Annotated in this window: 84 protein-coding genes (2 of these 84 only partly in view); 45 read left to right on the top strand and 39 right to left on the bottom strand. The window is 63.4% G+C overall.

Annotated features, from left to right (window positions below; translation table 11 throughout):
* Positions 1-1332 carry the 3' portion of a hybrid sensor histidine kinase/response regulator gene (locus AC3D25_RS08305; RefSeq protein ID WP_488887944.1) on the top strand. Its footprint begins 549 nt before the window's first position, so the window shows 1332 of its 1881 coding nt (coding positions 550-1881); the start codon falls outside the window, past its left edge; the stop codon is at positions 1330-1332.
* On the opposite strand, the gene AC3D25_RS08300 is transcribed toward AC3D25_RS08305, so the two are convergent.
* On the bottom strand, positions 1312-3966 hold the full coding sequence (locus AC3D25_RS08300) for a PAS domain-containing hybrid sensor histidine kinase/response regulator (RefSeq protein WP_488887943.1): 2655 nt from the start codon (positions 3964-3966) through the stop codon (positions 1312-1314). The genes AC3D25_RS08305 and AC3D25_RS08300 overlap by 21 nt on opposite strands.
* A gap of 317 nt (positions 3967-4283) precedes the next feature.
* Positions 4284-4610 carry a hypothetical protein gene (locus AC3D25_RS08295; RefSeq protein ID WP_488887942.1) on the bottom strand — a complete coding sequence of 109 codons (327 nt, stop codon included), beginning with the start codon at positions 4608-4610 and terminating at the stop codon, positions 4284-4286.
* A gap of 568 nt (positions 4611-5178) precedes the next feature.
* Between AC3D25_RS08295 and AC3D25_RS08290 the strand changes: the two genes are divergently transcribed.
* Together AC3D25_RS08290 and AC3D25_RS08285 are read left to right on the top strand one after the other, a co-directional pair.
* Positions 5179-6558 carry a UDP-glucose dehydrogenase family protein gene (locus AC3D25_RS08290; RefSeq protein ID WP_488887941.1) on the top strand — a complete coding sequence of 460 codons (1380 nt, stop codon included), beginning with the start codon at positions 5179-5181 and terminating at the stop codon, positions 6556-6558.
* A gap of 72 nt (positions 6559-6630) precedes the next feature.
* Entirely contained in the window at positions 6631-7242 is a 612-nt protein-coding gene (locus AC3D25_RS08285) for a phosphatase PAP2 family protein (protein WP_488887940.1), read from the top strand.
* A gap of 93 nt (positions 7243-7335) precedes the next feature.
* Here AC3D25_RS08285 and AC3D25_RS08280 read toward each other — a convergent pair whose 3' ends face one another.
* Positions 7336-8562 (bottom strand): glycosyltransferase family 4 protein, encoded by a 1227-nt coding sequence (locus tag AC3D25_RS08280; RefSeq protein WP_488887939.1) that lies wholly within the window; start codon positions 8560-8562, stop codon positions 7336-7338.
* A 689-nt stretch (positions 8563-9251) separates the two neighbouring features.
* Between AC3D25_RS08280 and AC3D25_RS08275 the strand changes: the two genes are divergently transcribed.
* Complete coding sequence (locus AC3D25_RS08275; protein WP_488887938.1) at positions 9252-10505, top strand: flippase; 1254 nt, start codon at positions 9252-9254, stop codon at positions 10503-10505.
* 109 nt (positions 10506-10614) lie between these two features.
* On the opposite strand, the gene AC3D25_RS08270 is transcribed toward AC3D25_RS08275, so the two are convergent.
* The 5 genes from AC3D25_RS08270 to AC3D25_RS08250 form a co-directional block, all read right to left on the bottom strand.
* Complete coding sequence (locus AC3D25_RS08270) at positions 10615-11883, bottom strand: glycosyltransferase (RefSeq protein ID WP_488887937.1); 1269 nt, start codon at positions 11881-11883, stop codon at positions 10615-10617.
* A 174-nt stretch (positions 11884-12057) separates the two neighbouring features.
* On the bottom strand, positions 12058-13173 hold the full coding sequence (locus AC3D25_RS08265; protein ID WP_488887936.1) for a glycosyltransferase family 4 protein: 1116 nt from the start codon (positions 13171-13173) through the stop codon (positions 12058-12060).
* A 67-nt stretch (positions 13174-13240) separates the two neighbouring features.
* Entirely contained in the window at positions 13241-13432 is a 192-nt protein-coding gene (locus AC3D25_RS08260) for a hypothetical protein (RefSeq protein ID WP_488887935.1), read from the bottom strand.
* Between the two features lie 425 nt (positions 13433-13857).
* On the bottom strand, positions 13858-14112 hold the full coding sequence (locus tag AC3D25_RS08255; RefSeq protein WP_488887934.1) for a hypothetical protein: 255 nt from the start codon (positions 14110-14112) through the stop codon (positions 13858-13860).
* 34 nt (positions 14113-14146) lie between these two features.
* Positions 14147-15139, bottom strand: coding sequence for a helix-turn-helix domain-containing protein (locus tag AC3D25_RS08250; RefSeq protein ID WP_488887933.1), 993 nt, complete (start codon positions 15137-15139; stop codon positions 14147-14149).
* Positions 15140-15881: 742 nt separating this feature from the next.
* Here AC3D25_RS08250 and AC3D25_RS08245 point away from each other — a divergent pair.
* The 3 genes from AC3D25_RS08245 (at position 15882) to AC3D25_RS08235 (ending at position 18923) form a co-directional block, all read left to right on the top strand.
* Positions 15882-17393, top strand: coding sequence for a mannose-1-phosphate guanylyltransferase/mannose-6-phosphate isomerase (locus tag AC3D25_RS08245; protein ID WP_488887932.1), 1512 nt, complete (start codon positions 15882-15884; stop codon positions 17391-17393).
* Positions 17394-17753: 360 nt separating this feature from the next.
* On the top strand, positions 17754-18485 hold the full coding sequence (locus AC3D25_RS08240; RefSeq protein ID WP_488887931.1) for a Crp/Fnr family transcriptional regulator: 732 nt from the start codon (positions 17754-17756) through the stop codon (positions 18483-18485).
* A gap of 27 nt (positions 18486-18512) precedes the next feature.
* Complete coding sequence (locus AC3D25_RS08235) at positions 18513-18923, top strand: hypothetical protein (RefSeq protein ID WP_488887930.1); 411 nt, start codon at positions 18513-18515, stop codon at positions 18921-18923.
* A 100-nt stretch (positions 18924-19023) separates the two neighbouring features.
* Here the strand turns inward: AC3D25_RS08235 and AC3D25_RS08230 are convergent, their stop codons facing one another.
* On the bottom strand, positions 19024-20016 hold the full coding sequence (locus tag AC3D25_RS08230; protein ID WP_488887929.1) for a hypothetical protein: 993 nt from the start codon (positions 20014-20016) through the stop codon (positions 19024-19026).
* 202 nt (positions 20017-20218) lie between these two features.
* Positions 20219-21097, bottom strand: coding sequence for an ATP-grasp fold amidoligase family protein (locus tag AC3D25_RS08225; protein WP_488889637.1), 879 nt, complete (start codon positions 21095-21097; stop codon positions 20219-20221).
* Positions 21098-22194: 1097 nt separating this feature from the next.
* Between AC3D25_RS08225 and AC3D25_RS08220 the strand changes: the two genes are divergently transcribed.
* From AC3D25_RS08220 to AC3D25_RS08205, 4 genes are all read left to right on the top strand, one after another.
* A complete protein-coding gene (locus AC3D25_RS08220) occupies positions 22195-23697 on the top strand; it encodes a tyrosinase family protein (protein ID WP_488887928.1) in 1503 nt (500 codons plus the stop codon).
* A gap of 547 nt (positions 23698-24244) precedes the next feature.
* Positions 24245-25585, top strand: a complete 1341-nt coding sequence (locus AC3D25_RS08215; RefSeq protein WP_488887927.1) for a glycosyl hydrolase — start codon at positions 24245-24247, stop codon at positions 25583-25585.
* Between the two features lie 546 nt (positions 25586-26131).
* Complete coding sequence (locus tag AC3D25_RS08210; protein WP_488887925.1) at positions 26132-28447, top strand: polysaccharide biosynthesis tyrosine autokinase; 2316 nt, start codon at positions 26132-26134, stop codon at positions 28445-28447.
* A 117-nt stretch (positions 28448-28564) separates the two neighbouring features.
* Positions 28565-29839 carry a hypothetical protein gene (locus tag AC3D25_RS08205; RefSeq protein ID WP_488887926.1) on the top strand — a complete coding sequence of 425 codons (1275 nt, stop codon included), beginning with the start codon at positions 28565-28567 and terminating at the stop codon, positions 29837-29839.
* 356 nt (positions 29840-30195) lie between these two features.
* On the opposite strand, the gene AC3D25_RS08200 is transcribed toward AC3D25_RS08205, so the two are convergent.
* Positions 30196-31335, bottom strand: coding sequence for an acyltransferase family protein (locus AC3D25_RS08200; RefSeq protein ID WP_488889636.1), 1140 nt, complete (start codon positions 31333-31335; stop codon positions 30196-30198).
* Positions 31336-32203: 868 nt separating this feature from the next.
* Here AC3D25_RS08200 and AC3D25_RS08195 point away from each other — a divergent pair.
* From AC3D25_RS08195 to AC3D25_RS08150, 10 genes are all read left to right on the top strand, one after another.
* On the top strand, positions 32204-34519 hold the full coding sequence (locus AC3D25_RS08195) for a polysaccharide biosynthesis tyrosine autokinase (RefSeq protein WP_488887925.1): 2316 nt from the start codon (positions 32204-32206) through the stop codon (positions 34517-34519).
* 110 nt (positions 34520-34629) lie between these two features.
* A complete protein-coding gene (locus AC3D25_RS08190; RefSeq protein ID WP_488887924.1) occupies positions 34630-36306 on the top strand; it encodes a cellulase family glycosylhydrolase in 1677 nt (558 codons plus the stop codon).
* Positions 36307-37011: 705 nt separating this feature from the next.
* Complete coding sequence (locus AC3D25_RS08185; RefSeq protein WP_488887923.1) at positions 37012-37884, top strand: ATP-grasp fold amidoligase family protein; 873 nt, start codon at positions 37012-37014, stop codon at positions 37882-37884.
* A 171-nt stretch (positions 37885-38055) separates the two neighbouring features.
* Complete coding sequence (locus AC3D25_RS08180; RefSeq protein ID WP_488887922.1) at positions 38056-38439, top strand: tautomerase family protein; 384 nt, start codon at positions 38056-38058, stop codon at positions 38437-38439.
* 103 nt (positions 38440-38542) lie between these two features.
* Positions 38543-39661 (top strand): 3-deoxy-7-phosphoheptulonate synthase, encoded by a 1119-nt coding sequence (locus tag AC3D25_RS08175; protein WP_488887921.1) that lies wholly within the window; start codon positions 38543-38545, stop codon positions 39659-39661.
* 96 nt (positions 39662-39757) lie between these two features.
* Entirely contained in the window at positions 39758-40270 is a 513-nt protein-coding gene (locus tag AC3D25_RS08170; RefSeq protein WP_488887920.1) for a MarR family winged helix-turn-helix transcriptional regulator, read from the top strand.
* Positions 40271-40303: 33 nt separating this feature from the next.
* On the top strand, positions 40304-42448 hold the full coding sequence (locus tag AC3D25_RS08165) for an FUSC family protein (RefSeq protein ID WP_488887919.1): 2145 nt from the start codon (positions 40304-40306) through the stop codon (positions 42446-42448).
* Positions 42449-42482: 34 nt separating this feature from the next.
* Positions 42483-42692: a DUF1656 domain-containing protein gene (locus AC3D25_RS08160; protein ID WP_488887918.1), complete on the top strand. Its 210-nt coding sequence runs from the start codon at positions 42483-42485 to the stop codon at positions 42690-42692.
* Entirely contained in the window at positions 42689-43738 is a 1050-nt protein-coding gene (locus AC3D25_RS08155; protein WP_488887917.1) for an efflux RND transporter periplasmic adaptor subunit, read from the top strand. The genes AC3D25_RS08160 and AC3D25_RS08155 overlap by 4 nt, the downstream gene beginning before the upstream one ends.
* The gene (locus tag AC3D25_RS08150; RefSeq protein ID WP_488887916.1) at positions 43735-45180 is read left to right on the top strand and encodes an efflux transporter outer membrane subunit; all 1446 of its coding nucleotides are present in this window, start codon (positions 43735-43737) and stop codon (positions 45178-45180) included. The genes AC3D25_RS08155 and AC3D25_RS08150 overlap by 4 nt, the downstream gene beginning before the upstream one ends.
* Before the next feature lie 1178 nt (positions 45181-46358).
* Here the strand turns inward: AC3D25_RS08150 and AC3D25_RS08145 are convergent.
* From AC3D25_RS08145 to AC3D25_RS08120, 6 genes are all read right to left on the bottom strand, one after another.
* The gene (locus AC3D25_RS08145; RefSeq protein WP_488887915.1) at positions 46359-47396 is read right to left on the bottom strand and encodes a hypothetical protein; all 1038 of its coding nucleotides are present in this window, start codon (positions 47394-47396) and stop codon (positions 46359-46361) included.
* Between the two features lie 8 nt (positions 47397-47404).
* On the bottom strand, positions 47405-48676 hold the full coding sequence (locus AC3D25_RS08140) for a TIGR02270 family protein (RefSeq protein WP_488887914.1): 1272 nt from the start codon (positions 48674-48676) through the stop codon (positions 47405-47407).
* Positions 48673-49734, bottom strand: a complete 1062-nt coding sequence (locus tag AC3D25_RS08135; RefSeq protein ID WP_488887913.1) for a DUF2169 family type VI secretion system accessory protein — start codon at positions 49732-49734, stop codon at positions 48673-48675. The genes AC3D25_RS08140 and AC3D25_RS08135 overlap by 4 nt, the downstream gene beginning before the upstream one ends.
* A 27-nt stretch (positions 49735-49761) precedes the next feature.
* Positions 49762-50223: a DUF6484 domain-containing protein gene (locus tag AC3D25_RS08130; RefSeq protein WP_488887912.1), complete on the bottom strand. Its 462-nt coding sequence runs from the start codon at positions 50221-50223 to the stop codon at positions 49762-49764.
* Between the two features lie 4 nt (positions 50224-50227).
* Complete coding sequence (locus AC3D25_RS08125) at positions 50228-52501, bottom strand: type VI secretion system Vgr family protein (protein WP_488887911.1); 2274 nt, start codon at positions 52499-52501, stop codon at positions 50228-50230.
* A gap of 95 nt (positions 52502-52596) precedes the next feature.
* Complete coding sequence (locus tag AC3D25_RS08120) at positions 52597-53076, bottom strand: Hcp family type VI secretion system effector (protein WP_488887910.1); 480 nt, start codon at positions 53074-53076, stop codon at positions 52597-52599.
* A gap of 216 nt (positions 53077-53292) precedes the next feature.
* On the opposite strand from AC3D25_RS08120, the gene AC3D25_RS08115 reads away from it, so the two are divergent.
* The 7 genes from AC3D25_RS08115 to AC3D25_RS08085 are packed head-to-tail and all read left to right on the top strand — an operon-like array spanning position 53293 to position 62412.
* On the top strand, positions 53293-53892 hold the full coding sequence (locus AC3D25_RS08115) for a type VI secretion system tube protein Hcp (protein ID WP_488887909.1): 600 nt from the start codon (positions 53293-53295) through the stop codon (positions 53890-53892).
* Positions 53893-53899: 7 nt separating this feature from the next.
* Positions 53900-54424, top strand: coding sequence for a type VI secretion system baseplate subunit TssE (gene tssE / locus AC3D25_RS08110; RefSeq protein ID WP_488887908.1), 525 nt, complete (start codon positions 53900-53902; stop codon positions 54422-54424).
* 41 nt (positions 54425-54465) lie between these two features.
* The gene (gene tssF / locus AC3D25_RS08105) at positions 54466-56373 is read left to right on the top strand and encodes a type VI secretion system baseplate subunit TssF (RefSeq protein WP_488887907.1); all 1908 of its coding nucleotides are present in this window, start codon (positions 54466-54468) and stop codon (positions 56371-56373) included.
* Between the two features lie 29 nt (positions 56374-56402).
* Entirely contained in the window at positions 56403-57467 is a 1065-nt protein-coding gene (tssG, locus tag AC3D25_RS08100; protein WP_488887906.1) for a type VI secretion system baseplate subunit TssG, read from the top strand.
* A gap of 56 nt (positions 57468-57523) precedes the next feature.
* Entirely contained in the window at positions 57524-60220 is a 2697-nt protein-coding gene (gene tssH, locus AC3D25_RS08095) for a type VI secretion system ATPase TssH (protein ID WP_488887905.1), read from the top strand.
* A 34-nt stretch (positions 60221-60254) separates the two neighbouring features.
* On the top strand, positions 60255-61601 hold the full coding sequence (gene tagH / locus AC3D25_RS08090; RefSeq protein WP_488887904.1) for a type VI secretion system-associated FHA domain protein TagH: 1347 nt from the start codon (positions 60255-60257) through the stop codon (positions 61599-61601).
* A gap of 31 nt (positions 61602-61632) precedes the next feature.
* Positions 61633-62412, top strand: a complete 780-nt coding sequence (locus AC3D25_RS08085; protein ID WP_488887903.1) for a PP2C family protein-serine/threonine phosphatase — start codon at positions 61633-61635, stop codon at positions 62410-62412.
* Between the two features lie 31 nt (positions 62413-62443).
* On the opposite strand, the gene tssC is transcribed toward AC3D25_RS08085, so the two are convergent.
* The 6 genes from tssC to AC3D25_RS08055 form a co-directional block, all read right to left on the bottom strand.
* Positions 62444-63898, bottom strand: coding sequence for a type VI secretion system contractile sheath large subunit (tssC, locus tag AC3D25_RS08080; RefSeq protein WP_488889635.1), 1455 nt, complete (start codon positions 63896-63898; stop codon positions 62444-62446).
* Positions 63899-63971: 73 nt separating this feature from the next.
* Positions 63972-64517, bottom strand: a complete 546-nt coding sequence (tssB, locus tag AC3D25_RS08075) for a type VI secretion system contractile sheath small subunit (RefSeq protein ID WP_488887902.1) — start codon at positions 64515-64517, stop codon at positions 63972-63974.
* Positions 64518-64614: 97 nt separating this feature from the next.
* A complete protein-coding gene (locus tag AC3D25_RS08070; protein ID WP_488887901.1) occupies positions 64615-65670 on the bottom strand; it encodes a type VI secretion system protein TssA in 1056 nt (351 codons plus the stop codon).
* Between the two features lie 8 nt (positions 65671-65678).
* Positions 65679-69719 (bottom strand): two-partner secretion domain-containing protein, encoded by a 4041-nt coding sequence (locus AC3D25_RS08065; RefSeq protein WP_488887900.1) that lies wholly within the window; start codon positions 69717-69719, stop codon positions 65679-65681.
* A gap of 12 nt (positions 69720-69731) precedes the next feature.
* Positions 69732-71468 (bottom strand): ShlB/FhaC/HecB family hemolysin secretion/activation protein, encoded by a 1737-nt coding sequence (locus AC3D25_RS08060; RefSeq protein WP_488887899.1) that lies wholly within the window; start codon positions 71466-71468, stop codon positions 69732-69734.
* 62 nt (positions 71469-71530) lie between these two features.
* Positions 71531-73750: a CHAT domain-containing protein gene (locus AC3D25_RS08055; RefSeq protein ID WP_488887898.1), complete on the bottom strand. Its 2220-nt coding sequence runs from the start codon at positions 73748-73750 to the stop codon at positions 71531-71533.
* Positions 73751-73957: 207 nt separating this feature from the next.
* Here AC3D25_RS08055 and tssJ point away from each other — a divergent pair, with 207 nt between their 5' ends.
* The 8 genes from tssJ to AC3D25_RS08015 all read left to right on the top strand — a co-directional run bounded on the left by tssJ (position 73958) and on the right by AC3D25_RS08015 (position 87252).
* Positions 73958-74494: a type VI secretion system lipoprotein TssJ gene (gene tssJ, locus AC3D25_RS08050; protein ID WP_488887897.1), complete on the top strand. Its 537-nt coding sequence runs from the start codon at positions 73958-73960 to the stop codon at positions 74492-74494.
* Positions 74495-74587: 93 nt separating this feature from the next.
* On the top strand, positions 74588-75919 hold the full coding sequence (gene tssK, locus AC3D25_RS08045; RefSeq protein WP_488887896.1) for a type VI secretion system baseplate subunit TssK: 1332 nt from the start codon (positions 74588-74590) through the stop codon (positions 75917-75919).
* A 41-nt stretch (positions 75920-75960) separates the two neighbouring features.
* Positions 75961-77262 (top strand): DotU family type VI secretion system protein, encoded by a 1302-nt coding sequence (locus AC3D25_RS08040; RefSeq protein WP_488887895.1) that lies wholly within the window; start codon positions 75961-75963, stop codon positions 77260-77262.
* Between the two features lie 975 nt (positions 77263-78237).
* A complete protein-coding gene (gene tssM, locus AC3D25_RS08035) occupies positions 78238-81858 on the top strand; it encodes a type VI secretion system membrane subunit TssM (RefSeq protein ID WP_488887894.1) in 3621 nt (1206 codons plus the stop codon).
* An 8-nt stretch (positions 81859-81866) separates the two neighbouring features.
* Positions 81867-82619 (top strand): type VI secretion system-associated protein TagF, encoded by a 753-nt coding sequence (gene tagF, locus AC3D25_RS08030; RefSeq protein WP_488887893.1) that lies wholly within the window; start codon positions 81867-81869, stop codon positions 82617-82619.
* On the top strand, positions 82616-84529 hold the full coding sequence (locus AC3D25_RS08025; protein ID WP_488887892.1) for a serine/threonine protein kinase: 1914 nt from the start codon (positions 82616-82618) through the stop codon (positions 84527-84529). The genes tagF and AC3D25_RS08025 overlap by 4 nt, the downstream gene beginning before the upstream one ends.
* A gap of 54 nt (positions 84530-84583) precedes the next feature.
* Positions 84584-86470 carry a murein transglycosylase A gene (gene mltA, locus AC3D25_RS08020; protein WP_488887891.1) on the top strand — a complete coding sequence of 629 codons (1887 nt, stop codon included), beginning with the start codon at positions 84584-84586 and terminating at the stop codon, positions 86468-86470.
* Between the two features lie 23 nt (positions 86471-86493).
* Positions 86494-87252 (top strand): response regulator, encoded by a 759-nt coding sequence (locus AC3D25_RS08015; RefSeq protein WP_488887890.1) that lies wholly within the window; start codon positions 86494-86496, stop codon positions 87250-87252.
* A gap of 1341 nt (positions 87253-88593) precedes the next feature.
* Here AC3D25_RS08015 and AC3D25_RS08010 read toward each other — a convergent pair.
* Complete coding sequence (locus AC3D25_RS08010; protein WP_488887889.1) at positions 88594-90390, bottom strand: ATP-binding response regulator; 1797 nt, start codon at positions 90388-90390, stop codon at positions 88594-88596.
* A gap of 240 nt (positions 90391-90630) precedes the next feature.
* Between AC3D25_RS08010 and AC3D25_RS08005 the strand changes: the two genes are divergently transcribed.
* Positions 90631-91410, top strand: coding sequence for a hypothetical protein (locus AC3D25_RS08005; RefSeq protein WP_488887888.1), 780 nt, complete (start codon positions 90631-90633; stop codon positions 91408-91410).
* Positions 91411-91646: 236 nt separating this feature from the next.
* Here AC3D25_RS08005 and AC3D25_RS08000 read toward each other — a convergent pair whose 3' ends face one another.
* Positions 91647-93200 (bottom strand): sensor histidine kinase, encoded by a 1554-nt coding sequence (locus tag AC3D25_RS08000; RefSeq protein WP_488887887.1) that lies wholly within the window; start codon positions 93198-93200, stop codon positions 91647-91649.
* A 153-nt stretch (positions 93201-93353) separates the two neighbouring features.
* Positions 93354-94028 carry a DUF2278 family protein gene (locus AC3D25_RS07995; protein WP_488887886.1) on the bottom strand — a complete coding sequence of 225 codons (675 nt, stop codon included), beginning with the start codon at positions 94026-94028 and terminating at the stop codon, positions 93354-93356.
* A 28-nt stretch (positions 94029-94056) separates the two neighbouring features.
* On the opposite strand from AC3D25_RS07995, the gene AC3D25_RS07990 reads away from it, so the two are divergent.
* On the top strand, positions 94057-94254 hold the full coding sequence (locus tag AC3D25_RS07990; RefSeq protein ID WP_488887885.1) for a hypothetical protein: 198 nt from the start codon (positions 94057-94059) through the stop codon (positions 94252-94254).
* Between the two features lie 41 nt (positions 94255-94295).
* Here AC3D25_RS07990 and AC3D25_RS07985 read toward each other — a convergent pair whose 3' ends face one another.
* The 3 genes from AC3D25_RS07985 to AC3D25_RS07975 form a co-directional block, all read right to left on the bottom strand.
* Positions 94296-94619 carry a hypothetical protein gene (locus AC3D25_RS07985; protein WP_488887884.1) on the bottom strand — a complete coding sequence of 108 codons (324 nt, stop codon included), beginning with the start codon at positions 94617-94619 and terminating at the stop codon, positions 94296-94298.
* Positions 94620-94666: 47 nt separating this feature from the next.
* Complete coding sequence (locus AC3D25_RS07980; RefSeq protein ID WP_488887883.1) at positions 94667-96304, bottom strand: M30 family zinc metallopeptidase; 1638 nt, start codon at positions 96302-96304, stop codon at positions 94667-94669.
* A gap of 147 nt (positions 96305-96451) precedes the next feature.
* The gene (locus AC3D25_RS07975) at positions 96452-97528 is read right to left on the bottom strand and encodes an NAD(P)/FAD-dependent oxidoreductase (RefSeq protein ID WP_488887882.1); all 1077 of its coding nucleotides are present in this window, start codon (positions 97526-97528) and stop codon (positions 96452-96454) included.
* Positions 97529-97708: 180 nt separating this feature from the next.
* Here AC3D25_RS07975 and AC3D25_RS07970 point away from each other — a divergent pair, with 180 nt between their 5' ends.
* A complete protein-coding gene (locus AC3D25_RS07970; RefSeq protein WP_488887881.1) occupies positions 97709-98149 on the top strand; it encodes a cupin domain-containing protein in 441 nt (146 codons plus the stop codon).
* A gap of 1080 nt (positions 98150-99229) precedes the next feature.
* Here the strand turns inward: AC3D25_RS07970 and AC3D25_RS07965 are convergent.
* Positions 99230-100597 (bottom strand): polyhydroxyalkanoate depolymerase, encoded by a 1368-nt coding sequence (locus AC3D25_RS07965; protein WP_488887880.1) that lies wholly within the window; start codon positions 100595-100597, stop codon positions 99230-99232.
* Positions 100598-100878: 281 nt separating this feature from the next.
* Here AC3D25_RS07965 and AC3D25_RS07960 point away from each other — a divergent pair, with 281 nt between their 5' ends.
* Positions 100879-101532 (top strand): glutathione S-transferase family protein, encoded by a 654-nt coding sequence (locus tag AC3D25_RS07960; protein ID WP_488887879.1) that lies wholly within the window; start codon positions 100879-100881, stop codon positions 101530-101532.
* Positions 101533-101556: 24 nt separating this feature from the next.
* Here the strand turns inward: AC3D25_RS07960 and AC3D25_RS07955 are convergent, their stop codons facing one another.
* Positions 101557-102408: an NmrA family NAD(P)-binding protein gene (locus AC3D25_RS07955; protein WP_488887878.1), complete on the bottom strand. Its 852-nt coding sequence runs from the start codon at positions 102406-102408 to the stop codon at positions 101557-101559.
* 140 nt (positions 102409-102548) lie between these two features.
* The gene (locus AC3D25_RS07950) at positions 102549-103619 is read right to left on the bottom strand and encodes a hypothetical protein (protein WP_488887877.1); all 1071 of its coding nucleotides are present in this window, start codon (positions 103617-103619) and stop codon (positions 102549-102551) included.
* 249 nt (positions 103620-103868) lie between these two features.
* On the opposite strand from AC3D25_RS07950, the gene AC3D25_RS07945 reads away from it, so the two are divergent.
* The 3 genes from AC3D25_RS07945 to AC3D25_RS07935 all read left to right on the top strand — a co-directional run bounded on the left by AC3D25_RS07945 (position 103869) and on the right by AC3D25_RS07935 (position 108154).
* Positions 103869-104783, top strand: a complete 915-nt coding sequence (locus tag AC3D25_RS07945) for a LysR family transcriptional regulator (protein ID WP_488887876.1) — start codon at positions 103869-103871, stop codon at positions 104781-104783.
* A gap of 114 nt (positions 104784-104897) precedes the next feature.
* Positions 104898-105656, top strand: a complete 759-nt coding sequence (locus AC3D25_RS07940) for an SDR family NAD(P)-dependent oxidoreductase (RefSeq protein WP_488887875.1) — start codon at positions 104898-104900, stop codon at positions 105654-105656.
* 278 nt (positions 105657-105934) lie between these two features.
* Entirely contained in the window at positions 105935-108154 is a 2220-nt protein-coding gene (locus AC3D25_RS07935; protein WP_488887874.1) for a TonB-dependent receptor, read from the top strand.
* On the opposite strand, the gene AC3D25_RS07930 is transcribed toward AC3D25_RS07935, so the two are convergent.
* Both AC3D25_RS07930 and AC3D25_RS07925 read right to left on the bottom strand, forming a co-directional pair.
* Complete coding sequence (locus AC3D25_RS07930; RefSeq protein WP_488887873.1) at positions 108106-109758, bottom strand: PepSY-associated TM helix domain-containing protein; 1653 nt, start codon at positions 109756-109758, stop codon at positions 108106-108108. The two genes, AC3D25_RS07935 and AC3D25_RS07930, sit on opposite strands and share 49 nt — an antisense overlap.
* A 15-nt stretch (positions 109759-109773) precedes the next feature.
* Positions 109774-110109 (bottom strand): hypothetical protein, encoded by a 336-nt coding sequence (locus tag AC3D25_RS07925; protein WP_488887872.1) that lies wholly within the window; start codon positions 110107-110109, stop codon positions 109774-109776.
* 24 nt (positions 110110-110133) lie between these two features.
* On the opposite strand from AC3D25_RS07925, the gene AC3D25_RS07920 reads away from it, so the two are divergent.
* Positions 110134-110283 carry a hypothetical protein gene (locus tag AC3D25_RS07920; protein ID WP_488887871.1) on the top strand — a complete coding sequence of 50 codons (150 nt, stop codon included), beginning with the start codon at positions 110134-110136 and terminating at the stop codon, positions 110281-110283.
* 49 nt (positions 110284-110332) lie between these two features.
* On the opposite strand, the gene AC3D25_RS07915 is transcribed toward AC3D25_RS07920, so the two are convergent.
* The 4 genes from AC3D25_RS07915 to AC3D25_RS07900 all read right to left on the bottom strand — a co-directional run bounded on the left by AC3D25_RS07915 (position 110333) and on the right by AC3D25_RS07900 (position 113983).
* Positions 110333-110725, bottom strand: coding sequence for a hypothetical protein (locus tag AC3D25_RS07915; protein ID WP_488887870.1), 393 nt, complete (start codon positions 110723-110725; stop codon positions 110333-110335).
* Positions 110726-111008: 283 nt separating this feature from the next.
* A complete protein-coding gene (locus AC3D25_RS07910; RefSeq protein ID WP_488887869.1) occupies positions 111009-111299 on the bottom strand; it encodes a hypothetical protein in 291 nt (96 codons plus the stop codon).
* 145 nt (positions 111300-111444) lie between these two features.
* A complete protein-coding gene (locus AC3D25_RS07905; protein WP_488887868.1) occupies positions 111445-112635 on the bottom strand; it encodes a Rieske 2Fe-2S domain-containing protein in 1191 nt (396 codons plus the stop codon).
* A gap of 436 nt (positions 112636-113071) precedes the next feature.
* The gene (locus AC3D25_RS07900) at positions 113072-113983 is read right to left on the bottom strand and encodes a LysR family transcriptional regulator (RefSeq protein WP_488887867.1); all 912 of its coding nucleotides are present in this window, start codon (positions 113981-113983) and stop codon (positions 113072-113074) included.
* A 117-nt stretch (positions 113984-114100) separates the two neighbouring features.
* Between AC3D25_RS07900 and AC3D25_RS07895 the strand changes: the two genes are divergently transcribed.
* Positions 114101-115102 carry a DMT family transporter gene (locus AC3D25_RS07895; protein ID WP_488887866.1) on the top strand — a complete coding sequence of 334 codons (1002 nt, stop codon included), beginning with the start codon at positions 114101-114103 and terminating at the stop codon, positions 115100-115102.
* Here AC3D25_RS07895 and AC3D25_RS07890 read toward each other — a convergent pair.
* Positions 115091-115343: the 3' end of a DUF938 domain-containing protein gene (locus AC3D25_RS07890; protein ID WP_488887865.1), read on the bottom strand. 374 nt of this gene lie beyond the right edge of the window; the window shows 253 of its 627 coding nt (coding positions 375-627); its start codon lies beyond the right edge, outside the window; the stop codon is at positions 115091-115093. The two genes, AC3D25_RS07895 and AC3D25_RS07890, sit on opposite strands and share 12 nt — an antisense overlap.

The following is a 115343-nucleotide window of genomic DNA, read 5'->3' as shown; positions in this document are numbered from 1 at the left end:
GTGCGAAGCGGCGACCTCGAACTCGAGTACCGCATTCGTCATCCGGACGGGTCCACGCGCTGGGTCTTGTCGCGCGGCCACACTTACTTCGATGCTCTCGGTACGCCCGTTCGCCGCACCGGCGTGGGTGTCGACATGACGAAGCAGCGGCTGCTCGAAGAACAGTTGCGGCAGAGCCAGAAGATGGAAGCCGTCGGGCAACTGACCGGCGGCCTCGCGCACGACTTCAACAATCTGCTTCAGGGGATCATCGGGCCGCTCGAACTTTCGCACCGGCTCGTCTCGCTGAACCGAACGGATGGGCTCGACCGCTACTTCGACATGGCGATGGCGTCGGCGCAGCGCGCGGCGGCGCTCACGCATCGCCTGCTTGCGTTCTCGCGCCGACAACCACTCGATCCGAAACCGGTCGAGGTGAACGCGCTGGTCGCATCGCTCAACGACTTGCTGCGACGAACGACGGGTGAGCGGATTCGCGTCGAACTCGCGCTCGACAGCGAACCGTGCCGAACGCAATGCGACGCGAACCAGCTCGAAAGCGCCCTCCTCAATCTCTCGATCAACGCGCGCGATGCGATGCCCGAAGGCGGGACGCTCAGCATCGCAACATCGCGCATCGCGATCGACGCGCGGCAGGCCTCGAATCATCGCGGCGTGGAAGCGGGCCCGTACATCTGCGTCGCGGTGACGGATACCGGCACCGGCATGCCGGCGGACGTCATCAGCCAGGCCTTCGAGCCCTTCTTCACGACGAAGCCACTTGGTCAGGGCACGGGGCTTGGGTTGTCGATGGTGTACGGATTCGCCGGCCAGTCAGGCGGATTCGCCACCATTTCGAGCCAGCTCGCGCACGGCACGACGGTGCGCCTCTATTTGCCCGAGAGCGACGCACCGGCCGAAACGGCCCGCAAACCGATCAGGACGCACGCCGATATCCGCGCGGGTCTGGGCGAAACCATTCTCGTGGTGGAAGACGACGTGAGCGTGCGCCAACTGCTCGTCGATCTATTCGAGGACGCCGGTTATCAAGTGCTCCAGGCAGTCGATGGACCTTCGGGACTCGCCGTCCTGCAATCGGACACGCACATCGATCTGCTCGTGACCGACGTCGGCCTGCCCGGCATGAACGGCCGTCAGATTGCCGACGCGGGACGGCTCAGCCGGCCCGATCTGCACGTGTTGTTCATGACGGGGTATGCCGAACTGGCGTCGTCCGCGACCGGCTTTCTCGAGCACGGCATGCAGATGATCACCAAGCCGTTCGGCATCGAAGCCATCGTGAATCGCGTGCTGGGAATGCTGGCGACGCGCTCAGGCGGGGTTCGGCAGTGAGGCGAGCAGGCTCAGAAGCTTCTCGACATCGACCGGCTTCACGAAGTGATAATCGAAGCCCGCGGTCTGTGCGCGCAAGCGGTCGTCCGCTTGCCCGTAACCCGTAATCGCGATCAGCACCGGATGCGTTTCGCCCTTGTGGCGAAGACGTGTCGCGAGTTCGTAGCCGTCGATGTCGGGCAAGCCGATATCGAGCAAAGCGACATCGGGCCGGAACGTCTGCGCGCATTCGAGTGCCTCCGCCGACGCATACGCTACGCACGTTTCGTGCGCATCGGTCTCGCACAACATGGCAAGCGAATCGGCGGCATCGCGATTGTCGTCGACAATGAGAATGCGCCGCTTGTCGCTCGCCTCATGAATCTTCGACACCACCGGCACGCTCGGAAAGTGCCGCTCGTGGTGATGGAGTCGCGGCAGCCGCACCGTCACCGTGGTCCCGCAGCCGGGGCCGGGACTCTCCACCGTAATCGTGCCCGCATGCATTTCGACCAGTTTCCGCACGAGCGACAGACCGATGCCGAGCCCGCCGTTCGAGCGGTCGAGCGTCCGGTCGCCTTGCGAGAATAGTTCGAATACGTTGGGCAGCAAATCGGCTGAGATGCCGGTTCCGGTGTCTTCGATCACGATCGAAACGAACTCGCCATCGGCTCGCACGCGAATGGCGATACGCCCGCCTTCCGGCGTGTACTTGCTTGCGTTGTTGAGGATGTTGACGAGAATCTGCGAGAGCCGCGTGGGGTCGCCTAACACCCACGTCGTGGCTTCCGGCACGTCCACCTCGATCTGCTGCGCGCGGGCTTCCACCATCGACGCTATCGCCTCCACCGCGCCGTACACCGCGCTGCCGACGAGAATCTCCTCTTGCTTGAGCGTGATCCGCCCTTGCGTGATGCGCGATACCTCAAGCAGATCGTCGACGATGCGCGTCATGTGTTCGACCTGCCGCTGCATCAGATCGACGAGGTCGATCACATGCGGGTCCGCCACTGAAGCCTTTTGCAGAAGCGCGATGGCGGTCCGAAGCGGCGCGAGCGGATTGCGCAACTCGTGCGCGAGCATGGCAAGGAATTCGTCCTTGCGCTTGTCCGTCTCGCGCAGCATCAACTCCATGTTCTTGCGTTCGGTGATGTTGATGAGACTGCCGATAATTCGCAACGGCTTGCCGTCCTCCCTGCGTTGAAGCAAGGCGCTGCCTTCCATCCAGCGCTCGCCGCTTTCGTGGCTGATGCGAAACTCGAAATGCGGACCCGGTTCGCCGCCGTTCGCGAGTTGCCGGATGTACTGGTCGAGCTTGTCGGAATCGTCTGGATGAACCCGCGCCATCGCGGCCTGGTACGTGTGCATCTCACGAACGGGCGGTACGTTCCCCGCGTATTGCGCATTCGACTCGCGCGTGAGATCACCTTCGAGCGCAATCGACCAGTTGGCGAGATCGAGCGAAACGATGGTCATTTTCGCGGCCTGCATCGCAACGGTCAGGCGCAGATTGCGCTCCTCGATCGCGGCGCGCGCCTCGTGCTGACTATGCACGTCGGTCGTGGTGCCGAACCATTCCTGCAGGCTTCCGTCGGTGCCGTAGAGCGGCACGGCTTGCGCGCTCACCATCCGGTAAATGCCGTCAGGGCGACGCATGCGGAAGAATTCCGTCTCCGCCAATCGCTGCGAAAGCGCATGAAGCCATGTGTTTTGCGCGGTCGCGCGATCGTCCGGATGCACCGCTTCGAGCCAGCCGGTCTCAAGCTCGTCCGGCAGTTGCAGTCCGGTAAATCGCTCCCATTGGGCTGGATCGACATGGACCCCGCCCTGCGGCGACGCGGACCAGACGAGCGCATCCGTCGATTCCACCAACGCGCGATAACGCCGCTCGCTAAGGCTCAGACGTTCGTCGCTCTCGCGCTGTTCGCTGATGTCGAAGGTCACGCCATGCGCGCGTCTGAGCGTGCCGTGGCGGTCGAACTCCGGGTCGCCTCGCATGCGCAACCAGAGACGCGCTGGCGCGGGACCCGCGACGTCGATCGGATAGTCGATCTCGAAGGGTCGCCGGTCGCGCAGCTTTTCCGCGAGTTCGGCGTGAAAGTGCGCCTGATGATCGGCGGGCACGCGCGCCCACAACTCGGCCAGCGTGACGGCCTCGGTATCCGCCGGGAAACCGTAGATCTTGACGAGTTGCGAGGTCATTCGAACGACGCCGGACTCCATGTCCCATTCCCACGCGCCGAGCCGCGCGCCTTCGAAGGCCGCCTGCAACCGGCGCTCGCTTGCGCCATACAGTTCCCACGCGCGCTTGCAGTCATGAATGTCGATCGCGACGCCGACGGTCGTGTCCACCTTGCCGTTTGCATCGAGCACGGATTGCAAATGAAGCGTGTGCCAGCGCAACTCGCCGTCGGCGCGGCACAGCCGTGCATCGACACGTTGCAGCCGCTCGCCTTCGACCAGCGCGCGCCACGCGGCCACGACCGACGAGAAATCGTCCGCATGGACAAAAGCTTTCCAGTGCTGATCCACCAGCTGCTCGGGACTCATGCCGAGATAACTGGACGTCCACGGGTTCACGTAACGGATGCGACCGTCGGGTGACGCGTGCCAAACGAAGGATGGTAAAAAGTGAGCGGGATCGCGCAGCGGCATGTCGTTGTTATTGGTGTCCCGTTTGTCTGATGATTCGACTGGCGCCTGGGTCAGGTCCGCAACAGGAAATTTAAGCGACGGATTCTCAGGCCCGCCGGGACCTGGCGCACGTTCAGAGAACTTCCGATGACGACGCATGGCTCGCCTGCTTGAACCGAAAAAGCCCTTTTCTAACGGAGCATTCGAACGCGGTGCCCGTGAACCTCGCTCAATACGTACTAGCCAGAATCAACAAAATTATAAGTCCGGGCGACACGGCGCGCACGCCGATTCACTCGCGTTTCGCTTAGATTCGCTCGGCCGTTCTAATGCGCAAATTAGAGGTCGACGGCGGCAAGCCGGATCGGATCGGGCTCTCCGTTCACGACCTTGACGGCGGCTGCATCCTTGATCGTATCGGCATGAAGGATGAAGGCGCACATCGGACCATCTGCGCCCTCGGTGCCGAAGCGCTCCTCAAGCGATTCGTAATCGACCAGACCAAGATGCAGCACGCCGTCTACTTCAAAACGAAAGTTGACGGCTTCGGAAAACCAGTCGTCGAGTGGCGGTCCTATCGGCCGCACAGCGGTGCAATTCATCTTTTTCTCCTCCGTGATGGATGAACTAAAGCCGTTCAATGAGGCCGCATTTGCTTTGTTCATCGCACAGCGGCCGCAGAGTCGCGTCAGGGGCCATCGCGCGCTAGGGCGCATTCGTCTAGCGAAACAGCAAGTAGTTCCTTCTGTTGCAAAGTAAGTTTTTACTCGAGCGCTTGAGCAACAACCGCCGGGAGCCAAGGGCGAAAAGCCCACAATGGTTTGTCGAAAGAAGCTAGCATCGAACGTGCCAAAAAATGCACAAGTTCGTTGCTAGCCCACAACGTCCCTCTTGACCATCGGATAATTCCCCACTTTCGTGGTCTGGCCCACAAAAGACTTGAAATTTGCCGGGATACGATGTGCCTCAGGTTGCCTAACCCCTTGCGCGTCAGTGGATCAGCAGTGACCGCTCCGGCGCGCGACATCTGAAGTTCTCAGGCATCACCCGGGTATGCCGCATAAGCCGGCATACGTCGCCAGCGCAAGGCCATGTTCGTCAAACAGGTCGAAGCGCTTCAGTCTCAAACGAAACTTCGCTCAACCGGACACGCTGTTCCATGCCCGGTGCGAAAAACTGCGGCGGCGAGTCATCTACCGGCCACCTCTCAACTTTTTCAAAAAAGCGGGGCGTATGAAAGTCACTATTATCGGTACCGGCTACGTGGGTCTTGTTACGGGCGCCTGTCTTGCCGAAATCGGCAACAGCGTGTTCTGTCTCGACGTCGACGCCAAGAAAATCGACATCCTCAACAGCGGTGGCATTCCGATCCATGAGCCAGGGCTCAAGGAAGTCATCGAACGAAATCGCGCGGCGGGCCGCATTCAGTTCTCGACCGATGTCGAAGCAGCGGTCGAGCATGGCGAGGTGCAATTCATCGCGGTCGGCACGCCGCCGGACGAAGACGGTTCCGCCGATCTTCAATACGTGCTGGCTGCCGCGCGCAATATCGGCAAGTTTGCGAACGGCTTCAAGGTGATCGTCGACAAGTCGACGGTGCCGGTTGGCACGGCCGATCGCGTGCAGGCAACGGTTCGCGAAGCGCTGGGCCATCGCGGCGTATCGCATGGTTTCTCCGTCGTGTCGAACCCGGAATTCCTGAAGGAAGGCGCGGCAGTGGACGACTTCATGCGTCCGGACCGCATCGTGCTCGGCTGTGCCGAGGACGCGGACGGCCTGCGTGCCCGCGAAGTGATGACGCGTCTTTACGCGCCGTTCAACCGCAACCACGAACGCACGATGTACATGGACGTGCGCTCCGCCGAGTTCACCAAGTACGCGGCTAACGCGATGCTCGCCACGCGTATCTCGTTCATGAACGAGCTCGCGAACCTCGCCGATGTCGTGGGCGCGGACATCGAAGCCGTGCGTCGCGGCATCGGTTCCGACCCGCGGATCGGTTATCACTTCCTGTACGCGGGCTGCGGATACGGCGGCTCGTGCTTCCCGAAAGATGTCCGCGCGCTGATGCGCACGGCGCAGGAGCGCGGGCAGGATCTGCGCATCCTGAACGCGGTGGAATCGGTCAACGACACGCAAAAGAGCGTGCTCGTCGAGAAGATCACCGCTCGCTTCGGCAACGATCTCACCGGCAAGACCTTCGCGATCTGGGGCCTTGCGTTCAAACCGAATACCGACGACATGCGCGAAGCACCGAGCCGGCCGCTCATCATGGCGCTGCTGAAACGTGGCGCATCGATCCGCGCGTACGATCCGGTTTCGTCTGAAGAAGCGCAGCGCGTCTTCGCGATGGATCTGGAAGACCATCCCGCGCTCAAGTCGCGGCTCCTCTTTTGCTCGCATCAGTACGACGCCATCGCAGCAGCGGATGGGCTCGTGATCGTGACCGAGTGGAAGGCATTCAAGAGCCCGGACTTCACGCGCCTTCATTCGGCCATGCGCGTACCGTCTATTTTCGACGGCCGCAATCTCTACGATCCGGAGAACATGGCCGAGCTCGGCTTTACCTATGACGCCATCGGCCGTCGCAGCGTGGACGTAACGCCTGCGTAACGGGTCGATCCAGCCCACGCGCGCCGCGATACCTCAGGGTGTCGCGGCGCGCGTTTTGCTTTGATGGATCCTATGACGACACTACTTCCGCATCTGCATCGTTTGCTGACCAACATCGGCGACGCTGCCTTCACGCTTCCGATTGCCCTCACGTGCGCCGCGTGGCTCGCGATGTCGCACTGGCGGCTGGCGCTGCGCTGGGCGCTCACGCTCGCGGCCGGCATGTCACTCGTCGGTGCAACGAAGATTCTTTATGCAGGCTGGCACGTCGGCATCGCTTCGATCGACTTCCGCGTCATCAGCGGCCATACGATGCTCGCCACGGCCGTCTGGACCGTCGTGTTCGCCCTGCTGACCCGCAGATGGCCGTACCTCGAACGAGCGGGCATCCTGGGCGGTCTGATGGTCGGCGCGGCAACGGGTCTCGCACGCGTTCACGATCACTCGCATTCGGTGTCCGAGGTCATCTCGGGATGGGTCGTCGGCGCCGTGGTTGCTGCTTGGTTTCTGCACGCCTGTGCGCGCGCCGACATCAAGCCGCTTCGACCTGTCGGTGCCGCATTCGGCCTGATGCTCGTCTCGATGCTCGCTTACGGCCACCGCGCGCCGTTTCAATATTTGATCGACGTGCATACGCCCGTGCTCCGTGCGCGGGTCGCGGCCGAAGTGTCCAGCCTCCTCTGATAAATCGAATTAACCGCTAAAACAAGGCGTAAAAAAGCACTCGAAGCCTATTCTGCTTCGAGTGCTTTTGTCTTTCTGAGCGTCCAGCGCTTCTTATTGCGCTCTCAGCACCGCGCGCCGTTCTTCGATGGCAGCGTCCACCGTCGCGGGCGTTCCCACCGTGGTCGACGGCTCGGTACGCGACGGTTGTCCCATCGGGCCTTCCGAACGGAACTGCGCGAGCTTCAGCTCGATGAACGTGCTGATCGACGCCTTGAAGTTCTCCGTCGAAAAACGCTCGGCGTTCTCGCGGCAGAACTTCGGATCGAAGAGCCGCGAATGACGTTCGAAACGCTCGACAGCTTCGAGCAGCGACTCTTCCGTCTGATCGCGGAAGAACACGCCCGTGGGCCGTTCCTTCGGCAAGCCGACCACGGTCTCCAGAGCGCCGCCCTTGCCGAATGCGATCACCGGCGTGCCGCAAGCCTGCGCCTCGACGATCGAGATGCCGAAGTCCTCTTCGCCCGCGAAGACGAAGGCGCGAGCGCGCTGCAGATGGTCGCGCAGCACTTCGAACGACTGGTAACCCATGATCTCGACATTGGGGCCCGCAGACGCCTTGATCTTGCGCATCTCCGGTCCGTCGCCGATCACGACCAGCCGGCGTTCGGGCGTTCGGGAGAACGCTTTTACGATCAGGTCGATTCGCTTGTACGGCACCATTCGCGAAGCCGTGAAATAGAAATCGTCCTTCTTCGTGCCGACGGACAAGCCGCGCACATCGACCGGCGGATAAATCACCGTCGATTCACGCTGATACGCCTTCTTGATCCGCCGCGAAATGAACTGCGAATTCGCGATCAGATAATCGACCCCGTTCGCCGAGCGCGCGTCCCAGCCGCGAATGTAATGCAGCAGAACGCGCGCGAGGATCGACTTGAATCCCGAAGCCAGACCGGATTCTTTCAAATACTGATGCTGCAGATCCCATGCATAGCGGATCGGCGAATGCACGTAGCTGATATGCAACTGGTCCGGGCCGACGAGCACGCCCTTCGCCACTGCATAAGAACTCGAGATGATGAGATCGTAACCGGACAGGTCGAGCTGTTCGATTGCGAGCGGCATCAGCGGCAGATAAGCCCGATAGCGCTTGCGCGCGAAAGGCAGTTTCTGAATGAACGACGGCTGGACCGGGCGGTTTCTGAGGCAAGCGCGGTCTTCGAGAAAATCAACGATGGTAAAGATATCGGCGCGCGGAAAACAATCGATGATGTGCTGAAGAACTTTCTCGGCGCCGCCGGAAACCACTAGCCAATCGTGGACAATGGCAACTTTCACATGTTTCTCACTTAGGAAGATGGTGGGTCGGAGCAACATCCCGGAAGTGCGGAACGGACGAATCATGGTCGGCGGGAAAAGAATTGATCTTAGTGCGCTAGCGCACACTTCGACATCCGACGCAGAAGCGCAAGTGGATAAACGCTTAGAGACTGAAGATTTTTTGAGTAGGCATTCAGTGCGATTCCGTCCGTCCGGAAGCTTTTTCGCATTGCACGCCGCTAACGTAACGCAACCGGCACGATATGCCAATACCTTTCACGCAGTTGATGCGTGGGACGTTCAGACTATGGCAGTACATCGGATTTCGATGTACTGCAACGGCGAACTGCAAAACGTGGGCCAGCGCACGGACCCATTCGAACTGGATATGTTTAATACCGAGGCCGCTCAAGTTCTAGCGCAAACCCTAAGTGCTTGCCGCGAAAGACCCGCCTGCCGGCCGTTTGCGGCGACTGTGCGAAGCGCATTGGGGACCAGCCGGATTTGCGACTGCTCACGCCTTGACGGCGGCCGCAAACCCGCACTGGCCGATTTTTGATGCATTTATCCTAGCGATGTCCCCGGTGCCGGCGGCGCCGGGCCAGGCACTTTGTGCGGCTTCGATTGTCCACCTTACTTGCTCGACCCGTACGCGAATGACGCGTCCGCGTTTTTCGAGTGATTACTCAAGCCAGGATGACCGATTAATGGCTTCATTCAAAAAGAACTTTGCAATTTTGATGTTGCTGCAAGTGTCGACTTATGCAGCGCCGCTGTTGACCTTGCCGCTTCTCACCCGCATCTTGTCGCCGGGCGGCTATGGCCGGCTCGCCTTCGCGATGGCCTTCGCGAACTACTTCGTCGTGTTCACGAACTACGGGTTCGGCCTGACCGCCACACCGAAGATATCCATCAACCGCGCCAATCGCGCGGAGCGTTCCCGCATTTTCTGGGAGACGGTGTTATCGCAAGCGACGCTCACATTCGCCGGGCTGATCATCCTGGTGTCGCTGACGTTCATCTTTCCGAGGCTCGCCGAGGATCGCGATCTCCTGCTGCTCGGCTTTGGCATGGCGATCGGCGCGATGCTGATTCCGACCTGGTATTTCCAGGGCATCGAGGATCTTCGCATCATTAGCACGATCGTGTTCACGGGCCGCGTACTGAGCGTGCCCGCGATGTTTCTGCTGGTGCGTTCGCCGAAGGACATCTACTGGGCCATGGCCGTCAATACGCTTGTACCGATGCTCTCCGGCATCGCGATCTTCATCCACCTGTACCGAAGCCGTCAGCTCGATTTCGTCCGGACGCCCGTGAGCGCGATCGTCGCGGCCTTGAAGGACGGCTGGAGCGTGTTCATGGCAACCGCGCTGACCGAAGTCTATGCATCGACGAACATCGTATTGCTTGCGCTGATCTCCGGTAACGTGGCCGCCGGTTACTTCGCCGCCGGCGACAAACTGATTCGCGCGGCCCTCGGCATGCTGAGCCCGCTCAAGACTGCCGCTTATCCGCGCGTCAGCTATCTGATGCACCACGCCCGCGACGACGCCTTCGCGTTCTTGCGCCGCATGCTCGCGCTACAGGGCAGCGCGGTGGCGGTCATTTCGGTCACCGTGTTCGTCGTCGCGCCTTATGTGGTTCATCTGCTCTACGGGCCGAAATTCGAGCCCACGGTGGACGTGCTCCGCTGGATGGCGTTCGTGCCGCTCATGAACGGCTTGACCGATATCTTCGGTGTTCAGACCATGTTGCCGCTTGGTATGAAGGCGCAATTCAGCCGAGTTCTGCTAGGCTCCGCAGCGCTCAACTTCAGCCTGCTCGCCGTACTCGCGCACCTCTTCGCGGAACAGGGCGCGGCCGCCACGGTGCTGATCGTGCAAGCGACAGTCGCGGTCGCCATGGCGACCACGCTTTATATGCAAGGCGTGCCATTCCTCAAGCGGCGCGTCGCGGAATAGGCGCCACGCCCGACTTATAGCTGAACTGAAACGAAAGAAGGGCCGGGGAAATCCCGGCCCTTCTTTCGTTCAGCAAGCCAGCCTGGCAAGCCGGTCTGTCAAGCAAGCCTTAGCTTGCCTTCTTGTTAAGCGCGTTCTGCTTGGCGAGCGCGCTATCGAATACGTCGAGATAAGCCCCGACCATCGCATCGGGATTGTAGGTCTGGGCGTGGCGGAGCAACCGGTCGTGCACTGTCGCGTTCTTCAGCATCTCGACCGCATCGCGTATTTTGCCGATTACCGTATGCGGTTGCTTGATATCGAAAACCAGCGCCGACTCCGGCTCGAGCACTTCCGGGATGCCGCCAGTGTTCGCGCCGACCACCGGCACGCCGTGCGAATACGCCTCTACCGTCACGCGGCCAAACGGCTCGTTCCAGATCGACGGAACGACGAGAATGTCGATGCTGTCCAGAAATTGCGAAGCGACAACGTGTCCGAGAAATTTTACGCGCGGGTCGTCGTACTTAGCCTTGAGATTCGCGAGATAGGCCGCGTCGCCTTTGCCGCCGATCGAAAGCGTCCAATCGAAATCGAAGGTCGTGTCTTTCAGCAGTTGGTCCAGCACGAGCTCGATGCCCTTCTCGGGCGAGACGCGACCAAGGATGCCGAGTTGCACCGGATCGCCGCTCTTGCGAGGCGTCCTCACCGCCGGCGTTGCGTCCTTGAGCGGCACATAGCAATTGCTGATGACCGTCTGCGCCGCGCGCGGGAAAAAGCCGTTGTCCACATGCTTCTGCAAGACGAACTGGCTTACGCCCACCGCGACGTCCACCCGCGCCGATTCGACCCGCTTAGGGCCTGCATACACAGCGCAAAGATTGCATTGGCGCTCGCAAGCCTTGTCGTGTGTATACATCGTCGATGTCGGGCACATCAGGTAGTAATCGCGCATGGTGTGGACGACCGGCACGCCGGAATCGTTCGCCATGCGCCACATGCCGATCGAAAGACACGACAGGTTGTTCGTATTGATGACGTCGTACTTTTCCTCGTCCATCAGCTTCTTGAGCTTGCGCGCCATGATGACGTTATGCACGTCGATCGCGTGCCACACGAGCCGCGCCACCTTCGAGCGTTTCTTCGGCTGATGCGGCCAGTAGAGATTCGCAAAGCGCAGATGATGGATCTTCACGCCATTGAGCTCGCTCACCCGGTCGATGCCGGTGCCGGTCGCGCAAACGACACTCACTTCGTGGCCCGCGGCAACGAGTCCTTCGGCGAGAATACGCGTCGAGACCTCGGCTCCGCCGACCATGTCCGGGTAATACAAAGTATTTGCGATCAGTATCTTCACGGGGTCTGGGAAAGTGGATGCCGGCAGAATGCCCGACGTCATGGATCGATTCGCGTCCGCCCGAATTCGCGCGGCTGGCGCGGAGGCGGGTAAGACGCAGCGGAATAGGGCTACTACAAAGGCACCGTGTCCGGTTGCCAGAAATCATCCGGGCCGACGCGACTCCATGATCCGAGTCTGCCGTCGGCCCTTATCAAACCTTCGTACCGTGCGGACTTATCCGGCCGATGAATTCACGGTCAGACCCGCTGCGCGACCATGTGCTTCGCCATAAAGAGCCTCCAGCACATTCGTGGCCGAACGCTCCCACCGATAACGTTGCACGTGGCGCAGGCCGAGTTCACGGTGATGCTGCCGAAGCGCGGGGTCACTCAGCATCACACCGAGCTTGGTCGCGATATCGTCCACGGAATGCGCGTCGCAGTACATCGCAGCGTCGCCGCACACCTCGGGAATCGACGCCTCGTTCGAGACGAGCACCGGGCAGCCGCAATACATCGCCTCACAAGGCGGCATGCCGAAACCCTCATAAAGCGAGGGAAAAACGAGACATGCGGCGTCCGCGTACAAGCCCTTCAGTTCGTTATCGCTGACGAAGCCGGCCCAGATTACGCGCTCCGATTTCGTCGCCGTCTCAAGCTTCATCGAGGCGAAGACACGCGGATAGGACCCGCCCACGACTACGAATTTCACGTCCGGCAAATGATCGAGCTTTTCGATGGCAGCGAGCACGCGCTCGAGATTCTTGCGCGGATCGAGCGAGCCGACGATCACGCAGTAGGCGTCCTTCTTCAACTTGAGCCGCGTCACGATCGAAGGATCGCTCACGATGCGCTCGAAGTGATCGGCACCCGGATAGATCACCGAAACGCGCGATTCATCGACGCCCAGGTGATGGCAGATGCGGCCCTTCGAAAACTCCGACACGGTCAGGATGGACACGCCCTGGCGCGCCAGGATGGCAAACATGACGCGGTACCACAGCACGAATTTCTTCGAGAACGCGTGCGGCACATCGTGCACGGCCATGTCGTGAATCATCACGACCTGGTCGCGCTTGAGCAGCGGCGCGGTATTGCAAAAGCTCACGAGCGTTTTGCCGCGGGTGGCAAGCGGCAGTGTCAATTGCTCCCACAGGTTGCCCGTGAATCGCGGCGCGACGCGCTTGCGGTCGATCGGAGGTTCGAGTGTCGCCGCATTCGGCGGCACCACGACCTCCAGTTCATCAACGGGAATATCCCGCCCCTGCATCGCACGCGACAGCTCGTAAGCTAGCCGCTGGACACCGGTGAGTCGTTGCGACGTATATTTTCCGTTGACTACAAACGCCATGACACCTCCGCATCGCACTGCCGGTTCAATGAGCTAACAACACGCTTCCCGCAAGGGGATTCGAATCTCATTCGCGCGTGACCGGTTCGTTTGCGGGACGTCCTTCAAGCACGACGGACTGATCCTGAATCGCGCTCTCAGCCATGTTAAGCAAGACCTTCAGGTCCGCGACGAGAACCGCGGACGACTTCATCCGCAATGCGTCGGCGGTGTTGATGGACTTGCGGATGTGCTCAAGCGCAGCTTGCGATGCTTTCATACGGAACTCTCCAAACAGGATCGATTGACGAATCGAATCTCGGGTGTCGCGGCTTGTGGCTGCGGGTCCGGAGATTCGGCCGAAGAGAAGGTTGATGGGTGGCTATCCCTTTCGCGGATCAGCACCCGCGCGACAAAACTGACAGGTCGCTTTCGCAACCCGCGCACAAGGCGCGACCGAGGGTACGGGCAAACAGGAAGCCTCGACGACCATAAGACGAGCAGCCGATGATCGCTTTCATACTAAGGGTATTTCCGCACAATGTCCGACTCTGTGCGCCAGATCACATATCGTTAATCGACTTGCAACTACAAGTGCATGAATGAACGGATTACTTAGCAGCGCCATCGCAGCAGAAGGCGCGAGACAGCCTGTGCGCGGGCCGCACCGAGGCGCGCACATTCCATGCCCTCATCGATCGACCTCTATTGCCTGGCCCGCTGCTTCTGACCCAGCAACCGGTCGATCCACTCCTTCGCATGCGCCGAAGCCGATGCGCAAGCCTCTTCTTCGGATGCAAACGTCAAACCCTTCACGCCTTCGAGCGGGAATGGTGTCGGCACGCGTCCGCCGTATCGCTCGATCGTTTCGCGTGCTACGCGTACCTCACTTTCGCCAATCGAATACACCTCGACGACGATCTGAAATCCTTTGTAGCTTTCGACGTGTGGATATTTCATAACGGCGTTCTCCGCATCGTTGAACCGAGCGGGCTCAGACCTGCGCCATCGCATGCATGGAACCGCGATGGTGCGGACGAACCAGACCATTCGCGCGATACTCGGTGGGCGACATGCCATGGCGTCGGCGAAACAAACGCCCTAACCTGTCGCCGTTACCCATGCCGCAGCGCCGCGCGATCTTGTCGACAGGAAGATCGCTTTCGACGAGCAGCCGGCAAATCAATTCGAAGCGCGTGTGCATCAGGTATTCCTGCGGCGTCACGCCAAATTCCGCCTTGAACCGCCGTAAATAATTGCGGTTGCTCATCGCGGCCACTTCGGCGGCGTCGGCAATCGTGATAGCACGCCCAAAATTCTCTTTCATCCACCGCGCCGACTCGTGAATCTTGTCGATGGTAGTCGTGACGTTGAAATCGTCTGCACGAAGCTCGGCGCGAACCGGCGTGCTCGCGTGCAACTCACGCGACACACGGCGAGCAATCTGCGTACCGAGGTCGGCTTCGATTTTCGCGATCGCGAGACCCGAAGGCGTCTGCATACCGACTTGTTCGGCGGCGGGCGCGTCCCTGAACCAGTAGACCGGCACGGCCGGCCGATGCACGCGCGCCGGATCGAGCAGCACGCTCTCGGCGTGCCGGTGTCCGTCATACACCACGCAGCCCGGCCCGAACAGCCACGATAGCAAGTGAACGTCGCGGCCCGCCATCGCTTCGCTTTCGCTGCACGCAACGAAGAGCGCATCGAAATCGCGAACGGCATATTCCTGCAAATGATGCGTCCAGATGGAGATTGCCGACGACGTCGAAATGTTGCCGCCGCTGCTCGACAGCAGCGAAAGCTGATAAGCGGTCTCGCCGCTCGCCGTCGCCTCAAGCTCGTTGGCGAGACGAAATGCGTCGCTAATCAGCCCTGCATTAGGCAGACAACATCCGTCGAACAGCAGCAGTCCGATGTGCCTGGTGCGGGGCACGGCGGAAACGGGTCGAACGCTGTCCGATCGCGCATAGCCGGTCGGCTGATTCATCGAGTGTCCCTCCCGTGCACGTATTCGTATGTGTGTTGCATTGCATCCTAAAGACGATGACGGCGAATGAGAAAAGTACTGGCGGATAATGACGAACTCTTGTCGTAGACCGCATTGGTTAAATGTCGAAACCACCTATTCGTATACATATTAAGGATAGGCGAATTACATTTCGTCACACTTGAACCCTAATGGAATCATTTTCATTTCCTGCAATTATTGACAGATATATTTATTTCCAACCCCACACTTTAATTACAAGGGTGTGAAGCCTCGAATATCCGTCAAAGCCTTGCGTACAAAGGATGCCGGAACTTCGGTATTGCCGTCAATTTGTAACTCAGCAACCAAACGTATCAAAACGTAACCATTAATCTTTATCAGCCAATATTGCCCGATTCATTCGAGCGTGGAACCAAATTTTACCGAAATGCCGTTTCATATCGCGGAACGTGAATTTAAGGCCTCACACTTTTCGGCCAAGAGTTCGAGACTTTCGGCCCTTCGGGTTTTTACGCAGTTTTAGATGGATATGCTTCATCGCAGCAACACTCCGCACTACTCGGGTGTTCCGATTTCTTATCGTTTTGCATCACTCCCGTTATTCGACCTGACAAAGTGGACGCGCCCCGCTCCGGGTCCGCGCTTCCAGCAGTCGAAAAGAACCTGGTTGCTATTCGCCATACGGCTCGTTTTGTACGAGATCCGCGTCCTCAGCCCGCGACACGTATTGGAGTCAGAAATGAGCATTCCTGATGCACTCAATGATTCAGCAGTTCTCGATCGTATCGACGTTGCGCCCAGCGCCCCGACGATCCCGCTCTGCCCCGTAGTCCTCGCGGGCGGCTCAGGCACGCGTCTGTGGCCGATCTCGCGCAAGCATTATCCCAAGCAGCTTGTCGATGTGCTTGGCCCCGGCTCGTTGCTGCAAACGACCGTGCAGCGCCTCACGGGCTTGCCCGAGAGTCGTGCGAAGAATTTCTCGCCGATCGTCGTTTGCGGCGCAGAGCACCGTTTCATGACCGCGCAGCAGCTTGAGGAAGTCGGCAGCGGCGCGCGTATGATCGCCGAGCCTAGCGGTAAAAACACGGCGCCCGCGCTGACGATGGCCGCCTTGCTCGCGGCGGCGGAAGGCCCCGACTCGGTACTTGTCGTGATGCCCGCCGACCACTTGATCCGCGACCGCGACGCGTTCCAGCACGCAGTGATACAAGCTGCGCGTCATGCGGAGCGCGGTGCCCTCGTCACGCTCGGCGTAGTGCCGACGCGCGCGGACACCGGCTTCGGTTATATCAAGCTCGGCCCGGCCATGACCGACGGTGCGCGCGAGATCGACCGCTTCGTCGAGAAGCCCGCGGCCGAGGTGGCCGAGCAATATGTGGCTTCCGGCAATTACTTGTGGAACAGCGGCCTCTTCGTCGTGCGCGCAAGCGTGTGGCTCAAGACGCTTTATCGTCTGCAGCCGGCCATGTATTCGGCCTGCGCCGCGGCATTCGCGCAGGGACGAGACGACGGCGCGTGCTTCATTCCGGACCCGGAAGCGTTCGAAGCCATTCCGTCCGACTCGATCGATTACGCCGTCATGGAACATCTCGCCCAGGACAAGGAAACGCCGGGCGTGGTCGTGCCGCTCGACGCCGCCTGGTCCGATCTCGGTTCGTGGGATGCGGTGTGGGATGCGCTCGATAAGGACGAAGACGGCAACGTCGCACGCGGACGCGTCGTGTTCGAAGGCGCGACGTCGTGTTACGGACACAGCGAAGGACGTCTCATCGCGTGTCTCGGCGTGACCAACCTCGCGGTGATCGAGACGGCCGACGCGGTGCTCGTCGTCGACCGCTCGAGCGTGCAGGACGTCAAGAGCCTGGTGAGCCGCATCACGGAATCACGCGGTACCGAAGCCGATGCCCATCGCAAGGTTCAGCGGCCGTGGGGCTGCTACGACTCGATCGATAAGGGCGAGCGCTTCCAGGTCAAACGCATTGTCGTGCGTGAAGGCGCGCGCCTCTCCTTGCAGCTTCATCACCATCGCGCCGAACACTGGATCGTGGTGAGCGGCACGGCGCTCGTCACGCGCGGCGACGAAACGTTCCTGCTTAGCGAAAACGAATCGACTTACATCCCGCTCGGTGTGAAGCACCGGCTGGAAAATCCGGGCAAGGTACCGCTCGAAATTATCGAGGTGCAGTCAGGCTCGTACCTCGGCGAAGACGACATCGTTCGCTTCGATGACAAATACGGGCGTGTCGGCTAGCACGCAATCAATACCCATCAGTACGCCAGTTGCGCCGTTAGCCGGCCGTTTCAGAACGAACGCCCTTATTTGCTAAAGGAGGAACTGGATTGTCACCTTGAGGCCCGCAATGGGATCCGGGCCTCAAGGCGGAATCGTAATCCGAGGATATCGACACCGGCGGACGATGCATCGGGCGCGAGTATGCGAGTACTTAAGCGCCGCATCGACGGGCTGCTCGAATGAGCGGCAAAGGTGAAGTGGATCTATTTGCGCATTTCGAGGACATGCAGGGCGCCTGGGCGCCGGCGCCTCCCCGAAACGCCCGCGTTGGTAAATAAGAGCGCTGAAACATGGCGCGACATTGCGAGAGCACAAATCATGTTGATCCTTCAATCCGACCTGCACGGTAATCATTTGCTGGGCGCGCTACCGGCCAGCGAATGGCAGGCACTTACCCCTGATCTCGAACTCGTTCAGTTGCGCACCGAGCAACTACTCTGCGATTCAGGTCAGCGTATTCATCACGTCTACTTTCCCGCCACCGCGATCATCTCGCTGCTGCACACGATGGAAGACGGCAGCTCGGTGGAGATTGCAGCCGTCGGCCGTGAAGGCATGACCGGCGTACCGATCCTGACCGGCGGCGAAACCATGCCGACGCGCGTGCAGGTGCAATGTCCGGGCACCGCTTACCGGATGAGCGCGCAAACGCTGCGCGAGCATTTCCGGCGCTCCGATGTTCTGCGCCGCCTGATGCTGCTGTATATGCAAGCCCTCCTCACGCAGGTCGCGCAAACCGCCGCCTGCAATCGACATCATTCGCTTAGCAAGCAGCTTTGCCGCTGGTTGCTGATCGACATCGACCGTACGTCTTCCAACGAGCTTCTGGTCACCCAGCAACTGATCGCCGACATGCTCGGGGTGCGTCGCGAAGGGGTCACCGAAGCCGCCGGCCAGCTTCATTCCGCCGGCCTCATCTATCACAGCCGTGGCTGCATCAAGGTGCTCGATCGAGAGGGCCTCGAAGCCCGCGCGTGCGAGTGCTACGGTCTCGTGAGACGCGAGTTCGACCGGCTTCTGCCGCGTATGCGCGCGACCGAACCGGCCTGATGCTTTAAGCCCCTGGCGAATCGCTGAATGCTCTATGCGGTTCGCCCGCGCGGCGCGTCTAGCCCAATAAAAAAATCCGTGTTACCCGACGGGATTCGTTACGCGAGTCCCGCAACGCTTGGCGCCACCGGGATAACCATGACTGAGAAAAAGAAGACGACGCTGATTCAACCACCGCCTATCGGCGAGGGCGAGGACGAATCTAACGTGGTCGTGTTTGCACTGGCGCGCGTGATCCCGCTCTTTGGGCGATATCCGTTAAACAGCGTGGAGAATTTCGAAGCGCTAAAGACCGCGCTTGAGGATTTGCAACGCCAGCACGCAACGGCTTTGCCGTTCGTCGGCATTTTCCTGGACGATGTATTGCGCTTGCTGGAGGATGAGCGAGCACGCCTTCCGGTGTCGAAGCCTAAGGCGAAACCTGCCAGGAAAAAGTAAGGCCCGGAGAAACCAGGGCTTTTGGATTGGGTTGCGGCGGACAACGCCGCCCTTCCCGCTTTGCTTTATTTGACTTAGCGCGTCGACTAAGTCGATCGACTTAGCGCACGCCTACTTTCTCGAACACATTCGAGAGCGCCTCCTTGATGATACGGTCGCCGAAAAGGCCCTGAACGCGCGGGTCCGTTGCGGCCTCGGCCTTAGGTCTCGGGGTGGTCGGCAAGGAGCGTGCGAGATCGGGAATGCTCGAATGCAGCATCACCAGGTCGTCACCCAACTCCTGTCTTGCCCAATTCAAAAAGCCCGTTTCAATCGCAAGCACTCTGACGCCCAGGCTCACCGCGTAGAAGAATGTGCCGCTGACAATGACGTTCTCTTCCGCGTGGCAGATGATCACGCCTTCGCTGCCAAGGATCAGATGCTGCGCATCCTGCTCGGTAAAGTACTCGTCGCGGATAACGACATTCCCCGCCGACAGCGCATTCAACTCCTTGACGTACTCGGGATCGTCGCACGTGCCAATGATGAGCAAACGGCGATTGCGCGGAAAATGTTCGACCAGCGTTTCGAAATGCTTGTACCGCATGATGCGGCCGAAGCAGACGAAATAACCGGGCAACGGATCGTCGGCCGTGTCGGTTGAGGCTTCCACTTTATAAAGCGGATGGGGCACATACATGCGGGACCCGCGAGTCTCCGGCATCGAATGAACAACCGATGCGTCACAAAAACTTTCCAGAAAATCAGCGGCGCGTGCGGCCACTTTCTTGTGCTTTACGCAGGTGTTGTGCGGGAAGCGGTTGTGACGAACGTAGACGAGTTTCCTGGCGAACAGCTTGCAGAGGTTCAGCTTCACGACCGACTTGGCGAACCGGTAAACGGATAGCGACCCGCTCTTGGTCACTATTTCGTTTTCGATCCAGTTCAGAAATATGATGTCCGCCTTGGTCCTATTTCCTGCAACGAGATTTCGTAATCCTTTCTTTACGGTAAAGTCGCTTACGCTTCCGAAATCGGAAAGAATGTCCTCCATGTTTTCGCAGTATTTATTCGGATTGTTCTTCTGGAGCGGCAAGTACAAAATATTCAGCATATTTCCCCTTGGGAGATGAACACAAACCCGGACAGGTGAGTTAGCCGATGCCCATTGCCTTTGGAGTGCCGCCGCCGCGTGAAGTTTTCTCTCGAACGGAGAAATATGAAGAAATTCGCGCGAATACTTCGAGCGGCCTGCTGGTCAGGCCGCTCGAAGCATCAGGATCGCTGTACCAGCGGATGAAAATGCGGTTGCGGCGCTACTGGCCTGGCTTCATTTGGAAGAGACGTCCCCATTCGTAGTCCACGATATCCGGTCCGAATCGAAACACGCCAGCTCCCGGTGTAAAGGTTAACTCCCCAAAATAAATTTTGTCGTCCGGTGCGTAGAGATCGACGCGAACATATTCGAAATCCTGCGCAAGCGTGCTCGCGATGGACAGCAGCGAGTCCAGATTTTCCGGGCGCGGCGCCGGTGTCACGCTGCGCGGATAGTGACCGATCGACATGTCCTGAATCTTCCAGTCTGCATCGTACATGTCCCCACGCGGATGCACACCGAAGCGGTCCGAAATCACGGCGATATAAATCGTCTGACCGCCGGATTGATCGTTGAATATGTGAATCTTCAGGTCGGCCGGAATGTTGCCTTCACTATCGAGCAGCAGTGCTTCGAAAAAGATCCGCGGCTTGATCGTGCGGTAGTGGCGTTCGCGCGCGATCCGGTAGAAGTCGGTCGAAAGCCATTGCTTCGCGAGCAAGTCGAGCTCGGCAAACGACGTCTCCGATTTGTCGTTGACGATCTTCACGAAGCCGCTGCCGTGGTTTGCCTTCATCACGAAGGTCGTCGGCAGTGCGTCGAACACCTCCTCCGTGAACGCCTGCGGATCCGCGATCAGCGGAATCAAATGCTGGTCGCCGATCTTTCGGCTGACGTAGTCCCGCACGCTGAGTTTGTCGGTGAGATCGACGTAGCGCGGGTCCGGATAAAGGCACCGGTGCAGTATTTTTTCATTGAACGTCGTCGGGCTCTTGAGGTTCGGAAACCGTCCCACTTTTTGGCGGTGGGAAATGCTCAGAAAGACATTGTCGGGCAACCAGTCTTTTGCCCCGTCAATTAGCCTTTTCGAAAACGACATCATGGTTCTCCTCTATGAATATTCAATGACGATCCCGGCGTGCCGCCATTTATCGTCTCCACTCCCAAAGTGAAACGTGCGAGCGGTCCTGTTTGTTCCAGTCCGTCCAGCACTTTCCCGCACCGGCGAGCCCCATGATGAAAGCTTCGATCCGGCGCGCTCATTTTTTGATTCGCTCAGGGCCTTTAAACTTCAGTTGAAACGTTTGCCTTAAAGTCTGACAAATAGCGCGTGAAACAAATAGTTGTGCGACTAATCGGCAAAGATTCGACTAGTCGGGCAGGAATCGGTCAAAAACGTTCCTTTCAAAAGCAGAACCATGATCCGTGAGAGATTTTGAAAGGACCGTGCGCCACCCAACAAACAATTAGCGGGTTTAGTGCAGTCTCTATTTGTCTGCGTTTATAAAACAGCAAGATAAGCGAATTGTTTCAGTCGACGCCATTGGTTGCACGGGTATTTTGCATCGCGCTAAACCTGTCCCTTTCACCGACTGCGCAAAATGCAAAAAACCCGATCGTTTAAGCAAATACCTGTTCCATTGCCCGCGAGCTGTGGCGATTTCCCTACACATCGGAAAATTTAAAAGCGGAGTTGAACGGATATCCTGCCTTTCAGCGCGATTTCAATCCGTCGAATAAAACATCCGTTCACAAAAAATTAAATTCTGCAGATAACTTTAAAAAGTCCGCTCAGTCAATCGTTTAGCCAGCGAGTGCGGCAATGGGCGCTGCGGGCATTGTGGTGTCTATCGGCAGTTTCCCTGTCAGGCGCCCTACCGAGACGCCAGAACCGAAACGGCATCTCGCGTGCGCCCTATATGTATAAGAAAGAAAAGGACGTGCGAAACCGCACAATCAATACGAGTCTTGTGATGTAAAGTTCGGTAACAAAGCTGCATCGTCAGATGCCAACGTTTGCGTGAATCTTGCCCGATCCTGACGATGCCGCGATAACACGACCGCAGCCAGCCAACCAAGAATCAGAACAATGGCGCGGCAACTATATTTCGCTATCCGAATCATCCTTGTCCAACCCGTCGCTCATACAGAGTATCCAAACGCTTGCCCTGCACGCGCCCAACTACGGAGAAAACCATGACCAACTCGACGTTCAACCGACGGCATTTCCTAGGCACAGCGGCCTCAGCGCTCACGCTCGCGTCGCTTCCGAAAATGGCAAATGCAGCCACGACCTACGTCCGGCTCGAGTGGCAGCAGTTCAAGCTGACCCCGCAATATACGTCGTTCCTCACTGCCGTCCGCACCATGAAGGCAAATCCGAACGCAAATGATCCGAATTCCTGGCAATACTGGGCTAACGTTCATATGAATTATTGCCCGCATCGCCAGCCGTATTTTCTGGCGTGGCATCGCGGCTACATTTTTTATCTGGAGCGGCAGCTTCGGATAGTATCCGGCGATAATTACCTCAATCTGCCCTATTGGGATTACTACACGAACCCCAATTTGCCGAGCGAATTCACGGATACGGCCACCGGTAATCCGCTTTACATGCCGCGCCTGAATACAAACGTGTATTCCTCGCTGGACCTTTCTCCATTCGCGGCGACGACGGTGAATTTCCAGCGTGGCACGGTCAATTCGTTCGAAGAGAAATTCGAAACCGCGCCGCATAATCCCGTGCATAACATTCTCGGTAATGTGATGGCGACGATGCAATCGCCGATGGACCCGATCTTTTATCTGCACCACTGCAACGTGGACCGGCTCTGGCACGCATGGGCGCTCCCTGCCGGGGGCACCATGCCGGTGCCCGCCGCCGATTACTGGGCGGGCAGTTTCACTTACGCGACCGGCCTGACGATGCTCAAGGGGCAGACGTATTCGCCGCGCAGCCGCCTGGGCTACGACTACGCGAACACCGCGCGACCGCTCATCATGCCGCCGCAAGCCCAGCGCGGGCGGATCATCCGCGTCCAGGCGCAAGTCGGGCAGATTCGCCTGCGCCCGCAAATCGTCGCGCTCACCGCGACCCCCGCCCGTACGCTCGCTGCTGGACGCCGCTCCGTCGGTGGCGTGAGTAGCGTGCAGCTGACCGAAGATTCGATCAGCACGCGGATCGTCGCGCCGGCGTCGGCGGCCTCGGCTGTACAGGAAGCGCTCACGACCACCCAAACTGTGCTCGAAGCCGCGACCATCAGCCCGCTCGCGCAGTCCCGCGCGCTCGCGGCGACGCCGGCGAGCAAATTCAAGTCGGTGAAAATCGTTCTGGACGACGTCTCGATCACGAAAGCGGGACTCGCGGGCGGCTATTTCTACAACGTCTATTTGAATCTGCCGGCTGCCGGCGATATCGACGAGGCGCGCTCGCAGCACTTTCTCGGCACGCTCGGACCGTTCGAAGTGGCCGGCCTCGCGCACCACGGCAGCGTCACGCTCGACTATCCGGCGACCGAAGCGCTGCTCAATATGGGTGGCAATGTCAGCGAGTACGTGGTTTCGCTGGTGCGCGTGAATGGTCCGACGGCGCCGAAGGGCAAGGTCATGCGGATCGGCGAGATGCGCGTCGAGTTGTCGACCGATGCGCCGTACACCGTGAATCAGGTTCTGCCGCGTACGCCGGGCGACGCCTATTGAGCTATTAACTCCTGTCGGTGTTTTCACCGTTCGCGAGGTCTGGCCACCTCGGCCGGGTCTCGCGGGCGGCTATCAACGTCTTTCTGTTGTCCGTCTCGTCCTCTTCGCGCATTCGCGCACTCATCCCCATCCCGCTATTTGCGCAATGTGTATAGCTGCGCGCGATGAAACGTCTCCTTTGTCGCGCCATTAAAGCCGCAATTCGCTTCGCATTTAATTTGTATGACTAAAGAACAAATGACGCCGAGGCACTTTTCTAGCCAAAAATGATGCAGTTTCTGTACAGTCCCCGTTTATTTTTACCGTTTCGCAATTCGCGAACATGGGAATAGACGTACTAAATCCTGCAATCATCGGCAAAATTATTTTTTTCATACGATACGGATTAAGCATCTTCTCCTTTATCGGAAATTGTTACATCCAGTTACGTTGTCGGTAGGATGGCTCCGAATATACTCTGCACCCCAGAGTAACAACGTAATTGCTACCTATGCCGTCATCGAAACACCTAGTTCAGAAGCAAGAATTCCCTGTCGTCGAATCTTCTTTGAAAACGGCGTCGCCGATCCCGCGTAGAAAATTCCTTTCATTCGTCGCTGCCGGCGCCGGCTCGGTCGCGCTTGCCGCATGCGGCGGTGGCAGCGAAGCGGACGAAAGCGACGCAAGCACTGCGACCGCCACGGCCAAAGCGAGCGTAGCTGCCTCGGCCGACGGTACGACGATTCCTCCGGCTTCCAAGATTACCGATTCGAGCGGCGCGGTCTGGACCGTGGTTAGCGGCGTGATCTACAAGAACGGCGCGAAGGCCGGTAGTACACACAGCGTGACCTTGTTGCTGATCAAGAGCGGCAAGATCTATCACAAAGGCACGAACAGCCAGTTTTACGTCTGGAGCAGCAGCAAGTGGATCAAGACCACGGACCCGCGCACGACGTCCTCCACGCTCGCGACCACGACGAAGAAGCTCTTCTACGGCATGAACGGCCACATGGCCTACAGCACCGGCATCTACAGCACGCTGTCCCAGGCGACCCAACTCGCGTTGCTGAAGGACCTGGGCGCGACGAACTATCGCTGCGACGTGGCGAGCGGCGGCATGGCGCAAGTCCTCGCGGACGCGCTCAAAGGCCCGTTCAAGAACAGCGGCGTATCGATCCTGCCGGTGCTCAATCCGCGCTCCGCGCACTGGGATCCGTCGGGTTCGGAGTCCGAGGCCTACACGCTCGGCTATAACCTCGGCGTCAATTGCGCCAAGCCGCTCAAGGGTCTGGTCACGCATATCGAATGCGGCAACGAGCTTGACACCGTGGGACTCAAGATCGCTGGCAACGGCAGCTTGTCCACCGACTGGAGCCCGAAGTTGTGGCCGTCGTTCCGCGGGGTGATCCGCGGCATGATCGACGGCGTGAACGCGGTCGATTCGAGCATCAAATGTGGCGTCAACATGGGCATTCCGCTCGCTTATCGCGCGCTGCAGATGCTGTGGAGCGGCATTACGCCCAACGGTACGTCGTCGGGTAAATCGGGCGCATCGTCAGTGCGCTGGGACTTCACGACGTGCCACTGGTACAAGAGCTACTACAACATCGAAGCCGCGGGTCCGAACGGCGACATCAACGTGCTGCAGATCCTGAAGGACTCGTTCGGCAAGCCGATCTGGTTGACGGAATGGAGCTGGTCCGGTTCCAAGGACACGAGCGCGTCAGCGGCGGCCTACGTCACCAGTGCCCTGACCCAGTACAAGTCCATCAAGGACAAGTACGACATCGAGTCGATCATGATGTATTGCTTGATCGACGCGAGTTACGGCCTGATCGAGGCCAACGGCACGACTAAAAACGCGGCTTATTCGGCGTTCAAGAAGTTCACCGCCGCTAACGCGGTTTAAGTTCGAAATACGCCTTACCTCAGTCTTATCGTACTTAGCAGGCACGCGCGTTGCTACATAGCGTTGCCTGGATCGCCATCGCTTCCCCGCGATGCATCCGGCGGCCGCCTTTTTGCCCAAAGGCGGCCTGCTTTCAAATCCGTTTCGTATTAGCAATACTCAAGCAATACTCGACTGCGCTTAAAGAATGCCGCGTTTTATTGGCAAAAAACCAACACTTTTATTATTTTTGGCTGGTGCGCGCGGCTGATTTTTCCGCGTGTGCGCTAGTGAACAGACGCTGTCTTTCTAATGCGGGAATGTAAGACGTCGAAGATTGTTTGCTTCGAATGCTTCATCCATTGAAGGCGCCGGAACCGGCGACGGAACCTTCGGCCACCTGGCCGCCAAGCCGTTCCCGTCCCGCGTCTGCCCTCCCTGAATTGCCGGCATCGCGACACGCTCGCCCAGAGCGTGGCGAGCATGCGTGGCAGAACCAGCCAAGGCGATGGACTCCGGCATTTCGCGCATTTGGCAACTACGCTCAACGAATGAGGAATGCGTCACATGAATAGCTCTTATCTCGGCCACGAGCCCATTCGGGTGCGCGACCACGACGACACCTTCTCCGCCTCCGATCTATGGCGGCTGATCGTCGATAACGTGTGGCTCGTCTGCCTCATCATCGTCGCCATCACCGGCGCCGCTACCCTCTACGCCTACGTCGCCACACCCAGCTATGCGGCCGACGCGCTCGTCAAGGTCGATTTCCCCACGCCCAACGAACTCGGCGTCAGCTCGCGCGGCGGCGATCCGGTCACCCCGACCACGCTCCCCGACGACGCCGAAATGCAGATCATGCAAAGCCGGCGCGTGCTGCTGCCCGTGATCGCGAAGTACAAGCAAGACATCGCGATCACGCCCAACGAAGTGCCGTTCTTTGGCCGTATCGGCGAGATGCTCGCTAACCCCGGCCAGCCGATGCCCGCTTTCCTCGGCCTCAAATCGTTTGCCTGGGGCGGCGAAGACGTGCAACCCAACATCCTCACCGTGCCCGCGCGGCTGCAGGACAAGGAACTGACCCTGCGCGCCACCGAAGGCGGCGGCTTCCAGCTCCTCGACCCGGACGACCGCTTGCTGGTCGAAGGCCGCCCCGGCGAGCGCGCCGAAGCCAACGGCGTGACGATCCTGCTCGACAAGTTCGTCGCCCGTCCCGGCACGCAATTCACTGTTGTGCGCTACAGCGAGTTTCGCGCGATCGACCGGTTCCTGAAGAAGCTCAAGGTGATGGAGCAGACCAAGGAATCCGGCGTCGTGCAGATCATCTTCGAGAACGAGAGCCCGCGTCTCGCGCAGTTGATCACCAACGCCATCGCCGATAACTACGTCGCCGCCAATATCGCGCAGCGCCGCGAGGAAGCGAGCACCACGCGTGAATTCATCGACGGCGAATTGCCCAAGCTGCGTCAGGACCTCTCGCGTGCCGAAACCGCGTTGAGCGAATACCGCAGCCAGGTCAACACGATGGAGCCGACCAGCGAAGCGAGTTCGTACCTGCAAGGCAGCCTCGATCTCGATCGCCAGATCGCGCAGTTGAACATGCAGCGCGCCCAAGTGGCCGCACGTTTCGCACCGGGCACGCGCGAAGTGCAGACGCTCGATCAACAACTCGCGCTGCTCACCGCAGAAAAGCAACGCTTCGAATCGCGCTTCAAGTCCTTGCCGGATTCCCAACGCAAGAGCGCCGATCTCACGCGCGATGCCAAGGTCGCCGAAGACATCTACGTGGCGATGCTCAACAAGTCGAGCGAGCTTTCGGTCACGCGTGCCGGCACGCTCGGCAACGTGCATATCATCGACACCGCGCTGCTGCCGACCTCGGTTGCCAAGCCCAAGCGTCTGATCGTGATGGGCGGCGGTCTCGCGGCCGGCATCATCCTGAGCGTGCTGTTCGTGTTCACGCGCAAGCAACTCTCGCGCACCGTCGAGAACCCGCACGCGATCGAACGTCACCTGAGCCTGCCGGTGTTCGGTGCCGTGCTCTTTAGCGGCGAACAGGCAAGACTCGATCGCGCCAACACGCCCTCGCTGCTGTCGTCGTCCTCGTCGCTGGCATCGAAGAGCCGCGCCAATGCGGACGACGCGCGCGGCCAGGGCTATGCGCGCGCGGTGACGTATGCGGGCCGCGCGGCATCGCGCTTCCTGCTCTCGACCGACGCCGATAACGACATGGCGATCGAAACGTTGCGCACGGTACGCGCTTCGCTGCAACTCGATATCGCCGATGCGCGCAACAACGTGCTCGCTATCGCGGGCGCGACGCCGGGTACGGGCAAGACCTTCATCGCATCGAACCTCGCGGTGCTGCATGCGCAAGCGGGCAAGCGCGTGTTACTGATCGACAGCGACATGCGTCGCGGCCGGATCGCGGGCATGTTCGGTCTCGCCGCAAGCGGCGGCCTTGCCGAAGTGCTCAGCGCGCAGATGGAGCCGCGCCAGGCGATCCGTTCGGTGGGTGTGCCGGGCTTGTCGGTGATTACGTCCGGTGAATTCCCGGTGAATCCGTCGGAGCTGCTGTCGACTTCGCGCCTGCAGATGCTGCTTGAGGACCTGGGTCCGCAATACGATCTGATCATCATCGACACCCCCGCCGTGCTCGCGGTCAGCGACGCGAACATGGTGGCGTCGCACGCGGGATCGACCGTGCTGGTGGTGCGTCCGGCCGCGCAAAGCGAGAGCGAACTCGAAGATACCGTCAAGCGGCTCGACCGCAGCGGTGGTCGTGTGGTGGGCATCATCTTCAATGCCGTGCCGCGCCGTCGCAGTGAAAAACGCACCTACGCGTATGCGAGCGCGTACACCTCACGCGCACCGCAGGCGTGAAGTCTGGACGAACGAACCGGGCCTTGCGTTAATGAGAAAAACGCTGACGTTGGCAGGCTTCATGCACGACGCGCGCGCCGTTGAGCTTCAACGGCGCGCCACCACGCGGAGGACGCAATGTATCCGAAGGTAATCGCCTCCCTCTTCTACATGTTCTTTACCTGCGTGATTTTCAATCCGCAGATAGGGGGCGTGACGCTGTATTTCTTCCTGTTCATTCCGTTCTTCGACGCGGATTTTCTGCGCTTTCTCTCCACGACCTGCAAGCGCTGGAGCGGCCCGCTCCTGATCGCCATCGCGATCAGCTTATTGGGTTCGCCGAGCGTCGCGGTACGGGTGGTGTCGATTGCGATCTCGGTTGGCTATCTGATGTACACGATGGACCGGCGCATGAACTATCTGCATCACTGGATGGCGATCAACGTCGGATTCGCGATGCTGCAGTTCGTCCTTTACTACGTCGATCGCGGCCTCGCGATGCAGCTCGGACCGGCCGCGCTCTCGCAGACCATCTGGGGATCGTACGCGACGAAGGCCTACACGAACTTCTTCGAGATCTTCTACTTTGCGCGCGTATCCGGCTTCTCGCGAGAGGCGGGCTTCTTCTCCTCGCTGCTGGTGGCATCGCTCGTCTCCTATCTCTTCACGACCGAAAAGATAGACAAGCGGATCGTGGCGCTTTATTTCGTCGGGCTGTTCATCGGCTTCTCGAAATCGTCGATGATGCTGTTCATCTTCGCCGCGCTGTATCCGTTCCGAAACAAGCTGCGCGCAATCCATCCGCTCATCATCCTGATGGTGTTCATCTGCGTGGTCAGCCTGTTTTCGATCTTCATGGCGAACCATGGCTTCTTTGGATCTGAAACGTTCGGTCACCGGTTCGGCGGCTATCCGTTCATGTTCGAAGCGCGGCTCGAAGATGTGCTGCTCGGTGTGAATTCGCAGGACGTTCTGGCGCACTACATGTATCTGGATCACATGAAGCTCGTCGAGACGGAAATCCTGGGTGGCGTGCCATTCGCGGGCCTGCCGGCGAGCGTGGCCGACATGGGCTTGTTCCCTGCCCTGTTGTTGTTCGGCGTGATCGCGTTCACGGCCAGCGACGGTTTCGTGATGCTGCTCTTGCTCCTGATCACGTCCACCGTCAGCTTGACGACCGTGACCTCGTTCGTGCCGATCGCGTACCTGATTCTCTACTGGCCGCGCTTCGTTGCGTATCGTGCGCAACGGCTGGAATTTCAGCGCCAGAATCCGATGCGGCAGCCTTTGCCGCCGCGGTTTCCGAAGGATCCGTCACGCATCCAGCCACGCAATCCTCCGCGTAACCAGCCTCGCAACCCGCTGCGTCCGCAGCGTCCGCGCAGGACAGTCGCATTGGGCAACGGCAAATGACTAAGCGCTGAATAACTTGAGCGGTAGATCGAACCGGAAGCTGGAATGACAAAGAGCCCGCGGCGTGTCCGCGGGCTCTTTGCTTTTGCGACTGCTTGGGACTTAACGGGCCTAAAGGGCTTGAATGGCTTGGCGCTTGGATGGCTTGAAGGACACGAAGCGCTTTAGGCTTGCCTGCTCAAGGCTTAGCGGAATTACGGCTTGGCGGGGCGAAGTCGCAGCCGACTTAGGGCAAAAGACGCGCTCGTTAAAAAGCCTCGATGGCAACCGGTCGGGCGGCCATCGAGGCTTGGTCGAACTTAATTATTTCCCTTCATGCTTGGGGGCCGAGCCGTCCCCACCCAAGTCGAAATCGTTTAGCGGCCGTGATTTTCAGGCGCCGAGTCACCGACGAACACGGCTTGCGGCGCCGCTGTGCGCCGGCTCGACGTCAATGCATGAGCCAGTCGGATAAACGGTGCTTCCACGACCATGAAGCTCATCCACGACAAACCGATCGCCAGCACCGACGCCACGAGCATATAGACCGCGAGCGGGCCGCCCTCCCAGCCAAAGCGCTGGCACGCCCAGAACATCACATAAAGCGGGATGCCGTGGAGCAGATACATCGAGTAGCTGATCTCGCCGAGCCACGCGAATAGCCGGGAGTGGATCTTCCAGACCGTCGCCAGGAGCGTGAAAATGGCGAGCCCCATCAGATAGCTGCACGAGTTGATGATGTGCTCGCTGTCGTGCTGCTTGAGCGCGACCAGGAACGTCAGCACGGAAATGCTCGCGATCACCGCTGTCACGGCGGCAAACGCCTGCTTGTAGGACATGTCGATCCGCCTCGAACCCAAGCCGAATCGGACCCGCGCGCCCGGATTGTCGTAGGCGTGGCGGAAGCAAGCGCCCCAGAACATGATCGACAGGTGATAGAGCATGCCCTTGTACTGGCCGAGCGCGCTTGCCGGTATCACTTTCAGCGCCGACGTGACGACGAACGCCGCGCCAAGCGCGACGCAGGTGACACAAAGGTCACGCATGTTCTGGATGCAGCCGAGCCAGAAGAGAACCAGGCACAGCACGTAGAAAACCAGTTCGGTTTCGAGCGTCCAGTAGTGGCCCATCATTTCGCGCTGACCGAGCGCATCGGGAATCATGGTCGCGTTCGCAAGCCAGCCGACGGCGTCCATCTGTTTATCGAACAGCACCCAGTAGGCGAAGAAACCGAGCGGGATCGAAAGCCAGAACGCGGGATACAGCCGGAAGAAACGCCGGATCAGGAACTTGCGCGTTCCGCTGCCGAAAATGCTGTTGGGTCCGTTCAGGCTTTTAGGAATCAGCAAGCCGCTCAACGCGAAGAACACCACCACACCGATCCGGCCAAAATTGCCGTAATGCTGAACCGCGTTCAGCCATTGCTGGGAACCGGCAATATTGACGAATTTTTCGGCGTAATGCGTCCACATCACGAACAGCACCGCGACGGCGCGGATCGCGTCGATATGCGCCATTCGATGCGGCAAAACTTGAGTCGGTGTTTTCAACGGTCGATCTCCGTGCGTGAGAGAACACTCGGACCCTCATTCGCAACGCTCCGGCGTTTGATGTCGTTTTTTTCGACAACTTATCCGACGACATTGCAATGCGTGGTCTCTGCGGTGTTTATTCTCGCCAAGGGTCATGCGGATCGGTCAGACGGATCGGCTGCGCCTTTCAATCCGATTCGACAGACAAACGGTGCATGCTAGCGTCTCGAGTTGGCACGCTCAGTACGCGAACGAACAGATGTACGTTGGCGGATATGGAAGCAAGGTTCACAACGTCTTAACGAAAGCCAGGACGCGCGATGCGAACGAGCGTTCAGCGCCACGCCGCAGCCTCGCCCGGATCCAGGAAACCGGCCTGGAGCGTCCGCGCATGCTAAGGCCGTGGAATCCGGGGTGAATATAATTCGAAGCGGTTTAAGCCAATCCGAAAGCGAAATCGAAACTGCGATTTAACTATACGACAGCGAATAAGGTTCTCGCAAAGCCTTAAATAAAAAACTCAGCCGAAACTATTTATTTCTGGCGCTTAGCGTTCGTTTTCCCGCATGTGCGCTAGTGAACATACGTTGCGTTCTTAATGCGGGAATGTAAGACGTCGAAGATTGTTTGCTTCGAATGCTTCATCCATTGAAGGCGCCGGAACCGGCGACGGAACCTTCGGCCACCTGGCCGCCAAGCCGTTCCCGTCCCGCGTCTGCCCTCCCTGAATTGCCGGCATCGCGACACGCTCGCCCAGAGCGTGGCGAGCATGCGTGGCAGAACCAGCCAAGGCGATGGACTCCGGCATTTCGCGCATTTGGCAACTACGCTCAACGAATGAGGAATGCGTCACATGAATAGCTCTTATCTCGGCCACGAGCCCATTCGGGTGCGCGACCACGACGACACCTTCTCCGCCTCCGATCTATGGCGGCTGATCGTCGATAACGTGTGGCTCGTCTGCCTCATCATCGTCGCCATCACCGGCGCCGCCACCCTCTACGCCTACGTCGCCACACCCAGCTATGCGGCCGACGCGCTCGTCAAGGTCGATTTCCCCACGCCCAACGAACTCGGCGTCAGCTCGCGCGGCGGCGATCCGGTCACCCCGACCACGCTCCCCGACGACGCCGAAATGCAGATCATGCAAAGCCGGCGCGTGCTGCTGCCCGTGATCGCGAAGTACAAGCAAGACATCGCGATCACGCCCAACGAAGTGCCGTTCTTTGGCCGTATCGGCGAGATGCTCGCTAACCCCGGCCAGCCGATGCCCGCTTTCCTCGGCCTCAAATCGTTTGCCTGGGGCGGCGAAGACGTGCAACCCAACATCCTCACCGTGCCCGCGCGGCTGCAGGACAAGGAACTGACCCTGCGCGCCACCGAAGGCGGCGGCTTCCAGCTTCTCGACCCGGACGACCGCTTGCTGGTCGAAGGCCGCCCCGGCGAGCGCGCCGAAGCCAACGGCGTGACGATCCTGCTCGACAAGTTCGTCGCCCGTCCCGGCACGCAATTCACTGTCGTGCGCTACAGCGAGTTTCGCGCGATCGACCGGTTCCTGAAGAAGCTCAAGGTGATGGAGCAGACCAAGGAATCCGGCGTCGTGCAGATCATCTTCGAGAACGAGAGCCCGCGTCTCGCGCAGTTGATCACCAACGCCATCGCCGATAACTACGTCGCCGCCAATATCGCGCAGCGCCGCGAGGAAGCGAGCACCACGCGTGAATTCATCGACGGCGAATTGCCCAAGCTGCGTCAGGACCTCTCGCGCGCCGAAACGGCGTTGAGCGAATACCGCAGCCAGGTCAACACGATGGAGCCGACCAGCGAAGCGAGTTCGTACCTGCAAGGCAGCCTCGATCTCGATCGCCAGATCGCGCAGTTGAACATGCAGCGCGCCCAAGTGGCCGCACGTTTCGCACCGGGCACGCGCGAAGTGCAGACGCTCGATCAACAACTCGCGCTGCTCACCGCAGAAAAGCAACGCTTCGAATCGCGCTTCAAGTCCTTGCCGGATTCCCAACGCAAGAGCGCCGATCTCACGCGCGATGCCAAGGTCGCCGAAGACATCTACGTGGCGATGCTCAACAAGTCGAGCGAGCTTTCGGTCACGCGTGCCGGCACGCTCGGCAACGTGCATATCATCGACACCGCGCTGCTGCCGACCTCGGTTGCCAAGCCCAAGCGTCTGATCGTGATGGGTGGCGGTCTCGCGGCCGGCATCATCCTGAGCGTGCTGTTCGTGTTCACGCGCAAGCAACTCTCGCGCACCGTCGAGAACCCGCACGCGATCGAACGTCACCTGAGCCTGCCGGTGTTCGGTGCCGTGCTCTTTAGCGGCGAACAGGCAAGACTCGATCGCGCCAACACGCCCTCGCTGCTGTCGTCGTCCTCGTCGCTGGCATCGAAGAGCCGCGCCAATGCGGACGACGCGCGCGGCCAGGGCTATGCGCGCGCGGTGACGTATGCGGGCCGCGCGGCATCGCGCTTCCTGCTCTCGACCGACGCCGATAACGACATGGCGATCGAAACGTTGCGCACGGTACGCGCTTCGCTGCAACTCGATATCGCCGATGCGCGCAACAACGTGCTCGCTATCGCCGGTGCGACGCCGGGTACGGGCAAGACCTTCATCGCATCGAACCTCGCGGTGCTGCATGCGCAAGCGGGCAAGCGCGTGTTGCTGATCGATAGCGACATGCGTCGCGGCCGGATCGCGGGCATGTTCGGTCTCGCCGCAAGCGGCGGCCTTGCCGAAGTGCTCAGCGCGCAGATGGAGCCGCGCCAGGCGATCCGTTCGGTGGGTGTGCCGGGCTTGTCGGTGATTACGTCCGGTGAATTCCCGGTGAATCCGTCGGAGCTGCTGTCGACTTCGCGCCTGCAGATGCTGCTTGAGGACCTGGGTCCGCAATACGATCTGATCATCATCGATACCCCCGCCGTGCTCGCGGTCAGCGACGCGAACATGGTGGCGTCGCACGCGGGATCGACCGTGCTGGTGGTGCGTCCGGCCGCGCAAAGCGAGAGCGAACTCGAAGATACCGTCAAGCGGCTCGACCGCAGCGGTGGTCGTGTGGTGGGCATCATCTTCAATGCCGTGCCGCGCCGTCGCAGTGAAAAACGCACCTACGCGTATGCGAGCGCGTACACCTCACGCGCACCGCAGGCGTGACTAGGGTCGCCTGAACTTATGCAGCGTTTCATGCAGTGTTAAAAGGAAATTCGATGCTAGTAGTTCGCAATACGGTTTGCAATACGCGTACCGTCTCACACCGCTTGGGCATGGCGTCTCTCGCCTTGTCCGTCGCCTGCACCGCATGCGCCACGCAACCGGCGACCGTCACGCCCGCCGCACGCGCGGCTAGCCAAGCGCCTTCTTCTAACTCGCCGATCAGCGTCTCGAATCCGAAAGGCTCGCTGATCTTCGATTCGGCCGGCCAAAAGACGATCAATTTCACGATCGCAGGCGGCGCGTCCGGTTCGAATCTCGTGGTGGTGCTTTACGGCTACGACGGCAACGGCGTGCCATCGACCACCCCGATCGCGACCTATCGCGCGCCCGCTTCCGCTAACGTCTCCGTTCCGGTCACCTTGCCCGGACCCGGTCTGTACCAGGTGGCAGCGAGCCTCGGAACGGCGTCGAGCGCCGGGGCCAATCCGAAGCTCGTCAATCTCGCGGTGATCGGCAATGTGCCGCCGAACGCGATGCCGGGCGCGGGTGTCGTCACTCACTTCGGACAGGTCAACGGCAAGACATCGCCCGCAAGCGGCTTGCCGGCCAACCTCGTGCTGCCGCTCGTGAAAAAAGCGGGCTTTAGCTGGATACGCGACGAACTCTATTGGAGTTCGATCGAAAAGCAAGCGGGCCAGTTCGTCTATCCGAAGCAGTACGACGACTACATGAGCGCGGTCGCGGCGGCGAATATCAGTCCGCTTATCGTGCTCGATTACGGCAATGGCGCAGCGTACCCGACGATGTTCAAGGGCACGCGCGGCTTTCCCCAAAACGATCAGGAACGCGCGCTCTTCGCCAACTACACGAAGAACGTCGTGTCGCGATACGGCAAGACCGTCAAGGCGTGGGAAGTCTGGAACGAGCCGAACTTCAAGTCCATCACGTATGACAATTACGTGGGCCTGCTCAAGGTCGTCTATCCGACCGTCAAGGCGATCAGCCCGAACGCGTCGGTGGTCGCATGCGGTGGCGGCGGCGCGGGCGGCGGTCCCGGCGGCGATTGCATCAGCGAAGTCATCAAGAACGGCGGCGGCGCTTATCAGGACGGCTTCAGCATTCACCCGTACATGTCGCCCTATAACCCCGACACCGGCTATCCGGCCAAGGGAAGTCCGCTGCCCAATGTCAGCGTGAGTACGGTATGGCCGCATCTGAACAGCATGATGAAGACCGACCCTTCGACGAGGTCCGCGCGGCCGCGTCCGTTCAAGTTGTGGGTGACCGAAATCGGCTGGCCGTCGAGCCCTCAATCCGCCGGGTTGAGCGAGCCCGCGCAAGCCGCGAATTTCGCACGCACGTTCCTTCTTTCACGGCGATTCAACGCAGTTCAGGCGTTGTTCTGGTACGACTTCATTAACGACGGCGAGAACGATCCGAACAACAAGGAAGCCAATTTCGGCCTGCTTCATCTTGACCTGACCGCGAAGCCTGCTTACGTCGCCGCCGCAACGCTCGCGCGCACGCTGGGCTCCCGCGCCTGGACCCGCGCGCTAGTGGAAACAAACGACACCAAGGTCTATCAATACGGTTCCGGCGATACGATCTACGTTGGGTGGCAAACCGGCACGGGTTCAACGGCCACGCCTGTGAACATTCCGCCGGGGAACTACGTGCAGCGCGACTGGCAAGGAACGACCACTAACGTCGTCGTGCCCGCGCAAGGCTTTAGCTGGCAACTTGGCGCACTCCCCAAGTATCTGATTCCAGCGAGTCAGGCTCATTAACGGCGCCTGCCGGGACGTGACGTCGCATAGCCACGCATAACCACGCACAACGATGCGTCCTTGGCCTACGCTTGCAGCGCGGCGTCGCCGCGGCAAGCGGATCCAAATTATTCGGTGAGGAATTGAAATATCTGGGCGGGGAAGTAGGTAGAATAAGTCGGCCTCATCAATAACAACACGCGTTCATCGACCCTAAGGACGCTTGTGATCTGTAATCGAAATTGTGTTTGAATTAACAAAACTATTAGCTAGGCCGCTCGGGTCTCCGAGCATCCGGCACTTAGACCATGAATTGCGCGGGAAAACGTCCTTCACCACTCGGCATCGTCCGGCGTTTGTGCGGAGCATCGCATTGACCCGCACATCCTTAGTGCGCTTCATCATACTTAAGGCGCAGAATCTCCACTGCCCTCCCGGCGCGCGTCGCGCCGCGGATCGTGTGATGACGATGGCTCGCGGCGCGGCTAAGGAACGCAAATTGCGTCCCGAACAATTCACCATCGCGCCGGTGCATGCGGTTCCTCATCGGTGCCGCCCTGTTCGAAAGCACGATCATGCCAGTCGCTCTTATGGTGTGGACCCGCCGGTCGCGCCTGCCTTTTTACGGTTTGCTAGCACAACAGGCGGCTTCATCGCATCAGGCGAATGGAGGCTTGTCTTATCTTTTTGGCCGGTTTGCAATTCGGTACATCTGGAGGAAAGCGCATGGTTCCGATTTCAAAGAAGCTGATCACGGTCGTGAAAGATTGCATGCCGGACGTGCTTTTTCTTAGCATTTCGCATCGTCAGAAGATTGGCCGTTTTCCCAATCTGAAAAGCCCGACGACGTTTAACGAAAAAATCTTGTATCGCTGTCTGCATCCCGATCCGCGATTTGCCGAACTGACGGACAAATTGACGGTACGCGATTACGTCGCCCGCAAGATCGGCGCGGAGCATCTCATTCCGCTTATCGCCGATCCTGATTCGTTTACGGAAGCCGTATTCGAGTCGCTGCCGACGAGTTTCGTGATGAAAGCGAATCACGGCAGCGGCTTCGTCAAAGTAGTGCGAAACAAGGCTGAAACCACCTTTCAGGAATTAAGCCAGTTAGCCGATAAATGGCTGACCACCGATTTTTATCGCATCGCGCGTGAGCGGCACTACCGCACGATCAAGCCGAAGATTTTCTTCGAGACGCTGCTGCTCGACCGTAGCGGACAGATTCCGCCGGACTTGAAACTGCACTGCTTTCATGGCGCGCCGGGCGAGCAGATTATTTATATCGCGGTGATTTCCGGCCGTTTCGGCGACAGTCCGCGCGGCGACATGTACGACTCGCGATGGAACCGGCTCGACATTGCGTTCGGTCACTATCCGATGAGCGACGAAGCCGCGCCCTGCCCGCATAATCTCGCTGAAATTCTCGATATCGCCAAAGTGCTGTCGGCCGATTTCGGTTACGTGCGAGTCGATCTTTATGCGCCCGACGACGAAATCTTCTTCGGCGAACTCACGTTCACGCACGGCGCCGGCGTCTATCCGTTCGGCCCGGATGAAATCGACTACAAGTGGGGCGCCTTGCTGAAGTCGGAATAACTCACCGGCCGTTGTTTCTGAATTTCCCGCGGGATGGACGACACGTTCATGTGATCGCGCCACTCGCGGCTCCCCGCTTTTTCTTCCTGTCGCACGCCAATCGCCCGGCCTCCGTCTGTTGTATAAATGACGGCTCACGCCAATAACGTCGGACCCGAAAGGAGAAATCACATGCCACTCGTTCGTATCGATCTTTCAGAAGGCCAGCCCGCCGAGAATCGCCGTGCGATGACCGAAGTCGTCTACGAGGCGATGACGGCGACGCTCAACGTGCCCGCCGACGACCGCTTCATGATCGTGACGGAGCACACGCCGGGCGACCTGATTGCCGATCCGAACTATCTCGGCATCGCGCGCACGGCGCAATGCGTCATCATTCAAGTCACGCTCAATACAGGGCGCGACATCGAAATGAAACGCGCGTTCTATAAGGCCGTGGCGGATGGATTGCATGAACGGATCGGCCTCAGACGCGAGGACGTTTTCATCAGTCTCGTCGAAGTCGTGAAGGAAAACTGGTCGTTCGGTAATGGCGAGGCGCAGTACGCGAAATAGCGCGGAAATAACGCTTGAGCAGCGTCGAAGTACAGACTTCTTCGACGCGTCACACGGCCAATGCGATACTTGCGGCTTAACGCGCTTGACCAGGAGCCCCGCAATGAGCCGTATCGACAACCCGCTGCACGACCAGGAAACCGGCCGTGTCGATTCCACCCAGGACACGACGCGTATCGACGACGTGCGCATCGGCGCCGTGCGTCCGCTGATTTCACCCGCTCTTCTGCTCGACGAATTGCCCGTGCCGGCCGGCGTGCAGATGCTCGTCGAAAAGAGCCGCGCGGGTATCGCGGATATTCTGCACGGCCGCGACGACCGTCTGGTCGTGATCGTCGGTCCGTGTTCGATTCACGATCACGCCCAGGCGCTCGACTACGCGCGCCATCTGAAAACGGCGGCCGATTCGCTCGCCGACGATCTGCTGATCGTGATGCGCGTCTATTTCGAAAAGCCGCGCACGACGGTCGGCTGGAAAGGCTATATCAACGATCCGCGGCTCGACGGCAGCTTTCGCATCAATGAAGGGCTGCGGCGCGCGCGCGAACTGCTGATCGAGATCAGCGAGCTTGGCCTTCCGACCGGCACCGAGTTTCTCGATCTGCTGAGCCCGCAATACATCGCGGATCTCATCGCGTGGGGCGCGATCGGTGCGCGTACCACGGAGAGCCAGAGCCATCGGCAACTCGCTTCGGGCCTGAGCTGCCCGATCGGTTTCAAGAACGGCACCGATGGCGGCGTGCAGGTCGCCGCCGACGCAATCGTGGCGGCGCGCGCAAGCCACGCGTTCATGGGCATGACGAAAATGGGCATGGCCGCGATCTTCGAAACGCGTGGCAACGACGACGCCCACGTCATCCTGCGCGGCGGCAAGAACGGCCCGAACTACGACAGCGCGGGCGTCGAGGCGAGTTGTGCCGCGCTCAGACAGGTCGGCTTGCGCGAACAGGCGATGATCGACTGCTCGCACGCGAACTCGGGCAAATCGCATCTGCGCCAGGTCGATGCCGCCGACGACATCGTGCGGCAAGTGTCGGCGGGCGAAAAACGCGTGATCGGTGTGATGATCGAAAGTCATCTGGACGAAGGCCGTCAGGATCTGAAACCGGGCGTGCCGCTCAAACGCGGCGTATCGATCACCGATGCCTGCCTCTCGTGGCCGCAAACCGAACCCGTGCTGGAACGCCTCGCGCGCGCGGTGCGCGAACGGCGCGCGGGCTAACTCGCCTCTAACCAGACCGCTCTTCCCCTCGATCCGTGGCGCCGGGATAAATTCAATAGCTTGCTAACGAATTTATCTCTAAATATAATGCGCGCCATGTCGAATCTCAACGCACTGCGCCGCGCCGTCAGCAGCACGCTCGTGATCGCCGCCCGGCAATGGCGGCGCACGAGTCACGGCGTGCTTGCCGCCTATAACGTTTCCGAAGCCTGCGCGACGCCGCTCCTGATTGCCGGGCGGCTCGGCGAAGGCGTGCGGCAAGTGGTGCTCGCCGAGCATATCGGTATTGAAGGGCCGTCGCTCGTGCGCCTGCTCGACCAGTTGTGCGCGGCGGGTCTCGTCGTGCGCGCGGAAGATCCGAACGACCGGCGCGCGAAGACCATTTCGCTCACCGACGAAGGCCGCGCGGTCACCGCGAAGATCGAGCTGGAACTGGTCGGCCTGCGCGCGGGCGTGCTCGAAGGCGTGAGCCGCGACGACCTTGAGGCGACGCTGCGCGTGCTGAACGCATTCAATGCCAAGGACCGGGCGACGCGTGGCGCGCTGGATGCCGACGTGAACGAGGCTCGCCGCAACATCACCCAGGACACGGACGCCGATGCCGAATAAGACCATCGCGCGCGACCTTCCCGTGATCTCTCGATGAAGTACCCCACCCTCCGCGACTGGCTGTTCTCGCTCAAGACCTTCGCCGCCGCGATGCTCGCGCTGTATCTCGGGCTCGTGTTCGAATTGCCGCGTCCGTACTGGGCGATGGCGACGGTCTATATCGTGTCGAATCCGTTCGTCGGCGCAACGCGTTCGAAGGCGCTGTATCGCGCGCTCGGCACCATGCTCGGCGCGGCGGCGGCCGTGCTGTTCGTGCCGCCGTTCGTGGAGTCGCCCTATTTGTTCAGCGCGATCGTCGCGACGTGGACCGGCACGCTGCTCTATCTCGCCATCTCCGACCGCACCGCGCGTAGTTACGTGTTCATGCTCGCGGGCTATACGCTGCCGCTGATCGCGCTGCCTGCGGTTACGAACCCGGCCGGCGTCTTCGATCTCGCGGTCGCGCGCACCGAGGAAATCATTCTCGGGATCGTCTGCGCGAGCATTGTCGGCGGGGCGATATTGCCGAGCCGTCTGGCGCCGTCGATCGCCGAGCGCACCGACGCGTGGTTCCGCGATGCCGCGTTCTACGTGACGGAAACGCTCTCGGGCCGGATCGCGGGACAAGCGCTGTCGGCTGCGCGCCAGCGCCTCGCCGCGACCGTCAACGGCCTCGAATTCCTGCTGAGCCAGCTCGCCTACGACCACACGCGTCCCGATATCCTCGCGCGCGCGCATTCGCTGCGCGGACGCATGCAGTTGCTGCTGCCGATCGTTTCATCGCTCGCGGATCCGCTCGCGGCGCTGCTCGGTGGCAATCAACCGCGTCCACCGGGGCTCGTTGCGCTGCTCGCCGATGTCGTGAAATGGTTCGAACGTCCCACGGATTCGAGCGAGGACCACGACGCGACCGAGCGCGAGGCGGACGCTCTGCGCGCTCGCATCGCCGCGCTTCAGCCCACGCAATCCGCGTTGGCGACGTGGGAAGGAGCGCTGCTTTCCAATGCGCTCTGGCGGCTGCGTCAGGTGGTCGATGTGTGGCAGGACTGCCGCGCGCTGCGCCGGATCATCGCGCGTGAGAGCGGCGCGTGGCGGCCGCGCTTTCGGCACTGGCGGCTCGGCGGCGGCGAACGCTATTTCGATCGCGGCATGCTGCTGTTTTCTGCGGGATCGGCGATAGGCGCGATCTTCGTTGCATCGAGCCTGTGGATCAGTTCGGGCTGGGCCGACGGCGCGGCCGCCGTGTCGCTTGCGGCGGTGGCGTGCTGCTTCTTCGCCGCGCTCGACGAACCCGCGCCGCAAGTGTTCGCGTTCTTCATCTGGACCTGCGCGAGCGTCGTGCTCGCGGCACTCTACCTTTTCGTGATCCTGCCGAACGTACACGACTTTCCGATGCTGGTCGTCATGTTCGCGGGACCGTTCATCCTGGTCGGCACGCTCATTCCGCGCCCGCAGTTCAATCTCGCGACCATGCTCGTCGCGGTGAACACGGCGTCGTTCATCAGCATTCAGAGCGCTTACGACGCCAACTTCCTCACCTTCATCAACAGCAATCTCGCAGGGCCGGCGGGCCTGCTGTTCGCATTCGTCTGGACTCGCGTGACACGTCCGTTCGGCGCGGAACTCGCGGCTGCTCGCCTGTTGCGTTCGAGCTGGCAGGACGTCGTGGTGAGCGCATCGCCGCGTCCGATCGACGATCAGCGCAACCTCGCCGCGCGCATGCTCGACCGGCTGATGCAACTGATTCCGCGTCTCGCTGCAACCGACGACCATCGCCATCCGTCCATCGAAAGTTTTCGCGATCTGCGTGTCGCGTTCAACGCGCTCGATCTGCGCAGACTTCGCCGCAAGGTCGCGGGCGAGAGTTCGGACGCGATCGGGCTCGTGCTCGACGGCGTGCGCGCGCATTTCGAGCGCTGTATCGCGCGGCGCGAACGGCAGAGCGCACCGCTTGACTTGCGCGCGACGATCGACGCAGCGCTCGCGACCGTGACACGGCAAAGCGTCGCGGGTGCGGCGGGTGCGGACACGGGTACGAACACGAACACGAGCGTCGGCCCACTTTCCGCGCGGCATTTGCGCGATGCGCTGCACGCGCTGGTCGGCATGCGGCTGTCACTCTTTCCAGAGACGCCGGGCGCAGACGGCACGGCGGCGCCGGAATTGCCGGATGCACCGGCGCCGGAGCCCGCGGCATGATGCGTTCCCTCACTCCTCCTTTGAGCCTCGCGCGATGATCGGCGAAATCGATATCTTCGGCGTGTTCGTGCCGTCCGTGCTGGTGCTGATGCTGGCCGCCTATTTCATCAACCTCGCGATCCGCCGCACGTTCACGCGGATCGGCTTTTACCGCTTCGTCTGGCACCGTTCGATTTTCGATCTCGGCATTTACGTGCTGGTGCTGGGGCTCGTCGTGATTCTTACCCATCGGTTCTTGACGTGAAAAAAACCTGGTTCTCCGTGGGACAGATCGTCCTCACGCTGGTGGTCGTCGTGGTCGCGGCGTTCGTGCTGTGGCGGCTCGTCGGCTATTACATGTTCGCTCCCTGGACGCGCGACGGCCACGTGCGCGCAGACGTCGTGCAGGTCGCGCCGGATGTCGGCGGCCTGATCGTCTCGGTCGATGTGGTGGACAACCAGCCGGTCACGCGTGGCCAAACGCTTTTCGTCATCGATCAGGCGCGCTACGCACTTACCTTGCGGCAAGCGCAGGCGACCGCGCAGCAACGCCGCGCCACGCTCGATCAGGCACGCCGCGAGGACGCGCGCAACCGCACGCTCGGCGACCTCGTCGCGCGCGAGATCGGCGAGGAAAGCCGCTCGCGCGTGCAGCAAGCCGAGGCGGTGCTCGCCGACGCGGAAGTCGCCATCGATACCGCGCGTCTGAACCTGCAGCGCACGACCATCGTGAGTCCGGTGGACGGCTATCTCAACGACCGCGCGCCGCGCGCGGGCGAGTTCGTGACGGCGGGCCGCTCGGTGTTATCGGTGGTGGATATGCACTCGTTTCGTGTCGATGGTTACTTCGAGGAAACGAAGCTGCGCGGGATCGATATCGGCCAGCCGGTGGATATCAAGGTCATGGGCGAGCCGACGGTTTTACGTGGACATGTGCAGAGCATCGTCGCGGGTATCGAGGATCGCGACCGCTCGCAAGGCTCGAATCTGCTGCCGAACGTGAACCCCGCGTTCAGCTGGGTGCGGCTCGCGCAGCGTATTCCGGTACGCATCGCGCTGGATGAGGTGCCCGCCGATTTCCGCATGATCGCCGGGCGCACGGCAACGGTTTCGGTACGCGATCTGGCGGCGTCGTCGGGACGCGGTGCTCTACCTGCTTCGGGTGTTTCGGGTGTTTCGGGTGTTTCGGGTGTTTCGGGTGTTTCGGGTGTTTCGGGTGTTTCGGGTGTTTCGGGTGTTTCGGGTGTTTCGGGTGCTTCGGGTGCTTCGGGTGCGTCCATCGTGCCCTCGGCATCGGGAGCGACGCGATGAAAGCGCGCGTGGCTTTTGCATTGCTGCCCACCGCGTTGATGCTCGCGGGCTGCATGACGGTCGGTCCCGACTACAAGCTGCCGCAAAACGCCGTGGTCAACGCGCCGCTTGCCAACGCCCCGCTCGACATCAACGACGCGCGCGTGACGCAAGATGCCGTCCCGCCGAACTGGTGGCGTCTCTACGACGACCCCGTGCTCGACGATCTGATCCAGCGCGCCCTCGCCTCGAACACGGACCTGCGCGTCGCGGCGGCCAATCTCGCCCGCTCGCGCGAAGCGGTCGGCGTAGCGGACGCGCAAGGCGGCTTCTCAGGCGGATTCTCCGGCGTGGTGAAACGTGCGCAGGAATCCGCGCAGCAATACCTGTTGACCGAGAAATTGCCGGTGGTCAATGAAGGCGATATCGGCATCAGCGTGTCGTACGAAATCGATCTTTTCGGCACGCTCAGGCGCGGGGTGGAAGCGGCGCAGGCCGATAGCGACGCAGTGCAGGCCGCAGGCGATCTGGCGCGCATCACGGTGGTCGCGGATGTCGTGCGCGCCTACGTGGAGAGTTGTTCGTCGGCGGAAGAACTGGACATCGCGCAACGCTCGCTCACGTTGCAGAAGCAGCGTGTGACGCTCACGCGGCGTTTGCGCGATGCGGGGCGCGGTAACACGCCCGACGTCACGCGCGGACAGACGCAAGTGGAAACGCTCAATGCCGATATTCCCCGTTACACCGCGCGGCAGCGGATCGCGCAATATCGCCTTGCCATGCTGCTCGCGACCTCTCCCGACGAATTGCCTCGCGGCGTGCGGACCTGCAGGAAGACACCGCAGATCGAACAGCCGATACCCGTCGGCGATGGCGCCGCCATGCTCAAGCGGCGTCCCGATGTGCGCGAGGCCGAGCGGCGTCTCGCGGGCGCGACCGCGCGCATCGGCATCGCGACAGGCGCGCTGTATCCGACCATCAGCATCGGCGCATCGGCGGGCGTGACGGGCATTGCGGAAGATCTCGGCAAACCGCCGACTCAACGCTGGGGCTTCGGCCCGTTGATCTCCTGGTCGTTGCCGGCCAACGGCACGCGCGGCCGGATCCGCGAAGCCGGCGCGGGCGCCGATGCAGCGCTCGCCCACTTCGACGGCGTAGTGCTGAACGCATTGCGCGAAACGCAGACGAGCCTCGCCACTTACGCCGCCGATTACGCGCGGGCCGAAGCGCTGCAGGCCGCACAGAAATCGGCCGTGCAGTCCGCCGACGAAACGCACCGTTTCTATGTGGCGGGCCGCGAATCGTTTATCGCCGATCTCGACGCGACGCGCACGCTCACGTCGACGAACGCGCAGGTCGCGGCGGCAGAAGGACAGGTCGCGGTTGATCAGGTGAACCTGTTTCGCGCGCTTGGGGGGGGATGGGAAGTTGATGCCGCTGGCGCTTCGAAGGTGGGGCGGTAGGGGTGTTACACCGTCGGATGTGCGGACGAGAAAGTAACCAAAGAAAGCAGCACGGGATTTGGCGCCGTTGGGCGGCTTGAGGGTGGGTTACACCGTCTGATGTTCGGGCGCTTCTTGTGAACTTGCTTTCGTGTAGGTCTATTAGCTCGCCGCTATGCGCGGCAGCAGTCACTTTCTTTGGCTAGCTGCAATGAAAGTAACCAAAGAAAGCAGCACGGGATTCGGCGCCGTGAGGCGGCTTCAAGGTGGGTTACACCGTCTGATTTTCGGGCGCTTCTATGGACCTTGCTTTCGTGTAAGTCTATTAGCTCGCCGCTATGCGCGGCAGCAGTCACTTTCTTTGGCTAGCGCAAAGAAAGTAACCAAAGAAAGCAGCACGGGATTCGGCGCCGTTGGGCGGCTTCAAGGTGGGTTACACCGTCTGATTTTCGGGCGCTTCTATGGACCTTGCTTTCGTGTAGGTCTATTAGCTCGCCGCTGTGCGCGGCAGCAGTCACTTTCTTTGCTGCTGCAAAGAAAGTAACCAAAGAAAGCAGCTTATCCGCCTAAGTGTCCACCTCGAATAACCTCGCGGATAGGCGCGCAAGCTGACTATGGCAACTCGCATTCGTTGGTATTGGCACAGCGCCTGTCAGTTCCCTCCTCGCTGCGCTCGGACGACGGGCATATCTAAAAACCATCGATTTGGTTTGGTTTGGTTTCTTCGGTTATGCCGTTCCGGCAGGCACTTTGTGCCTGCGGGGATGAATGAGCGGCTCCACTTTGTTGTGTGGTGCGATGGCCGAATCAGCTTGCGCACCACTCCCAGAAACGGTTCGTGGTGGACACTTAGACGGACAAGCTGCTTTCTTTGGTTACTTTCTTTGCAGCAGCAAAGAAAGTGACTGCTGCCGCGCATAGCGGCGTGCTAATAGACCTACATGAAAGCAAGTTCACAGAAAAGCGCCCGAGCATCAAACGGCTTACCCCGCCCACCCTCAAGCCGCCCGACGGCGCCAAACAGCCGCGCCAGACCCGCCCCGGATAGGGGCAGAGCAAATAGACCGACACGAAAGCAAGTTCCCAGAAAGCGCCAGCAAACATAGACAACGCGCCAGCAAACAAAACCGCGTGCGAATTCCCCGATAACTCTCAAGAGACCACGCAACCCACCCCACCCAAGCGCCAGCGGCCAAACCTTATCCCCGCACCACAACGGCCCCCCTCTCCCCGCCTTCCGAACTGGCCCAGACCAACGACAGCGCCCCGCGCCCATAGCCCTTGCGCGCAACAATCACCCCAAGCGCGATATGCAACAGCGCCCCCGCAGCACCCACATCGCCCCAGCAATCGGCCGGTGCCACAAAATCCGACGCGGACCGCATCCGCGCTCCCATCCGCAATGCGCTGAACGCATACTCATCGGCGCGATAGGTCTCTCCGTTGAGATCGCAAAACACGTTGTCGACTCGCGTGCCGACGCCAAGTGAATCGAGCGCGCTATGAAAAGCCCGCGTCAACCCGTCCCCCGTACACACGTCCTCGCTCTTGATGAGATGCGCCTCACGACCCAGCCCGATGCTCACCACATCGCCCAGCGGATCGGCCATATCGCGTGCAATCGCGATCGCGCCCGCCGCCTCGCCGGGAATGAATCCCCACGCGTTGTTGAGCGGCCCGGCCCCGTGCAACTGGTCGCACGCTTCGAGCCATTCGAGCGTCTCCGGTTCGAGATACGAATCCACGCCGGCCACAACGAATGCATCGAAAGAAGTCGCCTCGTTCGACACCCGCCGGATCGCGGCATCGAGCGCGATCACGCCCGCTGCATGCCCGGCCTCGAAACACGCGACAGCTGTGAACCGCCCGGCAAAACGCGCGGCAATCTCGTCGCTGAGCGTGCGCGCCAGCCCTTCAGGAAGCCCCGGCCTGGGCGCAGGCAATGCAAGTGCCAAGCCAATACGCATTGCATGCAATGAACGATCGCCATCGATCTGCGCAAGCACTTCGTCGATAGCGGGGAACAGCAACGCGGCATAACGCGCCGCGCCTTCGATTTCCGCTGCAAGCCATTTCGCGGACGCGATCCGCATCGGGCCGCCGATCGTATCGACCATGAACGGATGCTGCGAGAATCCGCAGATGCCCGCGCGCGCGGCTGCGGCGCTCGCCCAGACCGTGCGGCCGATCGGCGTCGATGCACCCAGCCCGATAATCCCGATAAGCGGCGCAGGCATGGCGTTGCTCACGACGATGCGCCGCCAAGCAGCCGCGTCTGCCGCCACGCGGGCGCCGAGCAGTTGAACAACACGCTGCCCGGCGCGAGGATCGGCAGGAACAGCGCGGCGGCGATGCGTTGCCGCTGGAATCCGGTTGCAAGTACGTCGCGGCAATGCGCGGGCGTTACCGGTTTGCCGAGAAAATAGCGGCGGCCTGCTTCGAAGCGTCCTTGCTGCGCGCTCCACCACGACGCTATCCGCGCCGCATCGGGCCACGGCAGCGCCACGTCTTCAGGCACATCGACTTGCTCGTCGTCGGGGTCGTCGCTCGGGCCGTCCTCGAAACCGTCGGGCGGCGGCGCTTCCATCTGCTCGATGTTGAAATCCGTCCCGGCGATATTCACGAACGCCTCGGCGGCGATTCGCGCCAGCGCGGGATTCGCCATCTGCTCGACAAGCCACGCCGCATAACGCGGATTACCCGACCATCCCGCGCCGATCACCCGCAAGCGCGCCGCATCCGGCGTCGCGGCGAGTTCGAGCAGAAACGCGTGGGCATCGGCGGGATCGAGCGTTTGCAGCAGAAGCTGCATGGCGCGCAGACGCCGCGCGCCCGGCGCAAGCGCTGCGCGCCGCAAGACGGCCAGCGCATCGCCGCGATCGCCCAGCAGCACCGCCGAACGCGCGGCCCAGAACGCGGCTTCGGGCTTCGGATCGAACAGTTGCGCGCGGCAATGCGCAAGCGTATCGATACGCCCAAGTTCGCCCGCGCTACGCAACGCGCGAATCCGCACGCTGTCGGCGCTCGCGTTCAACGCGCGCACGAGCGCCGCGCCCGGGTCCAGACGATGCAGCGCGCACGCAGCAAGCCCGAGCTTCTGACGCAGCGGCGAAGGGTCGTCGAGCCACGCGACAACGCGCCCCGCGAGATAACGCGACGACACCCAGCCGAGCGCCGATATCAATCCCGGCACCACGTCCGGTTGTTTCGTGGCGCGCTCGACCAGTTGATCGAAGCGCGTATCCGGCGTTTCGAGCGCCAGCACAGCGGATGGAAAATAATCCTCCGGGCAACGATTCACCAGCGCCGCGCAAGCGATGTCCCAGCCCGCGTCGCCTGCGACGCGCAAGCCGTCGAGATGCGCTGCGAGCCGTTCGTCGAGATCCGCGAACTGCTTCGGCGAATAGTTCGGCGCATGGACCGCGTGCGCGCGCTGGAACCACAGGAACATGGCTTCGTCGGCGTGTTCCTGCACGACATCGGCGAGCGGCGCGTCGGCGGTATCTTGCGGAGTCATGCGCTCACGCTCACACTCGCGGCCGCGTTGGCAGGCGCATTGACGAGGGCCTTTTCGATAATCCGCGTGCGCTCCAGCTTGTAGACGAGCGGATGGCACGACAGCGCGCTATGCCAGACGAGCGACACGCGCGCGAGATCCGGTTCGATGATGACGGTATGCAGGCGCGGCGGATCGTGCCTGCGCCGCGCGCCGGTATGGAAGAACGTCTCCATGCCGAGATGCACGCGCGGCAGGTTGAATCGCAACGCGCCCGCGGGCGTCAGGTTCAGCAGCACGACCGGCTCGCCGCCCGTGAGGAAACCGGGCACTTGCTGATCGGCCGGCGCGCACTGGTAGTGGCGATCGTCGAAATCGAGCGGCAGGAGCGGCATGCGCTCGCGTTCCCATGCTTCATCGCACGTGCCCGCAAGCGACGCGCGCGGCTGCCAGTGGCCGGGAATCGGCCCGAATCCGGCCGGTCGCGGCAGGTCGTTCCAGCGCTGCATGCGCTCATCCGGATACTCGATCTCCGGCAGCCGCCCGAACGGCGGCTCTTTTGCACCCGGCGCAACATAGCCTATCCCCACCGGGTTGCGCATGTCCCACTGCGGACGCGCGGTCGCGAGACTCGCCGCGTCGAAGCCGCCGAATGCGCGCTCGTAGACGAGCGGCATCCGCGAGAACGGCGTGGGCCGCGACGGCGTGCGCCCGGCCCACGCGCGCTCGCCGGTCACGCAGAGACGCTTCGCGAGCGGTCCGACGCGAAAGCCCACGTCCAGTTGCGTAACCGCTTCTCCGTGCGGCGCGCAGGCGTGGCCGTGCAGCACGACGTCGGTCGCTGTCTTCGTTCGCACGAGGTCCATGTCGTAAAGCAGGCTCGAATCGCCGGGCGCGGCGCGGTCGATGGTTTGCGGGAACGGGATCACCGGCGGCTGTTTCGCCGCCGCTTGCAGCGTGCCGTCGGGGAAAATATCGAACGTGCATTTCACCGCGACGATCCATATTTCCTCGCCGCGCATGCCGCGTACCCAGGTGCGCTCGGCGGCATAAGGCGTGCGATTTTCGAGTTGCCACATTTGACGCACCCTCGCGGCCGATGCCGCCTAGTTGATATCGACGAACGCGCCCTTGATACGGTTCGCGCCTCGCGAACGCGAGACGATATAGTTGCCTCGGATAATTACTTTGCCCGCCGACGTCAGCACGAGACTCGCCTCGCCGCAGCGCAACTCGATCTCGCGCGCAGCCGACAGCACGACGCGCTCACCGTCGATCTTCACGCCCGCGCACGGTGCACTCGTCACGAGCCGACCGACGATCACCGGCCGCCGCACGTTGCCGTTCTCGAACGCCACGACGACGCGCGCACCGCGTTCGTCGCCGGATAGCGCCACCGTCGATAACGCCGCGAGCGGTTCGAGCGCATCGCTCAGACTCACGAGAAAGCGGCCGTCCGCATCGAGTCCGGCGAACGTCGCGAGCCGCACGCCGTCACGTCCCAGACTCGCCCACGCCGCCGCCTCGGCCATCATTGCGCCCGCGTGGGCCGGATCGAAATCGTCCATGGTGTCAGTCCTCGCCGAGATTCGAGCCTTTGATCGTGATCGCGCCGCCTGCCTTGAACGACGCGCCGCCGTCCGCCTTGATCGTGATTTTTGCGCCGCTAATGGTGATGCCGCCGCTTTCCATCACGATCTTGCTGCCGCCCGCCTTGAGCGTGATGGTCGGCGCTTCCACCGTGCATGCACCGCCCGCTTTCACCTTGAACACGCCCTTCGAGGTCTGGTCGATCACCGCCGCCGACAGCTTGTGCGAGCCTTTCACCGTGATCGATTGCAGCGGCCCGACGTTCACCTTCTGTGCGCCGCCGACGCTCACCATCTGCGCGAGCCCGACGCTGACCATCTGCACGCCCGCGATCGTCACGGTCTCGCCCGCGCCCACGTTGTGCATGCGGCCCGCGCCCACCGAATGCATTTCCGCGACCGTGATGGTGGTCTTCTGCACGCCGGTGACCGTGTGATCGCGTCCGCCGTGAACCGTCACCGTCTCGCCGCTATTGACCGTTTCCGTGCGGTGTCCGGTGATCGTCGTGTTCTCCGTGCCGCCCACGGTCTTCACGCGGTTCGTGCCGATGGTCACCTTCTGTTCTTTACCCACTTTCACCGTATGCGTACCATCGACCGTGTGCGCATCGTCCACCTGAATATGGTCCGTGCGGTTGTTCTGCACGGTCGTGGTCTTGTCGTGCTTGATGGTGGAACCCATGTCGTATTGCGCGTGAATCGTGATCTTTTCCTTGCCCGCCGTGTCGTTCATCGACATCTCGTTGTAGCCGTGTCCCTTGTGCGTGTTCGACTTCATGCCGCTCACCACGGCGTCGCCCGGCAGGGAGAACGGCGGCATCTGCTCGGCGTTGTAGACGCGGCCCGTGATGATCGGCCGGTCCGGATCGCCTTCCAGAAAATCGACGATCACTTCCTGCCCGATGCGCGGAATCGATACCGAACCCCAGCCCTTGCCCGCGAGCGGCTGCGACACGCGCATCCAGCACGAACTGTTTTCATCGCGTTTGCCCAAGCGATCCCAGAAGAACTGCACCTTCACGCGGCCGTATTTATCGGTATAGAGTTCCTCGCTCGCCGGGCCGACGACGACCGCCGTTTGCGGTCCCTGCACGAACGGCTTGCGGCTCGTGCGCGCGGGCGTGAACGGCTGCTTGGCGCTGATCGCGGCGAACCGGCATTCGCAGCGGCTTGATTGCGCGCCTTCGAATGCCTCGCGATCCGCGAGTTCGATCTCGTAATGCGTGTGCGTGACGAGATACTGCGTGTTCTGATCGGCGCGCGGATGCCGTTCGAGCGAAAGCAAACTTCCGGCGCGTACGCTGCCGCTATTCGTGCAGCCATCCACCTGATGCCAGTTGAACGCGTGCCAGTCCTGCGCGGGAAGCTCATGGCCGCTTCCGGCGCTTCCCGCGTTTTTCTGCCACTCGTCGGCGCGCGTCTTCACGCGACTCTCGCCGTAGTCCGGGTCCACGTAGCCGCCGGGAAAATCGAAATGTTCGAGATCGGCGAATGCGCTGAAGCCCGGCATCTCTTTCACCGCATGTTTTTGCAGGATGCGCGATGGATGCTTGAAGTCGTAATCGGTGAGGAGCCAGTTGTGCGTTTCGATTTCATAATGCGTCTGCCATTCGCTTACATACGGCAGATCCGGCGACGCGCCCTGCATCGCGCCATAAGGCAGCGAATCGCAACCGGGCGCGCTTTCGTGCATCGCGAGCGTATCGGTGAAGACTAGCGACTCGTGGCCGTCGCGATCGTCGAACCAGTAGTAGATGCCTTCATCTTCGAGCAGGCGGCTCACGAAATTGAAATCCGACTCACGATACTGAACGCAGTATTCGCGGCGCGGATGCGTGCGCGAACTCGCCTTCCACTTGATCTCGCCGGTTTCGACACCGGCATAAACCGGGTCCGCAAAAATCGCCTTGACGATGTCCTCGACGCTCTTGTCCTGGAACATCCTGCAGTTGCTGCGCCGCGTGAGCAGCCACAGCCAAGGCCTGAGGGCCGCGCGATAAACATAGGCGCGCCCGCGCATCCCCGCTTGCCGAAAACCCGTTACGTAGCCGCTGAATACGCGCGGCTTTTGTCCCTGCACTTCCAGCGACACCTTCACGCGTTTCGCGAGCACCTGCCGAAAGTCGATATCCGGCCGCTTCGACACGAGGGTGAGGTCGTAGCTGAACATGCGTCCGAGTTCCGCATCGCCACGCATGCCGAGAAACAGCAGATCGTCGCCGAGCGGCGTTTCGATGCGAGCGAGCGGAGGCGGCATGGCGGGTTCCACGCGGAGCCGGCGGTAAGCCGGCCCTCGGCATCTTCATGACAAAAACAGCGGATTGGCGGCGGTTTGCGACGGATCGGCCGCGGCTAGCGCGTCTTCGTGCTCGTCAAATCCCAGCCGAACTTGGTCGATCCGGCGAGCGCGCCCTTCGCGTCCTGCGTCTTGTATTCGAACTCGATGTCGCCGTAGCTCAGGTTCACGGTTTCCTGCAGGTCGCCCGTGTCCGTGCAGTTATCGACGACATGCACCACGGTGACCTGCTTGAGCGTGACGGTGAGGAACTCCTTCTGCCCGTCGCCCGACTTGCTCACCGTGAACTTCGCGGAATCGAGATGCTTGCCCGATACGCAGTTCTTCGCGAGATTCGGCGATGCCTTGTCGTAGGCGTGTACGAAGATGAGCGCGCCCGGTGTGGCCCGGCCCTTGCCGCTGCCGGTGGTGCCCGTTGAACTGCTCGGGTTATCCACGCTCCAGTCCCACGCGGTCACTTCGATTTGTCCTTCGGCCCCGTCGTGTTTCGACTCGCCTTCGATACCGTCGATCTTCAGATAGCAGTCAATCGCCATGATTCGCTCCTCGTATTGGGCCGGGAAACGTCGGCGTCGCCGGTGACGCTTGGCGCGGCCGGGCTCGCCGGTTTCGCTACAAGGACGAAGACCGGCTCGCGTTTTTAAACTTGATGCGCTCGAAAAGTCGCTTGAAGAATTCTTATGTCCGGGCCGTCTTAGAAGCACGACCCGCGCCTCAACCCGCAAAGCGCTTCACGCGCGAAGGAAGCGACGATGCCCGTCCCCGATGCCTCGCCGGTCCACGCCGCAAGCCGTCTCACGCTCGCGTATCTGAGCGAGTTCGACGCGCTGGCGATGGAAGCGTCCGACGACATGCTTCTGCAGATCGTGCCGAAGCGCAGCAACACGCCGGTGAAGGGCGAAGCGTCGGCGCGAGGCGACTGGGACACGCCGATGCAGATTCACGGCTGGCGCTGGGCCGAAGGTTACGAAGCCGTGCATCCGTCGCAAGCGTTGAACGCTAACGACATGCGCGTGACCGAACTCGGTATCGTCAAGACGGTGGACGCGGCGTCCCCCGCGCTTGCGCGGCTTTGCGCTCAAGTCGAGCCGCTTTCGCTCGCAGAACTGCGCTGCTTCAAGGCGGGCGGACCGGAGAACGGCGTGCAGATCGAGTACTTGTCGTTCAAGCTGGAAGACGCCTTCGTGCGCAACTATCACATCTATACCAGCGCGAAACTTGGGCGGATCTGCGAAGTATTCGAAATATCCGCGCGCAAGCTGACGATGACCTGCGCGCCGCAGAAAAACACCGGCGCGCGCGGCGCTGAAGTCGTGTTCTCGCTCGACGTCGCGGCGCGGCGGGCGACATGAGCACGACATGAGCACGCCCGCCGATCGCAGCGCGAACGAGCGTCTGCAGCCATCGCTGCTGGACCGGCTGATCGACGATCCGCGCGCCGATACGCCAACCAGACCGGATGCATCCGAAGGCCGTTTTCTCACGCGACGCGCCTTGCGCGCGGCGGTGCTGCGCGACCTGTCGTGGCTCTTCAACACGACGAGCCTCGGCGGCGATCTGAACGCGAGCGCGTATCCGCATGTGGCGTCGTCGGTACTTAATTTCGGCTTGCCGTGCTTGGCCGGACGGTTCGCCTCGACCGTCGATGCGGTCGTGCTCGAACAGGCGATCCGCCAAGCCATCGAGCGCTTCGAGCCGCGCATCGTGGCGTCGTCGCTTGCGATCGAACCCGTGTTCGACCGTTCCGTGCTCGATATGCATAACCAGATTTCGCTCGTGATACGCGGGCTTTTATGGGCCGAACCCGTGCCGCTCGAAATCGCGTTGCGCACACAGATCGACCTGGAAGAAGGCGGCATCACGGTGACTGAAATGCCGCGCTGAAATGCTGTGAATCGGCCCCGAACGAGCTAACCGGAGCGTGTATGGACCCGCGTCTCTTGCGCCACTACAACACCGAGCTTGCGCATCTGCGAGAGATGGGCGCCGAGTTCGCCGAGCAGTTTCCGCGTATCGCGGCGCGTCTCGGCATGACCTCGACCGAAGTAGCCGATCCGTATGTCGAGCGCCTGCTCGAAGGCAGCGCGTTCCTCGCCGCGCGCGTGCAACTCAAACTGGAAGAGGAATTTCCGCGCTTCACGCAGCGGCTTGCCGCCGCCGTGCTGCCGCAAACAGTCTGCCCGACGCCCGCGATGCTGATCGCGCGGCTCGCGCCCGACTTCGGCAACCCGAATCTGATCGCGGGCTTCACCGTGCCGCGCCAGACCGCGCTGCTCTTGCCGCCCGCACGGCTCGGACCGAACGAAACCAGCGCGTGCGAATTCAGGACCGGCGCGGACCTTACGCTGTGGCCCGTCGAGCTGACCGAGGCGTCGTATCTGCCGCGCGTGACGGACCTGCCGCTCGCGTCCGTGCCCGCTACCCGCGCCGTGTTGCCGCGCGTGAAGGGCGCGCTGCGACTGCGGCTCGCGACGCCGCCGAACGTCACGTTCGCCGCGCTCACGCTCGACACGCTGAGCCTCTATTTTTCCGGCGGCGACGACATCGCGTACAAGCTCCACGAATGCGTTACCGGTAACGCGCTGGCGGTCGTGGTCGCGGATGCCGGCAACCCGGGTGCGCCGCTTTACGTGCTCGCGCCGGATGCCGTCTCGCGTTCGGGCTTCAGCGATGAAGAAGCATTGTTGCCGGTCACGGCGAACGCGTTCCAGGGTTATCGGCTATTGCACGAATATTTTGCGTTTCCGCAGCGCTTTCGCTTCGCGCGGATCGCCGGATTCGCCGCCGTATTGCCCGCCCTCGCGTGCCGCGAGATCGAGGTGACGATCCTGCTGTCGAGCAGCGACGCTGCGCTCGAACGCGTGGTGTCGGCGGCGCACGTCATGCTCGATTGCGTGCCTGCGATCAACCTGTTTCCGAAGCGCGCGGATCGCGCCTTCGTCACCGACGATACCCCGCGCTTTCACGTCGTGCCCGACCGCATGCATCCGCTCGATTTCGAAGTCCATTCGGTGTCTCGCGTGACGGGCTTCGGCAGCGGCGCGGACAGCGAGCAGGTGTTCCATCCGTTCTATGCGGATTTTTTGTCCGATCGACCGGGAAGCGCTGCCTATTTCAGCGTCGAACGCGAGCCGCGCCGTGTGCCCGAGCAACGCCGGCGCAGCGCTTTTCGCACGGATTACGTGGGCAGCGAAGTGTTCGTGTCGATCGTGGATACCGCGCAAGCGCCCTATCGCGGCGACTTGCGCCAACTCGCTTTCGAGACGCTCTGCACCAACCGCGACCTGCCGCTTCTCATCAACGCGGGCGGGCCGCCGGCGCAATTCACGCTCGATATCGCCGCGCCGGTCGCCTCCGCCGCGTGCGTCGCCGGTCCATCGCGGCCCGGCACGCTGAGTCTGGACGGTGCGCACGGCTGGCGGCTCATCGACCAGTTCTCGCTGCACTATCTGTCGCTCACGGACGGCAGCGGCCACGACGATCCCGCGGCGGGTGCGGCGGCGCTGCGCGCGCTGCTGATGCTGCATGTCGCCGCGAGCGACGCGGTTGGCCGCAACCAGATCGGCGGCGTGATTTCCGTGAGCGCCACGCCGGTCGTGCGGCGTCTGCCGATGCAAGGACCGATCGCGTTCGGACGCGGCCTCTCGATCGCCGTGACCGCCGACGACCTGGCCTTCCAGGGCGCGAGTCCGTATCTGCTCGGCTGCGTGCTCGACCGGTTTTTCGCGCGCTACGTTTCCATCAACACGTTCGTGCAAACGGTGCTGCGCACACCGTCGCGCGGCGAAATCCTGCGCTTGTCTCCACGATGCGGAACCCGGCCCATTTTCTAGACGCGCGCGCGCCCGGCGAAACGGATGCGTTGAGCAAGCTCTTCGACGCGCTGCACGACGCGCCGCATCGCTACGATCTGTTTCAGGCGATGCGGCGGATCGAAGCGCTCACGCCGCGTCTGCCGCGTCTGGGTGAAGCCGCGCGTCCCGCCGACGAACCGCTGCGTCTCGCGCAGGAAGCCTCGCTCGTGTTCGCGCCCGCGCCGATCGCGGCCCTCACGCGCGCAGCAGACGAAACCGCGCGCCATCCGACCGTGCCCATGCTGACCCAACGCGGCTTCGGTTTTCTCGGACCGAACGGACCGCTGCCGCGTCATCTAACGGAATTCGCCCGCGAACGCGTGCTGCATCACGGAGACGCCGCGTTCCCGCGTCTGCTCGACACGCTGATGCACCGCTTCGGCCTGCTGTTTTATCGCGCGCATGCGCAGGGCCGCCCGGTGAATAATCTCGACCGCCCGGAGAGCGACCGCTTCGCGTTCTACATCGGCGCGCTGATCGGCATCGCCGACGAAGCCAGCCGCGCGCGCGACGCCGCGTCGGATCACGCGAAGCTCTATTTCGCAGGCCTTTTCAGCATGCAGACGCGCCCGCCCGAGGCGTTGGCCGCGATCATCGCGGCGGTGCTGCGCGTACCCGTGCGCATCGAACCGTTCTGCGGCCACTGGATGACGCTCGCCCGTGACGAGCAAACCGCGCTCGTGTCTCGTGCCGACAGCGACCGGCAATCGTTCGCCGCGCTCGGTCGCGGCGCGGTGCTCGGCGCGCGCTGCTGGGACCGTCAGCACAAGTTCAGGATCGTGTTCGGGCCGCTCACCTGGCGTCAATACGAAGCGCTTTTGCCTGGCGGCGACGCGTTGCCGGTACTCGTCGCGCTGGTGCGGCAGATGCTTAATCGCGAACTCGCGTGGGATGCGCAACTCGTTCTGCGCGCGGCGGAAGTGCCGACCGTGTGCCTCGGCCAAAGCGGAAGGCTCGGGCTTTCGACATGGCTCGCTCATCCGGCGCGTCAGGCCGACGCCGCCGATCTCGCGCTCGACGCCGATGCACACGTCGGCGCCGCCCTTCAAAATCGTCCGCGAGCGCCGTCTTAGTCATGTCGGCGGCTCGCGCGCGGGCCACGCTAAACACTCGTCAAGGAGTATCGGCAATGGCGGAAATCAGTCGCGTTGCGCTCTTCGCCAAGCTCGATCCGCTCGGGTACAAGGCCGTCGAAAGCGCCGCCGTGTTCTGCAAGCTGCGCGGCAATCCTTATGTCGAACTCGAACACTGGCTCATGCAGATTCTCGAGTCGCCGAACTCGGACCTGCAACGGCTCGTCGTGCATTTCGAACTCGACGCCGCCGCGCTCGCACGCGACATGACGGCGGCGCTCGACCGCCTTCCGCGCGGCGCGACCTCCATCTCCGATATTTCGGAGCACGTCACGGATGCCATCGAGCGCGGCTGGGTCTACGGCACGCTGATGTTCGGCGCGAATCGCGTGCGAACCGGCCATCTGATGGTCGGCATGCTGAAGACGCCGCGCCTGCGCAATGTCGTATTGGCGATCTCGCGGCAATTCGAGCGCATCAAGCTCGACGATCTATCCGATCGCTTCGCGCAGATCGTTGCGGGTTCGTCGGAAGACGCGCAATTGGCCGAGCAAGCCGTGGCCGATTCAGCGGGACCGCCCGCGCCCGCCGCGATGGGCAAGCTCGAAGCGTTGAGCAAATACGCGACCGATCTCACCGAAAAAGCACGCAACGGCGAGACCGATCCCGTCAGCGGCCGCGATGAAGAGATCCGTCAGATCGTCGATATCCTGATGCGTCGGCGGCAGAACAATCCGCTCTTGACCGGCGAAGCGGGCGTCGGCAAAACCGCTGTGGTAGAAGGTTTCGCGCAGCGGCTCGTGCGCGGCGACGTGCCGCCGCCGCTGCAGGGTGTGTCGCTCTGGTCGCTCGACCTCGGGCTGCTGCAGGCGGGCGCGAGCATGAAGGGCGAGTTCGAGCAACGCTTGCGGCAGGTGGTCGAAGAAGTGCAAGCCAGCGCGCAGCCGATCATCCTGTTCATTGACGAAATTCATACGCTGATCGGCGCGGGCGGCGCAGCGGGAACGGGCGATGCAGCGAACCTGCTGAAGCCGGCGCTCGCACGCGGCAACCTGCGCACGATTGGCGCCACGACGTGGGCCGAATACAAGAAGTACATCGAGAAAGACCCCGCGCTCACGCGGCGTTTTCAGGTCGTGCAGGTGCAGGAGCCGGACGAACTCAAGGCCGTGCGGATGCTGCGCGGCGTGGCCGCCGTCCTGGAGACGCATCATCGCGTGCAGTTGCTCGATGAAGCGATCGAAGCTGCCGTGCGGCTCTCGCATCGCTATATTCCGGCGCGCCAGTTGCCCGACAAGGCGGTGAGTTTGCTCGATACCGCGTGTGCGCGCGTCGCCGTCAGCCAGCACGCAACGCCGCCGCAAGTGGACGATTGCCGACGCCGCATCGAGGCACTGGAGATCGAGGCGGGCATCGTCGCGCGCGAGGCGAGTATCGGTATCGAGACGGGTGAGCGCGAGACGCAGGTGGCGTCGGCGCTCGCCACCGAACACGCGGCGCTCGCGGCGCTGGAGGCGCGCTGGAACGAGGAAAAGGACGTGGTGGACGCGCTGCTCGCCGTGCGTGCGAGATTGCGCACGGCCGGCCATGCGGTGGACGATGCCGCCCCGGTTACCCTCGACGAAGACCTGCCCGCGGGCGAACAGCCCGAAAGCCGCGACGAACTGCTAGCCCGCCTCGCCACACTCGACGCGCGGCTATCAACGCTGCAAGGCGATGCCCCGCTGATCCTGCCGAGCGTCGATGCGGGCGTGGTGGCGTCGGTGGTCGCGGACTGGACCGGCATTCCAGTCGGGCGCATGGTGCGCAACGAGCTCGCCGCGATCCTGTATCTCGCGGAGACGCTCGACCGCCGCGTGATCGGCCAGCGTCACGCGCTGGAAATGATCGCGCGGCGCATCCAGACATCGCGCGCGCGGCTCGACAATCCGAACAAGCCCGTCGGCGTGTTCCTGCTCTGCGGCACATCGGGTGTCGGCAAGACCGAAACCGCGCTCGCGCTCGCCGAAGCGCTCTATGGCGGCGAGCAAAACGTCATCACCATCAACATGAGCGAGTTCCAGGAAGCCCACACCGTCTCGACGCTCAAAGGCGCGCCGCCCGGCTATGTCGGCTATGGCGAAGGCGGCATTCTCACCGAAGCCGTGCGACGTCGTCCGTATAGCGTCGTGTTGCTCGACGAAGTGGAGAAAGCGCATCCCGATGTGCACGAAATCTTCTTCCAGGTCTTCGACAAGGGCTGGATGGAAGACGGCGAAGGCCGTTATATCGACTTCAAGAACACGATCATTCTTCTGACCTCGAACGTCGGCTCGGACGTCATCATGCGCATGTGCGGCGACGCGGCGCATCGCGAACGCGCGCCCGAACCGGATGAACTCGCGCTCGCATTGCGCGCGCCGCTCCTCGACGTATTCCCCGCCGCGCTGCTCGGACGCGTCGTGACCGTGCCGTACTACCCGCTCTCGGACACGATGATGGCGAACATCGTGCGGCTGCAACTGGAGCGCATCCGCCGCCGTGTCGCGGATAACCATGGCATCCCGTTCGATTACGACGAAGCTGCGGTGGCGCTGATCGTCTCGCGCTGCACGGAGGCGGAATCGGGCGGCCGGGTGATCGATGCGTTGCTGACCAATACGGTCCTGCCGCGCATCTCCAACGAATATCTGACGCGGCTCACCGAAGGCAGCGCGCTCGCGCGTATCCGCTTGTTGGCGAGCGCGGGGGATTTCGACTATGCGTTCGAGTGAAGACCGCCTGCTTGGACACCACGGACATGAACCGATGCTGACCCTCACCGTGAGCCGCCACAACGGCGAGCTGCCCGAGCAGCCGCTGGCGGCGCAATTCGATGAAACGGGCGGCACGATCGGACGCGCCGAGACGAACCGGCTCGTGCTCGCCGACGCCGAGCGCACCGTGTCGCGCGTGCATGCGCAGATCGTGATGCGCGATGGCCGCTATGGGTTGATCGACCGTGGCAGCAATCCCGCGCTCGTCAATGGGCGTGCGCTCGAACCGGGCGAGGAAGTGCCGCTCGGCGATGGCGACGAAGTGCAGATCGGCGGGTATCAGTTGCGCGCGCAGATCGATGCTCGGGTGGCTGAGTCGCGCGCCGCACCGAGCGTGTCAGACGATCCGTTCGCCGATATCTTCGGCGCTGCGCCCGCCACGGCGTTCGACAACTTCCTGGTAGCGGATGGACAACCGAAGAAAGACGCCGATACCCTGCCCGCCGATTTCGACCTCGGCTTCAACGATCCCGCGCAGCATCGGACGATCGACGAGTTGTATGGCCTCGGTCCCGGCTCGGATACAGAAGCGCCCGATAACGCCGCGCGCCTCGGCGCATTCGACGAACCACTGAGCGCACCGAACACCGCGCAAGACGCCGATCCCTTCGCGAGCCTGACCGGAGAATCGCACGCGCAAGCGCCGCGCGCGCCCTACGCCGATCACAGTTCGGAACTGCATAGCGCGCTGCCGATGCAACGCGCGCGGCCAGAACCCGCCGAGCGTGTCGAACCCGAATCAACCGACGACGAAGCCTTGCGCCGCGCATTCCTCGAAGGCCTCGGCGCGGACGTCGGCAACTTCACACTGACGCCCGCGCGGATGCGTTTGATCGGCGCGTTGCTGCGCGAATCGACGCAAGGCACGCTCGACTTGCTGGCCGCGCGCGCCGCGACCAAGCGCGAGATGCGCGCGGACGCCACGCTGATCGTCGCGGAAGAAAACAATCCGCTCAAGTTCTCGCCGAACGTCGACACCGCGCTCGCGCATTTGCTGCGTCCGCCAGCACGCGGCTTCATGCCCGCCGAGACTGCGCTCGCAGATGCCTTCGACGATCTTCGCGCGCATCAGGTTGGCTTTGTCGCCGGGATGCGCGCGGCGCTCGACGGCGTGTTCGAACGCTTCGAACCCGCGCGGATCGAGACGCGTCTCACGCAGCATTCGCTGCTCGATACGCTGTTGCCGCAACTCAACCGGCGCGCGCGCTGCTGGGATCTGTTCACCGAACTCTACGGGCAGCTTGCGAGCGAAGCGGAAGACGATTTCCATACGCTCTTCGGCCGCGCGTTCGTCGCCGCCTACGAGGCGCAGATCGACCGTCTCAAGCGTCGCGCGTAAAGCGACTTCTTTCAATCACCGGATAGTCATCGTGGAATTCCACACGGCAAGCGTCAGCGACGCGGGCGGCCGTCGCCGCAATGAAGACGCCTTCGGCATCTGGCGTGGCGCGGGGCGGCTTGCGTGCGTCGTCGCGGATGGCGCGGGCGGCCACGGCGGCGGCGATGTGGCATCGCGCGTGGTTGTGGATACCGTGCTCGCGGAACTGTCGCGTATCGACGCGGGCGGCGTGCCGCTAAGCGGCCCGAATTTGCGACGTGTGCTGCTGCGGGCGAACGACGCCGTGGTCGATGCGCAGGAAGACGGCGGAGCGCTTGCGGATATGCGCTCGACCGTCGTGCTGCTCGCCATCGACGCGACGGCGGGACTCGCGACCTGGGCGCATTGCGGCGACACGCGGCTCTACTGTTTTCGCGGCGGCGCGACGCGCATCCAGACGCAGGATCACAGCGTGGTGCAGAGCATGCTCGATGCGAATTTGCTGCCGGAGCAGGACGTGCGGCATCATCCGCGCCGCAATGTACTTTTCTCGGCGCTGGGGACGACCGACGAACTGTCGATAGCAGCGCCCGATACGCCGTTCGAAATCGCCGATGGCGATGCGTTCCTGCTCTGCACGGATGGCTTCTGGGAATACGTGGATGAGGCCGCGATGATCGCCGCGATCGCGCAATCGGACTCGCCGGATCGATGGCTTGCGGCGCTGGCCGCTCGGTTGCGCGAAAGCGCGCGGCCCGGTCAGGATAATTTCACTGCGACCGCGTTGTGGTGCGGTCAACCTTCGCAAGTGACTATCCTGCGCGCGCCTTGAAGAAAGCGCGCGCAGTCGGCATCTACAGCGACTAACCCGCCGCCTTCGCCGAAGGCAAGCGCGACACGAGCCGCAGCGACACCGTCAGCCCTTCGAGCTGATAATGTGGCCGCAAGTAGAACTTCGACGTGTAGTAACCCGGCGCGCCCTCCACTTCCTCCACCTTCACTTCGGCGGCGGCAAGCGGCTTTTGCGCCTTCGTGTGCTCGGATGAATTGGCCGGATCGCCGTCCACGTATTGCGTGATCCAGCGGTTGAGCCAGCTCTCCATATCCGAGCGTTCCTTGAACGTGCCGATCTTGTCGCGCACGATGCACTTCAGGTAATGCGCGAAGCGGTTGCATGCGAACAGATACGGCAAACGCGCGGCAAGCGCGGCGTTCGAGGTCGCATCGGGGTCTTCGTATTCGAACGGCTTTTGCAGCGACTGCGCACCGATGAACGCAGCGAGATCCGAGTTCTTGCGATGGATCAGCGGCATGAAACCGTTCTTCGCGAGTTCGGCTTCGCGCCGGTCGGAGATCGCGATTTCGGTCGGACATTTCATATCGACGCCGCCGTCGTCGGTGGGAAAGCTGTGCACCGGCAGCCCTTCGACCAAGCCGCCCGCCTCCACGCCGCGAATCCGCGAGCACCATCCGTACAGCTTGAACGAGCGGTTGATATTGACCGCCATCGCGTAAGCCGCATTCGCCCACGAATACTTGCGATGATCCGCGAAGGCCGTGTCTTCCTCGAAATCGAACTCATCGACCGGTGCGGTCTTCTCGCCGTACGGCACGCGTGCAAGAAAACGCGGCATCGCGAGGCCGATGTAGCGCGCATCCTCCGACTCGCGCAACGAGCGCCACGCCGCGTACTCCGGCGTGCCGAAAATCTTGGTCAGGTCGCGCGGATTGCCGAGTTCCTGCCACGAGTCCATCTGCAGGAGGCTCGGGTCGGCGGCGGCGATGAACGGCGCGTGCGCGGAGGCCGCCACCTTCGACATCTCGCCGAGCAGTTCGACATCGGGCGGGCTCTGATTGAAGTAATAATCGCCGACGATCATGCCGTACGGCTGGCCGCCGAACTGCCCGTATTCCTCCTCGTAGACCTTTTTGAAGAGCGGGCTCTGATCCCACGCAATGCCCTTGTAGCGCTTGAGCGTCTTGCCGAGATCCTTCTTCGAAATGTTCATCACGCGAATCTTGAGCATCTCGTCGGTTTCGGTGTTGTTGATGAGGTAATGAAGCCCGCGCCAGGAACCTTCGAGCTTCTGGAAATCCGCGTGATGCATGATCTCGTTCACCTGGCTCGTGAGCTTCGCGTCGATCTCGCCGATCATGCTGTGGATCGTGCGGATCGCGTCGCCGGAAATGATCTGGGTCTGCGAGAGCGCGTGCTGCGCGAGCGTCTGCACGGCGGCTTGCACCGCGCTTTTCGCCTCGTCGCTTTTCGGGCGAAACTCGCGGTTCAGGAGCGCGCTGAGATCGCTGCCTTCGAGCATCGCGCCGGGGAGCGTTGCCGCCTCGGCCGCCTGGGTCGATGAAGTCGGGATGTCGGACATGGTCGTGTTCCTTTCAAGCAGTGGCGGGTGCAGCCGGATCGGATGCGGACGCGGCTGATTCGGCAGCAGCGGGCGGCGGCGCGCTCGCGAGCGTCTTGAGCAGCGACGGGTCGTCGAGCACGCGCGCGATCAGTTCTTCCGCGCCCGTCTTGCCGTCCATGAAGATGACGAGATTGGCGAGCTGCGTGCGCGCATCCAGCAGCTTCTTGAGCGCATCGACCTTGTTCGCGACCGCCGCCGGCGAGAAGTCGTCCATCGTGTCGAAGGTGATATCGACACTCAGGTTGCCTTCGTTCGTCAGCGTGTTCGGCACCTGAAACGCGACACGCGGTTTCATCGCCTTCATGCGGCTGTCGAAATTATCGATATCGATCTCCTGAAACTTGCGGTCGCCGACAGCCGGCAGCGGTTCTTCGGGCTTGCCCGAAAGATCCGCGAGCACGGCCACGACGAACGGCAACTGGATCTTCTTCTCACTGCCGTACAGCTCCACGTCGTATTCGATCTGCACGCGCGGTGCCCGGTTACGGGCGATGAACTTCTGACTGCTGGTTGCCATGACGCCTCCCTGCAAGCGATAGAAAAAGCCACGTAATTAAGACGAACGGCAGCGCGTCGATTGAAACGGCTGTCGTGGGTTGCCACGTTCGGCGGCATCAGGAAGGCCGCGTCCCCGCGATCAGATGAACCTGCGAAAGACCGTCGGGCGCGAGGTCTTCCATGATCTCCATGAAGTCCTTGCCCATCAGCGAGATCGCGCGGCGGATCAAAAGCGGCGCGGGATTCGCCGGCTCGGTGCGTTCGAGGAACGCGCACACCGCGTCGAGCAATGCGACGGCATCCGCGCGAGTCGCGGGCGCGGCGCCATGCGTGAACGTCACGGGTGGCGCCGCGGGCGACGTCGTAATAACAGGCGTTTCGGCACTCGCGATCGAAGCCGCCGACATGACCCCGCGACACATCACGAGCAGCGTTTGCGCGACGCTCATCATCGTCGCGATGCTTGGCGCGCGGTCCGCGCCGAAGCGCTCGCTCATGCGGTTGGCGAGCGCCTGGATCGCACCGGGCAGCGCGAAGGCTTCGTCGAGTGCGTGCGGGTCTTCGCGCAGCGCGTCCGCTAGCACGCCCTGTACGTGCTGCAGCGACACGGCCGTCTCGCCCTCGCCCACCGGCAGCTTGCCCTGCGCGATCAGGACGTCGCGCACGATGACGCGTTCGCCGCGCACGCGACAGACTTCGGCCAAGCGCAAGTCGTGGAGCAAGGTCGCGGGGCCCGCGAACGGTGTGTACGGATCGGCGAGCGCGGCCAGTGCGTTGATGCGCAGCGCGGGGTCGCCGGTCTCGGACGCATCTTCGTCGTCGTGGTCGAGCGCGGGATGCAGCGTGTCCCAGTAGTCGTCGAAGAGCGCAAGCAGCAGCCGCAGCCCCGCGTGAAACCCACCGACGCCCGCGAGATGCGACGCCGCGCGCATCACGCCGAGCGCCACGCGCAAGTCCTTCGAGCGCGCGAGCAATGCCGCGCCGCGCTCCATGATTTCACGCCACGGCGGTTCCTCGGCGGCGGTATCGAACTGGCGATCCTGCTTGCCGTTCACGAGCGCTTCGAACTCGCGGAACGAGGCGTCGTATTCGAGCGACAGGCCGCCCGGCGGCGCGTCGAGCGTGGGCGCGAGCAACGGCGCGATATCGATTTGGAAGGCGGAGGCGGACATGGCGGCGCTCAGAATTCGCTGCAAGCGTGCTGGCCGTTCACGACCAGACAGTTGTTCAGGTTCGGCCGCGAGCGCACGCGCTTCCATTCGGTCGCGAGCGTATCGGCGGGACCGTCCGACTGCACGGCGGCGAGGATCGGCTGGGTCGAGCCGACGCAAATATTGATGCCGCCGAGATTGCTCTCGTAGACAAAACTCTGCTCTTGCGCCGTGAAAAGCGGTTGCAGGCCGGTGCGGCTGAACACCGAAGGAATCGTCTCGACCTGGGCGATGGGCGGCTGCTGCGGCGGTGGCGGCTGATCCGGCGGCACGACGACGATCGTGGGATTGACCGCCGCGTTGACGGTCAGCGTGCCGTTCGCATTCACGACGTTGTAGCCGACCGGCGACGACAACCCGCTCACGATGCCGTAGGTCCCGGGCGGCGAGCTGATCGTGGCGACAGTCGAGAGGCCACCGGCGAGCGCGTCGGCGGCGGTATCGCCGTTGATGAGCCGCGCCGATGTGAACGTCAGCGGTGGATTCGCCGTGTTCGCGTCGCGCGTCTTGTTGTCGGCGGTGACGGTCACGGTCGGCCGCGCCACGTAGACGAAGCGGTTGCCCGCGCTCGGCACCGTGCCGCCCCAGCCGCAGCCGCCCGCGAACGCGCAGCCGTAGAAGTCGGGCCGCGCATTGCCCGGCGCAATGCCGCCGCGCGCCTCGCCCGTCCACGTCGATGCCCACACGCGCCAGCCGTTGCCCGCGGTCAAACGGCCGCTGCCCGCGTTGGTGAACACGCCCTCTTCCATGATGAGGTCGATCGCGCCGCCCGCCGTGAGGTTGGTCGTTGCGCTGCCGGTCGGCCCGTTACCTGCTGCCTTCAGCACGGTCGTGATGCCGCCGTTGTTCGCGCCATTGCCGGTGTTATCGACGACAGCCACGACCGGCGTGACCGGTGTGACCGGAAAGCCCGGCGCGGCGGGCACTGCGACCACCGGCGAGATCGCCTGAACGCTTCCGCCGCCGAGCTGGATGCCGCCCGTCAGTGCTTGTGCCCGGAAGTCGCCGGTCACGCTCGAATTGGTCGCGTCGAGGACGGTGAACTGATTGGCCGCCGCATCGAAAGTCGGCGCGACGACCGGGCCGATGATGAGCGCCCCCGCGTTCACATAATTGACGCCGCCCGCATTCGCCGCCGCGAGCACGTTCACGGTATTCGTGGGATCGGTGAGCGTGAACTGCGATGCACCGGCGAGCAGCAGCGCATTGGCGGTGATCGGCCCGCCGACCGCGATCGGCCCTGCCGAGTCGAGCGCGATCGTGTGTCCCGGCGCGCTGATCCCGGCGGGCAGGCTGATGCCCGCGCTGCCCGCGCCAGCGTTCGCGAGCGTGACGTTGCCCGCGAACGGCGTGTTCGTCGCGACGCTGATGAGGCCGGTGTGCGTGGCGCTGCCGAACACCATCGACTGGAAGCCGGTGAGTTGTGACAGTTCGGCGGCGGTCAGGCTCAAACCGGGCGCGGACTGGTTCAGGCCGATCGGCACGGTATCGGCGGTTTGCAGCGCGAAGGCCGGATTCGCGGGTGTCGCGAGCACGCTGCCCGGCACGACTGCAAGGCCGCCCGAGGACGACACCACCGCGCCCGGTTCGATCGAAAGACTCGACGCCGAGCCGCCGAATCCACCCGTACCTTCGACCACCGTATTGCCCGCGCGCAGCACGATATCGCCGGTGGCGCTAAGCACGCTCACCGCAGGCAGATTCACCGCGAGCGGCGTGTTGTCGGGGATGATGATCGTGCCGTTGAACGGCCCGGCGACCACGACGCCCGCGTCGCTCGTATCGGTCGAGCCTGCAATGGAGATCAGCCCCGAATTCGACGATACCGCCACGCCCGATCCGAGTTCGACGCCGTGATACTCGGGTTCGTTCTGCGTCGCGCCGCGCACGCTCGATACGTTGCCGCGAATGTCCACCGTGCCGGATTGCGTCGATAACGCCGTGTTGCGCGTGAGCAGCACGCCATCCACCGCAATGTCCTGCGGTCCATGCACGGCCGAGCCATAGATGCGCAGCGCGCCGCTGGTGGTCGTGAGGGTTGAGGGTTCGTTCGGCAAGCCGACCGGCGAGGTGGAGAAGACGCCTTCGCCCGCTTCGCCTAAAGCGACACCGCGCATGTCGAGCGCGCCCGCGCCCGTCGCGAAGTTGGACGCTGTCAGGAGCAACGCCGTGCCTTGCGTGGACGCGGCGCGCACCGTGAGGTCGCCGTCGCCGGCCGGGCCGCGCGTATCGATATTGGTGAAGTTGAATCTCACCGACGACCCGTCGAAGGTGCCGCCCGGCGCGGTCGCGCCGACCGTGACGCTGCCGCCGTTGGTCTGCACGAGGACCGGCGCCGCGCTCGACGTGCCGGTGAAACCGATCGATCCGGCGACACCGCCCGCTGCCACCGGGCCGTCGGTGAAAATGACGTTGAGCTTGCCCGCGCTGGAAATGATCGACGGTGGCGGCGACGCGATGCCCGCCGGCGTCGTGAACGGCGCGACCACGATGCCGGTATTCGCCGCGAACGTGAGCGTCGCGTCGCCGCCCAGCGTCTTCGCGATATGGCCGAACAGCGTGATCTGCCCGGTGCCGACGCCGGTCAGCGGTTGTGTCGCGACCGTGAACGACGTGCCGCCATTCAGCACGGTGTCGATGGTGCTCGTCAGGATTTGCGTGGTGGTGGTCGTAGTGGTGCTATCCACGATCTGCACGTCGGCCGGATCGAGCAGCCACAAGCCGGCGCGGCCCTTGGGCGCGCTCGCGGCGAGCGTCGCGCCGTTCGTATCGACGAACGCGCCCGACGTTTCCAGATAGCCGCCGTTGCCGCCGCTCGGGCCGCCGAACGCCGACAACGCGCCGTGGATACGCGCAGTGTCGGCGCCGTACACCACGATGCTGCCGCCGTCCCCGTTTTGCGTCGCGTCCGCGTGAATGGCCGCGCCCTGCTCCACGGTCACGTCGCGCGCGTTGGCGAGCGTGGCGTCCTTGCCGCCCACGCCGCCGCCCACGCGGACCGTGCCGCCGCCCGTGCCGCCGCTTGCATCGAGCGACGCACCGTTCGCAAGCGCCACCGTCTGTCCCGTCACGTCGATCCGCCCGCCGCTCATCGACGCGCTGCCGGTCGCGTCGAGCGTGCCGGAAACCTGCGTTATGCCGTTCGCGCCACCGTCGAGCACGATCCGGCCACCGCGCGTCTCGACGCTCTGCGCGCGCACGATCCCGCGCTGGTTGATGACCGTGCCCGCGAGCGCGTCGGCGCTTGCGGCCGTCATCAGCACCTGGCCGCCGTCGGCTTGCACGAGCCCCGCGTTATCGACGAGCGCCTGGGCCGCGCGGCCGTCCACCTTGATCATCGTCAAGCCGTCGCCCGCGAAATCGAGCGTCATGTCCGATCCCGCGCCGAACGCCACCGTCCCGAGCTTCGCGGCCACCGTGCCACTGTTGCTGACCTGCCCGCCGAGCAGCGCAATCGTGCCGTGCGGTCCCGCCTCGATGCTGCCTTCATTGACCACGCTCGCAATGGGCTGGCCCGCCGCCGCGGAGAAACGATACCTGCCCGCGAGGAAATCGCTATTGGAAATATTGAGCGTCGATGCCACCAGCGACCCTACGTTCACCGACGCACCGCGCGCGAACAACACGCCCGCCGGATTGACGAGAAACACCCGGCCGTTCGCGTTCAGCCGCCCGGCGATCAAGCTCGCGTTCGTGCCGGTCACGCGGTTGAGCATCACGGACTGCGCATTGGGCTGACTGATATTCACCGTCTCGTTCGCGCCGATCGAAAAGCCGCGCCAGTTGACGATCGCTTGCGACGTGGTCTGCCGCACGTTCATCGCGGGGCCATTGGGCGTCGCGACCGGCGGCGCGACCGACACCGAACCTTGCACGACGTTCGCGCCCGTTGGAAACGCACCCGCGCCCGGCGCGAATAGCGATGCGGCAATCGACGCGGCCAGCAGCGAAGGGACGAACGTGAAATCCGGCGTGCGTGCGCGGGACAACCGGCGTGACGATGAGTTCATGGTGAGGCTCCGTCAGAACGACTTCGACAGTTGCACGTAGAGGCGCGGCACTTTGTCGTCGCCGGTGGAATCGCGGCCCGTGGTGCGCCACGCGAGGCTCGCGTCGATCGTCACGCCTGCCGGACCGGTCCAGAAGAGACCAAGGCCCGCGCCGCTGCGCGTGACGGTGTTCGCGCCCTGTCCCGCGATCGGGCGCGCGTTGTAGCGGCCCACGCCGATATCGAAGAACACCGAAGCCGTGAGCGTCGGAAAAATCGCGTAGCGCAGCGAAGCCGTGCCGATCAACCCTTCATCGACCACAGCTTCATCCGGCGAATAGGCCCGCACCGCGCGCGGACCGCCGAGCGTGATGCGCGACGAACTGTCGAGGTTCTCGTTCGCCCATTGCCCCGACACGCCGACGAACACGCTCGCGCGTTCGGTGATCGCGTTCAGCCGGTTCGCCTGCATCGTCAGGCGCACGCTGTTGCCTTGCGTGTTGCGGCCGCCCGGGCCTTGATCGAGCGCGGATTCGAGCGCCGAATCGATACGCAGATGCGCGAGCGTGAGTTGCACTTCCGCGCTGTTGAAGCCGCCGCCGAACAGGTTGTCGCGGCCTTCGTAGGACAACCCGACGTTCGCGGCGAAGAGCTTCTGGTGATCGTCGGTGCCGGCGGTATCGATCCTGTCGGTGAGCGAACGGTATTCGAGCGAGCCGCGCAGCAGCAGATTTTGCCCGCGCGAACGGATCAGCGGCTGCGAGAGGGACGCCGTGATGACATCGGCGTAACCGTGTGCGTCGAGCGCCGAAAAATCCTGGCCGAGGTAGTAGTACAGATGCGAATACGCGATTCCCGCCCGCGTGCCGAGACTGTTGATCGGCGCGTCGTAACCGATGCGTCCGTAGAGCGTATCGGCCCGTTCGGCGGCGAGCAGGTTCACATCCAGGTTATCGCCGATCCCGAACGGCGAGTTCAGCCGCCCGACCATGCCGAGCCGCACGCGGCCGGCGGGCGCGGCGCCGTAGTTGTCGCCCGAGACCGCGAACTCCCAGCGGCGCGCGGCTTCCACGTTGACCGTCAGATCGACGGTGCCCGGCACGCTGCCCGCTTCTATCGACGACGTGACGCGCAAGCCCGGCAAGTCGGATAAGAGCAGCATCGTGCGTTCGAGATCGCGCTGGCGCAGCGGCTCGCCAGGGCGGATCGCCGCGAGCCGCGCGACCACCGCGCTTTCGCGGATCGGCGCGCCCGCCGCCACGTTCACGCGCACATGGCCGATCTTGCCTTCGAGCACAGTGAACGTGACGTCGCCGCTCGTCACGTCCTGCGGCGGGATCACCACCTGCGCGAGCGCATAACCGCGATCCCGATACGCTTCGGCAACGCGCGCGCCGATCGCGTTGAGATCGTCGAGCGACACCGTCTGCCCGATCTTGTCCGACACGAGCGGCAGCAGCAGCTCGGTCGGCACGGAGTCGTTGCCCGAAAAGTGGATGCTGTGCAGCACGAAGGTCTTGCCCGGCTGCGCGCTCGCGCCGGCCGCTTCGTTCGTCGAAGGCGCGGCGGGCTTCGGCAGCGTGCCGCCGCTTCCCGGCGATGGCGCTTCCGGTTTTGGCCGTGCCTGTTCGTTCAGCAGCGTGCCCGCATTCGGGGCCTGCTGCGCGAACGCGGCCGTGGCGCTCGCGCAGGCCAGCGTCATGGCGAGCACGTTCTGCGCGAGGCGAGGAACGCGCGGGCCGCCGGAGTGAGCTTTAGCATGAGGTGTCATGAGATGACTCGCGAGTCGCGGTGCGGGAGCGGCGAATGAGTGATCGTTAAGGGGAGGGACGTTCAGCGCGCCACCGAGAGCCGCCAGCTTCCCATCAGGTCGAACGGCGCCCAGTAGAACGGATGGGAAAAGCGGGGATCGGCGAGCACGGCGAGTTGCGCCTGGCGCAACGCGTCGATCGCTTCGTCGCCGCGCGTGAGATTGCCGTAGAAGGTGCGCATGGTGAGCGCGGTCGATTCATCGGAGACCGGCCACATCGAGACGATCAGCCCGGACGCGCCCGCATAGAAAAACGCGCGCGTGAAGCCCATGATTTCGTCGCCGCGTTCGATCCGGCCGAGCGCCGTCTCGCACGCCGACAGCGTGACGAGCGCCACGTTGTCGAACTTCAGGTTGTAGATGTCTTGAGCGAGCAGCGAGTCCGGGCCGTCGGCGGGTTGCGTCGCGGGCGCGAGCAGGATGCGCGAATGCAGCGGGTCGATGGTGTCCGCCTGCGCGTGCGTCGCGACGTGGACAATGCGGCCCGCAGGCGCGTTATCGCTGAACGCCGTGCGCGTCACCGCGCTTTGCAGAAAGGTCTCCTGCTTCGTGAAAAGCGGCGCGATGCCGCGCACTTCGGCTTCCGCGCCGGGCAGATCGAATTCGGGCGAAATACGCGGATTGCCGAACGCGACGAGATCGCTCTTCACGCGCTGCTGGCGCGCGACCAGTTGCACGGCCACGCCCGCAGACGGCGCGAGCGCCAGCGGATGCCGCTGGATCAGAAAGCCATCGCCATTGCGTAGCGCCTGAAACGGCATGTAGTGCAGCGCGCCGTTCGGCACGATGATGAGACGCTCATCCGCACGAAGCCCGAGCGGCGCGATCAGGAGCGCGTCGAGCTTCTCGCCGTAGGTGAGCGCGGTGGCGCGGCCATGAATGATCGCGTTGCGGAAATCGCTCACCGCAAGCGTCATGTCGCGCCGGGCGATCGGCAGGCTGCGTCCGTTCAGACCGTCCGCGCGCACCACCCACACGATCATCTGGTCAGGCAGCGAATGAAATTCGACGATCGCCTCGTTCGGACGCAACGCGTGACGCACGTCGTCGAGCGACAGCGTGCGGCCGTTGAGTTGCTGCGCGTTCACGCCCGCGTCGATCCGGTTGCGCACCACGTCGAGCAGCGCCCGGCCACGGCTGCGCTCGGACAGCGTCCACGCGAGTTCGAAGTCGTTATCGGCGACGACCAGCGCGATGGTTTCCTCGAACACGTTCTGCGTGTCGGAAAACAATCCGGTCTTGAACTCGTCGCTTCGAAAACGCGCGCGGATGGACTCGGAATCGTCGAGTGCCTGAAGCCACGCCGTGCGCGCGGCGGCGCGGTTGCCGAGCGCGAGATACGCACGGCCCATGCCTTCGTGCGCCCACAGATTGTCGTAGCTAGCGTCGCCCTGATCGGCCTTCGTCAGACTCGCGGAAAACGCATCGAGCGCGGCTTGCGGCTTCTTCTCGGCCAGCAGCAAGTTCCCTTCGATACGCCTGTAAAGCGGCGCGAGCAGCGTGCCTTGAATTGCAGATGCGCCCGCCTGCTCGAAGGTGGCGCGCGCGGCGGCGGGGTCGCCCGCTGCGATCTGCGCGTTCGTCATCGAGAGCAAAACCAGCGGGCGAAAGCGCGGCGAAGCCGTCTCCAGCGCGGCCTGATATTCGGCGATGGCCGCCGCCGGATCGCCGCGCCGCAAAGCGACGTCGCCCAGCACTTTGTGTGCGGGCGCGAGAACCTGAGCGGGATTTTTCGGCTGGCTCGCGAGCGCTTCGCGGGCATAGCGCGTGGCGTCGTCGAGATCGCCCGCGTAGCTGTAGGCGAGCGCGAGATCGCGCTTCGAGAGCGCGAGAAGATCGGCGTTGTCCGTGTGTTCCGCGACGAGCATCGCACGCGACGCCGCCTCGATACTTTCGCGGAAATCGCCCCGCTCCGCCGCCGCGACCGACATGCTGCAGTACGCGTAACCGTCGAGCTTGACCTTGTCGCGGCCGAGCAGCAAACGTCCTTCACTCGACAATGCGGGCAATGTTTCGGCATCGCGGGCACGCGCTTCGGCTCGTTGCGCGGCGGCGGTGATGTCGATATCGCCGGTGTGTGACGAAGCCGTAACAGGACTGGCAGCGAAGGCTTCGTGCGTGAAGAACGCGCCCGACGCGACGGCCAGGTCGATCACGGTGACGACGGTCACGGCGAGCTTGCGCAATGTTGTCTGCATGGTGGCGCGCACCACGCGGGCATCGAAACGAGCGAGCGGTTTCACGGCGATGAGATCCGTCAGGAGGGTGGATCGAACGATGCGCTGAGCCAACCTTGCTGCGTGTGACCTGGCGCGCCAATGTGCCGACTAGACGAACCATCATGCGGAATTTAAAAAGCGCGCCAGGCCGCTCGTCTGCCCCACAAGAGGCGCGCGAGAGGCTCGCGAAAGACGGCGGACATCCGTGCGCCGGACGCCGTGAGAGACACCATGAGAAGCCGCGAATTCACCGCTGACACGCTCACCGTTCCGGGCCACTGGCGCTTGCTCGGCGGCTTCTTTGCCGCGCTGCTTGCAGCGCTCGCGGGCGCGCTTTTCATGTCGCTTGGCGGTTGCAAGTCGGCCCCGCCGCCGCCCGCGCCGACCATCGTCAAACTGAGCGTCGAAGCGCTCGCGGGCGTGAATCCGAGCGCGTCCGGCCGGCCCTCGCCGATCGTCGTGCGGATCTATGAACTGAAGTCGCGGGCGGCCTTCGATCATGCCGATTTCTTCACGCTCTGGGGCCACGACCAGACCGCGCTCGACGACGAGAAAAACGGCGCGAAGATCGAATACACATTGCGTCCCGGCGATCACCAGAGCGTCGACCAACCGGTCCAGCCGGGCACGAAGTTCATCGGCGTGGTGGCGGGTTATCTCAATCTCGAAGGGTCGCGCTGGCGCGCCGTCGCCGACGTGCCGCCCAACAAGACGACACCGCTCGCCGTGCGCCTCGACGCGGCCGATGTGACGATCGGGCCGCCGTAAACCCTCAGTCCTAGTGCGTCTTCCAAATTCGCGCGCCTCGCTCGTTCTTAAGGCAAGTCCCTTGCCGCTCAACCGCCCGCCTGCGAGCCATCCATGACCTGGCATCAACGAACGATCTGGTCCGAAGGGTTGTTCCTCACGCCCCAGCACTTTCAGCAACACGACCGCTTCGTCGAGAACCTCGTGCGCTCGCACGCGCGGGCAACGGCGGCGTGGTCGTGGGGCTGGGTGACGTGCGTGATCGATGAGGTTGCGCTCGGGCTGGGCAAGATCGCGATCGAATCGGCGTTCGGCGTGCTGCCCGACGGGACGCCGTTCTCGTTTCCCGGCGAAGGCCCCGCGCCCGAGCCGCTCGACATTCCCGCCGACGCGCGCGACGAATGCATTCTTCTCGCGTTGCCGCTCGCGCGCACCGGCGCGCAGGATGTGGATGCCGAAGGCGGTCCGGCGGGCGCGCTGCGCTTCGTCGCGACCGATGCCGAGGTGGCCGATGTCACCGTCGGCACGCAGCGCACGGCCGAACTTCTCGTCGCCACGCCGAACCTACGCCTCATGCTCGCGCGCGACGCGACCGATGCCTACGCGACCATCGGCGTTGCGCGCGTGATCGAGCGTCGCGCGGACAATCGCGTGCTGCTCGACACCCGCTACATCCCGCCGATGCTGCACGCGCTCGCTCATCCGCGCCTGCTCGGTTTCGTGCAGGAACTCGCGGGGCTGCTGCATCAGCATGGCGAGCGGATCGCCGCGCGCATCGCGCAGCCGGGACGCGGCGGTGTCGCGGAAATTGCCGATTTTTTGCTGCTGCAGACGCATAACCGCTACGAGCCGCAGTTCGCGCATCTGCTGAACGTGCCGCTGCTGCATCCGGACGAAGCGTACCGGCTCGCCATCGCGCTCGCGGGCGACCTTGCATGTTTCGACGAACGCCGCCGCGCAATCGCGTTTCCGACCTATCGGCACGACGATCTCGAAGCGTCGTTCGAGCCGGTCATGAAGGAATTGCGCAAGCTGCTCGAACGCGTGCGCGAACCGGACGCGATGCCGATCGAATTGCAGAACCGCAAGTTCGGCGTGCGCGTTGCGGCTATCGCGGATCTCGAACTCGTGAAACGCGCGGGTTTCGTGCTCGCCGTCAACGCGCAAATGCCCGGCGAATCGCTGCGCGTGCGCTTCCCGACGCAGACGACGATCGGCCCGGTCGATCGCATTCGCGATCTCGTCAATCTGCATCTGCCGGGTATCGCGTTGCGGCCGCTGCCGGTCGCGCCGCGCCAGATTCCGTTTCATGCCGGCTTCAGTTATTTCGAACTCGATCGCGGCGGCGAACTGTGGAAGCAACTGGAGCAGACCGGCAATCTCGCGATGCATATCGCGGGCGAGTTTCCCGCGCTCGAACTTGAATTCTGGGCGATCCGCCAGTAATCCGTGGACATGACACGAAGCGACCTCAACCCGTGACCGACATGACGAGCGACGACCCCTTCGCCGGTTTCGAATCGGACCAGACGATCATCAAGCCGAACCCCGGCGCTCGGCCGCGTCCGGCTGCGCCCGAGCCGTATCAGGCAGCGACGCGCCAAGCGTCCCCCGACCTGCCGCTCGATGCCGCGTTCGGGCACGGCGGCGCGTCCAATCCGCTGGTTGCGGCCTGCACGCCGCTGTTGCGCCTCGCGCCGCAGATCCGCGCGATGACGTCCTGCGCCGATCCCGCCGCGCTGTGCGACTCGCTCGCGCGCGGCATCCGCCATGTCGAGACCGAGGCGCGCGCCACCGGCGTGCCGCAGGAGCAGATCACGGCGGCGCGCTACATCGTTTGCACGATGCTCGACGAAGCCGCATCGGCGACACCCTGGGGCGCGGGCGCGTGGGCGCGGCAAAGCCTGCTCGTGTTGTTTCACAACGAGACGTGGGGCGGCGAGAAAGTGTTTCAACTGCTCGCGCGGCTCGCGCAGAAACCCGCGCAGCATCTGCATCTGCTTGAACTCCTGAGCGTGGTGCTGGCGCTCGGCTTCGAAGGACGTTATCGCGTCGCGAACGACGGCCGCCGCACGCTCGCCGCCGTGCGCGAGCGGCTCTATCAGATGATCCGCGCCGAACGCGGCGAACCCGAGCGCGCACTGTCGCCGCACTGGACGGGCGTCGCCACCGCGCGCCGGCGCGTGAGCGACGCGCTGCCGGTTTGGGTGATCGGCGCGCTTGCGCTTTTCGTGCTCGCGGGGGTTTATCTGGCGCTCAGCTTCCGGTTGAGCCGGCTGTCGGACCCGGTGTTCGACACGATCGCATCGATCCGCGCGGGCGCGGCGCGCGCCACCGTCATCGCCCCGGCTGCGCGGCCCCGGCTTGCCGAGTTTCTGGCGCCCGAGATTCGCGACGGGCTCGTGACCGTCAGCGATCAGGTGGACCGGTCGGTCGTGACCCTTCGCGGCGATGGCATGTTCGAGCCGGGCAGCGCCGAACTCACGGCGCGGATGAAGCCGCTTTTGCAGCGCATCGCGGCGGGGCTGAACGCCGTGCCGGGGAAGGTGCTGGTGGCCGGACATACTGATAACCAGCCGATCCGCTCGGCTCGCTTTCCATCGAATTGGGAGTTGTCGCAGGCGCGGGCGGCCAATGTGCGCGATTTGCTCGGCGGGACCGTGGCGGCGGCGCGGCTGACCGCCGAGGGGGAAGCGGATGCCGATCCGCTCGCGCCCAATGACACGCCCGCTGGGCGGGCCCGGAATCGGCGGGTTGAGGTGACGTTGTTTGCTCGGCCTGGGGGGTGAGGTCGCTGGCGCTTGGGGTTGGGGTTTGGTTGGGGTTTGGTTTGGGTTTGGTCTGGTTGTTACGTGGTCGGCCCGCGCTTTCTGCGAACTTGCCTTCGCGTAGGTCTATTAGCTCGCCGCTATGCTCGGCAGCAGTCACTTTCTTTAGCTAGCTGCAAAGAAAGTAACCAAAGAAAGCAGCACGAGATTCGGCGCCGTGGGGGCGGCTTCAGGGTGGGTTACACCGTCTGATGCGCGGGCGCTTCTTGGGAACTTGCTTTCGTGTAGGTCTATTAGCACGCCGCTATGCGCGGCAGCAGTCACTTTCTTTGCTGCTGCAAAGAAAGTAACCAAAGAAAGCAGCGTGACCTACTAAGTGTCCACCACGAACCGTAACCGGGAGCGGCGCGCAAGCTGATTCGGCCATCGCACCACACAACAGAGTGGAACCGCTCATTCATCCCGGCAGGCATAAATGCCTGCCGGTAAGGCATAACCAAACAACCAAACCGACCGCCAAGCCGAACCACGAACCACGAACCACGAACCGCGAGATGCGAGATGCGAGATGCGAGATGCAAGTGAGCGTGGTGAGGGAATTGGTTTTTGTTGCGCCCGTCGTCCTCGCGTAGCGAGGATGGAACTGACAGGTGCTGTGCCAATTCGAAAAACTGCGCGATGGCCGAGTCAGCTTGCGCGCCTATCCGCGAGGTTATGTGTGGTGGACACTTAGGCGGATAAGCTGCTTTCTTTGCTTACTTTCTTTGCAGCAGCAAAGAAAGTGAGTCCCGCCCCGGACAGGGGCATCGCTAATAAACGTACACGAAAGCAAGTTCCCAGGAAGCGTCAAGTGACCAAAGCAACAACGGGCGCCAGCAAACGCAAAAACCAGTACAAGTTCCCCACAAGCACAGGCAAACAAAAACCAAACCACATCCGCAGCAACGCATCACCAGCCTACTAGGCGCAACTGCAAGAACCCCCTCCGGGATGGCCATGAAAAAAGTCCTGTCGATCGTGTTTCATCCGTTCCTTCTACTGCTCGCAGGACTGCTGCTAGTGGCCGCCGTGATCTGGCTCTTCGGTCCGCTCATCGCAGTGGCCGGCCGCTATCCGCTCGAATCGGAGATGGCGCGCTGGATCGCCATAGGCGTCATGATTTTGCTCGTCGTGCTGCGCCAATTACTCAACGCATGGCGCGCGCATCGCACGCAAGCGGCACTCACAGGCGGTCTCGCCGCCGAACCGGTCAAGGCAACAACCCCCGATACGAACAACGCCGAAACCGCGACGCTCGCGCAGCGCTTCGACGAAGCCCTGCACGCGCTACGCGACGCGCGCATCGCGGCGTCCGGAAGAAAGCCCGGCTGGCGCGACTGGCTCTCGCTGTCGTCGCGTCAATATCTCTACCAACTGCCGTGGTACATGTTCATCGGCGCGCCCGGTTCGGGCAAGACCACGGCGCTCATCCACTCCGGCCTCACGTTCCCGCTCGCGGAACGCTTCGGCACGGCGTCGATCCGCGGCGTCGGCGGCACGCGCAACTGCGACTGGTGGTTCACTGACGAAGCCGTGCTGATCGATACCGCCGGGCGCTACACGACGCACGAAAGCGACCGCGATGCCGACAGCCGCGCATGGCAAAGCTTTCTAGCGCTTCTGAAAAAGACGCGCCCGCGCCAGCCGATCAACGGCGTCCTGCTGACAGTCAGCGTGCCCGATCTGGCCGGTGCATCGGCGGCCTCAAGCGACGACATGGCGGCGGCCCTCCGCGCGCGCGTCCACGAACTCACCGAGCAGTTCGGCACGCGCGTGCCGGTCTACGTGCTCATCACGAAGGCCGACTTGCTCGCGGGCTTTACGGAATTCTTCGCGGATATGAAACAGGACGACCGCGCGCAGGTCTTCGGCTTCACGCTCCCCTTCGATCCCGACGCGCCGCCCACTGCGCCCAACGCGTTCGGCGAGCGCGTGGACGCGGAACTCGCCGCGCTGGAAGCACGCCTCGTCGCGCGAATGCCCGAACGCCTGCAAGCGGAAAGCGGACTCGCGCAGCGCGCGGCCATCGTCGGTTTCGTGCAGCAGTTCGCGTGGTTCAGGCCGCTCGTTGCATCGTTTTTGCAGAAGACCTTCGTCCAGTCGAAACACGACGACCGCGCGCTCGTGCGCGGCGTCTACTTCACGAGCGGCACGCAGGAAGGCACGCCGATCGACCGTGTGATGGGCGCGCTCGCCCGCGCGTTCGGCGTCGAAAACCGCGTGCCGCCCGCGCCCGCCGCGAGCGGCCGCAGCTTCTTTCTCAAGCGTTTTTTAAGCGAAGTCGTGTTCGCGGAGCAAGGCATCGCCGGGGCGAATCTGAAGTGGGCGCGGCGGCGGCATCTCGCGCGGCTTACCGGTTATCTCGCCATCGCCGCGATGTTCGCGCTGGCGCTCGCGCTCTGGGGCGTGAGCTACGTGCATAACCGCGCGTATATCGCGAGCGTCGACGCGGCGGCCCACGCGACGCAAACCGCCGTCGCCACGACCAACCAGTCGAACGCGAGCCTCATCGCGCTGTTGCCGCTGCTCGATGCCGTGCAGCATCTGGCGTCGTCGGGTCAAGTGGATGCGAACCACGCGCCGCTCGCGATGCAATGGGGTCTGTGGCAAGGCCGCAAGCTCGATTCGGCCGCGCAAGCCGCGTATCGGCGCTTGCTGGACGATCTGTTCCTGCCGAGGCTCGCCGCGCGGATCGAAGAGCAGGCGCGCGGCGCGAACGCGGCGAATCCGGGCTACGCGTACGAGGCGCTCAAAGCGTATCTGATGCTGCATCAGCCCGAGCATCAGGACCCCGACGCGTTGAAGGCGTGGATCGTGACGGACTGGGACCGGACCTTGCCGCGCGATGTCGGCAACGATCAGCGCGCGGCGCTCAACGCTCATCTCGCCGCGCTCCTCGCGCGCGGCGCGGTGCATCCGGACCTGCCATTCGACGCCACGCTCGTCACGCACGTGCGCGCGATGCTGGCGGGCAATCCGCTCGCGGTGCGCGTCTACGGGCGCTTGCGGCAACAGGGCGTCGGCGCGGATTATCCGGACTTCACGGTGGCGCGCGCGGCCGGGCCGAATGCGTCGATCGTATTCGTGCGCGCGAGCGGCGCGCCGCTCACGAGCGGCGTCGCGGGCCTCTACTCCTACGACGGCTATCACCAGGCGTTCCTGAAATCGATCGATCAGGTCGCACTGCAACTCGCCTCGGAAGAACCCTGGGTGCTCGGCATTCGCGATCAGAGCGGCTTGCCGCGCGGCGATCCGGCCGCGATGCTGCGCCTGACCGAGGACGTGCGTCTTCTGTATCTGCAGGACTACGCGCGGGTCTGGAAGACTTTCCTCGACGATATCCGCATCGTCCATGCAGGCACGCTCACCGAGGCCACGCAGATCGCGCGCGTGTTGTCCGCGCCCGATTCGCCGCTCGCCGCGCTCGCCCGCGCCGCATCGCGCGAGACGACGCTCGGCGCGAAGCCGGCGGGCGAAGCGAGTGTCGTCGATAAAGCCGGGGACAAAGTGGATGCAGCGCGGCAGAAGCTGCTGAAAATCATCGGCGAGCCGGACCCGACGCAGATCGCGCCGGTCGCGCCGGGCAACCGGCTGGAGAGCATCGTCGATGACCGTTTCGCCGCGTTGCGCGCGCTCGTGACGAGTCCCGGCGAAGGCCAGCCCGCGCCGATCGCGCAGGTCATGGCGCTGGTGAACGACGTCTACCTGTACCTCTCCGCCGCCGACCAGGCGCTCCAGCAAAAGACCGCGCCGCCCGCCTCCGACGTGCCCGCGCGGCTGCGCGCACAAGCCGAGCGGATGCCCGAGCCGATCCGCGCCGCGCTCGTCGATCTCGGCAGCCAGGGCGCGGCGCAGGCGCAGGATGCGAAGCGCGCGAACATGTCGGCGGATCTGAAGGAATCGGTCGCCGCGTTCTGCACGCGCGCCATCGCGGGGCGTTATCCGTTCAACCCGTCCTCGACGACCGATGTCCTGCCCGAGGATTTCGGCGCGCTGTTCGCGCCCGGCGGAAAATTCGACGCGTTCTTCCAGAAGAATCTGGCCGCCGATGTCGATATGTCGGCCAAGCCGTGGGCGTTCAAGAAAGTGGACGAAAGCCAGTCGCAGATCAGCCCCGCCGGGCTCGCGCAGTTCGAGCGCGCGGCGGCCATCCGCGACGTGTTCTTCCGCGCGGGCGGCAAGACGCCCGCGCTCACGCTGCAGTTCAAACCGGTGGACATGGACCCGTCCATTCTCCAGTTCGCGCTCGACGTGGACGGCCAGGTGCTGATCTACGCGCACGGCCCGCAGGTGGCATCGGCGATCCAGTGGCCGGGCACGGGCGGGCGCGGACGCGTGAGTCTCCAACTCAGCCCGCCGCCGAGTTCGAACGCATCCGGGCTCGTGTTCGAAGGACCGTGGGCGCTCTTTCGCATGTTCGACCGGCTCACGATCGAGCCGACGCCGCAGCCGGAACGCTTTTTCGTGACCTTCGATGTCGAAGGGCGCAAGGCGCGCTTCGAAGTCACCGCGAACAGCGTGCAGAACCCGTTCCGGCTCGCGGAACTGCGCGCGTTTTCCTGTCCGGGCAGTTTATGAGCGATCCCATGTCGACTTCATCGTCGGCCTCGCTGGAGGGGGTCGCCGGCTGGTACGGCAAGCTGCCGTCGCTCGGCGATTTCGCGGCGCGCCGTCTCTCGGATGCATTCATCGCGCCGTGGGACGCGTGGCTCGCCGAGCGGATCGCGCAGTCGCAGGTGCGGCTCGGCGTGGACTGGCTCGCGCGTTATCTCACCTGCCCGGTGTGGCGCTTTTTCGCGATGCCCGGCGCGATCCATCCGAATCTTCAGGATTGCTGGATGGGCGTCTTGATGGCGTCGGTCGATCGGGTCGGGCGGCATTTTCCGTTGACCGTCGCCGCCGCCGTGCCGTCGCCGCCGATCACCGGCGAGGAGATCGGCGATGTGTGGCGCTGGCTCGGCGCGATCGAGTCGGTTGCGCTGGCGGCGCTCGAATTCGATCACGGTGTCGAGACGCTCGACGCGCAGCTCGCCGCCCTCCCCGTGCCGCGCCTGCCGCCGTGCGGGCCACGCGCGGGCGTGCTCAGCGAAGCGTGGCAGGTGGCGTCGCCGGATGAAATCGGCGCGCGGCTTGCGGCTGCGATCGCCCCGCTCTGGCAGGCAGAAACGTACGGCATGAGCCTGTGGACCGCAATGCGGCCGCGCGCGCAGGCGCAGGCGCAGACGCAGGCGGGAACGCAGGCGGGAACGCCGGACAGCGAGGCGTTCACCATCTGGCCCGCGTGCGGTCTACCCGACAACGACCTGTTCACGACGATGCTGCAGGATCACGCGCCATGACACCGCCCGACCTGCCCAGCGAGCGCAGCAGCACCGAGAACGCGCCAGAGAACGACCGGACGGTGATCGTCGATGCGAGCGCGAGCGCCATGCGCCGCGCGGCCGACGCGGCTTCTGCAACCGCCTCGACTTCGACTTCGACTTCGACTTCGACTTCGACTCCGCCGTCAGTATCGACGCAACCGTCCGACGCTCATTCCAGCGCCCACAACACGCTCGCGCCCGGCACGCGGCTCGCGGAATTCGAGATCGTGTCGCTGATCGGCGAAGGCGGTTTCGGGATCGTGTATCTCGCCTTCGATACCTCGCTCGGCCGACACGTCGCGCTGAAGGAATACATGCCGTCCGCGCTCGCGTCACGTGTCTCGGCCACCGAGGTGAGGGTCAAGTCCGAGCGCCACGAAGGCACCTTTCGCGCGGGTCTGAAGAGTTTCATCAACGAGGCGCGGCTCCTCGCGCAATTCGATCACGCATCGCTCGTGAAGGTGTATCGCTTCTGGGAGGCGAACGGCACGGCGTACATGGTGATGCCGCTTTACAAGGGCGCGACGCTCAAGGAGGCGTTGAAGGCGATGGCGACGACGCGCGGCAAGCCGCCCGACGAAGCGTGGCTGCGCGCGCTGCTCGCGCCGCTCCTCGAAGCGCTCGCGGTGCTGCACGAATCGCACTGCTTTCATCGCGATGTCGCGCCGGACAACATCATCCTGCTCGAAGGCAGCGGACGGCCCGTGCTGCTCGATTTCGGCGCGGCGCGGCGGGTGATCGGCGATATGACGCAGGCGCTCACGGTCATCCTCAAACCGGGCTACGCGCCGATCGAACAATATGCCGAAGTGCCGTCGCTGAAACAAGGCGCTTTCAGCGACCAGTACGCGCTCGCCGCCGTCGTCTATTTCGCGATCGCGGGGAAGACGCCGCCGCCCGCCGTCGGAAGGATGGTCGCGGACAGCTTCCAGCCGCTCTCGAAACTCGCGGCGGGCCGGTATTCCGAACGCTTCCTGCGCACCGTCGATCGCGCGCTCGCCGTGATGCCCGCCGATCGTCCGCAGACCGCGCAGCAGTTCGCCGCGGAACTCGGGATCGTGCTGGATTTGCCGGCTGGTCACGGCGGAGCGTCGGGCAAATCGGACGATGGCGATGGCGATCGCCCCGCACGCCGGCGCGTGTTGGCCGTTTGCGCGGCGGCGGTGCTCGGAATCGCGGGGGCGGGCGCTGTCGTGCGGTATAGCTGGCCGACAGAGTTTCCCCATTCGCCCGGCAGCGAGCGGCGGACGGCAACGGTTGTGGCGAGCGCACCGCCGTTGGCACAATCGACACCGCCGCCAATACAGCCGCCGCCCGTTACGCTCCCGCCCTTCACCGTGACCGGCGAATTCGCGCGCGTCGCCAGTCTCGCCGATCCAACGATCCACCTCACCGCCACGCTCCCGACGCCGCGCGCCATCGTGAATCGCGACAAGCTGCGCTTCACGCTCGAAAGCAATCGCGCGGGTTTCGTGTACGTGTTCGTCGTCGATCCGGCCGGGCAGCTTCTCCTGCTGTTTCCGAACGAACTCGACCGCGAAAACCGCATCGCGGCGGGCGGCAAGCTCGCTTTGCCGCGTTCGAGCTGGCCGATGCTCGCCGGCGAGCCGCTCGGCGCGAACCAGTTCCTCGCGATCGTCGCCGAATCGCCGCGCGATTTTCCGGGTCTGGATCTCGCGCACGACTCCGTTTTCGCGAGCGTATCCGCCGATGCAGAAGCGCGCGCGGCTGCGGCGCGCACGGCTGATTCGTCGCCGTTCGCGGGCGTTGCGCGATGCGGCGGAGGATCGGTGGCATCGGTGGCAAGTAGCGCAACAAGCGCACCGTGCCCCGCTGGTTACGGCGCGGCGACCTTCAAAATCGATGTCGCCGGATCGTCTAAATAGCACGCGCATCCAACCCGGGCCAAGCCTTTGAACCACGCGCGGGACGAGGACATCATGACCACCAAGACATGCGGCGCGGCGGCCCTCGCCGCCCTGCTCGGCGTGGCGCTGGGCGGCTGCGGCAATGTCGGAACGCCTGCGAAAACAGCGCCGGGCGACGCATTCACCACGCAATCCGACACCGCCGATTCCTCCGGCACGCTCGCGCCATCCAGCGGCGCGGATGCCGGCGTCGCCTATCCGCTGACGAACGCGGCGTCCGCCGATCTGGCCGGCACGGCGACCGCTTTCGCCACCCGCAACGCGCTCTACGAGCCGGTCCGTTTCGCGGATTTGCCGGGCTGGAGCACGGATAACGTCGTCGAATCGTGGGACGCGTTCCGGCGAAGCTGCGGCGCGCTCGGCGCGAAACCCGGCTGGTCGGCGCCGTGCACCGCCGCCAAGCAAGTGGACGGCGCGAGCGCGGCGGCCGTGCGGCGCTTCTTCGAGCAAAACTTCACCGTCTACCAGATCCGCAACGTGGACCGCACCGCGCGCGGCGTGCTGACGGGCTACTACGAGCCGACGCTCAACGGCAGCAGGCGTTATGGCAGCCCGTATGTGTATCCGGTGTACGGCGTTCCGCGCGACATGCTGTTTCTCGACCAGCGCCTGTTGCCGCCGAATGCGCGCGGCACGGCGGTCGCGGCGCGGATCGAAAACCGCTCCGTCGTGCCGCTCGCGTCCGTTTCGACGGGGAGCATCAAGGGCGTCTACGCGCTGGAACTGCGCGACAGCGTGCCGGATATCCGCGATAAAAAGCTGCGTCTGCGCCTCGACGGCAACCGCATCGTGCCGTACTACTCGCGCGCCGAAATCGAGCGCGGGCGGCTGAACGCGCCGGTGCTCGCTTACGTGGACGACCCCGCCATGCTCTACTCGATGCAGCTCCAGGGCGCGGGCCGCATCCGCATGCCGGACGGCACGACGCTGCGGCTCGCATATGCGGAGCAGAATGGCTTCGCGTTCAACCCGCCGGTCGCGAGCGCGAGCAGCAAAGGGCGCAAGATTCTGGTGCGCGGCGTGGAAATCGACGTCGATGAAGGCGCGGATGGGTCTCAGGACGGGGCTCAGGACGGGGCTCAGGACGGGTCCGAAGCGGGGTCGCAAACCGGCCGCCCCGACGACGCCGCACCGCAGTCCGCGTTGCTGCGCGACGCCAGGCCGGCGGGGGGATCGGCGGCATCCGATAACGCCGACGCCGCAGCCGACGCCGCCACCGACGCGCCCGCCTCACCGCTGCTGCGCGGCTTCAACCTGGCGAAAACCGCTGCGCCGGCCGGGCGGCCCGCTCGGGCGACGTCTGCTGCGCCTTCGTCTGCGCTTTCGTCCGCGGCTTCGTCCGCGCTTTCGCCTGTGACACCAGCCGCTTATCAGCCGACGCCGCCAACGGGTAAACCAATGGATAAGCCGATGGGTAAACCACTGGACAAACCGGCTATGCCCTACACCTTCGCCTCATCTGATCCCAGCTACGTGTTTTTCCGGACCGTGCCCGATTCGACTGCGGGGCCGCTCGGCGCGCTGGGCGTGCCGTTATCGGCGGGACGCTCCGCCGCGATCGACCCGCGCACGACGCCGCTCGGCGCGCCGGTCTATGTCGCGACGGGCACGGCTGGCGCCGGCGCGCCGTCGATCAACCGTCTGCTGATGGCGCAGGACGCCGGCGGCGCGATTCGCGGCGCGGTGCGCGCGGACTTTTTTTTCGGCTCGGGACCGCAGGCGGGCGCGCAGGCGAGCAAAATGAAGCAGCCGGCGCAAATGTGGGTCTTGTTGCCGAAGGGCTTGAAGATCGCCGCCAAGGACTCACGGGGGCGCGTTCGCGGTGGAAGCGCGCCGCTCGCGCAGGCACCGGATTGCATCGTGAGCGATCCGGAATTATGTGTGGAAGAGCCGCGCTGACGCGGGCGCAACACGGAGACGCTATGAGGTTTCTTGTGGCCGACGACCACGAACTGATCCGGCAGGGCGTGAAATCGCTTTTGCGCGGGCTCGATCCCGACGCCCAGTTCGACGAAGCCGACAGTTGGGAGACGCTCGCCGCCGCCGCCCGGCCCGACGCGAACCACGACCTTGCGATTGTCGACTTGCATATGTCCGGCATGGAGGGCGCGGCGTCGCTCGAAGCGCTGCTCAAGACGAACCCGGCGTTACCGCTGGTGGTGCTCTCGGCGGAGGAATCCGCCGACGAGATGCGCGCGGTGCTCGCAGCGGGCGCGCTCGGTTTCGTGCCCAAGCGCGAGCCTGCGAACGTCATGCTCAAGGCCATCGAACTGGTGCTGTCGGGCGGCGCTTACGTGCCGATCGAAGCGTTGAGCCTGCTCGCGCCGGGCCACGCGAACGTCCCGCAGGTCACCGGCGAGCGGCGTGGTTATCCAGCCTATCCGTCGTACTCGTCCCAATCGTCTCAAACGTCTCAAACGTCCCATCCTTCCGATGCGCAAGTGGCCGTGCTTCAGCCACATCACCGGCACTTGATGGAGAACCTCTCGCCGCGCCAGCAGGAGATCATGCGGCTCGTGCATCGCGGCTGGACGAACAAGATGATCGCGCGGGAGCTTGGCGTCGCAGAGGGGACGGTGAAGGTGCACCTGTCGGTGATTTTTCGGGCGCTTTCGGTTCATAACCGGTCGGCGGCCATTGCGCTGATTAACGGTTGGCTTGAAACCGGGCGATCGCTCTAGCGGGTTTTGCTGGCGCGGGTGGGTCGGGGTGTTGGCGCTTTTGGTTTTGCTGGCGCTCTTGGTTTTGCTGGCGCTCTTGGTTTTGGGCGCGTGCGCTTTCTGGGAACTTGCTTTCGTGTAGGTCTATTAGCACGCCGCTATGCGCGGCAGCAGTCACTTTCTTTGCTGCTGCAAAGAAAGTAACCAAAGAAAGCAGCTTGTCCGCCTAAGTGTCCACCTCGAATAACCTTGCGGATAGGCGCGCAGGCTGACTATGGCAACTCGCATTCGTTAGTATTGGCACAGCAACTGTCAGGTCCTTCCTCGCTGCGCTCGGACGTCGGGCATAGCTGGACTAGCAACGCGCTTTCTCGGAACTTGCTTTCGCGTAAGTCTTTAGCACGCCGCTATGCGCGGCAGCAGTCACTTTCTTTGGCTAGCTGCAAAGAAAGTAACCAAAGAAAGCAGCACGGGATTGGGCGCCGTGGGGCGGCTTGAAGGCGGGTGGGTTACACCGTTGGATGTTCGGGCGCTTTCTGGGAACTTGCTTTCGCGTAGGTCTATTAGCACGCCGCTATGCGCGGCAGCAGTCACTTTCTTTGCTGCTGCAAAGAAAGTAACCAAAGAAAGCAGCTTATCCGCCTAGGTGTCCACCTCGAATAACCTTGCGGATAGGCGCGCAGGCTGACTATGGCAACTCGCATTCGTTAGTATTGGCACAGCAACTGTCAGGTCCTTCCTCGCTGCGCTCGGACGTCGGGCATAGCTGGACTAGCAACGCGCTTTCTCGGAACTTGCTTTCGCGTAAGTCTTTAGCACGCCGCTATGCGCGGCAGCAGTCACTTTCTTTGGCTAGCTGCAAAGAAAGTAACCAAAGAAAGCAGCGTGACCATCTAAGTGTCCACCTCTGGCCGTAACCCGGAGAGGTGCGCAAGCTGATTCGGCCGTCGCGCCACACAACAGAGTGGAGCCGCTCATCCATCCCCGCAGGCACAAAGTGCCTGCAGGAAGGGCATAACCAAACCAACAGACCACTGTTGTCAGATATGCCCATCGTCCGAGCGCAGCGAGGAGGGAACTGACAGGCGCTGTGCCAATACCAACGAATGCGAGTTGCCATAGTCAGCTTGCGCGCCTATCCGCGAGGTTATTCGAGGTGGACACTTAGGCGGATAAGCTGCTTTCTTTGGTTACTTTCTTTGCAGCAGCAAAGAAAGTGACTGCTGCCGCGCATAGCGGCGTGCTAATAGACCTACACGAAAACAAGTTCCCCGAAAGCGCAACAAGATCGAACGGTGTAACCCAGCCAGACACCACCAGCCAGACACCACCAGCCAGCCCACGACCAGCAACACCAAACCCCTACCCCTCCGGCGGAACCCGCTCAAGTTCCGCATCCCTCGCGGCTTGCTGCCAAAGCGCATCCAACGTCCGCCGCAACCGCGTCGGGGTCACCGGCTTGTGCAGCACCGGCACCCCCTGCGCGGCGAGCGCCGCAAGCTCCGGCGACGCCATATCGCCAGTAATGAGCAGCGACACCGCGTCGCCATGTCCGCGCTCGTGCAACACCTGACGCACCGCCCGCAACGCCTGCGCTCCCGTACGCCGGTTGCCGAGCTGGTAATCGCAAAGCAGCGCGTCGGGCACGAATCCCTCTTCCACCAGCCGGATCGCCTCGCGTTCATCGCGCGCGCCGCGCACGATACAGCCCCAGCGCGTCATCAGGCTCTGCAATGCATCGAGAATCGCGGCTTCGTCGTCGATGCAAAGTATCCGGCGCCCCGCCGCCGACGCACCCACCGACGCCGGATCGTTCAGGCTCGCCGTAATCAGGCTCTCGTCGCCGAAACGCAACGGCACGCGCACCGTCGTGCCCTGTCCCGGTGCGGATCGCAATCGCAACTCGCCGCCAAGCAGACGCACGAGCCGCCGCACCGTCGATAACCCCAGCCCATGCCCCTGACGCGGCATCGTCGACACCTGCTCCACCTGATAAAACTCCTCGAATACAAGCTCATGCTCGTGCGGCGCGATGCCTATCCCCGAATCGCGCACCTCCAGATAACCCGACACCGCCCCGCCCGAACGCCGAAAGCCGATCCAGATCGCGCCCTGCTCCGTATAGCGCACCGCGTTCGACACCAGATTGCTCATCACGCGCTCAAGCAGCACCGGGTCGGAGAACGCGACCGCCGTGGTCGGCGCGATCCGCAGCGCCAGTCCCTTCGCGGCGGCGGGCGGCCGGTACTGACTATCGATCCGCGCAAACAACTCGGACACGCGAAAGTGCCGCGGAATGACCTGCGTCACGCCGCTCTCGATCCGCGCGAGATCCAGCACCTGATTGAACAGCCGGTTCAATGCTTCGACATTCGAAATAATGTTGTCCGCCGTTTCGTCGCGCTGAATCGTGCTGGCCGTGGTGTCCTTCAGCGATTCGGCAAGTAATCCGATGGCATGCAGCGGCTGCCGCAAATCGTGGCTCGCGGCGGCGAAAAATCGCGTTTTCGCGAGGCTCGCCTCCTCCGTCACGCGCTGCTGCACGGCAATCGATTCCGCGAGCCGCTGCTGATCGAGCCGCGCCTCCACGATGCTGCGAAAGAGCTTGCGGTAACGCGCCGCATAGATGTTGAGCGCGATGAAATAGAACGTCAGCACGGCGCCGACGACCAGCCGCTCGCGCGTCGGCTCCATGAAGTTGAGCACGACGGCCGGCACGATCAAAAGCGGCACGGCGGTCGCGAAATTGACGAGATCGAAGCCGCTCGACATGAATACGCTCGCCGCGAGCGTCACGAGCAGGACGGTGTGGAGAATCGGGAGATCGGGTTGCGCGCTGTGGAACGCGAACCAGATGGAGAAGCCCGGCGCGCTGTAGAGCGCGACCGCGTGCAACGCGTGCAGGTTGATCCACGCGCGCGAGCGGAGCGCGCGCGGCCAGCGCCGGTTCCAGGCCCAGAGCGCGAGACCCACGCCATTGGCGATGCCGTAGAAACCGACCCACGCGACGAAAAAGCCGCGCTCGGGCAGGAAAGCGGAATAAACGGCGCTCAGGATCGCGATGGAAAAACAGTGCGTGAAAAAGGCAAGCGGATCCTGCGCGTAGAGCACGCGGGCGAGATCGTTGTCGATCTCGCGTTCGATCGGATCGTTCTGCATCCTGTCCGCCCCCTTTTTCTGGCCGTTGGGACTTCGATGACATCAGCGCACGATGGATGAGCCCCGGCCCGGTTCGACGGGCTCTTTTCGACCATTCCGGAGTGAAACCCGTGAGTCCCACTAACGAAGGTATAGCGGGAAGTTTACCCGACGGCTATCACTTAATCCATATGGAAGAACCATTGCGCCGGAACCATACTCGTCTCGCATTCCAAGCCAATGAACCCGTAGGGGGACCACATGGATACGATGACGATGCACCCGAGTGCTCGCGCCGAGGAAACCGCCATACTGCCGGACCTGTGGCGTCGCCGGACTCATCTCACGCACGACGAGATGGTCAAAATGTACCACCTGGTACGCGGCGCGCTGCGTTCCTATCATCCGCTGGAGCTGCAGTCGCTGCGCGAGGACAAGGAAGAACTCGTCGCGCAGTTCATCTACGCGAAGGTGCTGAGGCTCGAACCGGGTCACACCGAGTCGCACGCCTGCCCGGAAAGCGCGCCGTCGAGCAACTACGCGATCTGCGCGTACTTCAAGCGCTATCTGATCGACTGCCTGAGAAGCGCGAGCCATCAGCGCAATGTGTCGATCGAAGTGGAAGGTGTCGGACAGGAAGTGGACGAACGGGCCCACGCAATCGACGATCCGGTGCGCTCCGTGCTGATTCAGTACGGCCTCGACGAAGCCCGCGTGCGCGGCCTCGCGCGCAGCTTTATCGCGGAACTGGACGAGCATGAGCGCATCGTTCTCGCGGGAAGCCTCGGCTGGTGTTCGGGGCAGAAAGGCGGGCTGTCGGGCATCGCGGCGATGCATCGCGTGCCGTCCTACCACTACCGCGCGGTGAAACTGGGCGTGACGCTCAAGAAGTCCGCGCTGCCCGCCGATTTCGCGGCGACCAAGATTGGCCGCTGGCTTTCCGACGTGATCGGGATCGACATCACGCTCGAAAACCGCACTGCCATCCTGCTCGTGTTCAATTTGCTCGCGGTGGAATCGAGCGAGCGCATCGCGAATTGAGCGACGGGCCAACGGGTAATCGGCGCGACCGCGGCTGCTTCGTCAACGGCGCTTCAGGAAGCTACTTCGGGAAGCTACTTCCAGGAAGCCACTTCGGGAAGCTATTTCGGGAAGCTACTTCGGGAAGCCATTTCAGGAAGCTACTTCAGGAAGCCACTTCGGGAAGCCACTTCGGGAAGCCACTTCGGGAAATCACTTCAGGAAGCTACTTCGGGAAGCCGCATCACGAAGCCGCATCACGAAGCAGGAAACGTCACCACGATCCGGCTGAACGGCACCGAGCGGTCGACGCTCACCGCGCTCGGCCCCTGTCCCGCGTAAGTCCGCACGAGCCGCATGCCGAGTCCAGTGCCGCGCGGCTTCGGGAAGTCTTCGGGAAATCCGTCGCCTTCGTCCTCGACGGTGAGCCGCAAGCTCGCTCCCGCGCGCGCCAGCGCGATGCGCACCGTGCCGCGCCCGTACTTCAGCGCATTCGTGATGAGTTCGGCGGCGACGAGCCCAAGCGGCGCGAGCCGCGCGGCGGGCAGCACGAGCGAAGGTGCGTCGAGCAGCAACTCGCGGTCGGTCGCGAGGCCAGACAGATCGTGAATCAGGCCCTTCAGGTATTCGCCGGCGTCGGTTGCCTGCGCGCCATTGTCCTCGTAGAGCCGCTGATGCACGGAGCCGACCGTCATCACGCGCGTCGCTGCCGCCTGCAACTGTGCGGCGACCACCTGATCGCCCGCCAGGTTGCCCTGCAGCGCGAGCAACGTATGCACCAGTTGCAGGCTGTTGCGCACGCGGTGATGCACCTCTTTCATCATCAGCGCGGAATCGCCGAGCTGGCTTTCCTGGCTCGATACGAGCGCGATCAGCTTCTGCTCGTTCGCATGGCGCTCGGTGACGTCGCGCAAGGCGAACACGATCCGGCGCACTTCGCCTCCTTCGTCGCGCACCGGCGCAACCGACACGTCCCACCAGTGGTCGTCGCCACCGCGCGCGGGACAGCGTGCCTCGAAGCGGTTCGCCTCGCCTTCGAGCGCGCGCCGCAGCGCCGTGTCGACGTGACGACGTTCCTCGTCCGGCCACATGTCGCAGCAATGCTGTGCTTCGGCGCTCGAAAGGGGGTCGAGATCGAACTGCGCGAGCGCGCTGTCGTTCACGAATTCGACGCGGCCATCGAGCGAAAGGACCTGGATGCAGTCCGTGCTCGCATTGAGCACCGTGGTCGAGAACAACTCGTCGGGCTCGCGATGCGCTTCGGCGGCGAGCCGTTCCCGGCTCATCGAAATGACGTTTGCGACGCCTTCCAGGAAGACGATGTCCGTTTCGATGAAGTCTTCGTCGTCGGCGCTGTCGGCTTCGAGCACGCCGTAGGTTTGCGGCACGCCGCGAATGGGCACGTTGATCGCGCGTTTGATGCCATGCGCCGCGAGCAGTTCGGGCGTGCGAAAGCGATGTTCGCCGCCGAGATGGTTCGACAGCACCGGGCGGCCGCACGAGTACGCGAAGCCGGCGGGACTGGCGTCGTCGGCGCCGAGTTCGAGCGTGCCGACGAGCGACGGATCCCAGCCCACGCCCGCTTCGAGCAGGAACGATTCGCTTTCCGGCATATATCGTAAGACCTTTACGAAGCGCGAGCGCAAACCCTGCGAGACGATCGCGCAGGCTTCCGCCATCAGCGCGTCGGGGCTGTGCAGACGCAGCACGGCGGTGGCGAACTGCACGGCGAGTTCATGCTGACGCCGCAAGCGGGCCGCCGAAACTTGCACAGCACTCTTGATGGTTTCCTCGGACGGCAGCGATTCCATCTGGTTTATCTCCGTTTGCGGCTTCGCGCTGATCCGCGTGACGGCTGCCGCGTACGCCGCTCCGCCATTATGCATGGCGAGAAAATCGAATCAATCGGGAGAATCGGGTGAATCGCGCGCGGGATTGGTGCGGCGCGGTATGACTTGCGGCGGCTATTTGGGCTGGCCGTTTGCGTCGGTATCGAAGGTCTGCGACTGGAATGCGAAAAAGAAGCCGCGCCACACGCCCGCCGGATAGGCGATCACGAGCGCGCCGTCCTGATACGCGCCGTTATCGGCGGCGTAGCTGCCCGAATTGCCCTGATTCATATGAATGTCGTGGACGCCGTTGCCCGGCACGAAGTGAAAATACTGATCGGGACGATTCGCCTCCGGTCCCCAGCGCGAGCCGAACGCGTAAACGGTCGATCCCGCCTGCGCCATCGCGGCCACCACGGCGGCTTCGAGCAGATCCTTCAAATCGTTCGACGCGCCCGGCCGATCCGGCGGCACCGGCTTCATCGCGGCGGTATCGACGAGTCCGCCGCGCACGTAGTCGATCGCTATCCCGCCCGGCTTCGAGTCCAGTTTCGTGAAACCGGGCGGCAGCGCGAGCAAGGCCTCGGTGAACGCGGCGGGGAACGTGTCGAGCGACTCGAACAGGACGGTCGAGGGCGCGTGCGGCGCGGCGGATTTCACGTTCGACGCGATCCGGAACGAGGTCGTCGCCGTGGTCCCGGTCGTCCCCGCGCCCGCGGCGGCTTGCACGAGTATCTGGTAATGGTCGTCGTCGGCGTCGCGCAAGTGGCCCGTGACCGTGCCCTTCAATACGCCGTAGTTGATCGTCATGGTTCGCTCCGTTGGATGAACCGCCATCATGCCGTCTCTTCACGCGCCTTGCCGGGTCCCGCACCATACGGCCACGTCTCGCCGCCGCAACGCGCGCGCGATGGCGGCGGCGAACGGCATGCGCTTCATCACGGTGGCGAGCAGCGAACGCGGCGAGCGCGCGCTCGATCGCGGCGCGCCTGGCCGCACGGTTATCCGGGAATCGAAACGCAGGCGATTCAGGTGATCGGCGGATGGCTCGGGAACCTGGCGAAGCCGCGATGCGCGTCAGCGAGCAGGCGCGATCAGATCGACGCGCAGTGCCGGAAGCTCCGGTCCGTTCTTTTTCACGCGGATCACGGTGCCGTAGACGCGCACCGGCCGGTTCTGCCATTGCGCGGCCTGCTGCGCGCTGAGCCCTTCGAGTTGCCAGACGCCGTCGGTCGTCGCGACGACCGGATACGCGAACGGCGCATTGCCGCGCATGTCCATCTTGCCGGCGAGATCGAGCCGCTGTCCCGCCACGATGTCGGGCGGCGGAGGCGCCGCCGTCGTGCAACCGAAAGCGGACAGCGCGAGAACGGACAGAAGCAGGAAGCGGCGAGCGTGCATCGAATCAGTGCCGGAAGGTGCCGGCCAGACCCGGCGAAGCACCAATCTTAAAACACGACGACCGCCAGCGTCGCGCCCACCGGAATCGGCAGCTTTTCCGAGTAGGTACCGCGCACGCTCGACGCACGCAGCAGCGGCGCGGACGCCAGCGCGTTCAGCGTGGCGGGCGTCGTGGCCGCGGCGCTCGGCGCGCTGTAACTCGACACGTCGATCGGCGCGAGCGTGAAGCCGCTTTCGCTGCGCGCCGGGAAACCGTAGCCTGCGGGCGCGATCGACGCGGGCATCATTGCGCCCATCGTGACGCCGAAGCGCTCGGCCTGATCGGCGAGGCTGGAGGTCGCGTTCGCCGCCTTGATCGCTTCGTTCAGCACGGTCGCGGAGTCGGTGCTGTCGGTGCGGTAAAGTAAGTCGCGATAGAACGCGAGACCGAGCTGGCGGTTCAGGAAGCCGCCGAACGATCCGTTCACCGCGTAGCCGTCGCAACCCGCGCCGTAGAAATTGACGAGCGAACAGCCGCTTGCGCTTTCGGCGACGAAGTCCCGCACGCGCAGGTCGCGCACGTTGTTGTAGGCGGGATCGAGCGTGTTGCTCGCCCAGTCTTCCATCATCATCGCGGTCTGTTCTTCAAGCCACGTGCTGTAGGTGTAGTCCTTGCCCGCGAGCAGCCCGCGCCGGTAGAAGTTCTGCATGTGCATGCCTTCGTGCGCCATCGTCGTGACGATAGTGCGCATGCCGGCCGCGGCGCCAAGATACATGGTCTCGGAATCGAGGAAGAGCGCGAGCGCTTCGTTGCTGTTCGGCGCCGAAACCTTCGAGATGTTGTTCTGGCTCCAGAAATAACCGACCGTGCCGTAGGCTGCGCCGTCGTGATTGAAGTTCAGCACGACGAGGTCGATCGGCTGGCTCGGTCCGATGATGTTCGAATACGGCGCCGCGCCCCACACCGGGCCGCCCACCGACACCAGCATGTCGTACACGCCGCCGCTCTTGGCATACGCGCTGAGCAGCGCATTGACGATGGCGTCGGACACCTTCGACGGATCGTATTCCGTGCTTTCCACCCACACGTTCACGCGCGGGCCGTTCGGCACCGTGGCCTGAGCGACGAGGCGCGTCGTGCGCGTCGTGCCGTCCATGTGATACCAGCTGCGCGAATCGCCGATGTTGTACGCCACCGGCGAAGACGTGGCGACGTGCGCGACCGCGTCCGAGCGCGGGCTCAGCAGCGCGGCGAAACCCGTGCGGTTGAATTCCTGGATCGCTTGAACAGGCGTCTGCGACGCTGGTGAAGCGCTGGCGATGGCCGCGCGGCTGATCGCAGACAGGCTCGCCGTCGCGGGAAAGTTATCCGACGACAACGCGATGTCGCTGCTCGTCGGATTCGTGTACACGAGACGCACCTGCTGGCCGGTCAATCCCGACAGGTTCACCGATGCGTGCCCGACCGCCGTGCCCGAATTGCTCTGCGACCAGACGCCCACACCGCTGCCCGAATATTGCGTCGCGCTCGTCGCGCCGCAGCCGGTGCACGCCGGCGTAATCGTGCTGACGCCGGCGACCGGAACCGCCGCCGCCGCGTTGCCGCCCGGCGCATCCGATCCTCCACCGCCGCCGCACGCGGCGAGCGCGCTCAATGCGCCCCACATCAACGCGGTCGTCGCGCTTTTCCACAACTTGCCTTGCATCGCCCTGAGTTCCTTTTTGAGCCGGGCACCGGCCCTTCGGGCGGTTTTCGGCTGTCTTTCGGCTATTACTCAGGGTTATGTCGGCAATATCGGGTAAGACTTGAGCAGCATCGAAACTATTCGATGCCGAATCGGTACTCGTACCCTTCAGGCGGTGTGCTTCAGCTTTTCGGCCAGCTTTGCGTCGTAGCTCGAATGAACGTGCGTGCGTTTCTGGTCGGGATACGCGTAGGCGTAAGCGCGGCGCAGCGCGAGCGAGGCTTCGTGGAAGCCCGAAAGAATCAGCTTCTGCTTGTTCGGATAATTCGCGATATCGCCCGCCGCGAAAATTCCGGGGCGCGAACTTTCATAGCCGCTCGTCTCCACGTCGATCCGCCCGCCATGAATCTGCAGGCCCCAATGCGCGATCGGTCCGAGATCGGCGACCAGTCCGTAGAGCACGAGCAGGTGATCGGCGTCGAGCGCCGCCGTGCCGTCGATTTGCCGCACCGTGAGCGACGCCAGCGCGCCTTCCGGCGCGTCGATCCCCGCGATCGATCCGACCATGAAATCCATCTCGCCCGCGTCCACCGCGCGCCGCATGTGGTCGACCGTGCCGTTTGCCGCGCTGAAACCGTTGCGCCGATGCACCAGCGTCACGCGCTCGGCCACTTCACGGAGCGCGAGCGCCCAGTCGAGGGCGGAGTCGCCGCCGCCCGCGACCACCACACGCCGGCCCGCGAAAGTTTCGAGACTCTGCACGCTGTAATGAACGTGGCGATTTTCGAGCGGCGCGGCTTCGTCGAGTGCGAGCCGCTGCGGCACGAACGCGCCGTTGCCCGCCGCGATCAGGATCGACGCCGCATCGAAAACGAGACCCGCGCCGGTCGTGACGAGAAAGCGGCCGTCCTCGCCCTGTTCGAGCGTTTCGACGCGCTGGTTCAGGTGGATCGGCACATCGAATGGGCGACATTGCGCCATCAGGCGTTCCACAAGCTCGCGCGCGGTGCATGACGGGATGGCGGGGATGTCGTAGATCGGCTTGTCCGGATACAGCTCCGTGCACTGGCCGCCCGTGCGTCCGAGCGCATCGACGATCTGGCACGACATGCCGATCACGCCAGCCTCGAACGCGGCGAACAGACCGACCGGCCCCGCGCCGACGATCAGGACATCGGTGCGAAGTGACGTGGGATCGGCCGTGGGATGGGCGTCTGGCGTTGTGAGGCGAGTTTCGTCGTGCATACGGATTCCGTTGATTGGCAGAACTGGAACGCCGACGATACCCAAACGCCTCGCGCGCGGCAACGATACCTACGCCGCGCGTGGGGTGGGCTTTAAGCGGCGTATGGCCGGTTCGGTTACCTAATGGAACGCTTGATGCTTTGCAACACGACCCCATACCGTCATTTCGAGGAGCGTCCCATGTCGACCGCCGCCGTTGAACTCACCACGCAGTTTTCGCATGTTCGTCCTGAGGACACCGCATTCGAAGATCAGGGATTGCGCGATTTCTTTTTGTATCGCGATTTAGGGATTGCGGCGGCGACGGGCGGCAGGGTCATCGCGCAGCTCGTCAAGGCCAACATGGCGCCGGAAAAGGGAACGGGCTGGCACCGGCACGAGGCCGACTTCCATATCGTACTGATGCTCAAGGGCTGGGCGCGGTTCATGTACGGCGACCAGGAGACGCTTGTCGCGACGGGCGACTGCGTGCATCAGGCGCCGGGTATCGTCCACTTTCTTTTCGATTACTCGGAGGATATGGAGTATCTCGAGATTGTTGGGCCCGCCGCGTTTACTACGCTCGCCGCTCAGGCTCCTTGTGAGGTGCCTGGGTGTACGCCCTGGACTAAGGGTGCGTGACGGCTGGCGCTGGTTGGGTTGGTCGCTTGGGCGCTTCTGGGAACTTGATTTCGTGTCGGTCTATTAGTGCGCCGCTATGCGCGGCGGCACTTACTTTCTTTGCTGCTGCAAAGAAAGTAAGCAAAGAAAGCAGCTTGTCCGTCTAAGTGTCGCCTCCACATAGCTGCGCGGATAGGTGCGCAGGCTGATTCGGCTAACTCGCAGTCATTCCTATTGGCACAGCGCCTGTTTGGTCCATCCTCGCTGCGCTCGGACGATGGGCATAGCCGGCCTAGCACCGTGCTTCCCGGGAACTTGATTTCGTGTCGGTCTATTAGCGCGCCGCTATGCGCGGCAGCAGTCACTTTCTTTGCTGCTGCAAAGAAAGTAACCAAAGAAAGCAGCTTGTCCGCAGAAGTGTCCACCACGAATAACCTCGCGGATAGGCGCGCAGGCTGACTCGGCTAACGCGCGGTTATTCCTATTGGCACAGCGCCGGTCAGTTCCATCCTCGCTGCGCTCGGACGATGGGCGTAGCCGGCCTAGCACCGCGTTTTCTGGGAACTTGATTTCGTGTAGGTCTATTAGCGCGCCGCTGTGCGCGGCGGCACTTACTTTCTTTGCTGCTGCAAAGAAAGTAAGCAAAGAAAGCAGCGTGACCGTCTAAGTGTCCACCACGAACCGTAACCCGGAGTGGTGCAATAGAACAGCCGTGGCATCGCGCCACCAAACAGAGTGGAGCCGCTCATTCATCCCGGCAGGCATAAATGCCTGCCAGTAAGGCATAACCGGAAAAACTAATCCGACCGCTGGTTGTTGATGCACCCGTCGTCCGAGCGCAGCGAGGACGGAACTGACAGATGCTGTGCCAATACGAACAAATGCGCGCTAACCGAATCAGCTTGCGGGCCTATCCGCAAGGTTATTCGAGGTGGACACTTAGGCGGATAAGCTGCTTTCTTTGGTTACTTTCTTTGCAGCAGCAAAGAAAGTGACTGCTGCCGCGCATAGCGGCGTGCTAATAGACCTACACGAAAGCAAGTTCCCAAGAAGCGCCCAAAAAACCAAAGCAAAAGCGCCAGCAACAAAAACCCGCCTACTTCACCCGCGTCCATCGCGCAACTCGTCCACCTCAACAACCCCACTTCCAGCCTTCATCAAAGGCGCGTCCACGCGCGTAACCGGCGCAATCGACCGCAAAGGCTGCGTCCTTGCATTAACGACCACCGCGCGCGGTTCGTTATCGTGGATCATCGCGCGCACGCGTGGATAAATGTGCCGCTCCCAGCGCCCGCCATTGAACACACCGTAATGTCCGACGCCCGTCTGCACATGATGCGTCTTCAAATACGGCCGCAGTTTGTCGCACAGATCCTGCGCCGCCAGCGTCTGCCCGACCGCGCAAATATCGTCGCGCTCGCCCTCGACCGTCAACAACGCCGTGCGCCGGATCGCGGACGGTTCCACCAGACGGCCCTCCACTTCGAGTTCATGCAGCGGCAACGCATGGCGCTGAAACACGGTATCGACGGTTTCGAGGTAGAACTCGGCGGTGAGGTCCATCGTCGCGAAGTATTCCTCATAGAACACGCGGATCGCCTCGGCCTTCGCCGGATCGCCCTTCGCGCGCTCGTAGTACATCGTCTCGAACGAATCCATATGCCGTTCGAGATTCATCGCCATGAACGCCGTGAGCTGCAGGTGCCCGGGATACACGCGCCGGCACGCGCCGCCGAAACCCCACGGCACGGCGCTGATCAACTTGCGCTCGAACCACTCCAGCGGTTTGCTCTTGGCGAGCGCGTTGACGTGCGTAGGATTGATCCGCGTATCGATCGGCCCGGCCATCAGCGTCATGCTCGCGGGCTGCGCCGGATGATTCTCGGCGGCCATCAGCGAAACGGCCGCGAGCGCGGCCACCGTCGGCTGACAAACAGCCACCAGATGCACGCCCGGGCCGATCGTCTCGATAAAGTCGATCACGTGCCTCACGTATTCGTCGAATCCGAAGCGCCCTTTCGAAAGCGGGACATCGCGCGGATTGATCCAGTCGGTGATGTACACGTCGTGTTCCGGCAGCATCGTCCGGATGGTGCCGCGCAGAAGTGTCGCAAAGTGTCCCGACATCGGCGCGATCATCAGGACGCGCGGTTGCGGCTGCGCCGAGCGCGACGCCGCGGGTTTCGCGAAGTGGAGCAGCGAGCAGAACGGCGTGGATGCTGCGATTTCCTCGGCCACCGGCACGGGCTTGCCGTCCATCATGACAGTGTCGATGCCGAACGCAGGCCGCGAATGGGTGAGTCCGCTGAGTGAAATCAACTCACAGGTCGCGCGGATCGAGCGGCCTTGCGGCGTCTCAGCGAATCCAGGCCACGCATCAAGCGACCCATTGAGGATCGACGCGCCGTGGCGCAGCGGCAGCGACAGGTCGGACATTGACTGAAAAGCGGAGTATGCGAATGGGTTCATCGCCTTTCGCACGAATGCGTTTCATGAGGGTGACAAATTTGGACGCAATGTATGTGCCAATCGAGCGCGCGCTGAACGAATGCGCCTGCCCCAGCACGCTCTCGCATGGCACATCCCTTGCCTTCTTCGGTGCGTGCGCCCGTTTTGCCGCGCTTTGGTGCGCGCCGCCGCATTTCGCGCACGCGTGCGTGCATAAATGCGATCGAAGCGTGACGAAGACACGCCGCAAGTGCGGATCAAACGACCCGCAAACGGTCTGCCCGACCAGCCAGGAGTTTCGAATGACGAATGCCACGCTCACCATCAGCAGCAAAAACTATTCGTCGTGGTCGATGCGCGGCTGGCTGCTCACCAAATTCAGTGGCCTGCCGTTCGATGAAGTCGTGATGCCCGTCGACGATCCCGGCGCGCGCGCCGAACTTCTGCTGCTGTCGCCGTCGATTCTCGTGCCGTGTCTTTTTCACGACGGCATCAAGGTCTGGGACACGCTCGCCATCGCCGAATATCTGCACGAGGTGCGTCCGCAAGCCGGACTCCTGCCCGCCGAACGGCCGATGCGCGCGCATTGCCGCGCCATCTGCGGCGAAATGCACTCGGGTTTCGGCTCGCTGCGCTCCGCCTTGCCGATGAATCTCAAAGCGCATTTCCCCGGCTTCAAGGTCTGGGCGCGCGCGCAAACCGACATCGAGCGCATCCAGGCGATCTGGAGCGAGTGCCTGGCGCAATACGGCGGCCCGTATTTGTTCGGCGAACTGAGCGCCGCCGACGCGATGTTCGCGCCGGTCATTACGCGTTTCGTGACTTACGACGTGCAGCTTCCAGCGGAAATCGCCGCGTATGCCGAACGCATGCTCGCGCGGCCGGAGATGCAGCAATGGATCGCGGATGCGCAGCGTGAAGTGGATGAAATCGACGAACTCGACGTGGAATTCTGAGCGCCGCTAGCGCTAATAAGTCCGCTAGATCAGCCCGCGCAGGACGGTCGCGAGCGGCACCTCGCCTTTCATCGTCTCGCAGGCGCTTTCGAACGCGATCCACCCTTCGTTGAAACCGTCGAGCATCTGCATGCGCGGCAGCGGATTGCGCATGCCTTGCGCGCGAAAGAGCGCCTCCCAGCTCTCGCGCGGCAGCACTTCCATCTCTACGCTGCGTCCGAGCATGCGCGCAAGCTCCGCGCCGATCATCTCCGGCGACACGCGCTCCGGTCCTTCCAGCTCCACGATCCGCCGCCCTTCCCACGACTCGCGCAGCAAGTTCGCGGCGACCCGTCCGATATCGGCGGTCGCGACCATCGGCACGGTGCGCGCGAGCGGTTGCAGAAAGCTCGGCACGACGCCGTGTTCGCGCGCGGGCGCGATATCCCACGCGGCGTTTTCGATGAACCACGCGGCGCGCAGGAACGCGATCGGCGTCGAAAGCGTGCCGAGTTCCTGTTCCAGCATGCCCAGTTGGTTCAGCAGATTCGGCTGGACGGCCTGCGCGCCGATGGTCGACAGGCAAACGATGCGCTTGGGCTTTGCCTGAGCAAGCGCCGCGCGCAACGCGCCGATCATCGCGCGGGATTCGGTGAAGCCCGGCGAGGGATCGAAGGTGGGCGGCAGCAGCACGAACACGCCTTCCGCGCCTTCGAAAGCCGCGGCGAGCGCCGCTGCGTCGTTCATGTCGGCGAGCGCGATGCTGCAACCTTGCGCCGACCACGCCGCGCCCCTGGCCGCATCGCGGACGACGGCCCGCACGTCGCAGCCCGCCGCGAGCAGCGTGCGCGCGACGACCCCGCCGACTTGTCCGGTGATTCCCGTAATGGCGTACATATCCTTCTCCCGTTGGTCCTTGCATTGGCTTGCAGCGGCTTGCTGCACGGAGAGGAGTCTGCGGCGTGAACCAGCGTTTACCGATAACCCGGGCGGCATGACTGAAATGACTTCATGGCATCGGCGCGCCCGGCCGAACGCTAGTTCGCCGGAATCGTGACGATCGGCGCTTTCGCGCTTTGCGACACTTCCGCGAGCGCCATCAGGTTCTGCACGACCGTGAACGCGTATTTCGAATCGAAATCCCCGCGCTCGATCCAGTAATTCGTCTGGCCGTAGAGAATATCGACATAGGCGTCCTCGGGCGGCTTCTCGCCCACCTTCACGATGATGGTCGGACGCGTCTCGCCGCCGACCAGCCCGAGGGTCGGCTTGGTCGAGCCGTTCTGAACCTGTTCGGACGGCACGCCGACCTGCGCGCCGAGATCGGTCAGGATGCCGAGCACGGAACGCGTCACCATCGGAATGCGGTCGCCGCGTTCGGCTGCCTGCCCGTAGACGACTTCATAAGTCTTCGTTTTCGGCGATAAATGCAAAAGGCGGCGCACCCGCGCCAGCGCGTCGCTCGTTTCGCGGCTTTCGCCGCTCGGGGTCGCGTTGATGGTCAGGAAAACGCGCATGCCGTGATCGCTCTCGCGCGATTCCACGTTCAGTTGTCCGGCCATCTGCAATTGGCGCAGCGCACGCAGCAACTGGAAGAAGCCGGCCGCGCCCGCGCTGTTCGGGCCGCCGAGCGCGTTGCCGTTCTGCAGGCCGCCGATCGACTGCGCGGTGATCCGCAGCAACAGGTCGATCGGAATGCCGCTGTCGGCGAGCGGCATGACGAGCGCGGGCGCGAGCGGCCGGATATAGGCGCTCGCGTAGGCTTCGCCGGTGGTCGGCGTGAACGTGAAGGTCGGGTGATTCGAATAGGACACGCTGCCGGTCGCGAGCGCGTAGTTCGGCTGGCTGCCGGAGCCGGCGTTGAGCGTCGATCCGGCGGTGGCATCGAACGTGTATGCCGCGATGATCTGGCTCACGCTCAGGAACGCGGGGGAATCGGCGAAGCGCAAACCGACGATGGCGGCAAGAATTTCACGCTTTTTCGCGTCGCCGAGCGCGCGGGCGTAGTCGACCTGATCGGCCTTCAGACGCGTCGGGCCGATGCTGGAACAGCCGGCGGTGAGACAGACGAGGCTCAGGAAGGCGAGCGATAGTGCTTTCCGTGTCATGGATTTTTTCGCGAGAGTCCAGGGAGGCGGACGACGGCAGCGCCGCCGAACCCGGGGCCGCGTTCGCAAGTTCCGTGCCTTTGGGGCCGGATTCGGGGCGTCTTTGCTTGAGAAATGGAGGCGCGAGGCGTCGGGTTTTGTTTTGTGAAGCGGGGGAAAGTCTGCGTCGAACGAGACTGGAGCCGGGATCGTCGGTATAACGCAGCGCACTATACTGTCCGATACATCCGAACAGTGCCGATCATCGATATGAACAAGCTCGACCTGCTGCGCACCTTCGTGCGGGTGACGGAACTCGCCAGCTTCACGCAGGCCGCCGATCAACTCAGTCTGCCCAAAACCAATGTTTCCGACTCGGTGAAGACGCTCGAAGCGCTGGTCGGCGCGCGCCTCCTGCATCGGACGACGCGCAAGGTGCAGCCGACGCAGGACGGTCTCGCGCTCTACGAATCGGCGAAGGAACTGCTCGGGCGCATGGAGGAACTCGAAGGCATGTTCCGGCGCGGCACGTCGCTGCTTGCCGGCCGGCTGCGCGTGGACATGCCGACGCTCGTCGCGCGGCGCGTCGTGCTGCCGCGTCTCGGGGAATTTTTGAGCGCGCATCCGAATCTCGAGATCGAGATCAGCAGCACCGACCGCCGCGTCGATCTCGTGCGCGAAGGCTTCGACTGCGTGCTGCGGATCGGCGGGCTCGCCGATTCGCAGTTGATCGCCCGTCCGCTCGGGCTTACGCCGGTCGTCAATTGCGCAAGTCCGGCGTATCTCGCGCAATACGGCACGCCGCGCACGCTCGACGACCTCGCCGCGCACCGGATCGTCCATTACGTGCAGGTGCTCGGCGCGCGTTCGGCGGGTTTCGAATACCTCGATCACGCCGATGCCACTGGATCGCCCGTCACTCAATATGTGCCGATGGCGGGCGCGGTCACGGTGAATAACGCCGACGCCTACGAAGCCGCGGCGCTCGGCGGCCTCGGCATCATCCAGGCGCCGGCGACGGGCGTTCGGCACGATCTCGGCAACGGCCGGCTCGTCGCGCTGCTGCCGGAATTCACCGCCGCGCCGATGCCCGTCTCGCTCCTCTACGCAAGCCGCCAGGTTCCGGAACGCGTGCGGGTGTTCATGGACTGGCTCGCGGAATTGATCGAAGCCGACCTCGATTAACGCGTGATTGTCCGGTTGAGCCGGACAGTCAAACCGGTTTTGACGGTCTTTATCCGCGCGGCGCATCGTCTTAAAGTTCTCTCACGCATTCCATCGGACCCTGGAGAGAACAGCATGAAAGGCAAGATTGCACTTATCACCGGCGCGAATCGCGGTCTCGGCCGCAACGCTGCGATGAAACTGGCGGAACGCGGCGTGAATATCGTCGCGACGTATCGGAATAATGCCGCCGAGGCCGACGCGCTGGTCGCGGAGATTGTGGCGGCGGGCGGCAAGGCGCATGCGCTGCGTCTCGACGTGGCGAAAAGCGAGACTTTCCGTGAGTTCGCAGCCGAAGTCGCGGCGCTGCTAAAACGCGATTTTCAGCGCGATACCTTCGATTTCCTCGTCAACAACGCCGGTGTCGGTCTGCACGTCGCGTTCGCCGAAACCACGCCCGCGCAGTTCGACGACATGATGGCGGTCCATCTCAAAGGCCCGTTTTTCCTGACGCAGGCGCTGCTGCCGCTGATCGCCGATAACGGGCGGATTCTGAACGTATCGAGCGGACTCACGCGATTCTCCCTGCCCGGCTCCTCGGCCTACGCGACGATGAAAGGCGGGATCGAGGTGCTGACTCGCTATCTGGCGCGCGAACTCGGCGGACGTGGCATCGCGGTCAACACGATCGCCCCCGGCGCGATCGCGACGGATTTCAGCGGCGGCGTGGTGCGCGACAACCCGGAAGTGAACCGCTTCGTCTCGCAAAACACCGCGCTCGGCCGCGCAGGCTTGCCGGACGACATCGGCGGCGCGATCGCGGGCCTGCTGTCCGACGAAAACCGCTGGATGACAGCGCAACGTGTTGAGTTTTCCGGCGGGATGTTTATCTAACACGCGCTAAAACCGCTGCGAAAACGCCTCCGTGCGCCTTGTGCCGGAGGCGTTTTCACGTCTGATAAAAGAAAAAAGCGCAGTTAGGTGGTGCGAACGCAACAACCGGGTAGATTATTCAACTCGCTGAATGATAACGATTCTCGTTAACGATATACTCCGTTCACTCTTACATAGGCCTGTCGACGGCCAACGACGGGCAGACAGAATCATGCCGCCGGCGATGCGCCAAAAAAACGCACGTCCGGACGGAATCAAGACCACTTCGCAAAACTCACATGTCCGTTTCCAGCTTGCCTGCGTCGCGAGTCGCTTCGCGCATATCGCCGATCACCGCCGCCACGCGTCACGTTTTCCTCATCGCCGCGCTCACCCTTTCCACGCACGCATTCGCGCAATCGACGACGGGCGACACGCCCGCAGCATCGCCAGGCACGGCCGACACCGCCCTGCCCGCCGTCAAGGTGAACGCGGCCGCCGAGGCGCTGCCCGGCGATTTCGCGCCGACCTACAGCGGCGGCCAGGTCGCGCGCGGCTCGCAGGTCGGGATTTTCGGCAACAAGGAAATGATCGACATTCCGTTCGCGATGTCGAGCTATACCGCGAAACTGATCGAAGATCAGCAGGCGCGCAGCATCGCAGACGTGCTCGATAACGACCCGGCCGTGCGCTCGGGCTTCGGCTTCGGCAACTTCGCGCAGGTGTTCGTGATCCGCGGCTTCACGCTGACCGGCGACGACATTTCGCTCAACGGCCTGTACGGCCTTACGCCGCGCCAGTTGGTGGCGACCGAGGCGCTCGAACGCGTCGACGTGTTCAAGGGCGCCAACGCGTTCCTGAACGGCGCATCGCCGACCGGCTCGGCCATCGGCGGCGGCGTGAACCTCGAACTGAAGCGCGCCGACGACAAGCCGCTCACGCGCGTCAGCGTCGATGGGAGCGGTTCCGGCGAACTCGGCACGCACGTGGACGTGGGCCGCCGCTTCGGCAGCGAAGGCCAGTTCGGGATCCGCGTGAACAGCGCGATCCGCGACGGCGAAACGAGTATCGACGACGAACACCGCCGCAGCACGATGACCTCGGTCGCGCTCGATTATCGCGGCGACAAACTGCGTCTCTACGGCGACTTCCTGTACCAGCGTCAGGTGATCGACGAAGGCCGTTCGGTCGTGTATGTCTCGGGCAACCAGATTCCGACCGTGCCGTCCGCGACGCACAACTACGCGCAATCGTGGACCAACAGCGTTCTCGAAGACACGGTCGGCATCGCGCGCGCGGAGTACGACTTCCTGCCCGCGTGGACGGCGTATGTGAGCGCCGGCGTGCACCACAGCAACGAACGCGGCGATTACTCGTCGCCGAACTACAACGCGGAGACCGGCACCACGGCGTATCGACTCGGCGTGCCGCGCAAATCGGATTCGCAAGCGGGCGAAGCGGGCGTGCGCGGCCAGTTCGCGACCGGTCCGGTGACGCATCAGGTGAACGCGGGCGTCGCGATCACGCATATCGAAGACCGCGCGCCGTACGAGTTCTCGGGCACGTACGTCACCGATCTCTACGACACCGTGCAGGTGCCGCGCCCCGCCGCGACGATCATCGGCGGCGACGAGGCGAATCCGCCCGTCACCGGCATCACGCTGATGAAGAGCATCGCCGTGTCGGATACGCTCGGCTTCCTGAACGACCGCGTGCTGTTCACCATCGGCGCGCGCCGCCAGCAGATTCACGAAAACGGCTACGCGGCCGCGACCGGCATCCAGAACGCAGCCTATAACGACGGCATCACCACGCCGCTGTTCGGCCTCGTCGTGAAGCCGTGGCAGAACGTGTCGATCTACGCGAACCGCACCGAGGCACTCGCCAAGGGCGACACCGCGCCGGTCGGCTCGACGAACTTCGGCCAGTTGCTCGCGCCGTATCGCTCGAAACAATACGAAGTGGGCGTGAAGTACGACGCGAAGGGTTACGGCGCATCGCTCGCGGCGTATCAGATCGAGAAGCCGACCGCTTATACCGATTCGACCGGCTTTTACGGCACGAACGGCACGGAGCGTCATCGCGGGCTGGAAGCGTCGGTGTACGGCGAGCCGGTCAAGGGCGTGCGCCTGATCGCGGGTGCGTCGTACATCAACGCCACGCTCGAAGATACGGCGGGCGGCCTGACCGACGGCCAGAAGCCGGTCGGCGTGCCGAGCGTGCTTTTCAACCTCGGCGCGGAATACGACATTCCGATGCTGACCGGCCTCACGCTCACCGCGCGCTGGATCCACACTGGCTCGCAGTATCTGAACGTGCCGAACACGCTGTCGATTCCGGCGTGGGATCGATTCGATATCGGCGCGCGTTACGCGGTCAATATCTACAACCACCCGACGACCTTCCGCGCCAGCGTGCTGAACGTCGCCAACAAGGGCTACTGGGCATCGACCACCGGCGGTTATCTGACTCAGGGCGCGCCGCGCACGTTCCTGCTGTCGCTCACCACCGACTTCTGATCGGCCGGGCCTGAACCGCTCCAGACGCTGTCGGCGCGACCCGCCGATACGCGTCGGGCGGTTTTTTTCATCATCCACGCGAAACATGCGGCGCCAATCGCGGCGCCGACATCCACGCCGAGCGCGCCGGCGCTCTGGCTTCCCCATCCGAATACCGAAGGCAGCAGCCAGCCGAGCAGGCTCACGGCCGGAATCATCGCGGTAGAAAGCGCCGCCAATCCGAGCAGCTCCACCGAGGCCCGCGCCGCGCCGCGCGCGAACGCCCAGCCGATACTTCCCAGAAACACGACGTAGTACACCCAGCGATGCGCCGCCTGCAAATCGGCGACATGGCCCGCCAGCACCTTGCCCGTGATGAGCGTCAACGAAATCCCGCAGATACAGCCGAGCGCGACGCCCACCGTGCCCGCCGCCATCAGCTGCGTCGAGCGGCGTTGCACGACCGGCCCGCCCTCACGCCGCTCGGCCCGTCGCCGGCTTTCGATCCACAGCAGATTGCCCGAATAGAACAGGAAGGCCCCGCCAAGGCCTAAGAAAAAGTACGCCCAGCGTACCGGTTCACCGCCGTAGCTGCCAAAATGGATCGCGTAGAGCGCGCCCGTCACGCTCGACCACGTGTTGCCCGCGCCGGGCAGGAATTCACCGCTCACGATGTGGCCGTCCGCCGCGTTGAGCAGCGCGAAGCCGCCGCCGAGCGAGAGATAGCGCGGATCGTCGCCGCGGATGAACACGGTCGCGTCCGAACTGCCCGCGCGCCGGTAGCTCATCTCGCTCGGCACGAAACCGGGCGCGCGTTCGTGCAGGATGGCGAGCAGCCGTTCGGGCGGCAGCGGCGCGGCCGGCGCGGCTTCGCCCGGTTTCGGCGCGGGGCCGAAGAACGGATTGTTCGCCTGCATCGACGCTTCGAGCTTGCCGTCGTAAATCGCGCGGTCCTGCGCTTTATAGAGATAGTCGTGCAGGCCAAAACCCACCGCCGTCAGCGCGATCGCCACGTGAAACGGCAGGCTCAGAATGCCGATCACGTTATGCGCGTCGAGCCACATGCGCTTCAGGTTCTTCCCCACGCGCACGACGAACAGGTCTTTCACCAGCGTCGGCAGCAACACGATCACGCCCGACACGAGCGCGAGCCCGTACAGCAGCGACACGACGCCCATCACGGCCATGCCCACGCCGATCGAGCCGGGCACGCCCGACGTCATGTGCAGAACGTCGATGAAACTCGCGGCGTCCGACGGACCGCTGGTATCCACGCGCAGGTGCCCGGACGGATCGCGGGTCGCCGTTAAACGCTGCGCGGGGCCGCGTGCCTGCCACATCAAGGTGGCGCGTGGCGTCGGGTCGCCATCGGAAGCGCCGCTCAGTTTCAGCGTGAATTGCTTTTTCGTGTCCGGATGCGCGGCGAGCGTCTCGGCGATCAACGCGTTGGCATCGGCTAACGGCACGGATGCGGCGCGCGCGGCGGGCGGCGTGACCCAGTCGGCGATCTCGTCCTTGAACATCGTGACCGCGCCCGCGTAGAAGGCGATGAAAAGAGCGAGACCGGCGACGATGCCGGTCCAGGTGTGCACGGTCTTATAGACCCGGATGACGTCGCTGCGCATGGGGAAACAGGGAATCTAGAGGAGAAAATGGCGCACGGCGGCCAACAGCGCGAAGGCGGCGGCGTTCGCCACGCCGAGCCAGCACCAGGCGCGTCGGCCGCTCGCGAACATGAAACTCGCGCCCGACACGCCGATCCACACCGGCGGCACGAGCCACATCGCCACCTGGAACTTGTTCGCGACCCACAGTCCGCCCGGCGTCAGCAACGCGAGCAAGCCGCTCGCGGCGATCGCGAGACCAAAGCCGCCGAGCGCGCCGGCGAGCGTCTTGGAAAGCCAGTCGCGCGCGATGGGCGGCGCTTTGGGGTCGTCGCCGATGGGCGTGTTCATCGAGTGGACGACCGCGTCCACGCGAGTCCTGCGAAAGGAAACGCGATGAGGCTCGCCATCGAAACGGCGACGGCCAAGAAGATCGCGGCGGCTGGATTCAGCGTGCGCGCGGCGGCGCAAATCGCGCCGGCCATCAGCGCGGTGGCCGCCACGCGGCTGGGCAACCGCGGCCACGGCGCGCGCAGCCACGACTGACCGGTGCTGCCGAGATAAAAACATAGCGCGCCGGCCACGGCCGCAGCGGTCAGGAAAAGCTCGTGCATTGGAATTCGATGCAAAGTTCGACGCGCGCCCGAAGACGCCGGCGCTGCTTAATGAGAATGATTATCATACAGTGAATCATGGCGAAGGGCAGCGGCGCGACCTCTTGCCGGCCAAGTCCGAGAGACGCGAGAAACGCGGGCGAAGCCAGCGAAGCCAGCGGAGCCAGCGGAGCCAGCGGAGCCAGCGGAGCCAGCGGAGCCAGCGGAGCCAGCGGAGCCAGCGAAGCCAGCGAAGCCAGCGAAGCCAGCGGAGCCAGCGGAGCCAGCGGAGCCAGCGGAGCCAGCGGAGCCAGCGGAGCCAGCGGCCAAAACAAAACGGCCCGCTTGCGCGGGCCGTTTTGAAGATTCGTGTCGCGGAAATCGATCAGACACACGCGACGAACATTGCCGTTACTGGCGCTTCGAAGCCTCCTTCTTCAACTTCTTCGCTTCCTTCTTTTCCTTCGGCGTCTTGGTGGCGACCTTCTTCTCGGTCTTCTTGGCGTCCTGACTCTTGCTCATGATTTACTCCCCTGTAAATAGGTCTATTTTGCGCGGACTGGCGCGTTTTTCCCACGACTAAATGCGGCGCTTATCGCCGCACTGTGGGTCCTGCTCATGGCCTCGCTCATGGCCGCAAGCGCCCGTGCTGCCTTGGCGACTCGACGGCTGCGCAGGCTATTTATCGATGTTCGCGCGCAGTTCCCGCGCCGTTTCCAGCAGCCCTTCATAACCCGAGCGCGCGTGCGCCGGCAGATCGGGATCGCCGACCAACGTGCCGAGTGTCTCGATGATACTGAACAGAATGCCCTTCGCCGCACCCGCGGCCATGCGTCCTGAAGCGTAGGAGTCGTCCACGTGGGTCAGCGCGGCATCGAAATGTTCGAGCTCCGGCTGTTGTGTGGTGGACGCCGAGGACGTCCGTTCCGGGTTGACCGGCTCAGGCCGGTCGATCGAATCGCGAGTCATGGTGGCAACCTCTCTGGTTTTAATCGATGAATTGAAACGTCACCGTGAGCGTACGGCGAACAGACGGCGGCGCCGCGCTTCTTGTATAACGCCCGAGCGCCGAACGCGCCAGCCCCGGGCGTCATGCATCGGGCGCGGTGCGTCATCAGGAAGCAGGCGACTCCGTGACCGGCACGATCAGATGCACTTTCCGCGCGGGCGGCGCGGCGCTAACCGCCGGCGCGCCCCGCGCGATCAGCAGCGAACGCAACTCGTTGATGACCGGGAACACCTCGTGATTATGGTCCGCGCCCTGCCGGTCGTGCGCTTCCTGTTCGCGCTCCACGATCCACCGGTCCTCCTTGAAAATGCGCTCCGTGAACCAGACGAGCAGCGGCCACGCCGCGTCGAGCAAGCCGGGAATCTTCGGGCGGCGGATCGACAGCAGGCCGAACGTGCGATTGGTGCGCTGCGCCCGGTCGAGCGGCACATACGCGATCCACAGATCCATCACCACCGTCTCGTCCTTCGTGCGGATCCTGAGCGTCTGGTATGGATAAGCCGTGCGGATCGTCATGACGTCCTTGTGATGATCCTCCGGCGCGGTGCCGCGGGTCTGGCCGAACACGAGCGCCTCGCCGATCGGCTGCTTGCCGTCCTCGCGCGCGAACGTGTAGTCCACTTCCACCCAGTCCTCGCCGCGCCGGCGGCCGACGGAGCGCGCGCGCATCTGGCCCATCTGTTTGCGATGCAGGAACTGATGGTTCATGTCCATCAGGTTCTCATGCATGAACGTGTAATGACACTTCACCGCGCGGCCGAAGCGCCGCGTCTTGTACGCCTTGTCGCTCGCGGAAGCGAGGCTCGGAAACGGAACGGATTCGGCCAGCAGCGGATCGCCTGGAAACACGAAGATCAATCCCGCTTCCTCGCGGCACGGATACGCGCGCACGCCGTTCGGCAGCCGTTCGCGGCCGAGGTACGGGACGTCGGTGCAGCGGCCGGTGCAATCGTAGGTCCAGCCGTGATAACAGCAGCGAATCGATTCGCCATCGACCACGCCCGCGTGCAGCGGCACTTGCCGGTGCGCGCAGCGGTCTTCCAGCGCGAACACTTTGTCGGACTCGGTGCGCACCAGCACGATCGGGTCGCCCGCGAAATGCACGCCGTGCGTTTTGCCGCGCTTCACCTCGCGCGACCACGCGACCGGATACCAGTGATCGGGATGAATATCGACGCGGCGCAGATCGCGCGGCGCCGCTTCGGCGGTGTCGTCGCGGATCGGGTCTTGAGTGGCTTCCTGGGTAGATTCCTGAGTGGCGTCCTGAGTGACTTCCTGCGGCAACGCTGCTTGCATGTACGAGGCCTCCGCTGGTGAGTGGAGATCGCTCGGCGCGCCGCGCATTCTGGCTGGGCGGCATGACGAGCAACCTTCTGCAGTCTACACGGCGAGCGCGGCTCAGGTATGAAGGCGTTTCCCGCATTCACGCGTGCGCGGCTATCGCTTACTTTGGCTTACGTCAGCTTACTTGGGCTCACGTGGACTCACGTCGGTTCACGTCGGCTCGTGCCAGCTCACGTCGGCTCACGTCGGCTCACGTCGTCACGTGGGCTCACGTCGGCTCACGTCGGTTCACGTCGGTTCACGTCGGCTCACGCCAGCTCACGTCGGTTCACGCCAGCTCACGTGGGCTCACGTCGGTTCACGTCGGCTCATGCCAGCTCACGTGGGCTCACGTCGGTTCACGTCGGCTCACGCCAGCTCACGTCGGTTCACGCCAGCTCACGCCAGCTCAAATCAGCCGCGCCGCCAGAAAGTCGATCAGCACGCGCACCTTCGGCGGCAAAAACCGGTTCGGCGGATACAGCAGCCAGACCGTGCCCTGATACGCGCGCGCCTCCAGTTCCCAGTCTGCCAGCACCGGCTCGATCTCGCCCGCCGCGAGCGCCTCGCGCGCGGCGAACTCGGGCAGGTTCGCGATGCCCAGACCGAGCATCGCCGCTTCGATCCGCGCGCCCACGTGATTCGCGATATAGCGGCCCGACACGCTGACCGTGGCCGTTTCGGCGCCGCGCCGGAAGCGCCAGCGGTTGTCGTCGGCGGTTTCGCCTAGATAGATGCAGTCGTGCGCGGCCAGATCGCGTGGATGATCCGGCGTGCCGCGCGCGCGCAAATACGCCCGCGATGCGCCCAGCACCCAGCGCACCTTGCCCGCCTGCCGCGCGGCCAGCCCCTCGGGCGGATGCTCGGTCACGCGGATCACGAGATCGAGGTCCGCTTCGATCGGATCGACGTCGTGATCGGCGAAAAAAAGCTGCAGATCGACCTCCGGATACAGCGCGAGAAACTCGGGCACGAGCGGATGCACCACCGATTTCGCATACGACGTCGGCGCGCTCACCGCGACGCGGCCTTGCGGGCGCGCGGCGCGCTGGCCGGCGGCATCGACCGCGCCGGACGCCGCCGCCGCCATGTCGCGGCAATACCGGTAAACCTCGCCGCCCGATTCGGTCACGCGCACGCGGCGCGTCGAGCGTTCGAGGAGGCGCGTCGCGAGCGCTTCCTCCAGCCGCTTGATCTGGCGGCTCACGGTGGACGGCGTCGTGCCGAGCTGGCGCGCGGCGATCGAGAAATTACCGGCATCGACGACCCGCGCGAACACGGCCATATCGGGCAACAAGGCGAAAAGTTCAGCGGGATTCACGGACGCTCCATTTGTGCGCCAAGTGCATAAATCCTGTGCGCGATGACCCGATTATCGCCACGGCCGCATGGATCGACAATAGGCGTCCTTGAATCCACCCGCGACCGAGACTACTTTATGTCCGCCAAACGCCTGGCCGTACTTTCCGATCTCATGCTGCTGGCGGTTGCCGTGATCTGGGGCAGCAGTTACGCGGTCGTCAAAGAGGCGCTGCTGGTCTATCCGGTGCTGGCGCTGCTCACGCTGCGCTTCGGCATCACGTTCGTCGTGCTCGCGCCCGCGCTCAAGGCTTTGCGCCATGCCGATGCCCGCGCGCTTCGCGGCGTCGGCGTGGCGGGCGTGTTGCTGCTGTCGATTTTTCTGTGCGAAACCTTTGGCGTCTCGATGACGAGCGCCGCGAACGCTGCATTTCTGATCAGCCTGTGCGTCGTGATGACGCCGCTTGTCGAATGGGCGCTGCTCGCGCGACGCCCGGCGCGGGCCGAATGGATCGCGGTCGCGGTGTCGCTCGCGGGCGCGTGGCTGCTCGCGGGCGATGCCACCTTTGTTTTCAATCCCGGCGATGCGCTGATCCTGGCGGCGGCGCTGCTGCGCGCGCTCAACGTCTGCGTGACGAAGCGCGTGATGCGGGACTCCACATTGCCGGCGCTGTCGGTGACGGCCGTGCAGTCGGGCATCGTCGCGGCGGGGAGCGCCGGGATCGCGTTCGTAGCGTCCCGGTGGTCGAGCGCCACGCCGCACGCTTGGTCCGCGCTTCCTGCGCTTCCTGCGCTTCCTGCGCTTCCTGCGCTTCCTGCGCTTCCTGCGCTGCCCGCGCTGCCTGCGCTCGCCGGGCACGGGGTGTTCTGGGCGTCGGTCGCGTATCTGGTGCTCGCCTGCACGTTATTCGCGTTCTTCGCGCAGAACTTCGCGATCCGGCGCAGCAGTCCTACCCGCGTCGCCCTCCTGATGGGCAGCGAACCGGCCTTCGGCGCGCTGTTCGCGAGTGTCTGGCTCGGCGAATCCATATCGACGACGGGCTGGATCGGCGGCGGGCTGATCGTCATTGCCGCGCTCTTCGCGACCGTGCGCTGGCCGGTGCGGCCCGTCGCCCGCGCGCAACAGGCGTCAACGCTTTAGGGTTTTCCGGAACACGAGGCTCAGATTGTTTGCCGGCATCGGCACGATTTCTTCGAGCACCAATCCGGCTGCGGCGCCTAGCCGCACGACATCGTCCAGATCGCGGACGCCGTAGCGGGCGTCGGTGGCGCGCAGTTGGGCGTCGAAGGCCTCGTTGCTCGGCGCGGTGTGCGCGCCGTCGCGCCGGAACGGGCCGTACAGATACAGCACGCCGCCCACGCCGAGCCGCTCGCCCGCACCG

It is taken from the genome of Caballeronia sp. SL1002 (genome assembly GCF_057814995.1).
The sequence above is the reverse complement of the archived record's forward strand: the minus strand, read 5'-3'. Positions and strand labels throughout refer to the sequence as shown.

Bases quoted from the DNA above. Each gene is read 5' to 3' on its own strand.
- AC3D25_RS08300 (WP_488887943.1), bottom strand. From the start codon at position 3,966: ATGCCGCTGCGCGATCCCGCTCACTTTTTACCATCCTTCGTTTGGCAC.
- AC3D25_RS08295 (WP_488887942.1), bottom strand. From the start codon at position 4,610: ATGAACAAAGCAAATGCGGCCTCATTGAACGGCTTTAGTTCATCCATC.
- AC3D25_RS08290 (WP_488887941.1), top strand. From the start codon at position 5,179: ATGAAAGTCACTATTATCGGTACCGGCTACGTGGGTCTTGTTACGGGC.
- AC3D25_RS08285 (WP_488887940.1), top strand. From the start codon at position 6,631: ATGACGACACTACTTCCGCATCTGCATCGTTTGCTGACCAACATCGGC.
- AC3D25_RS08275 (WP_488887938.1), top strand. From the start codon at position 9,252: ATGGCTTCATTCAAAAAGAACTTTGCAATTTTGATGTTGCTGCAAGTG.
- AC3D25_RS08270 (WP_488887937.1), bottom strand. From the start codon at position 11,883: ATGACGTCGGGCATTCTGCCGGCATCCACTTTCCCAGACCCCGTGAAG.
- AC3D25_RS08265 (WP_488887936.1), bottom strand. From the start codon at position 13,173: ATGGCGTTTGTAGTCAACGGAAAATATACGTCGCAACGACTCACCGGT.
- AC3D25_RS08260 (WP_488887935.1), bottom strand. From the start codon at position 13,432: ATGAAAGCATCGCAAGCTGCGCTTGAGCACATCCGCAAGTCCATCAAC.
- AC3D25_RS08255 (WP_488887934.1), bottom strand. From the start codon at position 14,112: ATGAAATATCCACACGTCGAAAGCTACAAAGGATTTCAGATCGTCGTC.
- AC3D25_RS08250 (WP_488887933.1), bottom strand. From the start codon at position 15,139: ATGAATCAGCCGACCGGCTATGCGCGATCGGACAGCGTTCGACCCGTT.
- AC3D25_RS08245 (WP_488887932.1), top strand. From the start codon at position 15,882: ATGAGCATTCCTGATGCACTCAATGATTCAGCAGTTCTCGATCGTATC.
- AC3D25_RS08240 (WP_488887931.1), top strand. From the start codon at position 17,754: ATGTTGATCCTTCAATCCGACCTGCACGGTAATCATTTGCTGGGCGCG.
- AC3D25_RS08235 (WP_488887930.1), top strand. From the start codon at position 18,513: ATGCTCTATGCGGTTCGCCCGCGCGGCGCGTCTAGCCCAATAAAAAAA.
- AC3D25_RS08230 (WP_488887929.1), bottom strand. From the start codon at position 20,016: ATGCTGAATATTTTGTACTTGCCGCTCCAGAAGAACAATCCGAATAAA.
- AC3D25_RS08225 (WP_488889637.1), bottom strand. From the start codon at position 21,097: ATGTCGTTTTCGAAAAGGCTAATTGACGGGGCAAAAGACTGGTTGCCC.
- AC3D25_RS08220 (WP_488887928.1), top strand. From the start codon at position 22,195: ATGACCAACTCGACGTTCAACCGACGGCATTTCCTAGGCACAGCGGCC.
- AC3D25_RS08210 (WP_488887925.1), top strand. From the start codon at position 26,132: ATGAATAGCTCTTATCTCGGCCACGAGCCCATTCGGGTGCGCGACCAC.
- AC3D25_RS08205 (WP_488887926.1), top strand. From the start codon at position 28,565: ATGTATCCGAAGGTAATCGCCTCCCTCTTCTACATGTTCTTTACCTGC.
- AC3D25_RS08200 (WP_488889636.1), bottom strand. From the start codon at position 31,335: ATGGCGCATATCGACGCGATCCGCGCCGTCGCGGTGCTGTTCGTGATG.
- AC3D25_RS08195 (WP_488887925.1), top strand. From the start codon at position 32,204: ATGAATAGCTCTTATCTCGGCCACGAGCCCATTCGGGTGCGCGACCAC.
- AC3D25_RS08190 (WP_488887924.1), top strand. From the start codon at position 34,630: ATGGCGTCTCTCGCCTTGTCCGTCGCCTGCACCGCATGCGCCACGCAA.
- AC3D25_RS08185 (WP_488887923.1), top strand. From the start codon at position 37,012: ATGGTTCCGATTTCAAAGAAGCTGATCACGGTCGTGAAAGATTGCATG.
- AC3D25_RS08180 (WP_488887922.1), top strand. From the start codon at position 38,056: ATGCCACTCGTTCGTATCGATCTTTCAGAAGGCCAGCCCGCCGAGAAT.
- AC3D25_RS08175 (WP_488887921.1), top strand. From the start codon at position 38,543: ATGAGCCGTATCGACAACCCGCTGCACGACCAGGAAACCGGCCGTGTC.
- AC3D25_RS08170 (WP_488887920.1), top strand. From the start codon at position 39,758: ATGTCGAATCTCAACGCACTGCGCCGCGCCGTCAGCAGCACGCTCGTG.
- AC3D25_RS08165 (WP_488887919.1), top strand. From the start codon at position 40,304: ATGAAGTACCCCACCCTCCGCGACTGGCTGTTCTCGCTCAAGACCTTC.
- AC3D25_RS08160 (WP_488887918.1), top strand. From the start codon at position 42,483: ATGATCGGCGAAATCGATATCTTCGGCGTGTTCGTGCCGTCCGTGCTG.
- AC3D25_RS08150 (WP_488887916.1), top strand. From the start codon at position 43,735: ATGAAAGCGCGCGTGGCTTTTGCATTGCTGCCCACCGCGTTGATGCTC.
- AC3D25_RS08145 (WP_488887915.1), bottom strand. From the start codon at position 47,396: ATGCCTGCGCCGCTTATCGGGATTATCGGGCTGGGTGCATCGACGCCG.
- AC3D25_RS08140 (WP_488887914.1), bottom strand. From the start codon at position 48,676: ATGACTCCGCAAGATACCGCCGACGCGCCGCTCGCCGATGTCGTGCAG.
- AC3D25_RS08135 (WP_488887913.1), bottom strand. From the start codon at position 49,734: ATGTGGCAACTCGAAAATCGCACGCCTTATGCCGCCGAGCGCACCTGG.
- AC3D25_RS08130 (WP_488887912.1), bottom strand. From the start codon at position 50,223: ATGGACGATTTCGATCCGGCCCACGCGGGCGCAATGATGGCCGAGGCG.
- AC3D25_RS08125 (WP_488887911.1), bottom strand. From the start codon at position 52,501: ATGCCGCCTCCGCTCGCTCGCATCGAAACGCCGCTCGGCGACGATCTG.
- AC3D25_RS08120 (WP_488887910.1), bottom strand. From the start codon at position 53,076: ATGGCGATTGACTGCTATCTGAAGATCGACGGTATCGAAGGCGAGTCG.
- AC3D25_RS08115 (WP_488887909.1), top strand. From the start codon at position 53,293: ATGCCCGTCCCCGATGCCTCGCCGGTCCACGCCGCAAGCCGTCTCACG.
- tssE (WP_488887908.1), top strand. From the start codon at position 53,900: ATGAGCACGCCCGCCGATCGCAGCGCGAACGAGCGTCTGCAGCCATCG.
- tssF (WP_488887907.1), top strand. From the start codon at position 54,466: ATGGACCCGCGTCTCTTGCGCCACTACAACACCGAGCTTGCGCATCTG.
- tssH (WP_488887905.1), top strand. From the start codon at position 57,524: ATGGCGGAAATCAGTCGCGTTGCGCTCTTCGCCAAGCTCGATCCGCTC.
- tagH (WP_488887904.1), top strand. From the start codon at position 60,255: ATGCTGACCCTCACCGTGAGCCGCCACAACGGCGAGCTGCCCGAGCAG.
- tssC (WP_488889635.1), bottom strand. From the start codon at position 63,898: ATGCTCGAAGGCAGCGATCTCAGCGCGCTCCTGAACCGCGAGTTTCGC.
- tssB (WP_488887902.1), bottom strand. From the start codon at position 64,517: ATGGCAACCAGCAGTCAGAAGTTCATCGCCCGTAACCGGGCACCGCGC.
- AC3D25_RS08070 (WP_488887901.1), bottom strand. From the start codon at position 65,670: ATGTCCGCCTCCGCCTTCCAAATCGATATCGCGCCGTTGCTCGCGCCC.
- AC3D25_RS08065 (WP_488887900.1), bottom strand. From the start codon at position 69,719: ATGAACTCATCGTCACGCCGGTTGTCCCGCGCACGCACGCCGGATTTC.
- AC3D25_RS08060 (WP_488887899.1), bottom strand. From the start codon at position 71,468: ATGACACCTCATGCTAAAGCTCACTCCGGCGGCCCGCGCGTTCCTCGC.
- tssJ (WP_488887897.1), top strand. From the start codon at position 73,958: ATGAGAAGCCGCGAATTCACCGCTGACACGCTCACCGTTCCGGGCCAC.
- tssK (WP_488887896.1), top strand. From the start codon at position 74,588: ATGACCTGGCATCAACGAACGATCTGGTCCGAAGGGTTGTTCCTCACG.
- AC3D25_RS08040 (WP_488887895.1), top strand. From the start codon at position 75,961: ATGACGAGCGACGACCCCTTCGCCGGTTTCGAATCGGACCAGACGATC.
- tssM (WP_488887894.1), top strand. From the start codon at position 78,238: ATGAAAAAAGTCCTGTCGATCGTGTTTCATCCGTTCCTTCTACTGCTC.
- tagF (WP_488887893.1), top strand. From the start codon at position 81,867: ATGTCGACTTCATCGTCGGCCTCGCTGGAGGGGGTCGCCGGCTGGTAC.
- AC3D25_RS08025 (WP_488887892.1), top strand. From the start codon at position 82,616: ATGACACCGCCCGACCTGCCCAGCGAGCGCAGCAGCACCGAGAACGCG.
- mltA (WP_488887891.1), top strand. From the start codon at position 84,584: ATGACCACCAAGACATGCGGCGCGGCGGCCCTCGCCGCCCTGCTCGGC.
- AC3D25_RS08015 (WP_488887890.1), top strand. From the start codon at position 86,494: ATGAGGTTTCTTGTGGCCGACGACCACGAACTGATCCGGCAGGGCGTG.
- AC3D25_RS08010 (WP_488887889.1), bottom strand. From the start codon at position 90,390: ATGCAGAACGATCCGATCGAACGCGAGATCGACAACGATCTCGCCCGC.
- AC3D25_RS08005 (WP_488887888.1), top strand. From the start codon at position 90,631: ATGGATACGATGACGATGCACCCGAGTGCTCGCGCCGAGGAAACCGCC.
- AC3D25_RS08000 (WP_488887887.1), bottom strand. From the start codon at position 93,200: ATGGAATCGCTGCCGTCCGAGGAAACCATCAAGAGTGCTGTGCAAGTT.
- AC3D25_RS07995 (WP_488887886.1), bottom strand. From the start codon at position 94,028: ATGACGATCAACTACGGCGTATTGAAGGGCACGGTCACGGGCCACTTG.
- AC3D25_RS07990 (WP_488887885.1), top strand. From the start codon at position 94,057: ATGCCGTCTCTTCACGCGCCTTGCCGGGTCCCGCACCATACGGCCACG.
- AC3D25_RS07985 (WP_488887884.1), bottom strand. From the start codon at position 94,619: ATGCACGCTCGCCGCTTCCTGCTTCTGTCCGTTCTCGCGCTGTCCGCT.
- AC3D25_RS07980 (WP_488887883.1), bottom strand. From the start codon at position 96,304: ATGCAAGGCAAGTTGTGGAAAAGCGCGACGACCGCGTTGATGTGGGGC.
- AC3D25_RS07975 (WP_488887882.1), bottom strand. From the start codon at position 97,528: ATGCACGACGAAACTCGCCTCACAACGCCAGACGCCCATCCCACGGCC.
- AC3D25_RS07970 (WP_488887881.1), top strand. From the start codon at position 97,709: ATGTCGACCGCCGCCGTTGAACTCACCACGCAGTTTTCGCATGTTCGT.
- AC3D25_RS07965 (WP_488887880.1), bottom strand. From the start codon at position 100,597: ATGAACCCATTCGCATACTCCGCTTTTCAGTCAATGTCCGACCTGTCG.
- AC3D25_RS07960 (WP_488887879.1), top strand. From the start codon at position 100,879: ATGACGAATGCCACGCTCACCATCAGCAGCAAAAACTATTCGTCGTGG.
- AC3D25_RS07955 (WP_488887878.1), bottom strand. From the start codon at position 102,408: ATGTACGCCATTACGGGAATCACCGGACAAGTCGGCGGGGTCGTCGCG.
- AC3D25_RS07950 (WP_488887877.1), bottom strand. From the start codon at position 103,619: ATGACACGGAAAGCACTATCGCTCGCCTTCCTGAGCCTCGTCTGTCTC.
- AC3D25_RS07945 (WP_488887876.1), top strand. From the start codon at position 103,869: ATGAACAAGCTCGACCTGCTGCGCACCTTCGTGCGGGTGACGGAACTC.
- AC3D25_RS07940 (WP_488887875.1), top strand. From the start codon at position 104,898: ATGAAAGGCAAGATTGCACTTATCACCGGCGCGAATCGCGGTCTCGGC.
- AC3D25_RS07935 (WP_488887874.1), top strand. From the start codon at position 105,935: ATGTCCGTTTCCAGCTTGCCTGCGTCGCGAGTCGCTTCGCGCATATCG.
- AC3D25_RS07930 (WP_488887873.1), bottom strand. From the start codon at position 109,758: ATGCGCAGCGACGTCATCCGGGTCTATAAGACCGTGCACACCTGGACC.
- AC3D25_RS07920 (WP_488887871.1), top strand. From the start codon at position 110,134: ATGAGGCTCGCCATCGAAACGGCGACGGCCAAGAAGATCGCGGCGGCT.
- AC3D25_RS07910 (WP_488887869.1), bottom strand. From the start codon at position 111,299: ATGACTCGCGATTCGATCGACCGGCCTGAGCCGGTCAACCCGGAACGG.
- AC3D25_RS07905 (WP_488887868.1), bottom strand. From the start codon at position 112,635: ATGCAAGCAGCGTTGCCGCAGGAAGTCACTCAGGACGCCACTCAGGAA.
- AC3D25_RS07895 (WP_488887866.1), top strand. From the start codon at position 114,101: ATGTCCGCCAAACGCCTGGCCGTACTTTCCGATCTCATGCTGCTGGCG.